This window comes from Candidatus Edwardsbacteria bacterium RifOxyA12_full_54_48 (assembly GCA_001777915.1).
Lineage (GTDB): Bacteria > Edwardsbacteria > AC1 > AC1 > EtOH8 > UBA2226.
The window spans coordinates 862,018-958,395 of sequence record MFFN01000004.1; the positions used below are offsets into that span (position 1 = coordinate 862,018).

General features: G+C 55.3%; 84 protein-coding genes, 2 tRNA genes and 2 other annotated features (1 of these 88 only partly in view). Of the genes, 73 read left to right on the forward strand and 13 right to left on the reverse strand.

The genetic code is table 11. The features are described 5' to 3' along the window. The 57 genes from A2273_05485 to A2273_05765 all read left to right on the forward strand — a co-directional run. Window positions 1-198: the end of a hypothetical protein gene (locus A2273_05485; GenBank protein OGF07913.1), read on the forward strand. It extends 1,047 nt beyond the left edge of the window; 198 of the gene's 1,245 nt are visible here — the last part of the coding sequence; its start codon lies off the left edge, out of view; its stop codon occupies window positions 196-198. A 100-nt stretch (window positions 199-298) separates the two neighbouring features. After that, the gene (locus A2273_05490) at window positions 299-697 is read left to right on the forward strand and encodes a hypothetical protein (GenBank protein OGF07914.1); all 399 of its coding nucleotides are present in this window, start codon (window positions 299-301) and stop codon (window positions 695-697) included. A 32-nt stretch (window positions 698-729) separates the two neighbouring features. After that, a complete protein-coding gene (locus A2273_05495) occupies window positions 730-1,719 on the forward strand; it encodes a hypothetical protein (protein ID OGF07915.1) in 990 nt (329 codons plus the stop codon). After that, window positions 1,716-2,201, forward strand: a complete 486-nt coding sequence (locus A2273_05500) for a hypothetical protein (protein OGF07916.1) — start codon at window positions 1,716-1,718, stop codon at window positions 2,199-2,201. The genes A2273_05495 and A2273_05500 overlap by 4 nt, the downstream gene beginning before the upstream one ends. Beyond that, window positions 2,191-4,008 carry a methylaspartate mutase gene (locus A2273_05505; GenBank protein ID OGF07917.1) on the forward strand — a complete coding sequence of 606 codons (1,818 nt, stop codon included), beginning with the start codon at window positions 2,191-2,193 and terminating at the stop codon, window positions 4,006-4,008. The genes A2273_05500 and A2273_05505 overlap by 11 nt, the downstream gene beginning before the upstream one ends. Before the next feature lie 137 nt (window positions 4,009-4,145). Beyond that, window positions 4,146-5,267: a hypothetical protein gene (locus A2273_05510; protein ID OGF07918.1), complete on the forward strand. Its 1,122-nt coding sequence runs from the start codon at window positions 4,146-4,148 to the stop codon at window positions 5,265-5,267. Between the two features lie 122 nt (window positions 5,268-5,389). Further along, on the forward strand, window positions 5,390-5,743 hold the full coding sequence (locus A2273_05515) for a hypothetical protein (GenBank protein ID OGF07919.1): 354 nt from the start codon (window positions 5,390-5,392) through the stop codon (window positions 5,741-5,743). A 530-nt stretch (window positions 5,744-6,273) separates the two neighbouring features. Continuing rightward, window positions 6,274-7,041: a hypothetical protein gene (locus tag A2273_05520; protein OGF08038.1), complete on the forward strand. Its 768-nt coding sequence runs from the start codon at window positions 6,274-6,276 to the stop codon at window positions 7,039-7,041. Window positions 7,042-7,054: 13 nt separating this feature from the next. Then, the gene (locus A2273_05525; GenBank protein OGF07920.1) at window positions 7,055-7,717 is read left to right on the forward strand and encodes a hypothetical protein; all 663 of its coding nucleotides are present in this window, start codon (window positions 7,055-7,057) and stop codon (window positions 7,715-7,717) included. Window positions 7,718-7,736: 19 nt separating this feature from the next. Beyond that, complete coding sequence (locus A2273_05530; GenBank protein ID OGF08039.1) at window positions 7,737-8,561, forward strand: hypothetical protein; 825 nt, start codon at window positions 7,737-7,739, stop codon at window positions 8,559-8,561. Window position 8,562: 1 nt separating this feature from the next. Further along, complete coding sequence (locus A2273_05535) at window positions 8,563-9,168, forward strand: hypothetical protein (protein OGF07921.1); 606 nt, start codon at window positions 8,563-8,565, stop codon at window positions 9,166-9,168. Window positions 9,169-9,187: 19 nt separating this feature from the next. After that, window positions 9,188-11,113: a hypothetical protein gene (locus tag A2273_05540; protein OGF07922.1), complete on the forward strand. Its 1,926-nt coding sequence runs from the start codon at window positions 9,188-9,190 to the stop codon at window positions 11,111-11,113. 1 nt (window position 11,114) lies between these two features. Then, the gene (locus A2273_05545; GenBank protein ID OGF07923.1) at window positions 11,115-11,891 is read left to right on the forward strand and encodes a hypothetical protein; all 777 of its coding nucleotides are present in this window, start codon (window positions 11,115-11,117) and stop codon (window positions 11,889-11,891) included. A gap of 97 nt (window positions 11,892-11,988) precedes the next feature. Further along, on the forward strand, window positions 11,989-12,858 hold the full coding sequence (locus A2273_05550; protein OGF07924.1) for a hypothetical protein: 870 nt from the start codon (window positions 11,989-11,991) through the stop codon (window positions 12,856-12,858). Between the two features lie 36 nt (window positions 12,859-12,894). Continuing rightward, window positions 12,895-13,590, forward strand: a complete 696-nt coding sequence (locus A2273_05555; protein OGF07925.1) for a hypothetical protein — start codon at window positions 12,895-12,897, stop codon at window positions 13,588-13,590. A gap of 26 nt (window positions 13,591-13,616) precedes the next feature. Beyond that, window positions 13,617-14,321 (forward strand): hypothetical protein, encoded by a 705-nt coding sequence (locus A2273_05560; GenBank protein ID OGF07926.1) that lies wholly within the window; start codon window positions 13,617-13,619, stop codon window positions 14,319-14,321. Between the two features lie 345 nt (window positions 14,322-14,666). Continuing rightward, window positions 14,667-15,041: a hypothetical protein gene (locus A2273_05565; protein ID OGF07927.1), complete on the forward strand. Its 375-nt coding sequence runs from the start codon at window positions 14,667-14,669 to the stop codon at window positions 15,039-15,041. Between the two features lie 60 nt (window positions 15,042-15,101). Continuing rightward, window positions 15,102-15,440, forward strand: a complete 339-nt coding sequence (locus A2273_05570) for a hypothetical protein (protein OGF07928.1) — start codon at window positions 15,102-15,104, stop codon at window positions 15,438-15,440. A 288-nt stretch (window positions 15,441-15,728) separates the two neighbouring features. Continuing rightward, window positions 15,729-17,831: a hypothetical protein gene (locus A2273_05575; GenBank protein OGF07929.1), complete on the forward strand. Its 2,103-nt coding sequence runs from the start codon at window positions 15,729-15,731 to the stop codon at window positions 17,829-17,831. A gap of 363 nt (window positions 17,832-18,194) precedes the next feature. After that, complete coding sequence (locus A2273_05580) at window positions 18,195-21,221, forward strand: hypothetical protein (GenBank protein ID OGF07930.1); 3,027 nt, start codon at window positions 18,195-18,197, stop codon at window positions 21,219-21,221. A gap of 97 nt (window positions 21,222-21,318) precedes the next feature. Next, window positions 21,319-24,474 (forward strand): hypothetical protein, encoded by a 3,156-nt coding sequence (locus A2273_05585; GenBank protein OGF07931.1) that lies wholly within the window; start codon window positions 21,319-21,321, stop codon window positions 24,472-24,474. A gap of 18 nt (window positions 24,475-24,492) precedes the next feature. Beyond that, on the forward strand, window positions 24,493-25,560 hold the full coding sequence (locus tag A2273_05590; GenBank protein OGF07932.1) for a hypothetical protein: 1,068 nt from the start codon (window positions 24,493-24,495) through the stop codon (window positions 25,558-25,560). A gap of 77 nt (window positions 25,561-25,637) precedes the next feature. Continuing rightward, a complete protein-coding gene (locus A2273_05595; protein ID OGF07933.1) occupies window positions 25,638-28,343 on the forward strand; it encodes a hypothetical protein in 2,706 nt (901 codons plus the stop codon). A gap of 11 nt (window positions 28,344-28,354) precedes the next feature. After that, window positions 28,355-29,590, forward strand: coding sequence for a hypothetical protein (locus A2273_05600; GenBank protein ID OGF07934.1), 1,236 nt, complete (start codon window positions 28,355-28,357; stop codon window positions 29,588-29,590). Between the two features lie 164 nt (window positions 29,591-29,754). Continuing rightward, entirely contained in the window at window positions 29,755-33,285 is a 3,531-nt protein-coding gene (locus A2273_05605) for a chromosome segregation protein SMC (GenBank protein OGF07935.1), read from the forward strand. Between the two features lie 19 nt (window positions 33,286-33,304). Next, window positions 33,305-34,219, forward strand: coding sequence for a divalent metal ion transporter (locus tag A2273_05610; GenBank protein ID OGF07936.1), 915 nt, complete (start codon window positions 33,305-33,307; stop codon window positions 34,217-34,219). A gap of 47 nt (window positions 34,220-34,266) precedes the next feature. Further along, complete coding sequence (locus A2273_05615; GenBank protein OGF08040.1) at window positions 34,267-35,127, forward strand: signal recognition particle-docking protein FtsY; 861 nt, start codon at window positions 34,267-34,269, stop codon at window positions 35,125-35,127. A 54-nt stretch (window positions 35,128-35,181) separates the two neighbouring features. Further along, window positions 35,182-35,376 (forward strand) — a binding site (FMN riboswitch). 109 nt (window positions 35,377-35,485) lie between these two features. Next, on the forward strand, window positions 35,486-36,592 hold the full coding sequence (locus A2273_05620; protein ID OGF07937.1) for a riboflavin biosynthesis protein RibD: 1,107 nt from the start codon (window positions 35,486-35,488) through the stop codon (window positions 36,590-36,592). Window position 36,593: 1 nt separating this feature from the next. Beyond that, the gene (locus A2273_05625; GenBank protein OGF07938.1) at window positions 36,594-37,181 is read left to right on the forward strand and encodes a riboflavin synthase subunit alpha; all 588 of its coding nucleotides are present in this window, start codon (window positions 36,594-36,596) and stop codon (window positions 37,179-37,181) included. A 97-nt stretch (window positions 37,182-37,278) separates the two neighbouring features. Further along, window positions 37,279-38,505 carry a bifunctional 3,4-dihydroxy-2-butanone 4-phosphate synthase/GTP cyclohydrolase II gene (locus tag A2273_05630; GenBank protein ID OGF07939.1) on the forward strand — a complete coding sequence of 409 codons (1,227 nt, stop codon included), beginning with the start codon at window positions 37,279-37,281 and terminating at the stop codon, window positions 38,503-38,505. 39 nt (window positions 38,506-38,544) lie between these two features. Further along, window positions 38,545-39,009, forward strand: coding sequence for a 6,7-dimethyl-8-ribityllumazine synthase (locus A2273_05635; GenBank protein OGF07940.1), 465 nt, complete (start codon window positions 38,545-38,547; stop codon window positions 39,007-39,009). A 7-nt stretch (window positions 39,010-39,016) separates the two neighbouring features. Beyond that, window positions 39,017-39,436, forward strand: coding sequence for a transcription antitermination factor NusB (locus A2273_05640; protein ID OGF07941.1), 420 nt, complete (start codon window positions 39,017-39,019; stop codon window positions 39,434-39,436). A gap of 1 nt (window position 39,437) precedes the next feature. Then, window positions 39,438-40,178, forward strand: coding sequence for a hypothetical protein (locus A2273_05645; protein OGF07942.1), 741 nt, complete (start codon window positions 39,438-39,440; stop codon window positions 40,176-40,178). Between the two features lie 65 nt (window positions 40,179-40,243). Next, entirely contained in the window at window positions 40,244-41,224 is a 981-nt protein-coding gene (locus A2273_05650; GenBank protein ID OGF08041.1) for a hypothetical protein, read from the forward strand. Between the two features lie 6 nt (window positions 41,225-41,230). Beyond that, the gene (locus A2273_05655; GenBank protein OGF07943.1) at window positions 41,231-42,220 is read left to right on the forward strand and encodes a hypothetical protein; all 990 of its coding nucleotides are present in this window, start codon (window positions 41,231-41,233) and stop codon (window positions 42,218-42,220) included. After that, window positions 42,211-43,155, forward strand: a complete 945-nt coding sequence (locus A2273_05660; protein ID OGF07944.1) for a methionyl-tRNA formyltransferase — start codon at window positions 42,211-42,213, stop codon at window positions 43,153-43,155. Before A2273_05655 ends, A2273_05660 begins: the two co-directional genes overlap by 10 nt. Next, window positions 43,152-43,907, forward strand: coding sequence for a hypothetical protein (locus A2273_05665; protein OGF07945.1), 756 nt, complete (start codon window positions 43,152-43,154; stop codon window positions 43,905-43,907). The genes A2273_05660 and A2273_05665 overlap by 4 nt, the downstream gene beginning before the upstream one ends. Then, window positions 43,908-45,236 (forward strand): 16S rRNA (cytosine(967)-C(5))-methyltransferase, encoded by a 1,329-nt coding sequence (locus tag A2273_05670; protein ID OGF07946.1) that lies wholly within the window; start codon window positions 43,908-43,910, stop codon window positions 45,234-45,236. Window positions 45,237-45,256: 20 nt separating this feature from the next. Beyond that, window positions 45,257-45,991, forward strand: a complete 735-nt coding sequence (locus tag A2273_05675) for a hypothetical protein (protein ID OGF07947.1) — start codon at window positions 45,257-45,259, stop codon at window positions 45,989-45,991. A gap of 3 nt (window positions 45,992-45,994) precedes the next feature. Then, window positions 45,995-46,732, forward strand: coding sequence for a hypothetical protein (locus A2273_05680; protein OGF07948.1), 738 nt, complete (start codon window positions 45,995-45,997; stop codon window positions 46,730-46,732). 184 nt (window positions 46,733-46,916) lie between these two features. Next, complete coding sequence (locus A2273_05685) at window positions 46,917-47,564, forward strand: ribulose-phosphate 3-epimerase (GenBank protein OGF07949.1); 648 nt, start codon at window positions 46,917-46,919, stop codon at window positions 47,562-47,564. Further along, window positions 47,564-48,070 carry a flavin reductase gene (locus A2273_05690; protein ID OGF07950.1) on the forward strand — a complete coding sequence of 169 codons (507 nt, stop codon included), beginning with the start codon at window positions 47,564-47,566 and terminating at the stop codon, window positions 48,068-48,070. Before A2273_05685 ends, A2273_05690 begins: the two co-directional genes overlap by 1 nt. Window positions 48,071-48,170: 100 nt before the next feature. Beyond that, entirely contained in the window at window positions 48,171-48,332 is a 162-nt protein-coding gene (locus A2273_05695) for a rubredoxin (GenBank protein OGF07951.1), read from the forward strand. Window positions 48,333-48,446: 114 nt separating this feature from the next. Beyond that, window positions 48,447-49,625 carry an MBL fold hydrolase gene (locus A2273_05700; GenBank protein ID OGF07952.1) on the forward strand — a complete coding sequence of 393 codons (1,179 nt, stop codon included), beginning with the start codon at window positions 48,447-48,449 and terminating at the stop codon, window positions 49,623-49,625. A 541-nt stretch (window positions 49,626-50,166) separates the two neighbouring features. After that, the gene (locus A2273_05705; GenBank protein ID OGF07953.1) at window positions 50,167-51,516 is read left to right on the forward strand and encodes a signal recognition particle protein; all 1,350 of its coding nucleotides are present in this window, start codon (window positions 50,167-50,169) and stop codon (window positions 51,514-51,516) included. A gap of 124 nt (window positions 51,517-51,640) precedes the next feature. Beyond that, entirely contained in the window at window positions 51,641-51,970 is a 330-nt protein-coding gene (locus A2273_05710; protein OGF07954.1) for a 30S ribosomal protein S16, read from the forward strand. Between the two features lie 6 nt (window positions 51,971-51,976). Then, entirely contained in the window at window positions 51,977-52,210 is a 234-nt protein-coding gene (locus A2273_05715) for an RNA-binding protein (protein OGF07955.1), read from the forward strand. Between the two features lie 18 nt (window positions 52,211-52,228). Then, entirely contained in the window at window positions 52,229-52,777 is a 549-nt protein-coding gene (locus A2273_05720; protein OGF07956.1) for a 16S rRNA processing protein RimM, read from the forward strand. A 29-nt stretch (window positions 52,778-52,806) separates the two neighbouring features. Next, window positions 52,807-53,496, forward strand: coding sequence for a tRNA (guanosine(37)-N1)-methyltransferase TrmD (locus tag A2273_05725; protein ID OGF08042.1), 690 nt, complete (start codon window positions 52,807-52,809; stop codon window positions 53,494-53,496). A gap of 34 nt (window positions 53,497-53,530) precedes the next feature. Next, on the forward strand, window positions 53,531-53,905 hold the full coding sequence (locus A2273_05730) for a 50S ribosomal protein L19 (GenBank protein ID OGF07957.1): 375 nt from the start codon (window positions 53,531-53,533) through the stop codon (window positions 53,903-53,905). Between the two features lie 6 nt (window positions 53,906-53,911). After that, entirely contained in the window at window positions 53,912-54,559 is a 648-nt protein-coding gene (locus A2273_05735; protein OGF07958.1) for a ribonuclease HII, read from the forward strand. A gap of 1 nt (window position 54,560) precedes the next feature. After that, window positions 54,561-54,935, forward strand: coding sequence for a YraN family protein (locus A2273_05740; protein ID OGF07959.1), 375 nt, complete (start codon window positions 54,561-54,563; stop codon window positions 54,933-54,935). 9 nt (window positions 54,936-54,944) lie between these two features. Further along, a complete protein-coding gene (locus A2273_05745) occupies window positions 54,945-55,679 on the forward strand; it encodes a glycosyl transferase family 2 (GenBank protein ID OGF08043.1) in 735 nt (244 codons plus the stop codon). Next, window positions 55,664-57,202: a magnesium chelatase gene (locus tag A2273_05750; GenBank protein OGF07960.1), complete on the forward strand. Its 1,539-nt coding sequence runs from the start codon at window positions 55,664-55,666 to the stop codon at window positions 57,200-57,202. The genes A2273_05745 and A2273_05750 overlap by 16 nt, the downstream gene beginning before the upstream one ends. A 32-nt stretch (window positions 57,203-57,234) precedes the next feature. Continuing rightward, window positions 57,235-57,942: a hypothetical protein gene (locus A2273_05755; GenBank protein ID OGF07961.1), complete on the forward strand. Its 708-nt coding sequence runs from the start codon at window positions 57,235-57,237 to the stop codon at window positions 57,940-57,942. A gap of 9 nt (window positions 57,943-57,951) precedes the next feature. Continuing rightward, window positions 57,952-58,560, forward strand: a complete 609-nt coding sequence (locus tag A2273_05760) for a nicotinate (nicotinamide) nucleotide adenylyltransferase (protein ID OGF07962.1) — start codon at window positions 57,952-57,954, stop codon at window positions 58,558-58,560. A 20-nt stretch (window positions 58,561-58,580) separates the two neighbouring features. After that, window positions 58,581-61,799 (forward strand): hypothetical protein, encoded by a 3,219-nt coding sequence (locus A2273_05765; protein ID OGF07963.1) that lies wholly within the window; start codon window positions 58,581-58,583, stop codon window positions 61,797-61,799. Window positions 61,800-61,924: 125 nt separating this feature from the next. On the opposite strand, the gene A2273_05770 is transcribed toward A2273_05765, so the two are convergent. Together A2273_05770 and A2273_05775 are read right to left on the reverse strand one after the other, a co-directional pair. Further along, window positions 61,925-62,302 carry a hypothetical protein gene (locus A2273_05770; protein ID OGF07964.1) on the reverse strand — a complete coding sequence of 126 codons (378 nt, stop codon included), beginning with the start codon at window positions 62,300-62,302 and terminating at the stop codon, window positions 61,925-61,927. 288 nt (window positions 62,303-62,590) lie between these two features. Further along, complete coding sequence (locus tag A2273_05775) at window positions 62,591-63,049, reverse strand: hypothetical protein (protein ID OGF07965.1); 459 nt, start codon at window positions 63,047-63,049, stop codon at window positions 62,591-62,593. A gap of 38 nt (window positions 63,050-63,087) precedes the next feature. Between A2273_05775 and A2273_05780 the strand changes: the two genes are divergently transcribed. From A2273_05780 to A2273_05790, 3 genes are all read left to right on the forward strand, one after another. Continuing rightward, entirely contained in the window at window positions 63,088-63,540 is a 453-nt protein-coding gene (locus A2273_05780) for a hypothetical protein (GenBank protein ID OGF07966.1), read from the forward strand. A 79-nt stretch (window positions 63,541-63,619) separates the two neighbouring features. Next, window positions 63,620-63,949: a hypothetical protein gene (locus A2273_05785; GenBank protein OGF07967.1), complete on the forward strand. Its 330-nt coding sequence runs from the start codon at window positions 63,620-63,622 to the stop codon at window positions 63,947-63,949. A gap of 22 nt (window positions 63,950-63,971) precedes the next feature. Beyond that, on the forward strand, window positions 63,972-67,736 hold the full coding sequence (locus tag A2273_05790; protein ID OGF07968.1) for a hypothetical protein: 3,765 nt from the start codon (window positions 63,972-63,974) through the stop codon (window positions 67,734-67,736). 57 nt (window positions 67,737-67,793) lie between these two features. On the opposite strand, the gene A2273_05795 is transcribed toward A2273_05790, so the two are convergent. From A2273_05795 to A2273_05805, 3 genes are all read right to left on the reverse strand, one after another. Then, entirely contained in the window at window positions 67,794-71,453 is a 3,660-nt protein-coding gene (locus A2273_05795; protein OGF07969.1) for a hypothetical protein, read from the reverse strand. Next, window positions 71,450-71,821: a hypothetical protein gene (locus A2273_05800; protein OGF07970.1), complete on the reverse strand. Its 372-nt coding sequence runs from the start codon at window positions 71,819-71,821 to the stop codon at window positions 71,450-71,452. Before A2273_05800 ends, A2273_05795 begins: the two co-directional genes overlap by 4 nt. A gap of 160 nt (window positions 71,822-71,981) precedes the next feature. Next, complete coding sequence (locus A2273_05805) at window positions 71,982-73,484, reverse strand: hypothetical protein (protein ID OGF07971.1); 1,503 nt, start codon at window positions 73,482-73,484, stop codon at window positions 71,982-71,984. Between the two features lie 192 nt (window positions 73,485-73,676). Between A2273_05805 and A2273_05810 the strand changes: the two genes are divergently transcribed. From A2273_05810 to A2273_05865, 12 genes are all read left to right on the forward strand, one after another. Next, window positions 73,677-74,522 (forward strand): hypothetical protein, encoded by an 846-nt coding sequence (locus A2273_05810; GenBank protein ID OGF07972.1) that lies wholly within the window; start codon window positions 73,677-73,679, stop codon window positions 74,520-74,522. A gap of 54 nt (window positions 74,523-74,576) precedes the next feature. Next, window positions 74,577-76,721 carry a hypothetical protein gene (locus A2273_05815; protein ID OGF07973.1) on the forward strand — a complete coding sequence of 715 codons (2,145 nt, stop codon included), beginning with the start codon at window positions 74,577-74,579 and terminating at the stop codon, window positions 76,719-76,721. A gap of 60 nt (window positions 76,722-76,781) precedes the next feature. Beyond that, the gene (locus A2273_05820; GenBank protein OGF07974.1) at window positions 76,782-77,744 is read left to right on the forward strand and encodes a radical SAM protein; all 963 of its coding nucleotides are present in this window, start codon (window positions 76,782-76,784) and stop codon (window positions 77,742-77,744) included. Window positions 77,745-77,763: 19 nt separating this feature from the next. Beyond that, window positions 77,764-79,389, forward strand: coding sequence for a hypothetical protein (locus A2273_05825; protein ID OGF07975.1), 1,626 nt, complete (start codon window positions 77,764-77,766; stop codon window positions 79,387-79,389). 41 nt (window positions 79,390-79,430) lie between these two features. Continuing rightward, window positions 79,431-79,787, forward strand: a complete 357-nt coding sequence (locus tag A2273_05830) for a two-component system response regulator (GenBank protein OGF07976.1) — start codon at window positions 79,431-79,433, stop codon at window positions 79,785-79,787. Between the two features lie 34 nt (window positions 79,788-79,821). After that, complete coding sequence (locus tag A2273_05835; GenBank protein ID OGF07977.1) at window positions 79,822-81,102, forward strand: hypothetical protein; 1,281 nt, start codon at window positions 79,822-79,824, stop codon at window positions 81,100-81,102. Between the two features lie 23 nt (window positions 81,103-81,125). Further along, the gene (locus A2273_05840) at window positions 81,126-81,980 is read left to right on the forward strand and encodes a protease HtpX (protein ID OGF07978.1); all 855 of its coding nucleotides are present in this window, start codon (window positions 81,126-81,128) and stop codon (window positions 81,978-81,980) included. A 65-nt stretch (window positions 81,981-82,045) separates the two neighbouring features. After that, window positions 82,046-84,643 (forward strand): hypothetical protein, encoded by a 2,598-nt coding sequence (locus tag A2273_05845; protein ID OGF07979.1) that lies wholly within the window; start codon window positions 82,046-82,048, stop codon window positions 84,641-84,643. Between the two features lie 157 nt (window positions 84,644-84,800). Then, window positions 84,801-84,888 (forward strand) — tRNA-Ser (locus tag A2273_05850). A 214-nt stretch (window positions 84,889-85,102) separates the two neighbouring features. Next, window positions 85,103-85,196 (forward strand) — tRNA-Ser (locus tag A2273_05855). A gap of 210 nt (window positions 85,197-85,406) precedes the next feature. Continuing rightward, window positions 85,407-85,943: a hypothetical protein gene (locus tag A2273_05860; protein OGF07980.1), complete on the forward strand. Its 537-nt coding sequence runs from the start codon at window positions 85,407-85,409 to the stop codon at window positions 85,941-85,943. Next, entirely contained in the window at window positions 85,940-86,878 is a 939-nt protein-coding gene (locus tag A2273_05865) for a hypothetical protein (protein OGF07981.1), read from the forward strand. The genes A2273_05860 and A2273_05865 overlap by 4 nt, the downstream gene beginning before the upstream one ends. Before the next feature lie 64 nt (window positions 86,879-86,942). On the opposite strand, the gene A2273_05870 is transcribed toward A2273_05865, so the two are convergent. From A2273_05870 to A2273_05885, 4 genes are all read right to left on the reverse strand, one after another. Further along, window positions 86,943-87,761, reverse strand: coding sequence for a hypothetical protein (locus tag A2273_05870; protein ID OGF07982.1), 819 nt, complete (start codon window positions 87,759-87,761; stop codon window positions 86,943-86,945). A gap of 143 nt (window positions 87,762-87,904) precedes the next feature. Further along, window positions 87,905-89,503 (reverse strand): apolipoprotein N-acyltransferase, encoded by a 1,599-nt coding sequence (locus A2273_05875; protein OGF07983.1) that lies wholly within the window; start codon window positions 89,501-89,503, stop codon window positions 87,905-87,907. A gap of 1 nt (window position 89,504) precedes the next feature. After that, entirely contained in the window at window positions 89,505-90,143 is a 639-nt protein-coding gene (locus A2273_05880) for a phosphoribosylglycinamide formyltransferase (GenBank protein ID OGF07984.1), read from the reverse strand. Between the two features lie 88 nt (window positions 90,144-90,231). Beyond that, window positions 90,232-91,983, reverse strand: a complete 1,752-nt coding sequence (locus A2273_05885; GenBank protein OGF07985.1) for a hypothetical protein — start codon at window positions 91,981-91,983, stop codon at window positions 90,232-90,234. Between A2273_05885 and A2273_05890 the strand changes: the two genes are divergently transcribed. Further along, a complete protein-coding gene (locus A2273_05890) occupies window positions 91,973-92,170 on the forward strand; it encodes a hypothetical protein (GenBank protein ID OGF07986.1) in 198 nt (65 codons plus the stop codon). The two genes, A2273_05885 and A2273_05890, sit on opposite strands and share 11 nt — an antisense overlap. Before the next feature lie 351 nt (window positions 92,171-92,521). On the opposite strand, the gene A2273_05895 is transcribed toward A2273_05890, so the two are convergent. From A2273_05895 to A2273_05910, 4 genes are read right to left on the reverse strand one after another with little or no spacing between them, the layout of a single operon-like run. Continuing rightward, complete coding sequence (locus tag A2273_05895; GenBank protein OGF08044.1) at window positions 92,522-92,719, reverse strand: hypothetical protein; 198 nt, start codon at window positions 92,717-92,719, stop codon at window positions 92,522-92,524. A gap of 17 nt (window positions 92,720-92,736) precedes the next feature. Further along, window positions 92,737-93,501 (reverse strand): hypothetical protein, encoded by a 765-nt coding sequence (locus A2273_05900; GenBank protein ID OGF07987.1) that lies wholly within the window; start codon window positions 93,499-93,501, stop codon window positions 92,737-92,739. Next, entirely contained in the window at window positions 93,498-94,463 is a 966-nt protein-coding gene (locus tag A2273_05905; GenBank protein ID OGF07988.1) for a hypothetical protein, read from the reverse strand. Before A2273_05905 ends, A2273_05900 begins: the two co-directional genes overlap by 4 nt. Then, window positions 94,453-95,175, reverse strand: a complete 723-nt coding sequence (locus A2273_05910) for a hypothetical protein (protein OGF07989.1) — start codon at window positions 95,173-95,175, stop codon at window positions 94,453-94,455. Before A2273_05910 ends, A2273_05905 begins: the two co-directional genes overlap by 11 nt. Before the next feature lie 268 nt (window positions 95,176-95,443). Beyond that, window positions 95,444-95,641, reverse strand: a binding site (cobalamin riboswitch). Window positions 95,642-96,378: the final 737 nt, after the last annotated feature.

Here is a 96,378-nt window from a genome sequence, read left to right on the forward strand (position 1 = left end):
CAGGCATCCATAAAAGTATTTAATCTGCTGGGGCAGGAGGTGCGGACGCTGGCAAACGAGTTCAAAGGTTCCGGGGTTTACAGTTTGCAGTGGAACGGCCGGGATGCCGGCAAACGGAAAGTGGCCAGCGGGGTGTACCTGGTGCGGCTGGAATCAAATGGACAGACGGCCACCGGGAAGATGGTGATAGTAAGGTGACACCCCCCCAACCCCTCTTATTAGAGAAGAGACACACCCCTAAACCCCTCTTGATCAGAGGGGAAGCTTTAAGCATCAATATTTTGGTATAAAAGGCATCATGTCAAATTCCTCCATCTCCGATCTAGGCGAGGTCGGCCCGGAACGGGCCAAGGAACTTCTGGCCAAGATCGCCAACCAGGTGGTCAAACGAAAACTGACGGTGCCGGCCATCATGTTCATCGAGTCGGTCAAGCCGCTGACCTTCATCGGCAGCCAGGCCCTGATCTTCTTCCAGCCCATGGTCCAGGCCTTTCTGAACCGCAAGGAATATGATGAATTCGCGGTGCTGATGGAGGACCGGGATAACGTGGAACTCCTTTTGCAGGAGATTGAACGCCAGGAGGCCGAGTGGCAAGCCAGGGAGAAGGCGGAAAAGGATGAGGCCAAAAAAATGAGAAAGGCCGAGGGCAAGAAGACCTGGTGGGAGAAGATAAAAGGATGGGTAGGATTAAAATAAAGGGATGGTTTTATTTTTGAAGGAGAAGAAAAATGTTTAATATATTACAAATACAAAATTTTAAGTCGATAAAAGATTTAAAATTAGATTGTAAAAGGGTTAATATTTTTATTGGGAAACCCAACACGGGGAAAACAAATATTTTAGAAGCGTTGGGATTGATGGGTTTAAATCAATCACCCAATGGATTAAGTGATTTAAAAATATTTGCCAGGCACGAAACTATAAATAATTTATTTTATGATGAAAATATTGAGCAACATATAACAATAAAATTTGGTGATTATTTATTTTCTCTTAGCTATGATAAACAAAATTTTTCAGGTTATATTGGAAGCGGTGCTACTGTTATACAACCTTTTTTTGAGTTTAAAGCAGATTATGAGCATATAACGAGTTCCACAAACTCACAAAAGAAAACCAATATAAAATACTATCGTTATAACGAAAAGACAAAATATAATTTAAAAGAAGCAGACTATTTGCTTCCTGTTGTTGGTGATAATTTGGTGTTCTTGTTAACTATAAATAAAAAATTACGATCATTAACAGCTGATTTATTTAAAGAATTTGGATTGAGAGTTGTTTTAGAGCCGCAGATAAATCAGATAAAAATACAAAAAGAAATCGATGATATAATAATTACATATCCATATATACTAGTATCTGATACATTAAGGCGCCTTATTTTTCATTTAGCTGCAATAGAAACAAATAAAGACTCTGTAATAGTACTTGATGAACCGGAAGCATTTGCTTTTCCGTATTATGTCAAGTACATTGCGGAAAGGATTGGTTTGGATGACTCTAATCAGTATTTTGTTGCGACCCACAATCCCTATTTTTTAAGTTCAATAATTGAAAAAACACAAAAAGAGGATTTGGCTATATTTGTTTCATATTTTGATGATTATCAAACAAAAATCAGAACCATTAAAGATAATGAAATCTCGGGCATTTTTGAAATGAGCCAAAACAAAGACATCTTCTTGAATTTAGAAAAATATATAAATAAGTTATGATATTTATTGAATGTAAAGCAGATGAAACTTTGGTTTCATCGTTTAACATTGATGCAAATGATATACATCATTCCAACGGCAAAGGTGGTGTTTGCGAAAATTTATCAAAGGCAACAAATGCTATTGGTATCATTGATAAAGATATTGGAAGCAGTCAGCCTAGGTATTTAGACTTATTGGAAAAAATCGAAAACAATAAAGATTTTGAAATTTACGTTGATAAAAACAAATTGAATAAATTGATACTTTTGTGTCCTAAATTAGAAGGGTGGCTAATTAAAGCATGTAAAGAAGCTAATGTTGACTTAAATAAATATAAATTATCAGATGATGAAAAAAGATTACATGCAATTATAAATTTAAATGTTAATAGGTTAGAAAAAGTTCTCGCGTTGCTTCCTGGTCGTAGTTCTTTATATTCAAAGTTAGAAAAACATATAAAAATTCCATATAATCCATTAGGAGACGACGATGGCAGTTGATCCCAACAAGCTGAAAACGATCCTGGTCACCGACTGCGGCAGCACCACCACCAAGGCGATCCTGATCGAATACCAGAACGGCGAATACCGCCAGACCACCCGGGGCGAGGCCCCCACCACGGTGGAGAAGCCCTTCGAGGACGTCACCAAGGGGGTGCTCAACTCGGTGCGCGAGGTGGAGGAGCTGTCGGGCCGCAAGATACTCAACGGCGACGACATCATCACCCCGGCCGAGGGCATGACCGGCGTGGATATCTACATGTCCACCTCCTCGGCCGGCGGCGGCCTGCAGATGATGGTGGCCGGAGTGGTCAAATCCATGACCGGCGAATCGGCCGCCCGGGCGGCCCTGGGGGCCGGGGCCATCGTGATGGACGTGCTGGCCTCCAACGACGGCCGCCTGCCGCACCAGCGGATCGAGCGCATCCGCCACCTGCGCCCGGACATGATCCTGCTGTCCGGCGGCATCGACGGGGGGACGGTCACCCACGTGGCCGAGATGGCCGAGCTGATCGCCGCGGCCGATCCCAAGCCCCGCTTTGGGACCAGCTACCGCCTGCCGGTGATCTACGCCGGGAACAAGGACGCCCGGGAGATCATCACCAAGACCCTGGAGTCCAAGACCGCCCTGCTGATCAAGGACAATCTGCGGCCGGTGCTGGAGCGCGAGAACCTGACCCCGGCCCGCGACGCCATCCACGACGTCTTCATGGAGCATGTGATGGCCCACGCCCCGGGCTACAAAAAACTGATGGCCATGGCCCATGAGGTGCCGATCATGCCCACCCCCGGCGCGGTGGGGCTGATGATCCAAAGCCTGGCCAAGGCCGAGCATATCGCGGCGGTGGGGGTGGATATCGGCGGGGCCACCACCGACGTCTTTTCGGTGTTCTTCGACAAGGGCACCGACAGCGACGTCTTCAACCGCACCGTCTCCGCCAACCTGGGGATGAGCTACTCCATCTCCAATGTGCTGGCCGAGGCCGGCATCGCCAATATCATGCGCTGGGTGCCGTTCGAGATGGACGAGGCCGAGGTCCGGAACCGGATCCGCAACAAGATGATCCGGCCCACCACCATCCCCCAGACCCAGGAGGAGCTGCAGATCGAGCAGGCCATCTCCCGCGAGGCCCTGCGGCTGGCCTTCGTCCAGCACAAGAGCATGGCGGTGGGCCTCAAAGGCGTCCAGCAGGAGCGGACCATCTCCGACGCCTTCGAGCAGACCGGCTCGGGCGAGACCCTGATCAACATGATGGACCTCAAGATCCTGATCGGCTCCGGAGGGGTGCTGTCGCACGCCCCGCGCCGGGTGCAGTCGGCCCTGATGATGATCGACGCCTTCCAGCCCGAGGGCATCACCACCATGGCGGTGGATTCCATCTTCATGGCCCCGCACCTGGGGGTGCTTTCCACGGTGCACGCCAAGGCGGCCAACGAGGTCTTTCTCAAGGACTGCCTGGTGCGGCTGGGCTCCTGCATCTGCCCCACCGGCCAGGGCAAGGAGGGACAGCCCTGCGTCACCGTCAAGTACACCAGGGAGGACGGCTCGGTGGTCGAGGAGAAGATCAAGGTCGGCCAGATGAAGCTGATCCCGCTGGCCGAAAAGTTGAAGGCGGTGGTGGTCCCGGCCAAGGGCTTCGATATCGGAGCCGGCAAGGGCAAGGAGATGGAGGTTGATCTGGAGGGCGGGACGGTGGGTCTGATCATCGACGGCCGGGGCCGGCCGCTGGTGATCCCCGAGGACAAGAAGGAGAGGATCAAAAAGCTGACCGAGTGGAACCAGGCCTTGGGAGTATATCCCAAATAAATGACCCCTCCCCAGCCCTCCCCGTTGCGGAGAGGGCTGCTGTTAAAAAAGATAATTGTAAGGACACGGCAGGCCGTGTCCCAACCGAATAACGTAAGGGCAATTCATGAATTGCCCCAACAATAAGGAAATATACTATGGCACATGCATATACCCCGGGACTGAAGGTAACCGAGAAGACCCTGATCAAAAAAGACCGCCGCCTTCCCCTGAAAGGCCAGGTGATAGTCAAGAAGGGCGACAAGGTAGGCTCCGACCAGATAGTGGCCAGGACCGAGCTGCCGGGCAATGTCCAGCCGGTCAACGTCTCCGGTCTTTTGGGCCTGCTGGCCGAGGATGTGCCCTCCCACATGATGAAAAAGATCGGCGACCCGGTGGCCAAGGATGAGACCCTGGCCGAGAGCAAGGGGTTCTTCGGGCTGTTCAAGAGCAGCTGCAAGGCCCCGGTGGCCGGGACCCTGGAGTCCGTCTCCAGCATCACCGGGCAGGTGATCCTGCGGGAGCCGCCCATGCCGGTCCAGATCAAGGCCTACATCGACGGGCAGGTGACCGAGGTCAGCGAGTCCGAGGGTGCCACGGTGGAGGCTTTCGGCAGCTTCATCCAGGGCATCTTCGGAGTGGGCGGGGAGACCAACGGAGATATCAAGGTGGTGGCGGCCGACCCCTCACAGGAGCTGACCGTGGAGATGCTGACCCCCGACTGCAAAGGGAAGGTGGTGGTCGGCGGATCGCTGATCAAATACGGCGCCCTGAAGAAGGCGGCCGAGGTGGGCGCCAAAGCGGTGGTGGTGGGCGGCATCGATGATGCCGATCTGAAGAAACTGATGGGATACGACATCGGGGTGGCCATCACCGGGCATGAGGAGGTGGGGCTGACCCTGGTGGTCACCGAGGGCTTCGGCCAGATGAGCATGGCCGGCAAGACCTTCAAACTGCTCAAGTCCAAAGAGGGGCTAAAAGCTTCGGTCAACGGGGCCACCCAGATCAGGGCCGGCGTGATGCGCCCCGAAGTGATCATTCCGCTAAGCAGCCAGGATGCCGGCAGCGAGGCCGTCAAGGAGGCCGGGGGCATGGAGATCGGCAGCGCCATCCGGGTGATCCGCCAGCCGTACTTCGGCAAGATCGGCAAGGTGTCGGCCCTGCCGCACGAACTCCAGCAATTGGAATCCGAGAGCCACGCCCGGGTGCTGGAGGTGACATTCGAGGACGGCACCAAGGCGGTGGTGCCCCGGGCCAACGTGGAACTGATCGAAGACTGAAACCGGGTTTTTGGGGCCTGGGTTTTTACTGCCAGGGGGCAAGGTATCAACTTGGGAAAGGATGATAACCGCTTAAAATGGCACTCCAAACAGTAAGGTTTGAATACGACCCGGAGATTAACGTGCTGTTCACCGAGGACGACTACTCCATTAGCAGCGGGCAGGACGTGGATGAGTTCATCCGCCTTAACCAAGAGAAGCTGGAATCCCTGGGCCGCCGAGTGTATATGATATCAAAAATCGACGGACTACATATCGGGGCCCAGGCCAGTGAATACTTTGGACAACGGGCAAGGGAAGTTTTCCAAAAATACATCCTGGGCTTCGCCCGCTATGGAGAAAATCCCGTGGCCAGGATGACGGTCCGTACTTCATCCAAGAAGGCCAAGCTGGAGTCCAATATCTGCAAAACCAGGGAGGAAGCTATCCGGGTCATCGAGCAGATCAAGAAGGGCCCGGGACCGGAAAACGGATAATTCGGGTATAAAACCATTGAGAGTCCCGATAATATTAACACCTTAACAATGTCCGGGGAGATTTTTGAAATCGAACCGGGCATAATTTTTCAACCATAACAAAAAAGGCCAATATGCAATTAAAAATAACAATATTGACATTATTGGCGCTGTCCGCCGGGCTGTCCTTCTCGGAGGCTGTTTCCGCCTTTGATCCGCCCCCCCCCAATTTTTATGTGGAGAATCTGAAGGCGGAGGATGTTCCCAATGATGCCGGAGGCGAGCTGCGGGTGACCTGGGAACTGCCGGCCTACCAGGGTCCGGAGATATTGGTGCTGCGATTACAGAGGGCCGGATCCCAGGAGGGTCCGTTCTCCCAGATCGTCGAAATGGCTCCCGGGATCAGCGAGTACTCGGACCAGGGGCTGGCCAACGGAAAAAAATATTTCTATCGAATAGATGCGGTCACCGATGCCGGGGTGTTTGCTTCCCGGGTCAGCGAGCCGGCGGTTCCGCGGGCATCGTGGTTCAACAGCCAGCGGGTCAGCCTACTGATCGCTTTGGCCCTCTTTGCCGGGCTGGTGCTGTTCTTCATCTGGCGGGCCAGAAGGGGGGCCACCCTGTTTGTCCGCAAGATAACCGGCCTGTCGGCGGTGGACGAGGCCATCGGGCGGGCCACCGAGATGGGACGCCCCATCCTGTATCTGCCGTCGGGGGGGCTGTCGGCGGTGTCCGACATCCAGACCCTGGCCAGCCTGGTGATCCTGGGGCGGGTGGCCGAGAAGGCCGCCGAGTATGAGACCCCCCTGCTGGTGCCCTGCTCCGATCCCCTGGTGATGACCCTGGCCCAGGAGATCGTCAAGGCCAGCTACATGAACGCCGGGCGGCCGGACGCCTACCGGGCCGAGAACATCCGCTACCTGACCAACGAGCAGTTCGCCTATACCGCCGGGGTGGACGGCATCATGATCCGCGAGAAACCGGCGGCCAATTTCATGATCGGGACCTTTTACGCCGAGTCCCTGATCTTGGCCGAGACCGGCTATGCCACCGGGGCCATCCAGATCGCCGGCACCGCCATGATCACCCAGCTGCCGTTCTTCGTGGCGGCCTGCGACTACACCCTGATCGGCGAGGAGATCTACGCCGCCTCGGCCTACCTGTCAAAGGAGCCGGTGCTGATGGGCACCATCAAGGCCCAGGACTGGGGCAAGGCCATCGCCATCGGGCTGATAATTCTGGGCGTCATCCTGGAGACCCTGGCCCTGAAATATCCCCAGCTTCACTTTTTCGCCAGCCGCTGGCTGGCCTCGCAGTAAGGAGATCACTGAAATGAAAAAAACACTGCCATTGACGATCACTTTCCTGGCCGGGTTCTACATGATACTGGCCTTCTTCGTGCCGCACAAGATCATCGCGGCATCGGCCCAGGAGATGCAGTCCTGGGAGATCATCATCGTGGCCTTCACCCTGGTGCTGGGGATCGGCAATCTGATCCAGGTGCATGCCGACAAGATCCACCGCCAAAAAAGCGGCTGGTATTACAGCCTGGTGCTGCTGATATGCCTGGTGTCGATGATGGTGATCGGGCTGTTCTGGGGCATCAACGAGGGCACGGCCTACTACTGGCTGTACGACAACGTGATGGCGCCGCTGTCGGCCGCCATGTTCTCGCTGCTGGCCTTCTTCATCGCCTCGGCCGCCTACCGGGCCTTTCGGGCCCGCAACAAGGAGGCCACCTTGCTGCTGGTGGCCGCCACCATCATCATGATCGGCCGGATCCCGCTGGGCAACCTCATCTGGCACCACCTTCCCTGGCTGGGGGCCAAATTCCCCAACGCCCTGGAAGGCCTGACCCAGTGGATCATGGACATTCCCAACGCCGCCGGCCAGCGGGGCATCAAGATCGGGGCGGCCCTGGGGGCGGTGTCCATGGCCCTGCGGATGCTGCTGGGTATCGAACGGTCCTACCTGACCACCGGGGGAGGCAATTAAGATGGGATTCAAGGAAACGATGACCAAACTCACCCAGCTGGACCGCCGCTGGATATTTTTGGCCATGGGGCTGGTGGTGGCCGCGGCCCTGCTGGTCGATCTGAAAATGCCGGTGACCATCTCCCAGGACGTGCGGCGGGCCTACGATCTGATCGACAGCCTGCCGGCCGGGACCCCGGTGCTGTTCTCCTGGGACTACGATCCCGGCTCGATGCCGGAGCTGCATCCCCTGGCCGACGCCATGCTGCGGCACGCCATGCGCAAGGACCTGAAGGTGGTGATGATGGGGCACTGGGTCACCGGCATTCCGCTGATCGAGCGGCAGATCGGCGAGGTGATCCGGAAGGATTTCCCCGGCAAGGCCTACGGCACCGACTACGTCAACCTGGGCTACAAATCGGGCCAGTATGTGGTGGTGGTCTCCATGGCCCAGAACATCTACGACGCCTTTCCCCAGGACTATTACCACAACCGGACCGACACCCTGCCGCTGATGAAAAAGGTAAGGTCGCTCAAAAACCTGGCCGCCATCGTATCCTTCTCGGCCGGCGATCCCGGCCTGCTGATGTGGATCCAGTTCGCCTGGCAGCGCTTCCGGATCCCGGTCACCGGCGGATGCACCGCGGTGTCGGCCCCGGAGTTCTCGGCCTACCTGCAGTCCAACCAGCTGCAGGGCCTGATGGGCGGCATGCGGGGGGCGGCCGAGTACGAGATGCTGATAGACCGCCCGGCCGCGGCCACCACCGGGATGTCGGCCCAGAGCCTGGGCCATTTCCTGATCATCGCCTTCATCATCATCGGCAACATCGCCTACTTTGCCACCCGCAAGAAGGAGGAGAAATAGCATGGCGGTATTCGGAACCTGGCTGGCGGCGCTGCTGGTGCTGTGCATCTACAGCTTTTTGTACAAGGACAACCCGCTCTACAAATTCGCCGAGCATGTCTACGTGGGGATCTCGGCCGGCTATTTTGTGGCGGCCGAATACCACAATGTGGTGCTGCCCAATCTGCTGACCCCCCTGTACCGCGACTTCGCTCACAAGTTCTATCTGATAATCCCCGGGATACTGGGGCTGATGATATTCTTCGCCTTCTCCCGCAAGCTCAACTGGCTGATCCGGTTTCCCCTGTCATTCGTGGTGGGCATCGGGGCCGGCCTGACCGTGATGGCCTTTCTGTCGGCCGATGTCCTGGCCCAGGTGCAGGCCACCGCCATTCCTCTGAACTCGCTCAACAATGTCCTGTTCGTGGGCGGGGTGCTGACCACCCTGGTCTACTTCTTCTTTTCGGCCCAGCACAAGGGATTCGTGGGCGGGACCGCCCAGGTGGGGGTGTGGTACCTGATGATCGCCTTCGGGGCGGCCTTCGGCTACACGGTGATGGCCCGGATATCGCTGCTGATAGGGCAGATGCAGTTCCTGCTGGGCAACTGGCTGCACATATTGAAATAAAATATTTTATTCTGGCCGGATGCTAAAATTGGAAAATAAATCGTACGCCAATAAAGGGAAGCCGATAATCATTGGGTTTTTGTTTTTACTCGCATGGTTCGCGGTTTCTTTCTTCAACGGGCGCTTCACCTGGGGGTTTGATCATCTGCAGTATTACCCGTTGTGGTTCCGGCTGGGCTGGATCTTGGTGGGAGTTTCGGTCTTTTTATTCCTAAGCTTAGGGGCTCCAAGGCTGCCAAAAACAGAGGGCCGGTTTGCTGTCCGGAAGCCCTGGGGCCTGGTCCTGCTGTTAGCTGTCATGGGAGGGCTGTTCTTTTTGCTGCGCCAGGCCATCCCCCTGCTGGGGGACGGCTTCCTGAGGGTCCGCGAGATCTCCGGCGGCCGGATAATCTCCCTGACCGAGCCTTTGACCACCATGCTCCACGGCCTGCTGTTCAGGATCCTGTCCGGGAAGGTCACCGCTGATGCGACCCGGGCCTACGTTATGATCAGCATCCTGTCCGGTCTGGCGGTGGTTTGGCTCTATCGAAGGATATCCACCCGGTGGTTCGGAAACAGCCCTTGGCTTGCCATGGCCCTGCTGCTGGGTTTGGGCTTCAACCAGATATTCTTCGGCTATGTGGAGAGCTACGCTCCTTTTATATTGGCGGTCCTGGCCTTCGCCTGGCTGGGCGCCCGGTCCCTGGAGGATGAAGCCGGGCCCCTGCCCCTGGTGCTTCTATTCGGGCTGATCGTGGCCCTGCACGCCAAGGGAATCTTTCTGCTGCCGGCCCTGGTCTATGTGCTGGCGGCCAAGTGGGCGGAGGTCCGCCGGAAATTGTGGTGGGTTGTTCCCCTGTCGGCGGCCCTGCCGCTGGCGGTGGTGCTGGCCGGAAAGTGGCTATCGCCGGATATTCACTGGGAGACCTCGCTGGGCGAGATCCCCCAAAAACCACTGCTGCCGCTGTGGGACGGGATGTGGGGCTATGGTATTTTTTCCCCCGGACACTGGATGGACATCTTGAATGAATACCTGCTGACCATCCCCGCCATCATTTTTTTATTCTCGGCGTTGCCGATCGAACGCGCCAGGATCAAGCCGGATCGGGCAACGATCTTTTTGTCACTGCTGGCCATCAGCGGGCTGGCTTTCATCGTCATCACCGATCCCAAGCTGGGGGCCGCCCGGGACTGGGACCTGTTCGCCTGGGCGGGCATTCCGGCGGCGCTTTGGGCCCTTCACCGGCTGCGACATGACCCGGGCCGGGGGCGGTTGTTGGCCCTGGGCGGTTTTTTATCGCTGTGGCTGGCCATCCCCTGGCTGTTCCTCAATTCCAGTCCGGACCTGTCGGTAAAACGATATTTAAATTTACTGGAGCAGGATAAAAAATCATCGGCCTACGGCTACGAGAACCTGGCCATCTACTACCGGACCAGTGGCCTTTACGATAAAGCCGAGCAAGTCTATAAAAAAGCGGTGGAGAACGAACCCCGGCATCCCCGGATGCTCTATAACTACGGAAGCGCGCTGGCCTGGAACGGCAGACACGCCGAGGCAGTGGAGTTTTTTGTCAGGGCTCTGGAGATAGACTCAGCCGGATCGGATTACTGGAGTAATCTGGGGGCAACCTTTCTGAAAATCAACCAGCCGGAAAAGGCGGCCGGGGCATTGGAAAAAGCGGTGCAGTATAACACTGCCAACGGCAACGCTTGGTTCAATTTGGGGATCGCTTATGCTATCCTGGAAAATTGGCCCAAGGCCGACGAATCATTTTCCAACGCCTTCATCAACGGCTGCGGCGATCTCTGGCTGGCGGCTTACTGGGGCGAGGTTCAGCTCCGCCTGGGCCAGTATGAAAAGGCCGCCCAGAATCTGGGGATGGCGATAAAATCCGGAATAAAAGATAGTGCAGTGACCGACGGGTACCACCGGGCGGTCTCCGCAGTCGAAAGGATGAAAAAATAATATGTCTGAAGTCAGGCAGCGTTGGCGTCTTCTCAATACCGGCCTGAATGACGGAGCATACAATATGGCCCTGGACCAGGCGCTGGTGCATTCGGTGCAATCCGGCGCCTCACTTCCGGTGATCCGTTTCTTCGGGTGGAGCCCCCCGGCGGTATCCCTGGGATACAACCAGAAGATAAAAGACCTGGATATCGAAGCCTGCCATCGGGCCGGCTTCGACATAGTCCGCCGGCCCACCGGGGGGAGGGCGGTGATGCATCAGGACGAATTCACCTACAGCGTCATTGCGCCGGAGGACGATCCGGTGATAGGCGGGACCATCATGGAGACCTATGGACGCATCGCCCAGGGACTTTTGGCGGGCCTGAAAATATTGGGGGTAGATGCCGAGATGGTGAGATCGGAGGTTCCTGATGTCTCGGCCGCAGCCTCGGCCCTGTGCTTTGCCGCCGCCGGGCGTTACGAGATCACCGCCGGAGGCAAAAAGCTCATCGGCAGCGCCCAGCGCCGGATGAACGGCGTCATTCTCCAGCAGGGCTCCCTGCTGATGAACTGCGGGCAGGAGCATAAGTTTTTCAGCCGTGATCCCCGGGAGGTCCGGGCGGGAACCTTAAGGGATATCCTGGGGCGGGAACCGGCTTTCGACGAGGTGGCAGCCGGAATGGAGGATGGTTTCAGGGGATCATGGGGCCTAGACTTGGCTCCGGGGTCCCTGACCCAGGACGAGGAAAAGACCGCCGGGAGGTTAAGGACCGGGCTGACATATGCCGAAGGATGAAAATTTTTGTTGACAGATGGGAGATTTTCAATTAGACTTAATATATTAGGTATAAAAGAAGTTACAAAAATTTTCTAATACCCATTATTTTCCATTTATGAGCCTTCAAACCGATCTGTCAGATTTCCATCTTACTGAAATAATCTATCTGTTGGCCCACTTCCAGAAGACCGGGGTGATCACCGTCAAGGCCGGAAAGAACTTTGGCGAGATCTACTTCGACAAGGGCCGGGCGGTGCATGCGGTTTACGGCGATATCAAGGGCAGCGAGGCGGTTTACGGCCTGTGCCTGGAATCATCCGGCGAGGTAAAATTCGCCTCTGGGACCAAGGCCTCCGAGGAGACCATCAAGGAGGGGGCCGATGCCCTGCTGCAGGAGGGCGACCGCCGCCGCCTGGAGATGGACGAGATATTAAAGACCCTGCCACCGTTCGATACCACCCTGGTCAGAACCGCCCAGGCTCCCGAGGAATCGGCCGTCACCATCCGGCGCAGCGACTGGACCATACTGGCCCTGGTCAACGGCAAGCGCGACATCCGGGCCATCATCGATGAGAGCAAACTGGGGGTGCTGGAGGTGGTCAAGACCATCTCCTGGTTCCTGGCCAAGAACCTGGTGGTGGACCCCCATGAGGTGGAGCGGACCCTGCAGGCCAAGGTGGATTTCGTCAACCTGATGCTGGAGGAATTCGGGGTCAAGGGGGCCGGAGTGGGGCCCTGGGTGGAACTGGCCAAAACCACCCTGGCGGCCGGCGATAAGAATGGCAACCTGGCCCGCCACGTGGAGTTCACCGATTTTGTGGTCAAGATAAAGGACGGCACCAAGTCCGACATCAGCCGGGATGAGGTGGTCCAGGTATGGGACCAGGTGGCCGAGGCCATGCACCAGAAGGGCGTCAAGGAATACGGGCCGATGCTGGCCAAACACAAATACCAGGCTGTCCAGAAGCTGGCCAAGGGCGGCTAACGGGGCAGGATATTTTAAAGCGTTGATGGAGAGATTATGGCCAAGGAACCAGCTGAGCTGATGGACAGCGTCCTGAAGATGGAGGGCGTCAAGTGCAGCGCCGCCGTCTCCAAGGAGGACGGGTCCACAATAAAGGCCTCCGCCGGCGCCCCGGGCAACCTGGGCGAGGTGGTGGCTTTTATCGGTTCGGCCGCGGAGGTGATCACCTCCAATCTGGACCTGGGCAATCTGAATTCGGTGGTGGCCGAGGGCGAGGGCCATAAGATGCTGATCATGCCGGTGGGGCAGGCCTATCTGGGGGTGCAGCTGGACGGGGCCCAGATTCCCTGGTGGGCCACCCAGATAAACCCCATAGAGCTGCTCTCCGAGGACAAGATGACCGAGATCTCCGAGGCCGAGGAACTGCTCAAACAGAAGGTCATTCTGCTGAACATGCTGCTGGAGGAATTCGGATCCAAGGGCGAAAAAGCCAAGGAGTGGCAGGAGATGCTGGACAAGGAGATCAAGAACGTCGATCCCCAGGGCCGGCTGGACAGGATGCTGGAGGCCGGGGCGGGGCTGGTCACCGCCCGCAGCGGGGTCAAGACCGATATCTCCAAGAAAGAAGTGGGGGATGCCTTTGAGAAACTGGTGAACCTGACCTGCAAGAGGGCCATCGCCTCCATCGGTTTCGTGGAGGTCAAACAGAAGTTCCAGGCCGTGATATCCCGGCTGGCGGCGGAAAAGAGGTAGCGGCCATGGAAGAATTACTGATACGATTGTCCAGCCTGCCCGGCGTTACCGGGAGCTTTTTCGTGGGGGACGACAGCAGCTTTGTCTCCCAGTCGCTCTCCTCGTCGTTCGTTCAGGAGAACGCCAAGCGGGCGGTGATGGTGCTGGCCCAGACCTTCGAAGCACTCTCCCAGGTGGCCCAGTTCAAGATAAACCGGATGATGGTCAACACCGGGGGCAGCCGGTTGTTCATCCGGCGCAGCGACAAGGGATTTTTGAACCTGCTGACCGATATCACCGCCGATGTCAGCGTGATAGATTCGGCCCTGGACGGGGCTTTAAAGGAAATGCTGATAATGGCCCAGCAGCCCGCCCCGGCCCCGGCCCCGCCGGCCGTGCCCCAGACCGTGGTGGCCGCCTCCGTCAAAACAGCGCCGGTCCAGCAGCCCGCTTCGGCCCCGGCGGCCCCGGCGCTGGCCCCAACGCCGGCCAAGGCTCCGGCCCCCAAGCCGCCCACCACGGTGGACGCCTCCATCCTGGAGAAGATCCTGGCCCAGGCCGAGGAGGCCCTGGGCGAGCTGGGCGCCACCATCTACGAGAACCAGCTCTCCGACCACAAGCTGAGCACCTCCAAGCTGACCAGGGATTCGGTGATGAAGTTCTGTTACGCCCTGCAGAAGGACGCCTCGATGATCATCGGGCCCTCGGCCGCCAAGCAGATGGCCGACAAGATGATGATGTTGTTAAAATAAGCTTTGCTTGATTACGTTCGTTTGTCATTCCGGGCTTGACCCGGAATCCAGTATTTTCATGGATTCCCGCTTTTGCGGGAATGACGCGTTATGTTGCGTTTTATGGCGCTGTGTATAAATGTAATCTATTAACCGCCCCCATTAATAAAATAACAAAGCAGAAGGCAGAAATTTTTTCGCGTATTTCCCGCCACTATTAAGTTAACATCTATAGCCCGCCACCGCAGGCAAATCCATATAGGCTGGCCTGCCTATGGCACGAGCGGGTCTGCCTGTGGCACGAGCGGACAAGCGCGGGCAAAGGATTTAAAATAAAATCACCGTAATCAACATTTGGAGGCGAACATGTTCAAACTGCTCCTCTATGATAACGAGTTTCTGTGGTACGTCACCGTCACCAACCTGGTGACCATCGCCGGCAGCATCCTGCTGTGGATCACCTGCGTGCTGTTCGGGCTGATCGCCCGGAAGTACGAGCTGGTGCTGCGCAAGAAGACCGACTGGCAGTACATGATCTTCGCCCCCTCCGGGATCCTGGTCTACGCCGTCATCCAGATCATCGCCTTTGCCGACCAGGTCAAGCTGAACGTCATGCAGTCCTGGATAGCCTACACCTTTTTCCTGCTGTCCGGGCTGCTGTCCCTGCTGGGGGCCATGAAGTTCAAGAAGGTGGTGACCCCGGTCAAAAAGGCCGTCCCGGCGGCAAAACCGGCCGCCTGATCTTTTCGGGAACCGGGCATCATCAAGCTGTATCTAAACCTTTTTTAGGAGGCTGCAAGCATGGAAATATCGATACCGGCCGAACTGCTGTTCGCTGTTGGAGTGGCGCTTTTCTGCCTGTCGCTGTTCTTATATGCCAGGATACTTAAGAGGCTTCTGGCGGTCATCAGACGGGAATCCGGCATCTGGGTATTGCCCATGGTGGGCGCCGGCTTTTTGGCTTTGGGGGCCATATTTCATTTCATCCCACTGGCCATCTATCCCCAGCTGGACCCCTCCCGCACCGACCAGCTGATGCAGATCTGCCAGAACCGCTCGGCCGAGGCGGCCGGCATATTTTTGGCGGGCATAATATCCATTCTGGCCGGCTGGATGTATACCCGGTGGACCAGCCGCTAGCCGGGGGACAATGGTTTTTTTATTTCAACCCGCCAGCCTGCCAAAAAGATAAAATTTTATTTTAGAAAACGCTTGACTTTTTTAATAAAAAATGGTAATTTCTAAAATGGCAGAAATCCCAAGAAATAAATTTTGGGATCAGTGTGCTATTGCATTGTTTTTATTGAATGATTGAATTTTCGAAAGGAGGTGAGGGAGTCCCAGAGAGTTTTATTTACCAAACCGGCAAGGTAGATTGCCGGCCCTAATCACAAGCAACCAAATTAAACAAAACTCAAGGAGAAAAACATGAAAAAAGGTTTGTTGTTATTCGTAGCCATTTTCGCCTGTTTTGCCTTAGCAGCCTACGCCGCCCCCACCCAAAAGGGCATTCCCATGGAAGGCGGAAGCTCGACTGCGGTTAAGGCTCCGGCGGCCAAGGGTCCGGCCGGCAGCGTGACCATCGGCCTGATGGGCTATGCCGACGCCTGGAGGACCATTGCGGCCTCCCAGGGCAAGAGCATCGTCTCCAACGCCGCCGGCACCGACATCCAGGTAGTCTACTCGGAGTACAGCGGATCGGGCGGAAGCCCCTCCAACCTGACCTGGGGCTATTCCGACGACGGCGGGTCAACCTGGAACAAGCAGACCATCGCCTCCAACCGCAACTCCCGGACCTACTCCGGGCTGGCGGTGGACGCCAATTTCACCCCCTACATCGTCTGGCAGGACCGGACCACATCCGCCGAATGGCCCATCTGCCTGGCCTTTGACGAGGGCGGATACCAGGCCGGGCTGTGGAGCACCGCCATCAACCTGACCGACTCCGGCGATATGTACCTGCCGGGGATGGCCATCAACGACGACGGGGCCGGGACCTTCGACCTGTTTGTCGACGCCTTCCCGCATCCGGCCTTTGGCTATGACGCCAGCCTGTACATGGCCCACAACGATGCGGCCGACCTGAGCAGCTGGGTGTCCCCCTGGGACCTGAGCGGCAGCTGGGGCTGGAACATGTGGGTGGACGCCCCCTGGGACGACCAGGATGCGGCCGACTTCACCATCTCCCCTGACGGCAACACCGTGCTGGCCTTCAACGAGCAGGCCGAGGACACCATCAACTGGTATTACATTCCCATGTACAACCTGTCCACCGACGGCGGCAACACCTGGAGCGGCGTCACCCCGTTCGCGGTCCCCGGGGCCGATGCCAACGGCAAGCCCTACCAGTACAAGGCCGGCGGCTGGTGGTACCGGTATGATGCGGCCTGGATAGGCGACAAACCCTATTACCTGTATGCCCACGCCGACGATGTCTGGAACGGGATCGGCCTGTACATCTATTTCCCGACCACCGCCGGCGACTACAGCGCCTGGACCTGCACGCGCATCTCCGAGATACCGGCCAACCTGAATGGGGTGACCGACGGCGACCTGCTGGGCAGCTACGCCGATTACGCCACCCTGTCCTATGACGCCTCGGGCAACATCTTCGCCACCTACGTGGGCTATTCCCCGGGCTCCAACGCCTACGCCGACATTCTGGGCGTGGCCTCCACCGACGGCGGCCAGACCTGGCTGCAGCAGGTATACCTGACCAGCGACGGCGCCACCTACGACTACAGCTTCGTCGAGGCGGCCGAATACGCCGGCGGCGGATATGTCCACGTGCTGACCCCCCCGGCGGCCATGGACAGCCTGTACTACCAGAAGTTCGCCACCTCCATATACCTGGCGGCCCCGGTCAGACCCCGCGAGATCGACCTGGCTCCGCTGCTGTGCGGCGTGGTGGGCGGCTCGGTGGGCGGCCCGATCGATGCGGTGATGGACACCGTGGCCACCGACGACCTGTACTTCATCTGGTCACCGGCCATCGGCCTGAACGGCCAGTATGAGGTCACCATCTCCAAGACCGCCGACTGGTCAGTGGCCGGCGACAACTACGACTACGCCAGCCTGCTGGACTACAATTACATCCTTCCGGTGACCGGCCTGCCCTCCCCCGGGGTGTGGTACTACAAGGTCCGCTCCCACTTCGGCGGAGAGGTATCCCCCTGGAGCGAGGTGTACGACTTTGAATACACCGGCACCGCGGTCAACACCACCGACTGGGTAAACCCGTCGGGCGTCACCGGCAAGCCGACTGTCAGCAATCCCTTCGTGCTGAACCAGAACCGGCCCAACCCGGTGAACGGCAACACCGCCATCTCCTTCAGCCTGCCCAAGGCCGGGGACTACAGCCTCAAGGTCTACAATGTGGCCGGACAGGTTGTCAGCAACATCTCTGGCCGCGGCAACGCGGGCAACAACACCATCAACTGGAACAGCCGGGCTGTCTCCAACGGCGTCTATTTCTATCAGCTGAACGCCGCCGGCAGCACCGCCACCCGGAAAATGGTAGTGGTCAAATAACACGGCACTCTAAGTTGGCGGGGCTTTTGCCCCGCCAACTTTATAAGCCCGGCAATTTTTTAACCGGACCTTAAAACGGTCTTCATACGATCTTCATTATTAAAGAAAACAACATATCCGGCCACAGCCGGCTCCGAACATGCCTTCGACCGTCCCTCCAGCCCAGCCGGGCCTTAGGGACGATAAGCAATATAAGGATCATCCCCGGCCGCCGTAAACAGATAAAATAAATAAAAAATAAAAACCATTTAAGGAGGTGAAGGTTCAAGCAATATCCCAGAGGACCAGAGACCCTGGCACCCCCCCCCAAGGGTTAAGCAAGAAATAAGCAACAACCATATTTCTGGAGGTAAAGTGGAAGTTATGAAGACTCTAAAGTTCTTAATTGCCGCCGTGGTCTGCCTGGTGATGGCAGGAGGATTACTGTTTGCCGGCACCACCGGGAAGATAGTCGGCACCGTGACCGATTCAGAGACCAAGGAGCCGGTCCCCGGTGCGGTAGTGGAGCTGCTGGGAACCAGCATTGGCGCCAATACCGACCTGGACGGGCGGTACTTCATAGTCAACGTTCCGGTGGGGACATATTCCCTGAAGGCCAGGATGATGGGCTTTGAGACGGTGACCATTACCAATGTCAAATCCATCATGGATCTGACCACCACCATCAATTTCAAGCTCAAACCGACCGTTCTGCTGAGCGAGGGGATCACCGTGACCGCCAGGCGGCAGATGGTCATCCCCGACGCCACCTCCACCTCCCGGGTGGTCTCCACCAAGGAGATCATGGCCATGCCCAACGCCAGCGCCAACAACGTCATCGGCAACACCGCCGGGGTGGTTACCTCGGGCGGGCAGATGAACGTCCGGGGCGGGCGATCCGACGAGATGGCCTTCTTCGTGGACGGGGTCTCGGTGACCGACGCCCTGAGCGGCGCCATGGGCTCCCAGATCAACACCGCGGCCATCGAGGAGGTGATGGTCATCACCGGCGGCTTCAACGCCGAATACGGCGAGGCCATGTCCGGGGTGGTCAACGTGGTCACCAAGGAGGGCGGCGACAAGTTCAACATCTACGGCCGGTTCACCACCGATATGTACATGATGGACAATAGCCGCAACAACAACAAGGTAGAGCTGAGCCTGGGCGGCCCGGTGCCCTATGCCAAGAACCTGGGGTACTTCCTGTCCGGCGAGGTCAGCAACACCGACGATTTCCGCCCGGTGTTCATGCCCGATAAATTTTACGAACACGATCCCAGCAAGGATTATTTCTGGGCCGACACCCTGCAGTACAGCATGGCCGAGTGGAATCCCGCCGACAGCGTGGGGCTGATAGGCTGGGCGGGCGACTGGGCCGATTCCAGCGCTGCAGCCTGGGAGGCCGAAAAGGCCCGCCGGATCTCGCTGGGCTACATCCGGGGATGGTCGGAGTACGACAAGAACTACCTGCCCCACAACGATTACAACAGCTACCGCCTGCAGGGCAAGCTGACCTACAAGCTGCCGGCCTGGCAGGCCAAGATCACCCTGGGGGGCTTTGCCAACCGCGACCAGCGCGGCAATTACAGTGCTGCCTGGAAATACTGGCTGGACAGCTATTATTCCTACCTGACCAAGTCCTACCAGGGCAACGCCAGCTGGCGCCACCAGATAGGCAAAAGCACCTTTTATAACCTGACGATAAACAAGTTCTCCACCAGCACCCAGACCGGGGTGCGCGACACCGCTGTCGAGAAGGACCGCAACTGGTGGGAGGACTATACATTTCTGACCGACGAGGACGCCGATAACGACGGCATGTACGACGCCTATGAGGGCCAATCCTACAGCACCAATATCGACAATCCCTACGGGGTGGCCGGCCCCTTCTACACCTTCGGGCTGGCCCGGCTGTGGGAGAAGACCAAGGCCGAATACGTGGCCGGAAAACTGGATGTCACTTCGCAGGTGAACCAATTCAACCAGGTGGTGGGCGGCCTGGAGGTGAAACGGCACCATGTGTTCACCAAGAACAACTCCCTGCCCTGGGACCCGGTGCCCTTCAAGGACGAGTTCGACTTCAAGCCCATCACCGGAGCGGCCTACCTGCAGGACAAGCTGGAGTTCCAGGGATTCATTGTCAACGCCGGCCTGCGGCTGGACTTCATGATGCCCGAGTCCCAGAAGAAGGTCAACAACTTCAACCTGACCGACACCGCCTCCTACATCGCCTCCGAGACCAAGTACAAGGTCAGCCCCCGGCTGGGCATCTCCCACCCCGTCTCCGACAAGACCGTGCTGCACATCAGCTACGGCCACTTCTTCCAGCAGCCGCAGCTGCAGTACCTGTATGAATCGCTGGGAGCCAACATCGCCCGGGGCAACAGCGTGATGGGCAATCCCGACCTGGGGGCCCAGCGCACCATCGCCTACGAGATCGGCTTCAACCAGCAGTTCAGCAACGATCTGGCCGGAGACGTCACCGTCTATTACAAGGATATCTTCGACCTGCTGGGCACCCGGCTGCTGCAGGATACCACCACCGGGCTTAGCTACACCAATTTCATGAACGCCGAATACGGCAACGTCCGGGGTTTTGAGATGGCCGTCAACAAACGGGCCTCGGCCAACGGGATATTCTCCGGCAAGCTGTCCTATTCCCTGATGCTGGCCAAGGGCACCGCCTCCGACCCCTGGGAGGGCTACAACCGCTACATCTACGGCGGCGGGACCGACCCGGCCACCGGACTGCCGGTGCCCTTCCCCAAGACCGACGCCTTTTTGGAATACGACCAGCGCCACACCTTCTCGGTGTCCACCAACTTTGACTTCGGCGAAAAGTACGGGCCGGCCATCGCCGGATTCCGGCCCATGGCCAACCTGTCGGTCAGCCTGCTGAACAACATCGGCAGCGGAATGCCCTACACCATTATCAATTCCAAGGGGGTCCAGATCGGCGGGGTCAACGAGGGCCGGATGCCCTGGACCTTCAACACCGACCTGCTGGTCAGCCGCTCCTTCAGCCTGGCCGGGGTGAGGATGTCCCTGGACTTCGAAGTGCTGAACCTGCTGAACCGCAAGAACGTCAACAATATCTACCCGGTGACCGGGGACGTGCTGCAGGATGGCACCGTGATCACCCTCAGCGATTTCTCCGCCACCGCCACCCCGGACAGCGTCTCCTACACGGTGGACGGGGCGGGCGATCCGGTGATGGTGCCCAATCCCTACTACAGCAAGTGGCGCGACATCGACGGCAACGGCGAGATAGACCAGTACGAGAAATATGTCACCTACGTGGCGGCCTGGAACGACTATATCACCGATCCCTATAACTTCTCCAGGACCCCCAATCCCCGGGGATACAGCGAACCGCGGCGCACCCGGCTGGCTTTAAGCTTCAGCTTCTAGCCCTTATAAATCAGGCAATCCCGGGCCCCAAGACCTTACCTGAGGGCCCGGGACCGGACCCAAATAATATTAAAATATTCTTACAGGAGGATAGTCAATGTTCAAACGCATACCTAAGGGTGTTTGGCTGATCCTAATAGGGCTGGCGGCGATAACCGTTGCAACGGGCCAGGTCCTGGCAGCCACCGCTCCGGGAGCCCGCGTTGCGCCGAGCAAATTAATGTCCCAGAAGACCCTAAGCACCAACGCCTGGCTGATCTATACCACCAACTACGGGCCGTTCGTAAACCCCGGGGTCGGAAGCGGAGGCTTCTGGCGGAACCCGGCCCACGGCTACATCTACGGCGCCGGGATGTGGGTGGGGGCCACCGACGAGAACGGCAACAAGGTGGTGGCTTTCGGCTACAACCCCAATGCCGGCACCTCCGAGTTCAGCCCGGCCGATCTGAGTGCCGATTTCAACACCGGGGGGTATCTGAGCGATGCCCTGGCGCGGGTCTATCTCTCCACCGATCCGGCCGATTATGCGGTCTGGCCGGTGATAGAGGGCGGGAAGAAGGTCATCAAATCGCGCCAGGACAGCTATAGCCGTTACAGCGACATGAACGACCAGTTCACCACCTCGGGCGACAAGCAACTGGGGGTGGGCATAGAGCAGTTCACCTACGCCTGGAACTACGCCGACAACAACGACATCGTCTTCTTCTATTTCAGGGTCCACAACATCAGCGGCAAGACCCTTAACAAGGTCTACATCGGGCCGGCCAACGACTGCGACATCGGCGACGAATCCGGCACCAACGCCAACGACCGGACCATCTTCGATTACACCCGCAACCTGGCCATCCAGTTCCAGAAGGAGCCGGAGCCGGGCTGGGACAAGGTGGGGGTGGTGGGCTTCAGGTATTTCGAGAGCCCGGCCAACAACACCGGAGACACCGTCCGGGTGGTCGACAACCAGTTTTCCCACAAGATCGCCCCGGATTCGGCTTTAGGGATGACCGCCTTCAAGATATTCACCCTGGACACGGATCCCGCAGTCGACGAGGAGCGCTACCTGGTCTTGCAGGGCATTAATTACGCGACCCTGATCGAGGACGCCTATGACGAGACCGGGGCCGATGCGCCGGACGACAAGCGTTTCCTGATGTCCAGCGGACCGTTCACCCTGTACGATGATTCGGTGGCCACCACCTGCATCGGGGTGATCGGGGCCCTGGACACCACCAAGCTTAAGCTGGCCTCGGACATCGCCCAGACCATCTACGACAACAAATTCGAGCTGGCCACCCCTCCGGCCGCCCCGGGCCTGACCATCACCTCGGGGGACAAATTCGTGGTGATAAGCTGGGACCGCAAGGCCGAGACCACCCCGGACCCCTACTGGGACAAACTGGACACCACCAAAAAATGGTTCACCTATTTTCCCGGCTCCTGGACCTGGCTGGCAGCCTCCAGCCAGGTGCTGGTGGATTCCCTGGAGATAAAGACCGGCCCTGCCACCACCCTCAAGATCATTAGGGGGGATACCCTCAGCGCGGCTCTGGGGACCGACACCGTCAACACCAAGTTCAGCGAACAGTCCATGTACGACGAATACGACTTCCAGGGCTATCTGGTCTACCGGGCCCGGACCGTGGGCGATCTGGCTGACCCCGCCAAGCGGGAGCCGGTGGGCACGCTGTATACCGACCCCGATGCAGCCTTCAACAGCACCACCCTGAGCTTCGGCGGCGGCGCGGGCTATTTCTACGACAAGGCGGACGGCATCAAGATCATGCGTAATTTCGACGCCAACAGCTATTACACCCCGGACAGCGCCGTGGTGCTGACCAAATACGACACCCTGGGGACCGACCGGGGCCTGGTCTACAGCCTGCGGGACGACGACGTCATCAACGGCTTCGGCTGGTATTACGGGGTCTCGGCCTATGACTATCAGAGCAACGTCTACTTCACCCACAAGTGCCCCACCACCCTGGCCAGCAATCCCACCGAGAACGCCACCTACGGGGTGGCCCAGAAGACCATGGTGGACTACCAGGCCCCGGTGGTCAGGTACACCGTCACCGGCGGCTCGGACATCAAGACCGGGGGGACGCTGGACTACGAGTACAAGCTGACCCTGGTACCCAAGAACGTCAGCAACGACACCTTCCGGCTGCTGTGGAATCCCATAACCAAGGCCAGCATCGCCGGGACCAACTACCCGGTATACCATGCCGAGCTGCGGGACATGCGGCCGGTCAACGGCGACTCGCTGCTGCAGACCATAGATTTTCGTCCCGACTTTACCATGGTGGGCACCGACCCGGTGGCCACCTATAACGGCACCTTTGACGACGAGATCCCCTTCGGGGGGGTGGTGTTCAATGCCGATTACAAGTACGACTACACCCTGGCCAAGGTGGACACGGTGTCGGTCACCGGGGTCTACCCGGCCGACAGCATCTTCGCCCAGGCCTACGGCCCCCTTAACACCCTGTTCACCGCCTCGGCCAACGCCTGGCAGTGGCGGGGCTCGGATTTCGAGATCCGCTGGCGGGACAGCGTGGGCACGGTGGGCACCAATCCGGCCGGCAGCATCCTGTGCGCCACGGTGTGGGACATCACCAACAACGTGGAGGTGCCGCTGGAGCCCGTAGTGACCAAGGCCAACATGACCATGTCCTCCTGGTGCTTCAACCCGGCGGCCACCGCCGGCCGGGCCTATCTGGACAGCGTCAACGCCACCGCCCGGCTGGGGATGTATATCGGCGGCGTGGTGCTGTTCTTCAACCGGGCCAACGGCGCCACCCTGCGCAACATCTCCACCCTGTGGAATTTAAGGCCCCACACCGGCGATGTCTGGACGGTGCGCTGCTCCGGACCAGGCAATCCGGCCCAGGGCGGAACGGTGACCTTCATCACCACCAAGGCCTCCCAGAAGGCGGCCCTTTCGGCCAGCCTGCTGGACAAGATCAAGGTGGTGCCCAACCCCTACCTGGTGCGGGCCAGCTGGGATGTCAGCAAGAACTATCCCAACATCTACTTCGTCAACCTGCCGTCCAAGTGCACCATCCGGATCTACAACCTGGCCGGGGACCTGATCCGGGTGCTGAACCACGAATCCACCTTCGACGACAACAACGGCACCGAAAAATGGGATATGCTGTCCAGCTATGACAAGCGTCCCGCCAGCGGGGTGTACCTCTTCCAGATCGATGCGCCGGGCATCGGCACCAAGCTTGGTAAATTCGCCGTAATCAAGTAATACGACAAGGAGTAAAAAATGAATAAGATAAAGATCATACTTGTTCTATCCCTGGTCTCCCTGGGGCTGGCCTCCCAGGGCTGGGCCCAGCCGGAATATTCCAACGTGGGCCGGGCCGGGCTGAACTTTCTCAAGATCGGGATAGGCTCCAGAGCTATCGGCATGGGCGGCGCTTTTACCGCGGTGGCCAACGATGCTTCGGCCCTATACTGGAACCCGGCCGGGGTGGCCAAACTCAAGAAGATGGAGGCCATCTTCAGCCACACCAACTGGGTGCTGGACATCAACCAGGAATACATCGGGTACGTGGTCCCGGCCGGGCTGATGGGGAATTTCGGCTTCAGCGCCTCATTCCTGTCGATGGGCGACTTCGAACGGACCACCATCGACGACATCACCACCACCATCCGGGAGGATGACGGAGAGGGGCTTTCCAGCTTCTCGGCCAACGATCTGGCCCTGGGGGTGACCTACGCCCGCAACATGACCGACAAGTTCAGCGTGGGGGTGACCGCCAAGTACGTCCGGGAGAAGATAGCCGAGGTCTCGGCCGGCGCCATGGCCCTGGATGTAGGCACCTATTACCTGACCGGCTACAAGACCCTGCGCATCGGGATGGCCATCCTCAACTACGGCCCGGACGTCCAATTTTCCGGCAAGGACCTGCAGGCCGAATGGGTCGACGTCAGCTGGCCCAGCAATTACACCGGCAACAGCTGGGAGATCCTATCCACGCCCTTCCCCATGCCGCTGCAGTTCAAAATGGGGGTGGCCTACGATTTCCTGTTCGGACAACAGCATACCCTGATCGCTGCGGCCGACCTGATCCATCCCAACGACGGCAACGAGAAGGTGGCGGTGGGAACCGAATACACCTGGAAGAATTCTCTGGCCAACCTCTCGCTGAGGGGCGGGTACAAGTACGACCCCGATTGGTATGACACCAAGAGCGGGGCCGACAACCTGAACGCCGGCATCGGCATCGGCCGCAAGCTGGGCATGTCCAAGGTCAATGTGGATTACGCCTACACCAACATGGGCTATCTGGACAATATCCACCGCTTCAGTCTGGGATTGAGCTTTTAATAACAGCCAGAGGTCATTCTTAAGGGAAGGGTGCTATGTCATCCTTCCCTTTTCCAACATATAAATCAGGGGGCGATATGCGATACCTGGCAATGTTGGCCGGTTTTTTGATCACCATTTCGGGCACCGCCCAGGCCGGGAACACCGGAAAGATCTCCGGGCAGATCACCGACGCCGGTAACGGGCTGCCGCTGTTCGGGGCGGTGGTTTCGGTGCCGGGCACCAGCATCGGCGGCTTCACCGACGACCAGGGGCGTTACTTTTTGATCAACATCCCTCCGGGCAGCTACAGCATCCGGGTCAACATGACCGGATATTCGCCGGTGACAGTCATCGATGTCAAATGCACCCAGGATATCACCACCAAACTTAATTTAAAGCTTAAGGTGTCGCCCATAATGACCGAAGGCATCGTGGTGACAGCCCAGCGCCCGATAGTGGACAAGGAACTGACGGCCACCCGGCGGACCATCAAGATAGAGAACCTGGCCCTGATGCCCTGGGATACGCCCGAGAAGGCGGTGGCCAGCCAGCCGGGGGTGGTGACCAAATCCCAGGAGTTCCACATCCGGGGCGGCCGGTCGGACGAGGTCAGCTACCTGCTGGACGGCATCTCGGTGCGGGACGCGGTGGAGGGCTACTCCGGCCTGCTGGTCAACAGCAACGCCCTTTCGGATCTCAATATGCTGACCGGCATCTTCGACGCCCAGTATGGCGAAGTGATGTCCGGGGTGATAGAGGCTTCCATCAAGAACGGCGGGGACGCCGCATTGAATTTTTCCACCAAAAGCGGGAAGGTCATGGGAAGCCAGACCGGGCGGGGATACCAGAACTACCAGCTGGATTACGGACGATCGCTTCTTCGGGACAAATTACGGATCTTCGGCGCCGCCGACCTGTCCCTGACCGATGACTGGGAGCCCCACCGCGAGATGGTGCCGCACCAGGACCGCCAGGATTACTCGGGGCTGGTCAAAACCACCTATACCGCGCCCCTGGGGATCAGGCTGACCGCCCTGGGGGCCCAGTCCCGGAGCCAGTACGGCTATTACGGGCACGACTGGTATTTCTTCCCCGGGAGCTATCGTTCTGACCTGCGCAAGGGACGGCTGGGATCTTTCAACATCAACCAATCCCTGAGCCGCGCCACCTTTTACAACCTCAACCTGGGCTGGTTCTGGAACACCGGAAAATTCGGGGTGCGGGACACTTTTTGGGATATCGGGCGCTACTGGTGGGAGGATATCAAATTCTTTGACTACCAGGACAATCAGATATACTACGACGAGAACGGGGCGGCCCATTTCACCGCCGGCTATAACCCCTACGGATACGACCGGATGTTGTTCTACCGCTATGGCAGCTACTGGAAATACCGGGATCGGGTCACCGACCAGAGGTTCGTCAAATTCGACATAACCTCACAGGTGAATACCATCCACCAGCTGAAGCTGGGGACCGACCTCAAATTCTATCGGATAAATAATTTCTATCTCTATCCCACCGCCAACGGAATTCCCATATTTGACGCTTATGACAAGAATCCCTCCACCCAGGCGGTCTATCTGCAGGACAAGGTGGAGTACCAGGGATTGGTGGTCAATCTGGGCCTGCGTTATGAGAGGATAGACCCCAAGGTATCGGCCACCTCGCTGGGCCTGTGGGCCCAGGGCCTGGAGAACATCGACCTCTCGCCCAAAAGCATCTACAGCCCCAGAGTGGGCCTGTCCTATATCATCTCCCCGGTCACCACCTTTCATCTGGGTTACGGAAAATATTTCCAGCAGCCGCAGTTCCAGCATCTGTACCAGTATCTGGGAGCCTATAACGCCATCGAGCTCAAGGGGAATATCCTGGGCAATCCGTCACTCAAGCCGCCCACCACCACCAGTTTGGAATTCGGCACGGTCACCGAGTTCGCCAAAGAATGGAGCTTCGATCTTACCATTTACAGCAAGGACATCCGCCATCTGATCGGCGTAGAGTACATTCCCGCGGTGCCCGAAGCCTACTACCAGTACCGCAACATAGATAATGCCTCCTCCAAGGGGATAGAGGCCACTATTAAAAAGCATCTGGGACAGCGTTTCACCGGGCTGGTGCAGTACAGCTACGCCAAGGCCGAGGGCACCGGATCCAGCCCCCAGGCGGTCTGGGAAAAATACCTGTCCACCGTCCAGGGCGAATCGCTGGGCACCCTGCCCCAGGAATCCATCCCCCTGGAATTTGACCAGCGCAACAAGGTGTCCCTGGAAGCCTCGGTTTTCAGCCGGGAGGATTCCGGGACGGGATCCCTGAAACGATGGGTAAAATCGGGGAACACCCTCAACCTGATATTCCAGTACGGAAGCGGCCTGCCGTCCGCCGTCACCCCGGTGGATACCATCACCCGGGACGCCCAGGACCTGAATGATGATCGCAGCAGCGCCACCAAGCAACTGGACCTGAAATTCACCAAAAAGATGAACCTGGGCCGTTGGTCCGGGTACCTGAGCCTGGAGATACTTAACGTTTTCAACTGGGAAAACTTCAATTATTCCTATCAGCGGGAGATCGGTCCCTACGAGATCTACACCAAGGACTGGACACCCAGGAGCCCTTCGGCCGATTACACCTCCGGCTCGCCGTATTACGATGCCACCGGTGACCAGGACCAAAACGGGGTTTTCGAGGTCTCCGAGCAGTGGGCCCAGTGGGAATATTTCAGCCAGCTGTATAATTCCAACCCGGCCCTCAGTTCCATGCCCCGTCTGATGAGGCTGGGCTTCAAGATCACTTTTTAGAAAGCCGAAGGATGAACATCATTAAATACCTTATCCTGCCGGCAGTCCTGCTGACGGCCGGCAGCTGCAGCCACGATCCGGTCTATCCCTCCATCGGCTCCCTGTATGTCTCCACCGAACCGGTGGGGGTGGAGGTCCTGATCGACGGCCAGACCCAAAATCGGCTGACTCCGGCCAAGATAGACGGCATTCCGGTGGGTTGGCATACCATCAGCCTGCGCTACTATCGCTGCAAGGAGTGGAGCCAGCGGCTGGAGATCAAGCCCGGGCAGACCCGGAACCTGATCATCAGGATGCCATACGTTGCGCCGAGTGTCATCCAGAGGTTTTCCCTCAGCTATTTCGGGGTGGACATGGACTATGCCCCCCAAGCCAGAAAGCTGTTCATAGCCAACAAGTCCAGCATCTACCTGACCGAGCTGAACTTGGGGGATTCCACCATTCTTTATGCCACCAGCCGGCTGGTCGGTTCCTGGCAATACCTGGTGGCAGCCAGTGACCAGGCAAACCGGATCTATGCCCTGATAAACGGCGACAGTCTGGCGGTGCTGGAACTTAATTCCGGCACCCTGCTTAAGAAGATCCCGCCGCCCCGCCATCTGGGGGTAAAAAACCTCACCTTTTCCCCGGACGGGCAATTTCTCTATGCGGCCAATTCGGCCGACAGTAGCATCTTTATCTTTCAGACCGGATCGGACACCTTAATAAAATCCCTGAAACTGGACGGGGAACCCAACGAGATCATCGGCAGCCCGACGAACAACGATCTATACATATCCTTCGACAAGGAAAAACGGCTGGCCCGGAGAGACGCCGGCACCGGCGCCCAGCTGGCGGCTACCGCTACCGGCAACGCCCCCCGGGGATTATTCTGGGACCTGGATCATCAGAACATCGGCTTGTGCAACTCGGCCGACCGCACCCTGTTGGTGGCTGATGCTATGGGGCTGGGCGGGGCCATCAGCCCGGCCTTCCCCTACGGCACGATAGTTTGCGATGCCTGCTACTCGGCTAACGGGACCCACCTGTGGGTGCTGCAATCCTATCCCACCAGCACCGGCGGCGATCCCCCGCCGCCCCCCGGCCGGCTGGCGCTGATCTACAAACCGACCTGGCAGTTCGTGGGCCACTACGACCTGGGGTCGATCCCCGTAAAGATCACCCAATCCTCCGACGGCAGGTTCATCTATGTATTGAACTACCTGGGCCAGGATGTGATGGTATTCCGGACCGACCTGATGAATTGAGCGTCGGCTGCCGAATGGCGGAGCCCAGTAACACAGGTATAGCCTTTCCGGAGCCCGGGAAGGCTATTATATTGGGGCCGGATATTTTCATTGACGACACAGGCTATATCTGTTAAACTTAACAGTTAAAACAAGTTAATAAAGACAATAAATCAGGGATAAAAATGTATCTTTCCAGATTAGAGCTGTTCGGATTCAAATCCTTTCCCCAGAAGATAACCCTGGAAATAGGCTCGGGGATCACCTGTATCGTCGGCCCCAACGGCTGCGGCAAGACCAACGTCATCGATGCCATTCGCTGGTGCCTGGGCGAGCAGAGCACCAAGATGCTGCGTTCCGACAAGATGGAGGATGTGATATTCAGCGGGGCCCGGGACGAGAAGCCGCTTTCCATGGCCGAAGTGTCGCTGATATTCTCCAACCAGGACGGGCAGCTGCCGGTGGAATACAGCGAGGTGTCGGTCACCCGTCGGCTGTTCCGCTCCGGGGAAAGCGAATACCTGATGAACAACCAGGTCTGCCGCTTAAAGGACATCGTGGATCTTTTCCTGAATACCGGGCTGGGGGCCGACAGCTACTCCCTGATAGAATCCAAGATGATCGACACCATCCTGTCGGAGGACCCCTCCATCAGGCGCAGCCTGTTCGAGGAGGCAGCCGGGGTGGCCAAGTATCGCCTGCAGAAGAGGACCGCCCAGCGCCGGATGGAGGCCACCACCGAGGACCTGCTGCGCCTGCAGGACATCGTCGGCGAGGTGGAAAAGAGGCTGCGCTCATTGAAGCGCCAGGCCAGCAAGGCCAGGGTCTATGACAAGTTCAACCAGGAGTTGAAGGATATCGACCTTAAGGTGGCGGCCATCGACCGCGACCGGTTGAATGTTCAGGCCCTGGAACTGAAGGAGAATATATCACAGTGGCAGAGCGCCCGCAGCGAACTTTCGGCCAAGCTGGAGATGCAGGAGGGGGAGATCTCCTCCGCCAGGGAGGCCCTGGAGGTCAACGAGGGGCAGATAGAAACACTGCAGCAGGAGTTATCCCGCCTAAGCGAGCAGTTGCAACTATGGGAGAACAACCAGGCGGTGATCAAGGAAAGGCGTTCCGGCATCGAGCAATCCATGGAGCGCCGCGAGAAAGAAATAAAACTGCTGATGGCCTCCATCGGTGAGCACGAGAGCCAGATCAAGAAGGTCCAGGAGAGCCTGCAAAGGTCGTCCGGCGATATCGTGGCCAAAACCGAGCAGTTGAAGATAAAGGAATCGGCCCTGGCCGGGCTGGAATCGGAGCTTACCTCGGCCAAGCTGGCCCTGAGCGAGGCCCGGAAAGAATTATTCGAGTCCCTGAAGCAGGAGGCCGACGGCAAGGAACAGCTGGCCCTGCTGGAGAACCGCTACGGGAACACGGTGGCCGAGCAGGACAAGGCCCAAAAGGAGGGACAATCCCTGCGGCGTGAGCTGGAGGAGGGGAATCTGAAACTGGCCGAGCTCAACGACAGGATGGACTCCCAGAAAAAGGCCCTCCAGGTGCTGACCGAGGAAAAGATAAGGCTGAAGCAGAAGAGCGGGGAATGGCAGAAACAGCTGTTGATCGCCAACGACAGCCTGCGGGAACTGTCCTCAAGCCTTTCCGGCCTGCAGAAAGAAAAGGAACTGCTGTCCGAACTGCAGCAGAAATATGAGGGATACGGCCAGGGGGCTCAGCACCTGCTCTCCCGGCGGCAGGATTTCACAGGCACCATAGCGCCCCTGGCCGAGATGATAGAAGCGGAGCCCGGCTATCAGGCGGCGATAGAGGCCGCCCTGGCCGAAAAGCTGCAATGGCTGGCGGTGGAGGATCTGGATAACACCAAAAAGGCCATCGCCCTATTAAAATCCGAAAAAACCGGCAAGGCCACATTGGTAGCCCTTTCGGCCCCGGTCGAAAACACCGGCAGCCGGGAGATCTCCGGGCCGGGGATAAGGGGGGCCGCCTTCAAATTCGTCCGCTGCGACCAGAAGGTTAAAAATTTGGTCACCATTATGTTGCGGGATGTGGCAATAGTTGAGAGCTTGGACAATTTCTGGGAATATTCAAGCAAGTATCCCGGAGTGCGCCTGGTCAGCCTGGACGGGGAGGTGCTGCATTCAACCGGGGCCATCGAAGCCGGAGAGCTTCCCCAGGGCCAGATAGGGCTGCTGCAGAGGAAGGAGAGGATTGAAAAATTGGGCGCAGAGATATCCTCTTTTGAAGAAAAAATAAAGCAGGAGGTTGGCGGCATCCAGAGCCTGAAGGCCAAGCTGGAGGAGCAGGACAAACAGCTGGAGAACGTCGACCGGGAAACGGAAAAATACCAGAAGGAGATCACGACCTCGGAGGGATCCCTGGCCAAGAGCAAATCCGCCCTGGAGATGAACCACCGCCGGTTGAACGAACTGGAGCAACAGTCCCAAGCCCTGCAGGGCAGCATCTCCCTTCTGGAATCGGAATTGAACCAGGCCCGGGGATCTTTCCAGGAGATAAGCGAAAGCAACAAGGACGAAAGCGGTTTGCTGGGACAGCGGGATCAGGATATGTCGCAGAAGGAGGAAAAGCGCAATCAGGCGGCCGAAGAGGTGAACCGTCTGCGAATAGCATTGTCCGAGGCCCAGTCGGAAAGGGAACGGCTGCGGCAGGAATCGGCCAACATGGAGCAGAGGAAGAACGAGGCGCTGGAGAGGATCCAGAACTTCCGGGCCGAGGACCAGGCCGGGTATGCCGCCATCGCCAAGCTTCAGGAGGAGGCGGAAAAGCTGAGCATCGAGATCGAGGGCAGCGCGGCCCACCGCAAGACATTTCTATCCAAGCGGGAGGAGATGCAGAGACAGAGCCAGGGCTCGCTCAACCGTCTGAAGCAGGCCGAGTCGGTGATGCACCGCAGCCGCCTGGAGAGCGACGAGCTTCAGAGCAAGCTTTCCCAGGCTCAGATAGAGCTGGGCTCGGTGCGGAACGATCTGGACAACATCACCAACCGGCTGAGGAACGAATACGAGGTCGATATCCAGGCCCTGGCGGCCTGCGAAGAAATAAACCTGGAAGAGAGCCGCAGCCGGATAGAAGACCTCCGCCACCGTTTGAAGAAACTGGGCCCGGTCAATTTTGCCGCCTTCCAGGAGCTGCAGCAGGATGAAGAGCGGTACGGTTTCCTGGTCAAACAGCGGGACGACCTGCTGTCGGCCAAGGAGGATCTGGCCAACACCATCAGGAAAATTGACGAAACCGCCAGGGCCATGTTCCTGGAAACCTTCGAGGCCATCAAGAAAGGCTTCTCCCAGATATTCCAGCGCTTGTTCATCGGCGGGGAGGCCGACCTGAAACTGACCGGCAGTGATGATCCGTTGGAGGCCGAGATCGAGATCCTGGCCACCCCGGAGGGCAAGAGCCTGAAGTCCATCCGGCTGTTGTCGGGCGGGGAGAAGGCCATGACCGCCACCGCCCTGCTGTTCGGGATCTATCTGGTCAAACCGGCCCCCTTCTGCGTGCTGGACGAGCTGGACGCACCGCTGGACGACGCCAATGTCCAGCGCTTCTGCGCCATGCTCAAGGACTTTGCCGGCGGCACCCAATTCCTGGTGATCACCCATAACAAGCGGACCATGGAGGTGGCCGACCGGCTTTACGGGGTGACCATGGAGAAGCCCGGCATCTCAAAGGTGGTCTCGGTCAAATTTGACAACAGTTAACATTATCTGGTTATAACCGATGCTCAGAATATGCCAAATAAAAGACCATCAGGTGTCCGATTGTTCCGGAGAACAGGGACCCATCTGGGTATACACCAATCCCAGCGAGCAGGAAAAAAAGCATCTGGTAAATGAACTGAAGATCGACGAGCACACCCTGGCCTCGGCCCTGGACCCCGATGAGTTATCGAGGCTGGAATTCGAGCCGGATCATGCGGCCCTGATATTCAAACGGCCCAAGAACTACTCCTCCCAGGACGAACTTCTGTTCAAGGTGTCATCGGTCGGCCTATTCCTTTTTAAGGACCGGCTGATCGTGGTGATGCCGGAAGAGGCTCCGCTGTTCGAGGGAAAACAGTTCCAGCGGGTGGCGTCCCTGAACGACCTGTTGCTTAAGTTGATCTACCGATCCATCTTTCATTACCTGGAGCACCTGAAGATAATAAACATGATAACCGATTCTTTGGAGGACAAGATCAGCTCCTCCATGGAGAATAAATACCTGCTCAACCTGTTCACCCTGGAGAAGAGCCTGGTCTATTACCTGAATGCCATCAACTCAAATTCCATGCTGATAGAAAAACTCAAGACCAATGCCGCCAAGATCGGCTTCTCGCCCGAGGGGCTGGAATTCCTGGACGACATCATCATCGAGAACAACCAGTGCTACCGTCAAGCCGAAATATATTCCAACATCCTGGCCAGCATGATGGACGCCAGAGCCTCCATCGTCAGCAACAACCTCAACGTGCTGATGAAGACCCTGAACATCATCACCATCGGCATCATGGTGCCCACCTTCGTGGTCAGCGCCTTCTCCATGAACGTCGGCATCCCCCTTTCCTGGCACCCGTCGGCCTTCTGGATGGTGATGGGACTGGCCCTGGTCTCGGTGGTGGCCTTCATGCTGTTCTGGCGCTTCAAGAAGTGGTAGCCGTGCCCCTGATCAAAAGCATCCGGGACGGCCTGAATAAGACCCGGATGGGCATCTGGCAGAAAACGGTCGGCGTTATCACCGGAAAAAGATCGCTGTCACCTCAGGAACTGTCGGAACTGGAAGAGCTTCTTATCCTTTCTGATGTCGGGGTGGAGGCCGGGGAAAGGCTGATCAACGCTGTCAGGAACGGCCAGAGCGACCAAACGGCCATGGAACGGCTGAAGGGCGAGATGCTGGGGATCCTGTCCCTAAATTCAAATTTCAAATTTCAAATTTCAAAATACGAAAATAAACCCCAGGTATGGTTGATCATAGGGGTCAACGGGTCGGGCAAGACCACCTCCATCGCCAAATTGGCGCATTACCTGAAAGAACAGGACCGGCGGGTGATGCTGGCCGCCGGGGATACCTACCGGGCGGCCGCCATCGAGCAGCTTAAAAAATGGGCCGACCGGCTGGGGGTCGAGTTCATCGGCAGTAAAACCGGGGCCGACCCGGCCAGCGTAGCCTACGATGCGGTGGAATCGGCCGCGGCCAGAAAGGTCAGCCATCTTTTGATAGATACCGCCGGCAGATTGCATACCCAAAAGCATCTGCGGGACGAGCTGGGCAAGATATACTCCACCATAGGCAAAAAGCTGCCGGGGGCCCCGCATCTGACCCTGTTGGTACTGGATGCCACCACCGGACAGAATGCCGTCAGCCAGGCCAAGCTGTTCTCGCAGGCTGCCAAGATCGATGGTATAATACTCACCAAATTAGACGGCACCGCCAAGGGCGGCATAGTGCTGGCCATTGCCATGGAGCTGAAGATCCCGGTTTTTTTCACCGGAGTGGGGGAGGGTCTGGATGACCTGCTGGCTTTCGAACCGGCTGCTTTTGTGGATAGCCTGCTGGAGGGATAGCCGGGTTTTAAAGCATTTGAATATTGACATTATCTTGATAATGGGATATATTTACCATACCTTCGGGGCGGGGTGAGATTCCCCGATCGGCGGTAGGTCCGCAAAATAAGCCTGGCGGACAAAGCCCGCAAATCCATCATGGATCGACCCGGTGAAATACCGGGGCCGACGGTCCCTCCACAATACCCATAATTAACTGCTCTTTCAGTGGTTGAGCGGAGGGGAAAGTCCGGATGAAAGAAGGTTTAACGGGGCCTGAATGCAAGCAGCGTTCTTGCGTAAGGGCTGTCTGTTTTGATTTCCCCGAAGGAGTCTTTTAGGCTTATTCGGGGTTTTTATTTGTCAATGCGTGAGCCAGATGGAAGAACATAAGCGATACATGATGATGGCCCTGGAGCTGGCGGCTAAGGCCAAAGGCCGGACCTGGCCCAATCCCATGGTGGGGGCGGTCATCGTAAAAGGGCATCAAGTCGTAGGGCAGGGGTATCACCAAAAGGCCGGACTGGTGCATGCAGAGATTGAGGCCCTGGCCCAGGCCGGGGATCAGGCCGGGGGGGCCATCCTGTATGTCAACCTGGAGCCCTGCTGCCACAGCGGAAAAAGGACCCCGCCCTGCACCCAGGCCATCATTGGGGCCGGCATCAAAACCGTAGTGTACGGGATGGATGATCCCAACCCCAATGTCAATGGAAAGGGAGCCGAAGAACTCAAAAAAGCCGGAATCGAAACGATAGGAAAAGTGATGGAAAAAGAAGCCCAAGGGTTGAACGAAGTTTACCGGAAATACATGATCACCGGGTATCCCTTTACGGTTCTTAAGATGGCTTTAAGCCTGGACGGCAGGATCGCTATCCATAATGGGGAATCGCGTGGGCTGTCGTCGAAGGAATCCCTTGAACTGGTGCATAAACTGCGGCTGGAATCGGAGGCCATCATGGTGGGCAGCGGCACGGTGATTAAGGACGATCCCGATCTGACAGTCCGGCTGGTGGACAACCCCGACAATAAACAGCCCACCAGGTTCGTGGTCGACAGCACTCTAAAGAGTCCAACCAACTCCAAAGTCTTTGATCAATCCATTGCCAAGACGGTGATGATAACCACCGACCAGGCTGATCCCAGCAGGAAAGCGGAACTGGAAAAGAAAGAAATAGAGATCTGGACAATCCGGGCCCTGCCGGACGGAATGGTGGACATAAAGGAACTGCTGCGCCAGATGGGGCTTCATGAATACTGCAACCTCCTGGTCGAGGGAGGCAGCGGCCTGGCCACGTCATTTTTAAAAGCGGGGCTGGTCGACAAGCTGAGCCTCCTTTATACGCCCACTATCATCGGGGGGGACGGGGTCCCGCCTTTCGGCCAGCTGGGTCTGAAAAACATCGCCGAGGCCTTCAAGCTTCGCGATCTGAAGGCCCGGCCGGTGGGCGATGATATTTTAGTCGAAGCCTACCCGGCGAGGGATTGATATGTTCACCGGACTGATAGAGCAGATAGGCACCATCAAGGCCCTTAAAAATGCCGGGCATTCGGCCCAGATCGATATTGCGGCCGAGTGGTCCGGCCTGGTTTTGGGGGAGAGCATCGCTGTCAACGGGGCCTGCCTGACCGTGGCCAGGATGATCGCCGGGGGGTTTTCCGCCGACCTCAGCCGGGAGACCATCAGTAAAACTTCGTTTTCCGGGATCAAGATCGGTGCTCCGGTCAATCTGGAAAGGGCCCTGAAGTTAGAGGACAGGTTTGGCGGCCATTTTGTCTCCGGGCATGTGGACTGCACAGCAAAGATCTCCAAGATCATCCTCCGTCCGGGCGGCACCGAGATCAAGATATCGATAGGCTTGGGGCATTCAAAATACATAATTGACCAGGGCTCGGTGGCGGTGGACGGCATCAGCCTGACGGCATCGCGCAAAGAGCCCGACGGATTCTGGATAGCCGTCATTCCCCATACCCTGGAACATACCAACCTGAAATTCCGAAAAACCGGGGACCAGGTAAACCTGGAGTTTGATATGATGGTCAAATATACCGAATCAATAATAAAAGGGAAGCGATAATTCAACCACAAAAGGCGCAAATCAAAACCAAGAAATATATCTTGTGATCGATGTGCTTTATGTGGCTAAATTCGGAATGTTATTTTATAAGGAAACGATGAGCGGTAAATTTAAATTCAACTCCATTTCCGAGGCCATCCGCGATACCAGAGCCGGCAAAATGATCATAGTAGTGGACGATGAGAACCGCGAGAACGAGGGGGATCTGGTGATGGCGGCGGCCAGGGTGACCCCGGCAGCGGTGAATTTTATGGCCAAAGAGGGGCGGGGGCTGGTCTGCGCCTCGCTCTCCCGGCAGAGGCTGGAACAACTGGATCTGGGGCCGATGGTGGAGCGCAACACCGCCAAGCTGGGGACCAATTTCGCGGTATCGGTGGATGCCGTGAAAGGCACCACCACCGGCATCTCCGCCCATGATAGGGCCTCCACCATCAAAACCCTGATCCATCCCAAGACCCGGCCGTCCGACCTGGCCCGGCCCGGCCATGTTTTTCCGCTGATGTCGGCCGAGGGCGGGGTGCTGCGGCGGACCGGACATACCGAAGCGGCCCTGGACCTGGCCCGGCTGGCCGGACTGTATCCGGCCGGGGTCATCTGTGAGGTCATCTCCGACGACGGTACCATGGCCCGGGGAGCAAAACTGTTTGCCTTCGCCGCCAGGCACAAACTGAAGATCATCACCATCAAGGATCTGATAGAATACCGCCGGAAGAAGGAAAAATTGGTGATGCCGGTGCTGGAGACCAAGCTGCCCACCAAATACGGCCAGTTCCGGCTGGTGGTCTACGAAGACATGATTGAGAATTACCATCATCTGGCCCTGGTAAAAGGGGCGGTCAGGGGCCGGAAAAATATCCTGGTGCGGGTGCATTCCCAGTGCCTGACCGGGGACATTCTGGGCTCCAGCCGCTGCGACTGCGGCGACCAGCTGGCGGCGGCCATGAAGATGATCGACCAGGAGGGCCGGGGGGTCTTTTTGTACATGAGGCAGGAGGGCCGGGGCATCGGGTTGTTCAACAAGCTGAAGGCCTATAAGTTGCAGGACCAGGGGATGGACACCATCGAAGCCAACCTGGCCCTGGGCTTCGCCGCCGACGAGAGGGACTACGGCATCGGGGCCCAGATACTGGCCGACCTGGGCCTCTCCAGCATCAGGTTGATAACCAACAACCCCGATAAGATCGCCGGCCTGGAGGGCTATGGCCTGAAGATAGTAAAGCGGATCGCCATTCAGGTGCCCTGCACCCCGGCCAACGCCCGCTATATGAAGACCAAGCGCGACAAGATGGGACATCTGCTGGACAAGAATTTCTGCCTCAGCTGATCCGTTAACGGAACATTCATTATTTTAAGGAGGGTTAAAATGCCAAAGATAATCGAGGGCCACTTAAGCGCGGCCGACAAAAAATTCTGCCTGGTGGTGTCACGCTTCAACGACCTGATAAGCCAGCGCCTGGTGGACGGAGCCTTGGACTGCATAACCAGGCACGGCGGGAGCGACGCCAACGTGGAGCTGGTCTGGGTGCCGGGCTCCTTTGAGATCCCCGGGGTGGCTGCCAGGGTGGCCGCATCCAAAAAATATCAGGCGGTCATCTGCCTGGGGGCCGTCATCCGGGGCGATACCCCGCATTTCGACTATATCGCGGCCGAGGTGGCCAAGGGGGTGGCCCAGGTCTCCATGAATTCAGGGGTGCCCACGGTGTTCGGAGTGATCACCACCGACAACCTGGACCAGGCCCTGGACCGGGCCGGCAGCAAGGCCGGCAACAAGGGATGGCAGGCGGCCCTGTCGGCCATCGAGCTGACCGATCTCTACCGGAAGATATAAGGAACAGATGGGCTCCCGAAGAAAATCAAGAGAGCTGGCCCTGCAGGCCCTGTACCAGGTGGACCTCACCGGGGACTTGGCGGAGAAGGCGTTGTATGACCTTAAACACCGGAATCCAGAGGATCCTGAAATGGTCGAGTTTTCAGGGGTCCTGGTCAATGCCGTGATCACCAACCTGGACAGCATCGATCGGGTCATCATCAAAGCGGCCCAGAACTGGACCATGGACCGCATGGCCCTGATCGACCGGAATATCATCCGTCTGGGGGTGGCTCAATTGCAGCATCTTGAGGAGCAGGTGCCCCCCAAGGTGGCCATCGACGAATCCATCGAACTGGCCAAGAAGTTCGGGGACGAGGAATCCGGGCGCTTCATAAACGGAGTGCTGGACAAGATATTCAAGGATATGGAAAAAAAGGAAAGATAAGATGCGGTGCGCCTTAATATCAGACATACATGGCAACCATGAAGCCCTGGCCGCGGTGCTGGCCGACATCAAACAAAAAGGCATCAAGGACATTTTTTGCCTGGGCGACACCGTAGGTTACGGGGCCGATCCGGCCAAGTGCCTGGCGGAGATAGGCGGGCTTACCGACCAGGTCATCGCCGGCAATCACGACCATGGGGCGGTGGGCCTGCTGGATCTTTCCAGCTTCAATCTTAATGCCCGCAAAGCGGCGGAGTGGACGGGGAAAAAACTAACCTCGGGGGAAAGAGACCTCCTTAAAAAACTACCCCTGAATCTAAAGGCCAGCATTCAGGGAAACGAAATGCTGATGGTCCACTCCACTCCCAATAAGCCGGAGGACTGGCATTATATCCTGTCGCTGGATGAGGCCGAATACCAGTTTGAAAAATTTGGCGAAAGGCTTTGTTTTGTCGGCCATTCCCACCAGCCCATATTCTGGGAATGCGACGCCCATGGCAAGTGTAGCATCGCCGGCAGGGAGTACGTTCACCTGGAGAGGGACCGGAGATATATAATCAACGTGGGCAGCGTGGGGCAGCCCAGGGACGGCGACCCCAGGGCCACCTATGCCATCTGCGACGGGGAAAGAATGGAAGTGGCGATACGGCGGGTGGAGTACGATATCAAATCCGCCCAGGAAAAGATAATCCGGGCCGGTTTGCCGGCCCGCCTGGCCGAACGCCTGTCAACCGGGATCTAACGGGGGATATCGCAGCCATGTCAACCGCCATAGCCATAATAATACCGCATCACAACGGCCAACAGATGCTGGCCGACTGCCTGTGTTCCCTGGCCAAGACCGAATATGATAATTACCGCATCTACCTGGTGGACAATGCTTCGCGGGACGGAAGCCCCCAATGGGCCAAACAGAACTATCCCCAGATAGAACTGATCTCCTCCCAACAGAACCTGGGATATGCCGGCGGCTGCAACCTGGGCATCCGTTCCACCACCGAAAGATATATCGTTCTCCTGAACAATGACACCGAGGTCAAGCCGGACTGGCTGAGCAAGCTGTCCTCCGAACTTGACCAGGACGATACCATAGCTGCGGCCCAGCCCAAGATCCTGTGGCTGAAGGACCGGACCCGGTTTGATTATTCCGGCGGGGCCGGAGGCATGATGGATATCTACGGATTTCCCTATTGTCTGGGCCGGCTGTTCGACTGTAAGGAGAAGGATCTGGGGCAGTACGACCATAATCAGAAAGATATCTTCTGGGCCTCGGGATCGGCCTCCATATACCGCCGGAGCGTGCTGGACAAGGTGGGCCTGCTGGACCAGGATTTCTTCATGCACATGGAGGAGATAGATCTGGCCTGGCGGATGCACCTGGCCGGGCACCGGGTGATAGCCGTCCCCGGGTCGGTGATCTATCATTTATCCGGAGGTTCCCTGCCGGCCGGCAATTTCCGCAAGATGTACCTCAATCACCGCAACAGCCTGCTGATGCTGTGGAAGAACTATTCGCTGACCAGCCTTCTGTGGGTCTGGCCCCTGCGGCTGGCGCTGGAGGTGATGGCATTCTTAAAAGCCTTGACCTCCGGCAATCTGGAGTGGGCCCGGGCCATTGTCCAGGCGGGTTTATGGATGGCGGAAAACCCGCGGCTGGTCTGGAAAAAACACCGGGAGGTCCAGAGATTAAGAGCCGCCAGCGACAGCAGGATCAGGGCTAAAATGTACCAGGGCAGCATAGCTGTCAAGTATTTTCTTCAGGGTAAACGCACTGCCAACGATTTATGAAATGAAATGAGAGAAAATATAAAGAAGGCCTCCCTGCTGATTCTGAGGATAATCATCAGCCTGGGCTTGATCGGTTGGATCATGCTGAAAGTTGATAAGCGGCAATTGCTGGAATCATTCCGGTCCCTGAACGTCTGGCTGTTGCTGTCATCGCTGGCCGCCTATTTCGTGGTCAATGCCATCTGCGCCTGGCGCTGGCAGCTCTTGCTGACGGCCCGGGGGATAAAAAGCGGATACGGGACGCTTCTGCGGTACTTTTTGAACGGCCTGTTCTTCGGCAATTTCCTGCCCACCACCGTGGGGGGCGACCTGGCCCGGGCCTACCTGGTGGCCGACGATTGCGCCAGCAAGTCCGAGGCCCTGGCCTCGGTGCTGGTGGACCGCTTCATCGGGCTTTTCGGGGTGATCATCACCGGCATAGCGGGGCTGATCCTGGTGGCCAAGGGCGGCCAGGAGATCAGCCTGCTGCAGGGCATGCTGATCGGCATCGTGGCGGCGCTGTTGTTCGTGGTTTTATTTTTGAACAAATCATTGGTAAAAAAGTTCCGCTGGCTTTTTAAGCTTCCGCTGATGGAAAAAATTGAGCAGCAGCTGATAGATTTCTATCATGCCATCTACGCCTACCGCACCCATAAGCGGGAGGTGTTTCTGTCCCTCTTCCTGTCCCTGATGGTTCAGGTATTTGTGGTGGTAACCGCCTACCTGATAGCCCTGTCGCTGGGAATAGGGATATCCGTGATACCGTTCTTCCTATATATGCCGGTGATCGCCGCGGTCAGCATGATCCCCCTGTCCATCAACGGCTGGGGGCTCCAGGAAGGGGCTTTCATTGTATTCTTCGGCCGGGCGGGGATAGCCCAGCCCCTGGCCCTGTCGCTGGGATTTTTATATCACCTGGTGGCCGTCGGCATCTCCCTGCTGGGCGGCCTGCTGTGGCTGATATTCGGGGGGCGCAAACCGGGCAATAACAATAAAGACAGTTCAAAGTGCGGATAATCTTTATGGGAACTCCGGGGTTTGCTGTGCCCACTCTGGAGGCCATTCATCAAAAAGGGCACCAGGTCGTGGCTGTTTTTACCCAGCCGGACCGGCCGTCGGGCCGGGGCCGCAGCATTGCCTTTTCCCCGGTCAAGCAAAAAGCCCTGGAACTGAATCTGCCGGTTTGCCAACCGGCGACATTAAAAGACACTGCGACAGTCGAACACCTTTCAAACCTCAAACCAGACGTTCTAATGGTGGTGGCTTACGGACTTAAACTTCCTGACGATATCCTGAACATCCCGAAATACGGCGCGGTCAACCTGCACCCCTCGTTGCTTCCCAAATACCGTGGGGCGGCGCCCATCAATCACGCCCTGCTCAATGGGGAGAAGTCCACCGGGGTGACCAGCATCCTAATGAACAGCAGAATGGACGCCGGGGACATCATCCTGCAGCAGGAGGTGCCGATCACTGGCGATGAAAATGCCGGGGAACTGGAAAACAGGCTGGCCGTATTGGGGGCAGACCTGATCTCCAGAAGTTTAGAAGTTCTGAAGACGGAGAACTGCGAACTTAAAAAACAGGATGAGGGCTTGGTCACTTTGGCGCCGAAACTTTCTTCTCAAGACGGACATATTGACTGGGGCCGGACCGCTATCCAGATCCAGAACCAGATCCGGGGGCTGGCCCCCAGGCCCGGGTCCTATGCCCTGTTCAAAGGGAAAAGACTAGAGATATTGAATATACTGACAAATTGCAAATTGCAAATTGTAAATTACGAATTACTGCCGGGGCAAGTAGTGGCGGCGGATAAAAACAGCGGATTGGTGGTTAAAACCCTGGACGGGGCGGTTATCTTGATGAAAGTAAAACCGCAGGGAAAAAATGCGATGAGCGGTGACGAATTCATCCGGGGATACAAGCCGCTAGTGGGGGAAAAGTTATCATGAATGGCAGCAAGAGGTTGTTTTTGGCCCTGTCCTTCGTCAGCCTGGCCATCCTGGGCAGCGGGGTGATGCTGTTTTTCTGGCTGGTGATGCCGCGCCTGCAGATGCTGTCGGAATGGATGTTCTATGCCGCCGGCGCCGCGGCAGCATTGTTCCTGCTGGTGGTAAGCGGCGGGCTGTTCCTGCTTTTCCTGTCGGCCATAACCGAAAGGGATTTCCTGTTTCCCCACGGCAAAAAACAGGTGACGGTCAAAGTGCTCTACCCCATAAACCTTTTCCTGGGATTTCTGCTGGGCATCGGCCGGGAGAGGGTGGGGGAGTCTTTCGTCGAATTCAACAATGCCCTGGTCCGGGCCACCAGAAAGCGGATCGATCCCGGCCGGATGATGATATTGCTGCCGCACTGCCTGCAGCTGAGCGACTGTCAATATCGGGTAACATCGGATATCGGCAACTGCCGGAGATGCGGTAAATGTGCCATCTCCAAACTGGCCGAGCTTTCTGAAAAAATCAACGCCAGGATCGCAGTGGCCACCGGCGGAACCCTGGCCCGGCGGTTGATCGTGGAGATCAAACCGACCCTGATACTGGCGGTGGCCTGCGAACGGGACCTGGTCTCGGGGATCCTGGATGCCTACCCCATCCCGGTCTACGGCATTTTGAACCAGCGCCCCCACGGACCATGTAACAACACCACGGTGGACATGGAAAAGGTCAAGGCGGGCTTTGTCTCCCTGCTGGGAAAGGAAATTTAAGTGACGGCCAGAGAAACCGCTCTCAAAATACTGTCGGCCATAGATCAGAATACCGAGTTCAGCGACAGCATATTGAGAAAATATTTCAGCCAGGCCGGGCTTTCCCGGGTCGACCAAAACCTGGCCAGGGAATTGGTGTCAGGGGTGCTCAGGCATAGGGCCAAACTGGACTGGCTGCTGGATGGGTCGCTTAAAAGGGGCCTAAAATCACTTAATGCATTGGAAGCCAATATATTGCGGTTGGGGCTGTATCAGGTTGCATTTTTGGATAAAATCCCGGCATTTGCAGCGGTAAATGAAAGCGTTGAACTGGTTAAACGCTTTGGCCGGAAAGAGATAATTGGCTTGACAAACGCCGTCCTGCGGGATATAATTAGGAACAAAAAATATCTGAAAAAACCCGATACCGGGGATAAAGTTAAAGATGCCGGCGTCGAATATTCCCATCCGGAATGGCTGATCGAAAGATGGGTCAAGCAATTGGGCTGGGATGATACCCTAAAGATATTAGAATTCAATAATTCTCCGGCCCCGGTGATCATAAGGGCCAACCGTCTGAAGGCCCCGGCCGAAAATTTATTCGAACAACTTGAGGCTGGGGGGTTTGGGCCGAAATGCCTGGAAATCATTCCCCAGGCCATAGAAATAGACAACCCTTCCGGACTGGTTGATAATGAATTATTTGTCCGGGGGCAGTTCTATTTTCAGGATTCCAGCGCCCAGGCGGCGGGGATGCTTTTTGGGGCCAAAGAGGGCGACAGCATTTTAGACCTGTGCGCGGCTCCGGGGGGCAAGGCAGGGCTGGCCCTGGAGCAGGCCGACGGCCGGGCGGATATGTTCGCCCTGGACCGAAGTTTCCGGAAATTGCCCAGGGTCAGAGAGAATTTTATCCGGCTGGGCTTGGATTCATGGTATTTGATCAACGGAGATGCCGTTGATATAAAATTCAAGACCGCTTTCGATCTGGTCTTGGCCGATGTGCCCTGCACCGGGCTGGGCGTCATTAGGCGGAGGCTGGACCTGCGCTGGCGGATCAGGGAGGCCGATATCCAGCGGATGGCCGGGCTGCAGAGCCTGATCCTGGAGAATGCCGCAGGGCTGGTCAAGCCTGGCGGGGCGGTGGTATACAGCACCTGCACCCTGACCCCGGAGGAGAACCAGGATCAGATAAAGGGATTTTTGACCCGCCATCCCGAATTCTGGCTGGACCCGGCCGAAAAATACCTTCCGGCAGTGCTGTGCCAAAACGGTTTTCTGGCCGCCTGGCCGCAGCTCCATCAAATGGACGGGGCCTTTGCCGCCCGTTTAATAAAAAACAAAAACATATAAAACCAATCCAGGAGAAAGTGATGCCGATATACGAACAGACCAGCAACAAGAAGAACGTATGGGTGGCGATCCTATCGGGGGCCCTGTCCGGCCTGATCACCACCATTTTATTCTGGGCTTTTATCCAGCCGATCCTGGAGATGTCCGAGGTGCCCGATGTCACCGGCAAGAAGGTCGAGATCGCCAAATCGCTGCTGGAGGGCCGCGGATTCCGGGTGTACGAGGAGACGGCCATCAGCGATCCCACCGTGCCGGACGGGACGGTCAGCAAGCAGGATCCGGTGCCGGGCAGCAAGGTCCGCAAAGGGTGGACGGTCAAGGTGTGGCCCAACAGCGCCGGGGCCGAAGTGCCCAATATGAAGAGCCTGCCTCTGGCCCAGGCCACGGTGGTGCTGCAGCAGTCCGGGCTTAAGCTGGGACAGGTGATAATGCAGCCCTCCGACTCGGTGGAGAAGGACGGGGTGATATCCAGCAATCCGGTGTTCGGGCTGAAGGTGTCCAAGGACAGCGCGGTGGACCTGATAGTCAGCGCCGGGGCCGGAGAGGTGGCGGTGCCCTCGGTGCGCGGCTGGGGCCGGTCCCGGGCCCAGGAGATGATCAAGCAGGCCGGCCTTAACGTGGGCGGCATCCGATATGTCTACGACGAGGAGCAGGATCCGGGCCTGGTGATCAGGCAGGATCCCTCGCCGGGATCCAAGGTCGCCAAGGGCTCCAATGTCAACCTCTGGATAAGCACCGACGTCGAACCGGAATAATAAATGCCTAAATTTTTCAAAAAACTTCCCCGGCTTTGGCGTAATGTGATCTGGGTGCTGCTGGTCTTTCTGGGCGGATTTCTGCTGGCCAACTTCGTGCTGATGCCGCTGATCGTCCGCCAGGGCTCGGTGGTGGAGGTGCCCGATGTCCGGGGCATGAATATCAAGCAAGCCCAGGAGATCCTGCAGGCCCGGGAGCTGGAACTGGTGAACGCCGGCTGGCGCTATGATGCCGCTCTGCCCGACAGCTCCATCATCTCCCAGGACCCCGAGCCCAGGATGATGGTCAAGAAAAGACGCAAGGTGCGGGTGATCATCAACCGGGGGGAGGAGAAGGTCTCGGTGCCCTATCTGGCCGGGCTCTCATCGGTGCGGGCCATCAACCTGATCGACCGGCTGGGGCTGGCGGTTAACGAGGTGGACAGCATCTCCAGCGATTCCATCGCCCTGGGCTGCGTGGTATCCTCCAGTCCGGCGGCCGGGACCCTGCTGGCCAAAAGGAGCGCCATCAAGCTCACCATAAGCAAGGGTTCCACCGGCAAGATGCTGATGCCCGACCTGGTGGGCCGCAAGCTGGCCGAGATCCAGGGCCAGCTGGTGGGCCAGGGCCTGGTGATAGGCCAGATCAAGTACATCTCCGGCCAGGCTCTGGAGCCGGGGACCGTCATGCTGCAGGCCCCCCAGCCCGGTTTCGTCATCAAGCAGGGCGATACCATCAATATCGCGGTCAGCACCCAGTAGGCACGGACAAGCTAAATTCTATGAAAATGCATAATTTTTTTTGACAGGATTTACAGGATGATCAAAGTTTTGCATAATGGTCATTTACAGAATGTTAAATCCGGTAAATCATGTTAATCCTGTCTGATTTGGTTCCGGCTTGCCCGCCCCGCAAAGACGGTGGCCCGGGTTGGGAATGACGGATATGATCAAGATCGCAGCTTCACTGCTGTCGGCGGATTTTGCAGATCTTAAAAGCGAGATCAGATCAGTGGAACAGGGCGGGGCCGACTGGCTGCACCTGGACGTGATGGACGGGCACTTCGTTCCCAACCTCACCTTCGGGCCTTTCATCGTGGAAGCCATTAAAAAGATCTCCCGGCTTCCGCTGGATGCACATTTGATGATCAGCGACCCCCTGAAATACGCTCCGGAGTTCGCCAGGGCCGGGGCCGATTACATCACCATCCACGCCGAGGCCATCGATGACCTGCCGGCAGCGGTGGAGCATATCAAAAGGCTCGATGTCAAGGTGGGTCTGTCGGTCAACCCGGAGACCCCGCTGGACAAGGCCCTGCCGGCCATAGAAGGGATAGACCTTTTCCTGGTGATGAGCGTCCATCCCGGATTCGGCGGGCAGAAATTCATGCCGGAGGTGCTGAACAAGGTCCGGCAGTTGTCCGCCCTGAAAAAGCAGGGAAAGACCAAGGCCATAATATCCATAGACGGGGGCATCAACCCGGAAACATCCCGGCAGGCCAGGGAGGCCGGGGCCGAGGTGCTGGTGGCCGGGGCGGCCATCTTCAAGCACCAGGACCGGGCGGCGCAGATAAAAGCCATCAGGGGGATATAATGGATCCCAACGCTTTCCGGCTGATCAGTTACGGGATGTATGTGGTCTCCAGCTTCAGGGAGGGAAAGCTGAACGGCCAGATAGCCAACACCGTCTTTCAGGTGACGGCCGAGCCGCCGTTGATGGCGGTCAGCCTCAACTGCCAGAACCTGACCAACGAGTTCATCAAGAGTTCAAAAAAGTTCTCGATCGCGGTGCTGTCCCAGGAGACGCCGCTCACCACCATCGGCACTTTCGGCTTCAAGTGCGGCCGCCAGGTGGACAAGTTCAGCGGGGTCAAATACCAGGTCTGCTCCAGCGGCAACCCCAAGATACTGGACCACAGCCTGGCTCATTTCGACCTGGAGGTGGTCCAATCGGTGGAATTGGGCAGCCACACCCTGTTCATCGGGAAGGTGGTGGAATCGGAGATCCTGGCCGAGGGCCAGCCTATGACCTACGATTACTATCATAAGGTCAAGGGCGGGAAGACCCAGAAGAACGCGCCCTCCTTTGTTAGATCCTAAAATTGCCGACAATGTTCAACCACTAAAATCACCTAACCGCACGAAACACCCATCTGTTTTCGTGCATTTAGTGGGCAACGGATAGAAAGGGAGATATGCCATGAAGAAGTACACTTGCACTGTCTGCGGATATGAGTACGATCCGGCCATCGGCGATCCCGATAACGGGATACAGCCCGGGACCAGTTTCGAATCCCTGCCCGACGACTGGGTATGCCCGGTGTGCGGCGCCGCCAAGGACGCCTTTGAGCCGGAAGATTAAAACCGATACTTTTTACCACCAAGACACCAAGGCACAGAGAGAACAAAATCAAACTTGGCAACATATCGGTGATTTGATATTGGGTTTTGTTTAGCGTTTAGAATTTAAATTGAGATGATCAGAGAATTAAAGAAGAACATTTACGCCGTCGGGGTGCAGGACTGGGACCGCCGTCTGTTCGACGAACTGATCCCCCTGCCGCACGGCACCAGCTATAATTCCTACCTGATAAAGGGCAGTCAGAAGACCGCCCTGGTGGACTCGGTGGATCCGGCCAAGTATGATGAACTGCTGGCCAACCTGGCCGAGCACGATGTCAAGCAGCTGGATTACATTATCTGCAACCATGCCGAGCAGGACCATTCCGGCTCCATCGGGTTCCTGGCGGAAAAGTATCCCCAGGCGGTGGTGGTGACCAACCAGAAGTGCCAAGGCTTTCTGATCGACCTGCTGCACATCCCGGAGGGCCGGTTCCAGGTGGTCAGGGACGGGGAGACGCTATCGCTGGGCGACAAGACAGTTGAGTTCATCCTGGCGCCCTGGGTGCACTGGCCGGAGACCATGTTCAGCTATCTGAGGGAGGACAAGGTCCTCTTCTCGGGAGACTTTTTGGGCTCACACCTGGCCACCACCGATATCTTCGCCTGCGACGATACGGTGCTGGAGGGCGCCAAACGGTATTATGCCGAGATCATGATGCCCTTCCGCCCCTCCATAGTCAAGCACCTGCAGAAGCTGGACAGCATGGATCTGGAACTGATCGCCCCCACCCACGGTCCGGTCTACAAAAAGCCGTTCCATATCGTGGAGGCCTACAGGGATTGGAGCTCGGAGAATGTCAAAAACGAAGTGGTGATATCCTGGGTCTCGATGCACGGCAGCACCGAGGCCATGGTCAAGCATCTTACCGAGGCCCTGGTCAAAAAAGGCATCGCCGTCAAACCGTTCAATTTGACCAAGACCGACCTGGGCGAACTGGCCGCCTCGCTGGTGGACGCCGCCACGGTCATTCTGGCCACCTCCACCGTCCTGGTGGGGCCGCATCCCCAGGGGCTGTATGCCGCGGCGCTGGTGGGGGCCTTAAGGCCCAAGACCAAGTTTCTGGGCATCATCGGATCATACGGCTGGGGCAGCAAGGCGGTGGAGACAATAAAATCACTGCTGACCAACGTCAAGGCCGAACTGCTGGAGCCGGTCTACATCAAGGGCGCACCGCGTAAAGAGGATTTCGAGGCCTTGGATAAGCTGGCCGAGGCGGTCTTCGAGAAGCATAGATCTTTAGGGCTGTTATAAGTGTTTGACTGTCATTGAGACCCGGAGTCTCAGAGAATAAAAATGGTGTCAAGGGGGAAGAAACCCAACCCCTGCAACCTGACCTCACCCGGTCTGCCGACCACCCTCTCCAAATTAATTTGGAGAGGGATAGCCTGCCCGCCTATAATAGTATCTTGTTAATAGCGGGGGTTAGGTCAAAGCCACGGAAACTTAGAAAAAACTTTGTGACTTGGTGTCTTGGTGGTTAAAAGGGGATCAAAAAAGCCGTGCAACGCCAAATTCCTGGCGGAACTTGAGGAATTAACGCAGTACAACTGACGGCGTTTTGTATTTACCGGAGTTGCCCACGAAACACGCGAAAATACAGTTATGAAAGATTATTTATGAAGCCATATGTCAGATATATTACTCTTTTACAGTAAAAAACCATTTCCAGCGTATACTTGTTGGTCTCTCAATAATAATAGTTTTATTGGTATACATACCGATAGGGTTACTGTTAAGGTATCTTTACAAGAAATATCTTTGGAAGATAAATAAGAAAATTATTTAGCAAGCAATGTTCGACTCATTATCAGAAAAACTCACAGGTCTGTTCAAAGATCTCACCGGAAAGGGCAAACTTTCCGAGGATAATATAAAAGAAGCCTCGCAGAAGGTCAAACGGGCCCTGCTGGAAGCAGATGTCAATTACAAAGTGGTCAAGGATTTCGTTGCGGCGATAGAAGAAAAGGCCCTGGGGGCCGAGGTGCTTAACAGTATCACTCCCGGCCAGCAGTTCATTAAAATAGTCCACGAACAATTATCCGCCACCCTGGGCACCAAGAACGAGCCCCTGCGCATGGCCTCCCAGCCGCCCACGGTGGTGATGGTCTGCGGCCTGCAGGGCTCGGGCAAGACCACCACCTGCGCCAAGCTGGCCAAGAGCCTGCTGCAGCCCGGCCGCCGGGTGATGCTGGCTGCGGCCGATGTCTACCGCCCGGCCGCCATCGAACAGCTGGAGATCCTGGCCAAGCAGGTGGGCTGCGATTTCTTTAAGAAGGACTCCGCCTACGCTGAAGCTACGGCGGATAAATCCACCGACGTGGTGGACATCTGTAGGTCAGCCCAGCACGAGGCCGTCAAGCGGCTGGCCGACTGGCTGATCCTGGACACTGCCGGGCGCCTGCATATAGACCAGCCGATGATGGAGGAGCTCAAGGCGGTCCAGGCGGCGGTCAAGCCCCATGAGGTCCTGTTGGTGGTGGACGGGATGACCGGGCAGGACGCGGTCAATATCGCCTCGCAATTCGGCCAGCAGCTGGAGCTTTCCGGCGTGATCATGACCAAGCTGGACGGCGATGCCCGGGGCGGGGCGGCCCTAAGCCTCAGGGCCGTCACCGGAAAGCCCATCAAATATATCGGACTGGGCGAGAAGCTCAACGCTTTGGAGCCGTTCCATCCCGACCGGATGGCCTCGCGGATCCTGGGCCTGGGCGACGTGGTGGGCCTGGTGGAGAAGGCCCAAAACGTCTTTGACCAGAAGCAGGCCGCCAAGATGGAGGAGAAGGTCCGCAAACAGAGCTTCACCCTGGAGGACTTCTCCCAGCAGATGAAACAGATCAAGAAGATGGGCTCCATGTCGGAGATAATGGCCATGATCCCCGGGGCGGCCAAACTTCCCCAGAACGCCGAGATCGACGATAAGGCCCTAAGCAGGATCGAGGCCATCATCGGCTCCATGACCCCGCAGGAGAGGAACCGCCCCCAGATCATCAACGGCAGCCGGCGCAAGCGGATAGCCTCGGGCAGCGGCACCAGCGTCCAGGAGGTCAATCGCCTGCTGAACCAGTTCGAGATGAGCCAGAAGATGATGAAGCAGATGATGAATTCAAAGGGCCGGGGCTTCAGGATGCCCAAGGGATTTTGACGGCGGTCATGCAATAGAAAACAATGGCCATACGATAGTTCAATAAAAGTAAATCAAAATAAATCAATAACAATAATCACTACAACCAAGGGAGGTGTCAAACCAAATGTCGGTATCAATCAGAATGTCCCGGGGCGGAAGCAACAAATTAGCTGCCTACAGAATCGTGGTGGCAACCACCAGGTCCAAGCTCGACGGTTCCCAGTTGGATACTTTGGGATACTATCGGCCGGCCGCCAAGCCGGTGGAAGCCCGGGTGGACCTGGAAAAGGCCCGGGAGTGGATCAAGAAGGGAGCCATTGTCTCCAGCACGGCCATGCGGGTGATCAAGCTGGCCGAAAAGCAGGCCGCCAATGACGGAGTGGATCTGAAGAAGGTGATGGTCACTTTTTCGTCAACCAAAACCAAAAAGACCCACAAGGAACGGTTGGCTGCCAAAAAGAAAAAGGATTGATGAATTATGTTGAAGGATTTAGTGGAATTCCTTTCCAAGTCCCTGGTGGACCAGCCCGAAAAGGTCAGCGTCAGCGAAGTGACCAAGAACAGCGTCACCGTATATGAACTGAGGGTGGCCAAGGAGGATATCGGAAAGGTGATCGGCAAGAAGGGCCGGACCGCCCAGTCGCTGAGGACCCTGCTGGCAGCCGCCGGAACCAAGCTGGGCAAGCGGACCTCCCTGGAGATAATCGAGTGACCGGGACGGGCTGCTCCGGTGGCAAAAAAGTGCTGGGATAAAATGATCTCCCAAGACATAAATAGGGACGACCTGGTGGTGGTGGCCACGGTGATAAAAAGCCACGGACTGAAGGGCCTGTTAAAGGTCAGGGTGGAGACGGACAATCCCAAAAGGTTCCTGCCCGGCGAGTCCCTGCTGCTGGTCCTGGCAAACAGGATCCAGGAAGCGACGGTGGAGAGTTTTACGCCCCAGAACAAATACGGACTGCTTAAGCTGGCCGAGATATCCAGCATCGAGCAGGCCGATCCCTGGCGGGGGGCGGAGCTGGCCATACCGGACTCCCGGCTGGAACCGCTGGAGCCGGGACGTTATTATACTTTTCAGCTGCTGGGGATCAGCGTGATATCCCAGGACAACCAGCAACTGGGGGTGCTGTCGCGGATCGAGGATATGCCCTCCGGCGACATCTACCTGGTCAAGGGACCGAAGGGGGAATTCTATATCCCGGCTCAGGGCGACATCATCCAGCAGATAGACCTGGATAAAAAGGTGATGGTCATCAGGGATGCGGAAGGCCTGAGGTGAAGATAGACGTATTGACCCTGTTTCCCGAGATGTTCCCCCCGGTGCTGGGACAGAGCATCATCGGGCAGGCCCAGAAGAGGGGTATCGTAAACTTCAACATCGTCAATATCCGGGATTTCGCCCACGACAAGCACCGGGTCTGCGACGACGTTCCCTACGGCGGCGGCCCGGGCATGGTGATGAAGCCGGAGCCGATATTCGAAGCGGTGGAAAAGATAAAGGCCGATCCCGACGCCAAGGTGGTTCTGCTGTCTCCCCGGGGGAAGGTATTCAATCAGGAGACCGCCCGGCGGCTGGCCGGAGAGGAGCATCTGGTATTTCTTTGCGGGCATTACAAGGACATCGACGAGAGAAACAGGAGCCTGGTGGACCTGGACATCTCCCTGGGCGACTATATCCTGTCCGGGGGGGAGCCGGCGGCCCTGGTGGTGATAGACGCCATCGTCCGGCTGCTGCCCGGGGCCATCTCCGACCCGGAGTCGGCCAACTGCGATTCCTTCGAGACCGGGTTGCTGGACCATCCCCATTACACCAGGCCCGAGGAATACCGGGGGATGAGGGTGCCGGAGGTGCTGCGTTCCGGGAACCATGCCCAGATAAAGCAGTGGCGCAGACAGCAGGCTTTGAAATTGACCCAAAGACACCGGCCCGATCTTCTGGATAAGGCCGATCTGAGCGACCAGGACGCCGCCTTTTTAAAAGAAGCGAACAATAAATAATAAAAAAATAATCAGGAGGTTTAGATCAACCATTATGAACAAGCAAGCTGTGATCAAAAGCATAGAGGCCGAGCAGACCAAGAGCGATCTTCAGGAGTTCCGGGCCGGGGACACGGTAAAGGTGCAGGTCCGGGTCATCGAGGGCGACAAGGAAAGGCTGCAGGCCTTCCAGGGGGTGGTCATCCAGAAGAGGGGCCGGGGAATTGGCGCTTCCTTCACCGTCAGGAAGATCTCCGGCGGAGTGGGGGTGGAGAGGATCTTTCCGCTTCATTCTCCCAATATCGCCGCCGTCGATGTGGTCAAGAGGGGCGATGTCCGAAGGGCCAAGCTGTTCTATCTGCGCAAACTGACCGGCAAGGCCGCCAAGGTGGCCCAGAAGAGGGAGCCCGCAGCTCCGGCGGTAAAATAGCTTCAAATGGCCAGCCGGTCCGAAGGCAATAAATTATACCTGTTCGACAGTTCATACCGACGGCAGGGTTATAAACTTATCGCCGGAGTGGACGAGGCCGGGCGGGGTCCGCTGGCCGGGCCGGTGGTGGCCGCCGCAGTGATCCTTAGGGGAAAAGCCGTTCTGCCGGGCATCGACGATTCCAAGAAGCTTAGCCCAAAGCAGCGAGAGATCGCCTTTAAACTGGTGCTCGAAAGCTCTCTGGCGGTGGGCGTCGGGATCGTTGCCCCCGAGGAGATCGACCGGATCAATATCCTTCAGGCCTCGCTCAAGGCCATGAATTACGCCCTATGTTGTCTTAATCTCAGGCCCGACCTGGTCCTGATCGACGGCAACAGGATCCCCCGGGGATTGCCCAAGGGCCTCAAGCCCCAAGAGGCTAGGGCGGTCATAGCCGGGGATTCCCTCAGCCTGGCCATCGCCTCGGCATCGATAATCGCCAAATGCCTGCGGGATTCGCTGATGAGGGCCCATCATGGTGATTTCCCCGGCTACGGTTTTGACAGGCACAAGGGCTACGGCACCAGATATCACATTGCCGCCCTGAACAGATACGGCCCCTGTGCCATTCACCGCAAAAGTTTTGAGCCGGTCAAATCTTTATTGGGAGCCTGAAATGAAAGAGACGCCGTCCGCCGGTAAATGGGGGGAGGAACTGGCAGTCTCTTTTTTGTCGGAAAAGGGTTATATCATAGATGAGAGAAACTGGCACTCCGGGCGGGACGGAGAGATCGACATAATAGCCCGGGACGGGCCGATCATAGTATTCATAGAGGTCAAGACCCGGTTCTCGGAAAAATACGGCCAGCCGGTCCAGGCTGTGGGAATAAGCAAACAGAGGCAGATCGGCCGGCTGGCCAAGAAATACCTGTACCTGAAAGACCTTTATGGAAAAGCCGACTGCCGTTTCGACGTGGTGGCCATAAAATTTACCGGTGGGAAAAAGATAATTGAGCACATCGAGGACGCTTTCCGTATCAATCCCAGATGATTGGTGAAGATGGTAGTTGTAGTCCTTCCGGCTTATAATGCCTCCAGAACGCTGGCCGATACCTACCGGGAGATACCGCTGTCCGTGGTGGACAAGGTGATCCTGGTGGATGATGCCAGCAACGACCAGACGGTGTCGGTGGCCCGCGAACTGGGCATCGAGACCCATCTCCACCAGAGCAACCGGGGCTACGGCGGCAACCAGAAGACCTGCTATAAAAAGGCCCTGGAGCTGGGGGCCGACATCATCATCATGCTGCACCCCGATTACCAGTACACCCCCAAGCTGATACCGGCCATGATCGATCTGATAAGGTCCGGGGAATACGACGTGGTGCTGGGCTCCCGAATACTGGGGGGCAAAGCCATCCAGGGCGGCATGCCCCGCTATAAGTACTATGCCAACCGGCTGCTGACCATGATCCAGAACATCCTGATGGGACAGAAGCTTTCGGAATACCACACCGGATACCGGGCCTTCAGCCGGGTGGTGCTGCAGAGGGTAGGTTGGCAATCCAACAGCGATGATTTTGTGTTCGACAATCAGATGCTGTGTCAGATACTGTTCCATGGTTTCCGGGTGGCCGAGGTGACCTGCCCCACCAAATATTTCAAGGAGGCCTCCTCGATAAATTTTTTCCGCAGCCTGGGGTACGGCGCAGGATGCCTAAAAACGGCCCTGCTGTACCGCCTGAATAAATGGAATATCATCCGATCGGATCTATTCAAATGCTGTCAAAACTGATATCCTCGGCGGTGCTGGGCATAGACGCCTATCCGGTGGAGATCGAGACCGATCTGGGCTCCACCATTCCCGGATTTGCCATGGTGGGCCTGCCGGACAACGCGGTCAAGGAATCCCGGGAACGGGTGGAGAGCGCCATAAAAAATTCCAGCTTTGTCTTTCCCCTGAAACGGATCACCATCAACCTGGCGCCGGCCGACATTAAAAAAGAGGGATCGGCTTTCGATCTTCCCATCGCCCTGGGGATCCTGGCGGCCCACGAGCAGGTGCTGGGCGACGACTTCGACAAGATCGCCATACTGGGCGAGCTATCCCTGGACGGCAGTCTGCGGCCGGTGCGGGGCAGCCTGCCGATAGCGGCGGCCATGAGGGATGCCGGGTTCAAGGGGCTGATGCTGCCGGCCGCAAATGCCCAGGAGGCCGCCATCGTGGAGGGGATAGAGATCTATCCGGTTAACACCCTGAAGCAGGCGGTGGCTTTCTTCAATAAAGAGACCGTGATAGAGGCCCACCGGGTCGACCTGGACAGGATCTTCAGCGACAGCGCAGTTTACCCGGTGGACTTCTCCGATGTCAAGGGCCAGGCCCATGTCAAGAGGGCCCTGGAGGTGGCGGCCGCCGGCGGCCACAATATCCTGATGATCGGACCGCCGGGGTCCGGCAAGACCATGCTGGCCAGGAGGCTTCCCACCATTCTGCCCAGGATGTCCCTGGCTGAAGCCCTGGAGACCACCAAGATCCACAGCGTGGCCGGCCTGCTGCCGGTCAATTCGGCCCTGGTGGCCACCAGGCCTTTCCGGACCCCGCACCACACCATCAGCGACGCCGGACTGATCGGCGGGGGCGCCCATCCCCGGCCGGGCGAGGTCTCCCTGGCCCATCACGGGGTGCTGTTCCTGGACGAGCTGCCGGAGTTCAACAAGAACGTGCTGGAGGTGATGCGCCAGCCGCTGGAGGACGGGAAGGTGACCATATCGCGGGCGGCCATGTCCCTGACCTTTCCGGCCTGGTTCATGCTGGCCGCCGCCATGAATCCCTGTCCCTGCGGGTATTACACCGACCCCAACCACGAGTGCAACTGCAGCCCCCAGAGCATTCAAAAATACATGTCCAAGGTCTCCGGCCCGCTGCTGGACAGGATAGACATCCATATAGAAGTGCCGGCCCTCAAGTACCAGGAGCTGACCCAAAAAGAACCCGGGGAATGCTCCGGGGCCATTCAATCCAGGGTCGACCAGGCCCGGGACGTACAGCTTAAAAGGTTTCAGGGCCGGAAGAACATCTTCTGCAACGCCCATATGCAGTCAAAAGATATCCGTAAATTCTGCACCATCGATGAATCCAGCGATGAAATGCTGCGCAATGCCATCAACAAATTCGGCCTGTCGGCCAGGGCCTACGACCGGATACTCAAGGTGTCGCGCACCATTGCCGATCTGGACGGGTCGGAAAACATCTCCCAGGCCCAGATAGCCGAGGCCATACAATACCGCAGCCTGGACCGGAACGTGTGGGGCCAGTGAAATATTCAATCTCACAATACAAGGAGCAGTAAATGCAAAAAGGTATCCTATCCATAACGGCGGCGCTGTTGATAATGTTGTCAATGATCTCCTGCGGCGGGAAAAAGGCGGTGGCCAAACTTGATGCCGAGGACACTTTTGCCAGGGGCATGGAATTTTTCAACCGGAAGAAATATGTGGATGCCATAGACGATTTCAAAGAGATCGTATATAACTACTCCGGCACCAGGGTGGCCGCCGAGGCTTCGTATTACCTGGGGGAATGTTATTTTAACACCAAGGATTATGCCACGGCGGTTGACGAGTACCAGCATTTGACCTCCGACTATCCTTCCAGCCCCATGGCCGAAAAGGGCCTGTATCGCATGGCTTACGCTTATTACAAAATGTCGCCCAACTATGCCCTGGACCAAAGCGAGACCGCCGAAAAATCCAAAAGCACTTTGCAGTTGTATTTTGAGCGCTACCCGGAGGGCCAGGAGGACGCCCAGAAGCTGCTGCTGCAGGTAAACGAAAAACTGGCTCATAAGGATTACGAGTCAGGCTTGATATATTTCAAGATGAAACAATATTCTCCGGCCCAGATATATTTCCAGGGCGTCATAAAAGATTATCCCGGCACTTCCTGGGCCGGGAAATCGGGCCAGATGCTGCTGCAGATCGAACCGCTGCTGAAAAAAACGGCCCCGGCAAAACCTGAGCCTGCGGCCGACAGCACCAAGAGCGACCAGACCGACTAGGCCAGCTACATGGCGGTGATCAAAAATAAAATAAAAAAAATCGGGATCTTCGGGGGCACCTTCGATCCCATCCATTACGGACACTTGATAGCCGCCCAGAGCGCCCTGGAGACCCTGGGGCTGGACCGGCTGATATTCGTCCCGGCCGGGAAGCCCCCGCATAAATGCAGCTGGAAGATATCCCCGCCCGCAATAAGATTTAAAATGGTCAAGCTGGGCATTATGGGCAATAAGTATTTTACTGCTTCAGATATCGAGCTGGCGTCCGACTGCGCCTCGTATACCGTAGAAAGCCTGAAGAAGTTAAAAAAAATGTTCCCCGGTTCAGAATTATACCTATTGATCGGCCTGGATCAGGCCTTGGCCCTATCCGCCTGGAGGAAGCCCGAGGAGATATTAAAAATATGCCAAGTGATGGTTATGTCCCGGCCCGGATACAGTCCTGTGGAGGTTGAGAGCAAATGGAGGAAGGAGACGGGTTTTCTGCCGGTCCCGCTTATCGAGATCAGCGCTTCAGATATCCGGGGGAGGATCTTTCGCGGTGCCAGCATAGAATACCTGGTGCCCCCCAGTGTCCGACAATACATCCAGCAGCAGGGGCTCTATAAAGATAAATGACGGATTTGCGAGATAAAACGATGGACTCCCAGAATAATAATTCTCCATCATCAATTTCATTCTGGCAAAATCTGACCGACAAGATGGATTTTGCCAAAAGCCGCCCGGCCATCCGGCCGGGATGCGAGGAGGCCCGTTTTATCAGCCGCGACGGCAAAGAGTTTTATGTTCTGAAATCCCCCGGCGGAGTGGGCTATATCCGCCTTTCAGTCAAGGATCATTTCCTGTTCACACTGCTCGACGGCAGCCGGACGGTCCAGGAGGTCCTGGTGGAGTATTTCAGGAAATACGGCGCCCTGGCCTTCTCCAGGCTGGGGACCCTGGTACAGGAGCTCTTCAAAGGGGGCTTTCTTTCCGAAAGCCCGAGATCTTTCTACCGCAGGCTTCTCAAGAGGATCAAACTTGACAAACCACTGGTCAAGCTTATTGATCTCTTAAAATCGCTGCCCCGGCGGCAGTGGCCGATTGCAAATCTGGACACCGGCATCACCTGGCTGTATGAAAAAGGCTTCAAACTGTTCTATTTCAGGCCGGTGCAGATAGTTGCCGCCGTCTTTTCCCTGGCAGGGTTATTCATGTTTGCCCACCTATTCAGGGCCGGAGAATACAGCCTGTTTAAATCGTCCGGCTCGGTCGTTTTGGGGCTGGCGGTGCTGGTGCTCCTCAATTACGTTTCCATTGTGGCCCATGAGCTCTCACATGCCCTGGCCTGCAAACATTACGGGCGGCGTGTCAACAGCGGCGGTGTGATCATAAATACAGTCTTTCCGTCCTTCTATGTTGATATCACGGACTCCTGGCTGCTGCCCAAGCGAAAAAGGGTTCTGATATCACTGATAGGGCCTTTCTCCCAGGCATTTATCGCCGGGGTCCTGTCGGCCGTAATAATGATATTTCCCCATCTTTTCATCAATCCGCTGCTTTATAAATTCGCCTTTCTGTCCTACCTGACGGTGTTCCTCAATCTCAATCCGTTGCTGGAGCTGGACGGATATTACGTTCTGATAGACTGGCTGGAGATCCCGGGCCTTAAGGCCAAGGCCTCCGATTTCGTCAAGAAACGGTTATGGCCTAAGATCAGGACCAGAGAGCCGTTTAGCTGGCAGGACAAGGTCTTCACGGCCTACGGCCTGGGCGCCATCATTTGGTCGGCTCTGGCCCTGGCCATCGTGGGGTATTTCTGGCGGATAAGAGCCCAGCAGATAGGGAGCCATTTATTCAACGCTACCAGCCAGCAGCTGCGCCTGATCCTTCTATTGGGAGTTGGTGTGATAATCTTGGCGGCAATGGGAGCTGCTTATAAAAAGATAAAACTTATGGCGGTCAGCCTCTGGAGGGGCTTTACCGACCTGATATATCGCAGACCGGCAGCCATGGCCGGCGCCCTTTTCTTTTTATGCCTGCTGGGCAGCTTCATTTACAGCCATATTCAAGGCTGGCCGGCCATCGCCATCTCAATCACCTTTGCCCTGGTGCTGGGGGCGCTTTCCCAGAGGGTTTATTCCTATTATAAAGGATCTTCATTGTGGCTGGTGTTGATGGGGCTTCTTCTGGCGGCCCTGGGAAGCCTATTCATAAAGATATTTCCGGTTGGCCTTCGGCCGGCCGTTTGGCTGATCGGGTCGGTGGCATTGTTTGCCGCCACCTATACCCAATTTTCCTTTTCCAGCCTGCGCCGCTGGCGGCAGTGGCAGCGGGTATTGTGGGGCGGGCTGTGGTTCGGAATACTGGTATTGCTGGGGTATTTTCACGGGATGTCCACTTGGCGGACCCTGGCCATAATGCTTTCCACCACCGCCTTTCTGATGCTGTTGTCGCTGGTGTGGCACAACATGGGCTCTTCGCTGGAATATTTTTGGATATACTTTTTGCTTGGCATCATCTCTTGGAACATCATACTTATATTTTCGCTATTCAATTTTGGTTTTCTTGCCGCGCTGCTTTTGGTGTTTGCCGTGTTTTGGCTGTATTTGATAATAAAAAGCGCCCGCTGGCTCCCGGAGAGCGCAAGCTTTGAACCGGCATCGTCCGAAAAAAGAAGGATGCGCCAGGCCGCCGTAAAGATCTACCGGATGGCAAGCAGTTATTTTGCCTCGTTTTTCGGCCAGGGGCAGGCCCGGGCGATGGACGACCGCCTTAATCTGATCATGATAGAAAAGAACTGGCCGATCCGCCTTTACGGCAACCGAAGCGAGGAACGATTTGAGCGCAGTACCGGTATAGTCGACCGGAGCCAGGCTTTCCGGGGCATGCTGGATGAAGTGTTGAATTACCTTTCCCATGAGGTGGGCGATTATTTTGCCAGGAATACAATAAAAACGGCCTATCAAAGCCTTTATTGGGAGGAGCGGGAGATAGCCCAGCAGTACTTGATGAAGGGTTCTCTGTGGGCCAGGGATATGGCTGTGGCCAATCTCAAACAGGAGAAGCGTGACGCCCAGAATGTCATTGCCGGGGTGGCAAGGTTTTGGGAATTGGGCGAAGAGGAAACAACCCTGTTCTATTCCCACCTCAAGGAGGAAAGGGTCCGTTCCGGAGAGATGATCATAAGACAGGGCGAACCGGGCGACAAGTTCTATATCATTAAATCCGGCCAGGTGGAGGTGGTAATCTCCCGCAAAGGCGAGCCCGATCTGATGGCGGCCAACCTTTCCCGCGGGGATTATTTCGGCGAGATAGCCCTGATCAAGAACGTCCCCCGAACCGCGTCGGTAAGAGCCGTGGCCGACTGCTCCCTGTTGGTTCTGGAACGGAAGGATTTCGAGTCCCTGATGGCCAGAAAGGTGGATCTGGCGGTCCGGATCGATCGGCTGATAGAGAACCGGGGCTTTCTGATAAAACTGCCGCTATTTTCCGAGTTCGCTCCGGCTCAAGTGGCTATGGCCGCCTCCCGTCTGGTTCCTGAAAGATACCACCCCGGACAACCGGTAATAATTCAAGGGGAAATTGGCGACAGTTTTTTCATCATCAAAGAGGGCCGCTTGGACGTCCTGGTGATGAAGGACGGACAGAAGAACAAGGTGGCCGAACTGGGTCCCGGCGAGTATTTTGGCGAGATAGCCTTGCTGCTTGATGTTCCTCGCACGGCCGATGTAGTGGCCGTTACGGAATGCCTGGTGCTCCGGCTCCATAAGGACGACTTTAAAAGTCTTTTAGGGGAGCAGCTGTATTTTGCCAAGAGCTTGGAGAGGACATCAAGCCGGAGGATGAGCGATACCAGGCACAAGATAAGTTTTTAGCAAGGTAAATAAAAGGCGGCGGGATATAAATTTATCTGATTTTCAGTTGATGAGCAGCAAGCATAAATTATACAATAGAAAAGCAGGCCCAAAACTTGATTATAAAGGATCTTCACACCCATACATTATATTCTGACGGGAAACTTAAACCGGAAGAAGTATGCTCCATAGCCAAGGCCAAGGGATATCTGGTGGGTATCTCCGATCACTGCGGCGAAGGGAGTTTCCAGATAAACAGCGACGACCAATTCCGGCATTACCTTCAGGCTTTGGAAAGGCTTCCGGTATTCAGATCGGCCGAGTTGGACCTGGGCACCGAGATCAGAATATCGCGGCAATTGCTGGATGAATGCGATTATCTCATCGGAGGGGTGCATTCGATCGGCGACCTGAATTTTTTTGACAGCCAGGCGCAAGTGACCGCCCCTCGGGCCATCACTGAACAGCTGTTGGACCTGATTGAAACAAAGGCCCAGCAGCACAGATTTCACATACTGGCCCATCCGGGGCTTCTCCCGTTAAAACTCAGACCGGATGCAGAAAAGATCCTGGATAACAAATGGAGCCAGCTCCTGGTGGGGCTGGCCCTGAAGTACGATTTTGCTCTGGAGATCAGTTCCCGGTGGGAACTGCCGGGATACGAAACGATACAAATTGCTTTGGAGGCCGGGGTAAGGTTTTCATTGGGTTCGGACGGCCACGACCGGGGAACGGTATGCCTATTGGACCATTCGCTGGCAATAGTGAATAAGCTAGGCATTGCCGAGGAAAATATATTCCCAGGGAGAAGATCAGCCGACGGAGAGGCTGTCCTCGATCCTTTCGTTGAGCACCCTGATCCGGGCGGAAAGCACCCGGGATAAAGCTAACATTGTCTTGGCGGCAATCTTGGGCTCTTTTTCAACCAGGTAGGCGATGTGCTTTCTGGTCAGCACGAAAATCTCGGTCTGTTCAAGGGCCACCACATTGGCCGAACGGGGGGCTTTATCTAAAAGAGACATCTCTCCGAAGAACTTCCCGGGGCCCAGCTCGGCCAGGATAATATCCGTCTGTTCGGCCGGCAGACTGATCTGCACCCTACCGCTTTTTACCATGTAGAGACTGTCCCCCGGGGCGTCCTTTTGACAGATCAATGCTCCGGGCATGAAGCTTTCGGCATCGGTGGACATAATTTGAGTAATCTTCAAAAATTCCTCATCGGTCAATTCCTGAAAAAGCAGGCATTGCCGCAGGCCGGTAACCTCGTCCATGTAAATATCCTTTCTATTATTTTTGGGAGGAAGACATAATGACCAATATTGTTGAGGCCCTTAAAGGCAACAACCTGTTCAGCGCCCTCACCCCTGAGGAGCTGGAGAGGATATCCCGGCTTATCTTCGTAAGATCATACCGGTCCGGCAGGACCCTGTTCTTTGAGGGCACTCCCGGGGAGGTGATGTACCTGATCCATTCCGGCAAGGTCGGGATATACAAGACCGTAAAAGACAAAGAGGAACTGCTGCTGGCCACCCTTGGCCCCGGCAGCTATTTCGGCGAGATGTCACTGCTGGATTCCCAGCCCCGTTCAGCCACCGCCAGAATATCAGAGGACGGAGAGCTGGTAGTGATCACCAAAAAGGTCTTTGAACAGATGCTGGAAACCGACCCCAAAATAACGTCAAAACTCCTGATCACCCTGGTAAAGGTGGCCTTGCATCGCTTGAGAACGACGGATGAGAAATTCAAGGATCAGAACAACTGACGCCCATCACTATATAGCATAGCAAAAGAAGACTTTGCTGTCAAGAAATAATGAATCTTTTAAACCGGGGGCATAGGACATGAGCAAACCGCAATCAAAAATCGACCAGGCTACCCCGATCCAAAAAAAGAACTATGGGTACTACCTAAAGCTGGTTGTCTTTTTGGAAAAACTCAAAAGGGAAAGCGACATGGACCTGGGGCCTAAACTGCTGGATAAGATCATCGACGCCCAGAGGGGGGGCGAATTGGCCTCCGAACAGGTGATGGAGCTTTCGGAGAGGATCCAGGGTTGGGTGGAAAGGCAGCACCAATACTTTGCCAGCCAGGAATTTCAGATGAAAAAACTGTTGAGGGCCATGGAGACCGGCGATCGCAGGGTAATAAAATCCAGGGTTCCACGTAGCTAAAGATACAGAAAAGGAGCCAATAATGGAACAGCGGGAGCTCGTAAAAAAAATACTGGAGAAACTGGATCATATAACCGGCAGGGAAAGCAGCTTGTTGCAGGGGGACCTGGAGCAGGCTGTTTTTGCCAAACTGGGCCAGGTGGAGAAGATAATATCATCCATTCAGAAATATTTGCCCAAAAGGGTGATAGACAAGATTCTGCTCAACCCCGATGGGGTCAAGGTGGAAGGGGAGCGCCGGCAGGTCACTGTTTTGTTCGGGGACCTGTCGGGCTTCACCGCCATGTCCGAAACCATGGATCCGGAACAGGTGGTGGAGGTGGTCAATCAGTATTTCGATACCATGGTGGAGATAGCCTCCCGCTATGGCGGACATATCGATAAATTCATGGGAGATGCGCTGATGGTGCTTTTCGGAGCTCCAGTGGCCCATGAGGATGATCCGTTAAGAGCCTGTATGGCGGCCATCGAGATGCTGGAGGCCATGGATCGTTTCAGCGCCGAGAGAAAAATGGATCTGGCCATGAGCATCGGCCTGAACACCGGGGAGGTGGTGGCGCTCAATGTCGGCTCCAAGGAAAGAATGGAATATACCGTCATCGGCGACGGGGTCAACTTGGCGGCCCGGCTGGAGAAGGTGGCCACCGCCCGGGAATGCGTTATCGGTGAAAACACCTACCGGCAGGTAAAAGGCAAGATCAAGCTGAAGAAACTCAAACCAGTGATGGTGAAGGGTAAGTCCAAGCCCCAGAATGTCTACCTGATCCAGGGGCGGATGGATGAGGCCGGTCAGGCCAGTACATTGCGGGCGGGCAGCATCAATCTGGTGGGTCGTATGGCCGAGATGGACAGCATCAAGCAGGCACTCGCCAAGGCCAAAGACTCACGGGGGCAGGTGGTGGCCATCACCGGGGACCCCGGGGTAGGCAAGTCCAGGATCGCCAAAGAACTGGAATTGCTGGCCAGGGACCAAGGATTCAAATTTGCCAAGGGCAAATGCCATTCCTATTCCAACAACGTGGCTTATCTGCCCTTTATCAGGCAGATGCATCTGGTCTTCAACATCGAAGAAAAGGACAGCAGTGAAAGAAAGCTTGAAAAGATCCAAGAAATTCTCCATATGCTGGACCTGGGCGATTTCGAATCATTTTTAGGGTCTTTGCTGGGCATCAATTACCCCGAAATAGAAGGGCTGGATCCGGAAAAACGCAAGAGGAAAACCTTCGAAGGCATCCAGGAGCTTTACCTGCGTCTGTCAAAAAAACAGCCGCTGGTCGTTGCCTTTGAGGACCTGCAATGGGCCGATACCCTGAGCCTGGAACTGCTGGAGCATCTGGTGGATGCTACCGCAGGCCAGGCGCTGTTGATCTGCGCCGACTTCCGCCCGGAGCTGGCCCTGCCCTTCATCGGCAAGCCCTATTGCCTGAATATAACCCTGAAACCGTTGGGAAAACAGGAGGCCTGGCAGATGGTCTCGGCCCTGGCGGCAGTTTCTGATGTCGAGGATCAGGTGCTGAACAAGCTTTTGGAAAGGACCGAGGGTAATCCCCTGTTCATAGAGGAAGTGATCCGGCACCTGATATCGCGGCGGCTGGTGAGGCGCGAGGGGGAAAGCCTGGTTCCTTCAAAAAGATTTGGAAAGATGACCCTTCCCAACACCGTGGCTTCGGTGGTACTGGGCCGGATCGACAAACTGGGAGAGGAGCTGAGAAGAGTCCTGCAGTATTCGGCGGTGATCGGCAAGGAATTCGACCGGACGGTGCTGGCCAAACTGCTCAAGCAGCCGGAGGAAAAGATCCAATCCCTGCTGGACAGCCTGGAACATTTCGAGGGGCTGCTCTATTCCAAGCTGGTGGACACCAGACGGGTCTACGAATTTCATTCCACCACCACCCATGAGGCGACCTATTCCACCCTGCTCAAGCAAAGGAGAAAGGAACTGCACGGCAAGGTGGCCATGACCCTGGAGAACGAGTACCGGGACAACCTTTTCTTCCATCTGGAGGATCTGGCCCATCACTATTACAACAGCAGCAATCAGGACAAAGCGCTATCCTACCTGCACCGGGCGGGAGATAAATCCCGCGGGCTTTATGCCAATCCCGAGGCCATTGAGTTCTACGAAAAGGGGCTTACGGTCCTGAAGGCGCTAAAGGAAAATGATGACAGGCTTTTGGAAAAGGCCGAGATCCTGGGGGCCCAGGGAGCCATCTACCGGCTGATAGGTGAAATGAGCCGGGCTCTTAAAAATCTCAATCAGGCAGTCAAGGCAACAGCCGGTGGTGGCAATAGCGCCGTCTCCCGGAAATACACATTAGAGGTCGGCATCATCCATGATATGCTGGGCCAGGCCGACCGCGCCTTAGTCCTGTGGCAAAAAGTACAGAAAGCGGCCCAAAAGGACAAGGACAAGGAGGCCCAGGCCCTTTCCCTGCAAAATCAAGGACTTCTATGCTTGCGAAAAGGGGACCCGGCCAAAGCCGTCGAGGATTTCCAGACGGCCCTGAAGGTATTTGAGGAACTCAAGGTCAAAAAACACATTGCCCGGATAAACTCGCACCTGGCCCAGGCTCAAGAGGTCATGGGGAATCTCGACAAAGCCATCGAGCACAATGGCACCGCCCTGGCGATATCACAGGAGATCAATTACCTGGAGGGGATAGCCTCGTACAATAATAACCTGGGCATCAACCTGTTGATGACCGGCAGCATCGAGCAGGCGGCGGTCAATTTCCGGACCGCCTATAACCTGGCCGGGAAGATCGGCGACCGAAGGGTCGAAGCCCTGGCCGGTTTCAACCTGGGCAACTGCCAGTACATCATGGGGAATTACGATTCGGCTCATGAATATTACCAAGGAGCCCTGGCCTCGGCCCGGGAGATAGGCGATATCGCCCAGCAGATGAACATAGACATCAACCTGGGATGTCTGCAACAGGTGAGGGGCAATGCCAAGGCCGCACTGGAATATCACACCAATGCCCTGGAAATAGCCTTGAAGATAGGCGACAGAAACAACGAACTGGAGACCAAGCGCAACCTGGGGATCGATCTTTCCATGTTGGCTGATTACAGCAGGGCCCGGGCCGAATTTGAAAGCGGGCTCAAACTGGCACTGGAGATAGGCGACCCCCGGATGGTGGCCTATCTCAGGGCCAATTATGGGCTGACCATGGTCAATCTTCGGGATCTGAACCAGGCCGAAAAGCTTCTATCGGAAGCGCTGGATGATGCCAGGAAGGTGGGGGATCCAGAGGTCATCCTGTCGGTGGTCAGGGGTTTCATAGAGCTGAACCAGGCCAAGGGCGATTTCGGGGCCGGCCGGCAGGAAGTTGACCGGGCCCTAAGGATATCCGGCGATACCCATAACAAGAGAGAACGGGCCTATGCCCTAATGTACAGCGCCCTGCTGATGGTCCAGCAGAATGAACACGAAGGGGCGGCTACCCCCATATCGGAATCGCTGACCCTGGCCCGGGAAATGAATGATGGTATCCTGTTGTGCAAGCTTTATCTGATCTCGGCCCGAAGATCGCTGGCCTGCGGATCGTTCAACGAAGCCCAGATGTTCATATCGGATGCCAGGGAGGAAGCGATTAAAAGCGGGGCCAGGGAGGAAATGGCAGAAAGTTGTGGCCTGATGGCCCGGCTAAAAAAAATGCAGGGCTTGGAAGATGAAGCCGAAACCGAATTGAACAGCCAAAGGAATGAGCTCAGCGACATTGCCCTGAGTATTCCGGAATATTTGAGAAAAGGTTATATGGAAGCCAGGATATCTTTCGATTAGTCAGATTATATCAATGAAAAAAGCGCCCCGGTTCGGGGCGCTTTTTTCATTGATCTGTTATCTCAACAGGGTGATCTTTTGGGTCAAGCAACCTTGGCCCGAAGTCAGGCGGTAGAAATATACGCCATTGGACAGGTTCCGTCCGTTGTCATCGGTGCCGGTCCAGTTGGCGGCATAGCTGCCGGGCTGTTTGACCTCGTCAAATAGGGTCTTCACCAGATGCCCGCAGATATCGTAAACCTTTAGCGCCATCCTCTCCTGCCGGCTGGTGCTGTAGCGGATCTGGCAGCTGTTGTTGAATGGGTTGGGCATGGCCCTTAAGCTGTATGAATAGATATCGGCTGCCTCCGGGATGTTCACCAGCACCGGTCCGTACCATTCGGTGGCGCCAAGATTGTCCAGGGCTCCCAGGCGATACAGGTAATCTTGTCCCGGCAGGGCCGAATTATCCTGGTAGCTGTAATCCGAACCAGAGCCTGTCCCTTTCAGCTCAGCCAGGCGGGTATATATTTTTCCGTCGTCTGAGGATCGTTCCACCAGCCACAGATTGTGCTCCTCCTCCAGACCGCTCCGCCAGGCCAGGTTTACACTTCCCTGTTCGAAAGCCGCAGCAAACATAGATAACTCCACCGCCATGGGAGTGGCAATGGCTCGGGGAGATACCCCGGCAGCCAGGCTGTTGAATTGGTAGTAAGAGCCGTACTTGGCCGGCACCTTGGCGCCCTTGGTGGTGATGGAATTTGTAGTTGGGAAGGCGTTCCATGGATTGTCGCTGGTTTCATATTGGGAAACCGCCAAAAACTTAAATACATTGCCCACGGTGTATTTTAAATAACTAAAGGGCACCCGCATTTCAGCGTAGGTGTACTTATTGATGCTGTCCAGATAGGGCCTATTGGCTGCAAGATAGGCTGCTATGGTAACTGAATCAACCCAGGCTGAACCGTTCCATTTCTTTAAAGAAATGGAGTCGGCATTTTCAAAAACCAGGCAGAAATCTGGCCGGAAATTGACATCGAATCCGGCGGATCCGGTGCCGTTGTATTTGAAAGTTGAGTCGGCCCCTCCGGTGCGGGTGTCAAAATAAAATAGCAAATCACCGGCTGTGCGCCAGTCATTGCGGCCGTAACCCAAGTATAGATTGGATGCATCCCACGTGGTAAATAGTGTGTCCCTTGAACCCACTGCTCCAATCCGTGTGCCGATCCGTTCGCTTTTGCAGAAATCATTTACGGCGCCGAATGTAACATAACCCAATCTTATCGTATGGGGAGTTACAGTATCTCCTGAAGCCACTATGCGGGGTTCGTTGCCCAAAGTTCCCCACCGAGTGGGAGAACTTTCATCTCCGGCTTTTAAGGCAAATATCAAGGTATCTCCCGGAGCAAAGCCGTAAACAGTTTTCTTCTCAAGCACACCAGCATTTGCTGGCGCCCAAGTCTGGTAATATGTAGAACCAGTGTCGATAAAATCGGTTTCGGAACTTATCTTGCCCAAGTCGGAAACAGCGGAATTGTACTTGGAATATTTCAGCCAGTATTTACTGGCTTTCTCTGTCAAAGCATCATCGCTGACAGCGGTCCACGAAAGTTCTACGGTGCCCTCAATGGTGCCGGTGTATACCGAATCCACCAGGTCAACGATCGGTTCCGGTTCAACGTTGAACCCCTGGTAGGCTAATATCCGGCGGGTCAGTTCGGAAGCGGTGCTGGGATGAATGCCGTTGCTCAACGACCCGATGGAGAAGGTCAAATAGACGTTATTGTGGTTGGAAGCTTTCTCTCCCTTGTAGTAGCTTCCATAGGTGGTGGCCCGGCCGTAGGTGATCTTGCCGGGACCTTCGCTCTCCATCAGCAACTGGCTCCCGGTCAACTTCGGTGAGATGATATCCACCGAATTATCAGGCCCCTGCTGGAAAGGATAGTCGAAATACATGCCCTCGGTGAATGTGCCGGCAATGCCGTTTATCTTCTGAATGTTGCCTGTTTCCGATGCATTGCCGGGGCCCTTGTATTCGGAGCCGAAATATGAGAATAAGGTTGTGGTATTATACATCTCACCGAAATCGTTACCGGCCACCAGCAGGCAACTCAAACTATCGGTGGCAAAATTTTCCAGAGAGTCTTGTTGTTCTTCCTGTATAACGCCGGCAGTGCTGCCGTCCTCGGCATAGCCCAGGTCCAGCAGGCAGAGGTTATAAGCGTCGCTGCTGTTCAGTTTTCCCTGCTTGCGCCAGGCATATTCCAGAATATCGGTGTCGGTGATCTGAACGAACAACTGGTTGGGTATGTTGCGTTCATTAAATGCCCGGACATAGGCCGAATCGAGCGGGATATAGATGGAATCGGGTTCGGCGATGGGGTCCTCGTTCCAGCCGGTAGTGGATGGGTCATCGTAATTCTTTTTGGGGTGATACCAGATGCTCCGGCCTGCCGCCTTGTCGGCGCTGATGTTGTAGTTGATGTCCACCGCATCCAGGGTGTCATCCTTCTGCGAGTTGAGCAGGAAGTACTGACCGAAATCGTCGCCCCGGCCGTTGGTCCGGCTGGAATCCAGCCAGGCCACCGAGAACCAGTCCCCGAAGCGGCAGACGTCCGGGGCTCTCTGACCGTAATACCAGTTGTCGTTTACCACTTTGACGGTGGAGCCCAAGCGGGCATACTGGTCGAAATACCTGGCCCGTATCTGGTAGCCGTAAGTGCTGCTGGAGGAATCTGCCCAGCTGGTCCAGAACGAGGCATTGTCGGTGCCCATGGTCACGGACGGTATGCGGCAGGCCACCGGGGCGGTGGAAAGGTTGATCTTGCCGTTCGAGCCCAGAGACTTGGCGTCGGGATAAAAGCGCTGGGCATATATGTCACCGTAGAAATGGTTCTGGAAGCTCAGCCAGACTATGGTGAAATAGCCTGTGTCAGAGGCAGCGATGGATGGAGTGAAATGCGGTCTCTCGACATCGCTATTGACCTGCTTGCTGGCGGTGAGGGGGGTAAGATCGGGCTTGAAATAACGGAAATAGATATCGGCCCGGGCTAGGCCGTCCCGGTTGTCCTGCCAGGTCACGGCAATGCCCTCGTCAGTGAAACTGACCGCTGGCAAAACGTGGCTAACCTTGAGGCCGTCCTCGTTGAGTTTGATGTCGGGCGACTGCGGCTCGAACTTGTAGTTGAACAACCTGCCCCAAATGTCGATCTGCCCGTCCCGGTCATCCTGCCAGACCACAATAAAGTCCTGGGTTCTTCTGTTGACCGCGATCTTGGGGTATTTGGCGTTGCCCTTGTTGGACGCCTCCAATACCGGAATCTCGTCGGTCATCGGGTGACCGGTCTTGTCCAGCTTACGACCATACAACTGACACAATTCCCCGGATTTCATTATAGAGTCCTGCCAGACCACGAAGAAAAAATCCGCCTCAGTACCAGCCACATCGGGCTGCTCCTGGGTATGCTCGTCCACCCGGATCCGGTTGACCAGAAAGGAGCCTGTAGCCGCTGCCGGTTTCCGCTCCCAGATCCGGCCGTAGATGTTGAAATTTCCGTCTCGGCTGTCGGCCCATACATAGCGGGAGCCGTAATTCTCGTCCATCACAGCGGCCGGGGCCCGCTGTGTAGCTTCCCCGGCATCGTTGTCCCACAGGAATATTTTGCAGGTATCTTTGGCGGCATGAGCCGTACATGCAACGGTAACGCCAAATAAAACAATCAACGCTAATTTTTTCACTTCTTCTCTCCTTTTCCGGAATTGCTTTTTATTCTTATGGATTCCACGGCCACCATCAGCAATCTCAATCTGGCGGATTTATCGGTCATGCCGCTTTTTAATTTTTCAAATATAGGCGCTTTTTCTGAGGACAGATGGTAATTCTCCTGATTGTTTTCATTTGAATAGAGCACACCCTGCATCAAAAGGTCATCGATAGCCGTCTTGATTGCTTCCTGGGGGCGTCCGGTCAGCTTGGTCAGGCTGCAGACCGATTCCTGAGCCATGGGCTGCCGGCTGTAGTGAATAAGGATATTCCATTTTTCAAAACAATCAACGGTATCCTTAATGAAAACGCTAAGCTCCGGGAAGTCCTTTGAGTTATACATGTAAATCCTTTGTGTTATTATTTTTAACACTAGAATTACATGCAACTATTATGCCAACAGAAATTAAACGCTAACTCTTTAATATATAAAAGGTTAAATAATGACGTGGGCTATGATTGTTATACTATTACATAAGCCAATAATAATATAATAGTATAAATTATGGTTTGGTTATATTAAGTTCTTTTATAAGCCGGGATAAATAAGTGGGTTGTATTTTTATGGCGGAAGCAGCTTTGCGTTGATTCCATTTGTTTGCATTCAAGACTTTTATCAGGTATTCTTTTTTGAAAATTTTCTGCGCCTCGTCCCAGGGAATGTTAGAAGACAGCGCCATATCCTTTTTGCCGCCAATGTTGATATCCTGCAACATAATATTATTGATCACTTTTCCCGAAGATATCACCACTGCCCGCTCAACGACATTCTGAAGCTCCCTGATATTTCCCGGCCAGCTGTATTCCAGCATGGAATTGATCACCGCGGCCGAAAATCCCATGATATTCTTTTTGGTCTCCCGGCAGAAATATTTCAAAAAATGCTCGGCCAGGACCGGTATGTCCTCCCGGCGCTGCCTTAGCGGTGGTAAAAATATCTGGAACACATTCAGGCGGTAATACAGATCCTCCCGAAACTGGTTTTCCCTGACCAATTGTATCAGATCGTGATTGGTGGCGCCGACTATCCTGACATCGACCTTTATGGTTTCACTGCCGCCCAGCCGTTCAAATTCGCGCTCCTGCAATACCCTCAGGATCTTGGCCTGGACCGCCAAAGGAAGGTCACCCACCTCATCCAGAAAGATGGTCCCCTGGTGGGCCAGCTCAAACCGGCCCCGCCTTAAGTTGATGGCCCCGGTGAAGGAGCCTTTCTCATGCCCGAACAGCTCTGACTCCAGCAGTTCCAGGGGTATGGCGGCGCAGTTTACGGCGATGAACGCCCTGTCGCGCCTGGGGCTTTGGTTGTGGATGTACCTGGCCAGAAGCTCTTTTCCGGTGCCGTTCTCACCCTGCAGTAAAACCGTGGTATTGCTCAAGGCCACCTTCTGAGCCAACCCTAAAACCTCCTGGATGGAAGGGCTTTCTCCGATAATGGTGTAGCGGCTGGCGATGTCATCCCTAAGCTGAAGGTTCTCGGTCTGCAGTTTGTGGTATTTGTCGGCATTCTCCAGGACCCGGGCCGCCATTTCGGCCACTTTCAGAAGCAGGTCCTGGTCCCGTTCGTCAAAGGACTGGCTTTCCTGCTTGTTCAAGACCTCGATGACCCCGACCGTCTTGTCGTCCAGCACCAGAGGAACGCACAACAGCGAGCGGGTGATGAATTTGGTCTTTTCGTCAATGCCCTTGTACCAGCGGTTGTCCTTATCCGCCTGATTGACTATCTGGGGTTTCTTCTCCCGGGCCACCCAGCCGGCTATGCCCTGGCCCATCGGAACCGAAAGCTTCTTTAATTCCTCGGAAACCTGCCCGGTGGCATGGGCGAAATGAAGTCTCTGGGTGTTCTCATCCAGCAGCAGCAAAGAGCTGGCCTCAGCCATGGTCAGCGTCTTGGCTGCCTCAATGATCATATCCAACAGCTGGGTCTGGTCCAGGGTCGATGACAAGGCCTTGCTCAGTGAGTATAGAAATTCAAAATCGTTGTTTGAATCTGGATTCTGTTTCATAAGATCACTCCTTAAGGTAATGAAAAACCAGAGATGAACAATTTTATAATACAACCCTTATACAATTAAATAATATCAATGTAAACAAGTCAAGTCAAGTAAAAAATATAATTAAAATAATGTATAGAATAAACCCGTTGACAGCACGAAATTACAGTGTTATCATTGCAATTGAATCGTTAGGGAGGAACTATGTTCAAAAATATTTCCAAGATCATTTTAACAGCAATACTGGCGGCGGCCCCGCTGGCAGCCCGGGAAAATAAAACGATCAAGGGGAAAGATTATTCCGGAGAATCCCGCCAAACCAGCGTATTCGGCGATCAGGCAATGCTGAAGGGACTCTTTTCCTATGGTGCGGCAGTCTACCAATTCCAGCTTCCGGCCGCCACCGACCGGATAAAGGCCGGATTAAGCTTCAAAAACATAAAAAACAAATGGCTAAAGATATACGTCTATAATTATGGAACCGCCTACGATGATCTTTCCATCCGCAACAAAAGGCTGAGTCCCAACTGGAGGCTGTGGGAAGCGACCAACAGCGATGGCTTATGGGAATCCCGCAGTCCCAAGTATCTTTACACCACTTCATATGACGGCCGGATAGATTACCTGGGACCGCAGAATATATTCAAGATCCTGCTTTATGCCGACGGGGGCATACCCTTCATCAGCGACGGAAGATTCATTATCGAGCAAATAATATTGGAGTATAGCACCAGCGAAAGCCTGCTTCCGGATATCATTACTTCGAAGGACGTTTGGATCGAGGGAAATTTTATGCTGGTCAGGGGAGTGGGGCGGACCAAAAACAGGATAGACGCGCCGGGTTACGAGGCCCTGCCGAAGCTTACCGCCCTGAGGCTGGCCAAGGTGGATGCCTATAAGAAGCTGGCGCTGGCCCTGAAAAAGATACCCCTGTCCGGCGGAACCGCGGCCATTCCCGGCAGCCAGGTGCGATCCACTCGTTACATCAGCGACACCGAGGTGGAGATCATTCTGGAGGTGCCGCTGGCCAGTCTGCATGAGAAGAAGTAAATACTGCAAAAACACCCCGACCAGAAGACACCATACCTACAGGAATATTTTTTAATGGAATTTTTAGCAAAGCTCAACCCCGAGCAAAAAGAAGCTGTCACCTACCTGAAGGGCCCCCTGCTGATACTGGCCGGGGCCGGCTCGGGAAAGACCCGGGTGCTGACCCACCGCCTGGCTTACCTGGTGGGGCAGGGTGTTTGCGCCCCCCGGGCCATATTGGCGGTGACCTTTACCAACAAGGCGGCCGGGGAGATGAAAAACCGGGTGGGCCGCTTGATAAATCGCAGCGTGGACGGCCTGTGGGTGGGGACTTTCCACTCGGTCTGCGCCAGGATACTGCGCCAAGAGGGATATCTCCTGGGATACCAGCGCGATTATACCATCTACGACGAGAACGACAAGCTGGCCCTGATGAAAAAAGTGATGGGCGACCTGGCCATCCCGGAACGCAGGGTGCCGGTAAAAGCCGTGATATCGCGCATCTCCAGCTCCAAGGACAGCCTGGTGGGGCCGGAGGAATACCAGAAGATGGCCTACGATTTCTTTGAGAAGGAGGTAGCCAGGATCTACCACCTCTACCAGCAGGAATTGCTGAAGAACCAGGCCATGGATTTCGACGATCTGATCTTCAATACCGTAAAAATACTGTCCGGCAACAAAAAGATCCTGGACGATTACGGCCATAAATTCCAGCACATCCTGGTCGATGAGTACCAGGATACCAACCGCGCCCAGTATATGCTGGTAAAACTGCTTTCCCAGAGCCACCGCCAGTTATGCGTGGTGGGCGATGACGACCAGTCAATCTACGGCTTCCGGGGGGCCGACATCCGGAATATCCTGGAGTTTGAGAAAGATTTTCCCGAGGCCAGGATAGTCCGCCTGGAGCAGAACTACCGCTCCACCCAGGTCATTCTGGAATGCGCCAATCAGGTGGTCAAGAACAATGCCGGCCGCAAGGGCAAGGAACTGTGGACCGACAATCCCAAGGGGGAGAATGTCTCGCTGTGGTGCGCCTGGGACGAACGCGACGAGGCCGAAAAGATCTGCCGGGCCATCAAGCAGCATTGGACCAAAGGCTCCTTGAAGGACTGCGTGATACTTTACCGCACCAACGCCCAGAGCCGGGCGCTGGAGGATTCCCTGCGGCGGGCAGCGGTGCCCTATCTGATAGTGGGCGGGCTGAAATTCTACGAACGGAAGGAGATCAAGGATGTTCTGGCCTATCTGCGGGTGGTGGTCAACCCGGCGGATGCCGTGGGCTTGAAAAGGATCATAAATATTCCGCCCCGGGGCATCGGCGACACCAGCCTGTCCCGGATCGAATCCTATGCCGCCGAAAGGGATATCTCCCTGCTCCAGGCCCTTAAGGAAAACGACCAGGTGCCCGGACTGGGGCCGGGCATAAAATCGGCTGCCAGCGGGTTTGTAAAGGATTTGGAAAAGCTGATAGCCTTAAAAGAATCCTTGAACGCCCAGGAGCTGATCACAAAGGTCATCGAACAATCAGGCTATATAAAGTTCATCGGCAGCCAGTACCTGGACAAGGTCGAGGCCGACAGCCGGACCGAGAATGTTCAGGAGCTGGCCTCGGCCGCCAACGAATTCTGTGAACGCTCGGAGGATAAGGGCCTGCCCGCTTTTCTGGCCGAAGTATCCCTGGTGGCCGATATCGACCGCTGGAACGATTCCGCCGAGGCGGTTACCTTGATGACCATCCACAACGCCAAGGGACTGGAGTTTCCCTATGTGTTCATCAGCGGCCTGGAGGAGGGGCTGTTGCCGCACCGGGCATCGCTGGATACCATTGAAGAGTTGGAGGAGGAGCGGAGGCTGTTCTATGTGGCCATCACTAGGGCCCAAAGCAAACTGACGCTCTGTTCGGCCATGTCCCGCCGCCATTTCGGCGGACTGATGCAATCATCCCCCTCCCGCTTCATTGCCGAGCTTCCCAGGGAGAACCTGAATACCGATTCGCCGAGAAACGAAAAACCGGCCGGCGATTTCCACGGGGAGCCTCGGGAGGGAACTTATCAAACCCAGGCCAAGGGCCTCAAGGGAAAGAGGGTGCATCATGAGATATGGGGCCAGGGCCAGGTGGTGGAGGCCGAGGGGGACGGCGATGATGTGAAGCTCTCCATAGTGTTCAACGGCGGGGTAAAGAAAAAAGTAATGGCCGGATTTGTGGAATTCATATAAAACCCAGGCAGATATTTAAGACCCTGCTTGAAATTACTGACAGTTATTATTACATTTCATATGGAGATCAAGCCCAGCTTTATAGAACTTTATAAGACAGGAGATCTGGGAAAAAAGAGCCGGGAGGCCGGCGATCTTCTATCCAGCTGTACCCTCTGCCCCCGTAACTGCGGAGTCAACCGCTGGCAGGGCCAGCTTGGTTGCTGCCGGTCCGGATTTCTGCCCACGGTCTCCAGCTATAACGTCCATCACGGGGAGGAACCGCCGATATCCGGGATCCGCGGCTCGGGCACCATCTTTTTCAGCCGCTGTAACCTGTCCTGCTGCTACTGCCAGAACTGGCCGATAAGCCAACTGGGTCAGGGACAGGAGGTCACGGTGGAACGGCTGGCCGGGATGATGCTGGAGCTGCAGCAAAGGGGCTGCCACAATATCAACTTTGTTACCCCGTCCCATATGACCGCCCAGATATTGATGGCGCTGGAGATAGCAGTTCGGCAAGGGTTTAATCTGCCATTGGTCTACAATACCAGCGGGTATGATTCGCTTGATTCCTTAAAACTGCTGGAGGGGGTGATAGACATTTATCTGCCGGATATCAGATACACCGATCCCGGGGCGGCGGAGAGATATTCGGAAGCGGGGGACTATCCGGAGGTCAATCAGGCGGCATTAAAGGAGATGTGGCGGCAGGTGGGCGAATTGCAACTGGACGACCAGGGGATAGCGCTCCGAGGAATGCTGGTAAGGCATTTGGTGCTGCCCAACGGATTGTCGCAGACCCGGGAGGCTTTGAAGTTCCTGGCCGGTGAGATATCGCCCCAGGTGCATCTGTCCCTGATGTCCCAGTTCTTTCCAGCCCACCGGGCGAACCAAACTGCCGAACTGGGAAGGAGCATCAGCCGGGAGGAATATCGGCAGGCGGTGGAGTGGGCGGAGGAATTCGGGCTGGAGAACGGTTGGCACCAGGAGCTGGACGATACCGGGGGCGGTCCCCCTGACCGGATAGTGAAGACCACTTGAAACAATATCATCTATATCCATGAGTACCAAGTGCTGGGAAGACAGAAATTGTCAGCAAAAAGAATGTCCGGTCCGGCGGAGGGGCGGTAAGCACTGCTGGTTAAGCGAACCCCGGCCGGGCTTTGACGGGCTGTATCTGCCATTCCGGGAACGGCTGTACCGGCACTGCCGCAGCTGCGGCCATTTCCAGGGCATTATCGAAAGGGGCGCCGGGCGCCGGGCGGATGACCATCTGATGTCCGACACCCTTTTTAAACTGTTGGAGGAGATGGGCTCCTTTCATGAAGAGGTGGCCAGATCAAACCGGGCCCTGACCGAGAATATTCAAAATCTGGCCATGCTCAATGAAGTGACCAAGGCCCTGCAGTCCACCCTGGACCTGAAACAGATCCTGCACATAATCCTGACCGGGGTCACGGCGGCGGAAATATTAAGGTTGAACCGGGCCTTTTTGCTGCTGCTGGATGACAGCCGGAAGAACCTGGTGGGAGAGATGGCGGTCGGCCCCACCGGTCCGGAGGAAGCCACCAAGATCTGGGACGAGCTTAAAAAAACCCCCGCCAGCTTCAAGGAACTGGCTATGCGGCCCCATCAGGAAATAGACGGCAACGAATATGTCAACCGGCTGGTCAGGGAGATAAAAGTTCCGGTTGAAGATTACGACAATGTGGCCGTCAGGGCCATCAGCCAAAGAAAACCATTTTTGGTAAGCGACGCCCAGGCCATCCCTGGAGCCAGGGGCTTTGCCGCCGTTCTCAAGGTCAGCAATTTCGTGATAGTTCCCCTGATTGCCGAGAACGAACCGCTGGGAGTGTTGATGGCGGACAACTCGATCACCCGGGCGCCCATCGAGCAAAGCGATCTGACCCTGCTGGAGATATTTGCCGGTCAGGTTGCCAGCGCCATCCGCAATGCCAAGCTTTATCAGCAGCTGCAGATGAAGATGAAGGAACTGCGCCAGAGCCAGGACCGGCTGATAAAAGCCGAGAAAATGGCCTCCATCGGAGAGATCGCCACCACCCTGGCCCATGAAATGAGGACCCCTTTGGTATCCATCGGCGGCTTCATCAACTCCATGGCCAAGCAGCAGCCGGACAACCGGCCCTTTGAAAAGCAATTGAGGATAATAGGCTCCGAGATCGAGCGCCTGGAGGCGGTCCTGTCCGACACCCTGGAGATGGCTCGATTCAAAGAACCGGAGCTGGTCCGGGCCGATATCAATACCATCATTGACGATTGCCTTAAACTGCTGCTGCCGGAATTTGAGGACAAAAAAATAGAGATACAAACCAGCTATCACTGCCCGGAACATCTGATCTGGCTGGATAAACTGCAGCTGCCCCAGGTCTTTTTTAACATATTCAAAAACGCCGTTCATGCCATGCCGTCCGGCGGCCTGCTGCAGATTGAAACGCAAAAGATGGAACCCAACAATATCGAGATAACGATCTCCGACACCGGATCCGGCATATCCGGCGACCATATAGGCAGAATATTCGAACCCCGGTTTACCACCAAAAACAACGGCAGCGGCATAGGGCTGGCCCTCAGCAAGAAGATCATAAACAGCCACCGGGGAATGATAAAAGCCGAGTTAAGACCGGAAGGCGGGACCGCTTTCACCATCAGCATTCCGTTAACATAGTGCTTTGTCAGGGACCTGTAACCTTTGAAAAGGAGCGCATCATGAAAACTATTTTGGTGGTCGATGATGAGGAGAATATCCGCATTTTATACCAGCAGGATTTTACCGCTTCCGGCTACCAGGTGATCTGTGCCGCGACATTGGACGAGGCCCAGAAGGAATTCTCCCGGAACCAGGTGGACCTGGTGGTGCTGGACCTAAAGCTCACCGCCCAGGATGGCGGGCTGGAGATGCTGCGCTGGATGCGGGAGGCCAACCGCAAGATCCCCATCATCATCAATACCGCCTATCCGGCCTATAAGACCGATTTCTCCTCCTGGCTGGCCGATGCCTATATCGTAAAATCAAGCAACCTTGACGAGCTTAAGGAAACCATCGCCAGGTTGATAACGCTATAAACTTATCATATAGGATGGCATGAAAACAGTTTCAATGAGCATCTTGATAGCATTATCCATGGCTCCCTGGGCCCTGGGTGATGAATTATATTTAAAGGCCGGAAACAAATTCGAAGGAACGGTTATAAAATGGGGGGAGGAACAGATTTCGTTCGTCCTGCGCGGCACAACGTTAAATGAGGCCTTCAATATCCCGGTGGAAACGATATCAAAGGTTATATTAAACGACAGCACAGAACATGTGCCCGGCGAGGGCCGTTGGATTTCAGACGGGGAGATGAGCCAGGAGGATCTTGCAAAAGCCGGGCTGGTCAAACAAAAACCCTCCGGTGCAGTTCTTCCCATAAAACAAACAGGCGAATGTAACTCCTTTAAAAATGAGAGGAAGGCAGGGGGAAACGACATTTTAATCGAGGGATCGATCCAAAAAGTGTCAGGCTATACCGAGTATCATATAAAATTTGCCGAAGCCTACTATACCTGGCAGAGTGTTTTGGCCTTTCCGGTGGATGGTTATAAGGTAAATGTCAAGGCCTCGCTAATAAAACATCCTTTTAAATCGCCGGATAAATACGTCGGGTTCGAATTATTGTACGCCAAGAACATCACCGATCCGGAAACCACAATGGTTGATTCCGATTATGTGACGTACGAGGCATATGGATATTCTGAAAAATGGGTCTGGAGCGCTACCCAATCGACGGCCGATTTGAATGCCAGCGAGTTGTGCGCAAATTTACGGGTAGGAAGGACCCTGTATAACGATATCTCAGGTTCAATCTTGCTGGGGTACCGGTATCTGAATTTCACCTACGACATATATGGCGTAAAGGGTTGGCAGCAACCAGTATATGAGGGCCAAATATACACGTTTGACACCCTTCAAAGCACCAATGTGCTTGATTATCGCGTTTCCTATCATTTGCCTTTCTTGGGATTATGCTTAAGGTTGGGCCTGTCGGAAAATTCGTGGCTGGACGGCAAATTGACGCGGTACATCAGATCAAGGGCCAATGACGAAGATGATCATATATTGAGATATTTTAAGGTCACCACCAGCTCCAAGGGTTCCGGATGGGGGGCTGAATTGGGCGGCCGGATAATTCTGTTGAAATTGGGCTCGGGCAAAAAAATATTTGCCGGAGCCGGTTATGAATTCAGCAAGATTTCAACCACCGGTATTCAAACCCAGAGGTACTATGCCGATGATCCGGATACTCCGGAAAATGAAATCGGGCTGACCTTTACCGGTATTGATAATGAAATTAATTTAAGCCAGCAGGCGCTGACGCTTTTTCTGGGTATGAACTATTAGGTTAAATAGAGGTAAAAATTCACATGAACAGGCTTAAAACATTGGTCCTGATGGCAGGACTTTCCGTCATTCTGGTCCTGGCCGGCAATCTTCTGGGCGGCCGGCAGGGGATGATGATGGCCCTGGTGTTTGCCGGGGGGATGAACCTTTTCGCCTACTGGTTCTCCGACAAGCTGGCCCTGATGAGCTATCGGGCCAGGCAGGTGTCCGAGGCCGAGGCCCCGGAGCTGCACTCAATAGTCAGAGGCCTGGCCACCAGGGCCGGAATACCCATGCCCAAGGTCTTTGTCATTCCGTCATCTTCTCCCAATGCCTTTGCCACCGGGCGCAATCCGCAACATGCCAGCGTGGCAGTTACCGAGGGGATAATGAGCCTTCTGAACCGGGAGGAATTGCAGGGGGTGATAGCCCATGAACTGGCCCATATCCGGCACCATGATATCCTGATCGCTTCCATAGTGGCCACTCTGGCCGGAGCCATCACCATGATAGCCCGGATGGCCGGATGGGCCGCCATGTTCGGCGGCTACGGGGGACGTGACAACGACCGTAACAGCGGTGGCGGGGCCATCGGATTCATCCTGATGGCCATCCTGGCTCCGATTGCCGCCCTGCTGGTGCAGATGTGGATCTCCCGCACCCGGGAGTACGACGCCGATGCCGGAGGGGCCAGGATAGCCGGGAACCCCTACGGTCTGGCCGATGCCTTGGAGAAACTGCAAAGGGGGGTGCAGGTGCGGCCCATTCAGGCCAATCCCTCTTCGGCCCACATGTTCATCGTCAATCCGCTTTCGGGCAAAAGTCTGATGAGCCTGTTCTCCACCCATCCCCCGATCGAAGAAAGGGTGGCAAAATTGAGGGCCATGGCCAGGGGGTAGCTTTTGGCGCAAAAGGGGTGTATAATTCAGAAAACCACGCAATAATTTTTTAAGGAAACTGAGCGATGAAAAAAACCGGGTTGTTATTTGCGGTAGCTTTCTCTTTGCTAGGGGGATATCTGTTCGCCCTGCCGGTGGAGATCTACAAAGTAGAACTTGCTCCCGGCACCGACGCCTACCGCTATGCCGCCGATAAAGGCTGGGAGGTGTTTTATGCCATGGAGGAACAGCTGCTGGTGTCCGGCAGGCCGGTTGCCAATGCCGAAAGGATATACCAGGGCGATTCAAAAAACCTAAAGTGGGCCTATCGGAGAAAAGGCTTCGCTGCTGCCGTCCCCGCCCAAAAAATCATTTTCTCTCATAACGGAAGCTATCTGTTGGAAGCCCCCGAAATCAAGCAATCATCCGCCAGGGGTTACGAGGCTTTTACCATCAAGGATTTCTCCGGGGAGCCGATAAAACTCAACGCCATTACCTATGTGTTGGGTAAAACCCTGGCCAGGGATTCATCGATAGCGACCCTGACCCATTTGGTTGATACCGCCCAGGTGCGCACCCGGATAGAAGCTTTGCAATCTTTTAACACCAGGTTTTTGGGCGCCGCCAATCATGACTCGGTGGTGGGATGGATACGGAATCAGTTTCTGAACATGGGCATTACCGATGTTATATTAGATACCTTTAATATCGGGTTCGGCCCCAAACAGCATAATATCATTGCCACGATACCGGGCCTTTTAGACACATCGGTTGTTTATATTGTAGGGGGGCATTACGACTCCTATTCTGACAGACGTTATTCAGATACTTTAATAAAATACTCTCAGGCTCCTGGGGCTGATGATAATGCCTCGGGAACAGTAGCCGCACTGGAAATGGCCCGGGTACTGGCCCAGCCCGGCAACCGGCCCAACTGCACGGTCAGGTTCATTGCCTTTGATGCGGAGGAATATGGTCTGTTCGGCAGTGAATATTATGCCCAGCAGGCTCTGGCAGAGGGTATGGACATAGGATGCATGCTCAATTACGACATGATCGGATATAAAGGCAACGACAGCACTTTTATTTCCAAACTTTATCCGGGCTCGGAAGAATATGCCTACATGCTGGGACAGCTGGCCGGATGGTACGGCCGAACCGCCGACACCAATCTGGTGCCGGTGTATAACAGCGTATATCTTAATGGCAGCGATAGCTGGGAATTCTCCATCCGCGGGTTTCCGGTGACCTACAGCGAAGAGGATGTTTTCAGCACGGTCTATCACCAGACCAACGATAGCACTACGTATATGAACATGCGCTATGTTACCAGTATCATCAAGGCTGGGACGGGGTTTTTGGGCACGCTGGCCAACTATCCCCAGAAGGTAGCCGCTGTCATCGCCAGCGATATTGGAACCGGAAACGAACTGGCGGTGGAGTGGACACCGAATGCGGCAGCCAACATCGTGGGCTATAATATCTATTATGGCTATGCCAGCGGGTCTTACGATTATAACCAATACACTACTTCAGTATCCGACACCATAACAGGGCTGATATCAAACGTCAATTGTTATATTACCGTCCGGGCGGTTGACACTGACGGGAAGGAGAGCCCGATTGCCTCCGAGGTTATCGGCGTTCCGGTACTGCTGACGCTGGATAAAGGGATACTGGTGGTGGATGAGACCCAGAACTGGACCAGCGGGAGCTTCCCCCGGGATACCACCCAGGACAAGTATTTCAGGGACCTGCTGGAGGGCTATACCATAACAGAGCACGAATACGGCACCAGCGGGGAGAAGCCGGGTCTGGTTGACCTGGCCTCGTATTCCACGGTGTTCTGGCACGCCGATGACTACAGTTCCCCGATGTTCGGCAATTGTGTTGGCGATCTGGAGTTGTATTTGTCGCACGGCGGCAGATTATGCCTGGCCGGGTGGAAGCCCAGCGCGGATGTCACCGGCAACAATATAGATACCGCCCATTATTATTCCGGAAGTTTCATATACGACTATATGAAGGTATCCCAGATGAGCCGATCACTGATAGCGAATTCGTTCCAGGCGGCAGTGGGTAAACTAAGCTATCCGGATGTCTCGGTTGACTCGGCCAAGGTTCCGGTGGTCTCTTGGGGCGGGACCATGCGGTATATAGAGAAGCTGACCCCGGTATCACCGGCCGAGGGGATCTACGACATCGACATGAAAAACGACAGCAGCAGTTTCGAGGGCCAGAACTGCGGGGTAAGGTATCTGGGAAGCGACTTCAAGACGGCATTGCTGGGCTACCCGCTGTATTTCATGGACCAAGCCCAGGCCAAGGCTGTGGTCCAGAAGATCATGGATGATTTCGGGGAGGTGAACGGGGTGAGCGGGAATCCGGAGGATAAGATCCCGGTTCTGAACTTCAAATTATCCCAGAACGCTCCCAATCCATTCAAACAGTTTACGATTATCAGTTACCAGCTGCCGCAGGCCGGACAGGTCAAACTGAGCATCTATAACATAGCCGGGCAACTTGTGAAGACCTTGGTAAGTGGAGATCAGTCGGCCGGAAGCTATACCATCAACTGGGACCGGAAAGACAACAATAACAGGCAGGTCAGCGCCGGGGTGTATATCTATCACTTAAGCGCCGGCGACAAGACCCAAAGCCGGAAGATGATAGTCTTGAAATAAGAGGATAATCCAACCAACAGGCCGCCCATAGGGGCGGCCTGTTTTTTACTAAACCTCGAAACATAGGGTGAACAATATAACGAACATTTAGACAACATTTAGATTGACACCAATATATTTAGGTGTTAAAATGTTAACTGAGTTTGACTATCATCATGGAAGCGTGGCCGAGTGGTTGAAGGCGGCGGTCTTGAAAACCGTTGTGCTGAAAGGCACCAGGGGTTCAAATCCTCTCGCTTCCGCCATTTTGCAAGAACCCCTGGAGTGGTTGAAGACCACGGGGTTCTCCGCCGGCAGGAATTATGCAAACAAAGCGACGGCGGATGCGCCGCAGGTGCAAAATCCTCTCGCTTCCGCCATTAAGTGATAGGGCAAAGCTAAATTTGGAATTGCTTGTCCGGAAACGCTGTCTTGAATTTCAGACAAAAAAACGTTATAATTAGTGTGATTATTTAATGCGGAGAGGTGGCCGAGTGGCCGAAGGCGACGGTTTGCTAAACCGTTATACGGTCTTAAAGCTGTATCCAGGGTTCAAATCCCTGCCTCTCCGCCATTTTATTTGAGTGAACCTTGGATACAGCGGAAGCTGAAGGGTTCTCCGCCGGCAGTAATACATGCTGCAGAGCGACGGCGGATGCGCCTATGGCGCAAAATCCCTGCCTCTCCGCCATACAATACGGATTACATCAGGAAATTAATAAAAGGCGGAGCGTTCCGCCTTTTATTATTAGGGAATAAAGCATGGTTTTAAGCGGTATATAATTTGGAAACACTCACAGATCAAGAACTGATAGAAAAGGTGCTGTCCGGCCAGGACGCCCATTACAGCCAGCTGGTAAAAAGATACCAGCGGGCCATCTATTCCACTGCCGCCAGGTATTTAAGATGTCATGCGGCGGCCGACGAAGCGGTCCAGGAGACATTCATCAAGGCCTATTTTTCCCTTAAATCCTACGATAGCCGGTACCGATTTTATACTTGGTTGGTGCGGATAACCATAAACCTCTGCCATGATGCGGCCAAAAAACAACAACGCTACGTGGCCCTGGAGGAAGACCACCAGCTGTCGGATTCCGACGATCCCCTGGAGAATGCCATCCAGAAAGACTCCTGCCAAAGGATCAGGAACGAGATAGACGGCCTGCCTAACGACCAGCGGGAGGTCATCCTATTGAGGGTCGACAAGGAGCTCTCCTATGAAGAGATCAGCCAAGCTCTGAAGATTCCCCAGGGGACCGTGATGTCCCGGCTATTTCGGGGAAGAAAGACCCTGATGGAAAGATTGAGAGATGTTATATGAATAAAAAGAAACATGAAATAGATCTGGACCAATTGCAAGCCTATATTGACGGACAACTGGGTCAACCGGATCGAGCCATGGTAGAGACCCATCTGAGCCATTGCCCGGAATGCCGGGGATTGGTCTCGCACTTAAAGAACCTGGACCGGGCCGTGGCCGATGCGGAATGCCCATCGGCTCCCGAGGCATATTTTGCCACCCTGGCCTCCAGGGTGGCCGGCGGCATCGCCCGGAGAAAGATGGAAAAAAGAAGGAGATCCGGGGGGATCGTCTTACGGTGGTTGGGCGTGCCGATTGCCGCTGCGGCAACGATTATTTTGGCAGTGGTAGTGTCCAATAACATGTTTTTGCAAACCGAAAGACAAATTAAACTTGAGGGTGACAAGATAAAAACACCGAATATTCGGGCGGTCCAAGGGCCGCCGTCGGTCGCATCCTCAAAAAAAACCTCCGGACAGCCGCGAGTTTCCCTCAAAGATGAAGGGCAGACAGATGTTTTGGCGGCCAGCCGGAAACAGGCAGCCGCCGATATTACTATTGCTTCGGAAAAGGGATCCCGGACAATGGAAGCCGCCGTAAAAGAGGAAGAAATCACAGTTGGTTTGGTTGCCGGCCGAAAGCCGGGGGATACTGACGGATCCCGGACTCCAGAAAAGAAATCCAGGTTGGAGGAAACTGCTTTTATGGAAGTTAAGGCTCCGGTTGCAATGATATCTCCCCGGGCAAAAAAGGCGAACACCGCCGTTGGCGCTCCTAGTAAAGAAACAAGCCAGGCGTCCGACGCGGCCAGGAAAAAACCGCCTGCGGCTTCATCGGTGCCTCACGTGGTGTATGAGGTAAAAACAATAGTCATATATCTACCGGGCGGCGATTCACCCTGCCCGCCCCCGGAGATATCCACCGCCATAGAGATAGGTATTCCCAACGGAGGCTGAGGGCCGGGAATATGAAAAAAGGGGAAAGCGCAAGCTTTCCCCTTTTTCTAATTGTCCGCCGCGGCTATTTTCCCAGGGTGAAGGTGATGGGGTAGGCCAGCCAGACCCGTACCGCCCGGCCGGAGGAGGCCAGGGCCGGCGAGAAGATGAATTGCCCGGCGGCAGCCACCGCCGCTTCGTCCAAAGCGGTATTCCCAGAGCTTCTGACGATCTCCACCTTCATGATATGGCCGTCATAATCCAGCAGCAGGTTCAGGAAAACCCGGCCCTGGGCCTGGGCGGCGATGCAGATCGAGGGGTAGACCGGCTTGACGGATTTGATCAGTTCCGGTGCTTTGCTTAACTCCTGATAGGCGCCGGATACGGGGATATCGTTGTCTTTGACAAATTCAACCGGACCTTTGATACTATCGGTATTGACGGCATTGGCCACCATGGCGTTGTTCAGATCCCTCTGGGAAAAGCCGCCGTCATCCGTGGCCAAGGCATCAGGCACCGGCGTGGGGATGCCGGGCATCGGGGCGTCAACCGCTGCCGGCCCGGGGATAACAGGATCAACGAACCTGTCGTCAAGACGCGGGGGCGGTGGGATCAGCCCTACCGGAATCCTGATGATATCGCCTCCTGGAATAAATTTTCCGGAGTCATTACGAGCCTGGATGATATTCCGGTACGCAGAGTATCCCGTCGAACAGAGCATAACAAGAACCAGACCGTAAACCGTAAATAGCAGACCGAGCTTCAGGTCGTTGCTTTCAATGGGTCCATAGTTGTTCCGGGTATATCCCTTTGAGAATGCGGGCTTTAAGCGCAGGAAGGCCGAGCTTAAGGCGAATCCTATCAGGACTCCAGCCATCGGGAATAACCAGATATAGTGGGACATCTTTCATTCCTCCTTTTACCCAATATACCATAAAGGGAGGAACTTTATTCCCGGACGATCGGGGAAAAACAAATAACATTGAGTTGATGCCAATGGCTACAGGACCGTTGCAAAAGCAACGCACCGGGCCTTAACCGGATCTCTTAAGAATTGACTCTTCCAAAAACTCGGTGTTTCCGTGGTAAAAAACTCTTTGGCAGGTTGAAAGGAAGCGATTTAACAAGAAGGGCCATAAGGGGAAAAATAGAGACGATAAGAATTAATAGAACGAAGAGATCGCCATATTTCTGGTAAAAGGTTCTGTTGTTCAAAAGCGGGATGGCATTGGTTATTATCATCTGTTTATAAAGGGGGGTGGGTTTGATGATCTCTCCGGTGGGCAGGATGAACATGGAGATGCCGGAGTTGGCGCAGCGGGCTATCGCCCGTCTCTGTTCCACTGCCCGGAAGACGGCCATCTCGGCGTGCTGGCGGGCCGCCCCGGATCGCCCGAACCAGCCGTCATTGGTGATGTTGACCAGGAACCGGGCCCCCCGGCCTACCTGCTGGCGGGCGATCTCCGGGAAGATGGATTCGAAGCAGATCATACAGGAGAAATTTATGCCGCCCATATCGAAAATAATGCTGTCGGCCCCCGGGGTCCATTCGCCCTCGCCAAAATTAATGTTTCTGATAAAGGGGATCTTCTCCTTGTAGGGGAACCTTTCGCCGAACGGCACCAGGTGTCTCTTGGCATAAGAGCCGGTCAGCCCGTAGATGGGGCGTATCAAAAAAGCCGAATTATAATAAAGCTGTGTCTGCCGGTTCGGTTCGTAGGAAAAATCCGGGACCCCGGTCAGGATGCTGCTTTTCAAATCGTTGGCCAGGGAAAGAGCCCGCAGGTAATATTCCGGCTCATAGCGGAGATAAAAGGGCAGGGCGGTCTCCGGCCACACCAGCAGATCGACCGGCTGTTTTACGGCCTGCCGGCTGAGAGAATCGTAGATCTGCCAGTTATATTCCCGGAATTCCCGGTCCCAGCGAAAGCCCTGTTGGATATTTCCCTGTATCAGGGAGACGTTCAGCAGCGGAGAATTTCGTATCTTCTTGTTTACCGGAAATAGCATCAGTTTGCCGGTCAGCGGGGGCAGGGCAAAGACCAGCAGAACTAAAGCCATCCTCAAAAAAAACCGGGGGGTCAACCGGAAAGGCCGGTTGGCTATAAAATATTTTATAAGCCCATAGATCAACCCGTTCACCAGGACGATCCAGAAGGTAACACCGTAGACCCCGGTAATAGAGGCCATTTGAATGGCGCTGGTCCACCGGGCCAGGCTATAGCCCAACGAACCCCAGGGGAAGCCCAGGATGCCGTGGCTGCGGATGAAATCGAACAGCACCAAGCCGAATGGTGCCGCCCACCAAAACGGTATATTCAATTTGCCGGTCAGCCATTTGGCCAGAGTAAAGGATGCGGCCAGGAAAAGGGAGAGATAGGCTGCGATCAACATCACCCCCAGATAAAGCAAGGGGCGGACCCAGCTCTCCACCGCCGGATTGAATACTATCCAATGCAGCAGGCCGCAGAAAAAGAAAAATCCGCTCAACCAGGTCACCAGGAACGTTCTGTGAGTCGAGAGATTTTCAAAACCGAAATACAGAGGGATCAATGAGACAAAGGCCAGGGGCCACAGGGAAAAGAGGGGGAATATCAGGAACAACAACAGGCTGGTAAGGGAAGCTAAAATAAAACTACGTTTCATCTTAGGGCCGCATCTTTAAGGGGATGTTTTTGTTAAGACCGATTTTCAATTCGCCCCGGGCGATCAGGGCTATGGCCTGGGAATAGGCCAAGTGCTCCTCTTTCAGCACCCTGTCAGCCAGGCTATCCGCAGTGTCCTCCGGCAGCACCGGCACGGTCCTCTGTAAAATTGTCGGTCCGTGGTCCACCTCTTGGTCCACAAAATGAACCGTACAGCCCGATATTTTATCGCCGGAGGCCAGCACCGCTTGGTGCACCTTGTGCCCGTAGAATCCCTTGCCGCCATGGGCCGGCAGCAGGGCGGGATGGATGTTGATGATGCGGCCCGGGTAATGGTCTATGAAGAACGGGCTGAAAATGCGCATAAATCCGCAGAGGCAGATCAATTGGGCCTCCTGGCGGTCAATGATGGCGGCCAGTTCCCGGTCGAAAAGCTGACGGGAAGCATATTCCTTGTTATTTACCACAAACCAGGGAATATGGTGCTTTTGGGCCCTGGCCAGCGCGCCGGCGCCGGGAACGTTGGAGATGACGGCCACTATCCGGGCCTCCAGCCGGCCGGATTCGATATTGTCAATAATGGCCTGGAGGTTGGTACCATCGCCGGAGGCCAGGCAGGCTATTTTCAATTGGTGATCCATATAAAGGATTTTATACTAAGTGATGGCAGTTGTCAAATATAAAAAGCCCGAGGGGGATCGGGCTTTCTGCGGTTAAAAACCTAAACGATCAGTTCCAAAGCTCCAGGGATATGCCGAAAGCATAGCTCCGGCGGGGCATGGGATATCCGGCCCGCACCTGGTATTCGGCATTGAATAAGTTGTCGATCTTATAGAACAAGACGGCATCCCGGATCTTCAATGAAAGCGTTTGGCCGGAAACAAAATAACGCGGCAGTTCGAATCCCGGACCAAATTCATCGGGGTGGCTGACCAGCTGGCGGTCCTTATACTGGGTGTTTACCTGCCAGCTGAGCGAGAGATGGTCGGTAATGGGGATATCCCTAAGGGAAAGGGCCACTCTGGCGGAATTGGCCGGGGTATAGTTTAGTTCCCGGTTGCTATCGGACGACACCTCTGCCAAACAGTAGCCATAATTAAAATCAAAAAATAGATGGTTCATTGGAGTTACTTCGCTAGATATTTCAACCCCGGAGGTATTGACATCCAGATTATTGGCCCAAGTTGTAAGCCAGGTGTTCATATCAGTTAGCCATCTTATCATATCATTAGTCTGGCGCCGATAACCCGAGATTGATGTTTTATGCCAATCGTCAGTGAATCTCACTCCACATTCATATTGCCATGATTTTTCGGGAACAAGGTCGGGATTCCCTGACATGTAAGGATCTTTCCAAAACAGTTCATTGATGGTGGGCACCCGGTAGGCCTGGCCGTAGTTCCCGTAGATCGTCCAGCGGTCATTAAACTGCCAACTGCTGGAGATGTTCGGCGATGTTTGGGCATCATGTCCGTAGTTTTTATCATATCGCAGTCCGCCCACTATCAGCCATTGGCGCCAGGGGCGATACTCCTGATTCAGAAAGGCCGAATATAGATTGGTCCGGTGATTTCCGGAATTATCGCTTTCGCTCTTTACCTGTTGATAGGCGCCGCCCAATACGGTGTTGAACCCCTTCCGGAATCCGTAAGTAAATTGGAGGTCGGCATTGCTTTGCCGGGAAAAATTTTCCGGGGCGGTATTGTTGTATTCGTAATAATAAAAGGTATTGATCTGGCTCTGACCTATTTTGAACTTGACAATGTCCGAATATTCCAGGCTGGCGTAATAATCCTGCTGGTCGTCGGTCATTCTGTCATTGGGGGTCTGCATTGATATGCTTCCCGGCGATCCGCCGATAGACTGATAGGACTGGTATTCCATCCCGATCCGGATCAGACTGTCGGGCCTGATTTTTAAGCCCAGAAGATAGTTGCTGCCGCTGTAATCCGAATTTAATCTTTCGCCGTCGGTGCTTTTCCAGTCGGCCGAAAGGATGATGTCCGTAAAACGGTTCAACTGCCGGGAAATGACGGCCGACATAGTCTGTTGTTTATGCTTGCCGTATTGATAGGTTATTCTGGAATAAGGCTTTTCCGGGGCATCGTCAACCGTTATTATATTGACCACACCGGCCAGGGCATTGGCTCCGTAAAGAGCCGAGGCCGGACCTCTGACGATCTCGATCCGTTTTATGTTGGCGTTCAGTTTTTTCAGATCATACCCTCCGTTGAGGGCAGAATTCAAGGGCATTCCATTTAGCAGGAACAATACCTGCTCGGCAGAGGAGCCTCTGATGCTGAAATTTGCCATGCTTCCCAACCCGCCATAGAGGCCGGAATTGGTTCCCGGCACCTGAGAGAAGGCGGCCACCGCACCCTTGGCGGGGTCGCTGGGATCGGGGCCGATGATGGAAACACTGGCCGGGGCCGCCAACTGGGCCAGGGGTGTCCGGGTGGCGGTCACCACGATGCCTTTCATGGTGAAAACCGGAATGCTGTCGGCCAGTATAGCGGGTTTGAGTGTTTCTTTCTCGATGGAAGTATCAATAGATACAGTAACGTCGTTGTCGGAAACGGCTTGGGCAGTCGTAGTGCTGTCGGGGGACGCGGCTGCTACAAATAAAACGGCTATTAATGAGAACAACATGGATAGCTCCCTCCTTTGAGGTTTTTAACTTCTGGTAGTCCAGTAGGCCGGTTGTTGGTAATAATATTGGGAATGATAAATAGGGGTAATCTAAGCTCCGTCTGGTGCGGTCGCTTTTGTTTCCGGCTGGGCCCGAATAAATTTCACGTATAATCAAATCCCTCCTTTCTGGGCAAATCTTTTTTTCTCCCGCTTCTCTATCTGGACGATTTTGGAGTTGTGAATGGTTATCACGATTTCGCCATAGTTGATGTCATGGATGGCGGCGATTATCTCGTCCAGTATTTTTGTATCAGGAATATTTGCTTTTTGGGCGATCATATTATTTACCGGTAGTTGGTCAGGGATAGGTTTACAGCAGTATTTGTTATCAGCTCAAACCGATCATGATTTGTCGTTGTTTTTGGGTGAAAATTATTTTGTTCTCCTTTGCCAGCCAGCCCAGTGCTAGGTAAAGATTTTTATCATCAAGCCGGGTACTTTTTTTTAAAGCGCTGACATTCTGCTCGCCCTTGGCGTTTACTGTCTGCCAGATTATTCCGGCATTTTCGCCGATCTTCATTTTCAACATGGGAATATCTCCTTTTAAATAAGAATTTGCGGCCTATTGGTTCTGGGATGCAAAACAATATCGATATCCGTCTCATAGACTGGTTTTAAGACGGCCTCTTTTAATACTTCGTTGGGCCGGCTATCGGCGTTAATGGCCCCCTGATGCAGCAGTATTATCCGGTCACAAAAACTGGCGGCCAGGTTCAGATCGTGCAGGACGGCTATGACCAAAACCCCGCTTTGGGAGCTTAATCTTCTGGCCGTATCCAAAATCAAACGTTGGTGCTTAAGGTCCAGATGATTGGTAGGCTCGTCCATCAATAATACTTTGGGCTGCTGGGCCAAGGCCCGGGCCAATATCACCCGCTGCCGCTCACCGCCCGAAAGTTCGGTGATAGAACGTTCCTTCAACTGACAGCAGTCGCTCTGCCGCATGGCCTCCTCGATTATCTTTTGGTCGCGGGCGGTCTCATCCTGCAGGGCTTTCAGGAACGGGCTCCGGCCCATGGCCACGATCTCGTAGGCGGTAAAATCGAAGGGGAAGAAATTGTCCTGAAAAACCACCGAGATCACCCGGGCCAGAGCCTGCGAATTATACCCGGAGATATCTTTTCCCCCAATCATTATCCGGCCGGAGAAATTAATTCTTAAACCGGCCAGGCATGCCAGTAAAGTGCTTTTGCCCGAGCCATTGGGCCCGATTAGCCCTATCATCTCTCCGGAAGCGGCCTGAAGGCTGATATCGCGAAGGGCCGTGATCGTTCCGTAGCGGTATGTCAGATGGTTTACAGCTATCATATCTTCTGCGATTTTTTCCTCCACAACAGGAAAATGAAAAACGGCACACCCAAAAGAGCTGTAATAACGCCGACCGGGATTTCGAAATTACCCAAGCTTCTGGCCAAGGTGTCCGAGAGGATCAACAGGCTGGCGCCCAACAGTCCGGAGACCGGCAGCAGGCGTTTGTTGTTCGGCCCCGACAGCATCCTTCCCAGGTGGGGCACCATCAACCCGATAAAACCGATCACCCCGGCCAAGGAAACCAGCGCCGCCACCATCAGGGCCATGATGAAAAACACGATCTTTTTCAGCCGTTCCACCGGAACCCCCATGCTCTGGGCCTGGGCCTCCCCCAGGGTCAGCAGGTTCAGGTTTTTCGACTGGATCCATAGATAGACCGATCCTGAAACCACCAGCACCGAGGCGATGGCCATCAGGACGACGGTGTCCCGGGTAAACAGTATCCCCAGGTTGCCCATTAAAATATAGATCATATCCTGCAGCTGTCTTCCGGCCAGCGACATCAGCAGCATTATCAGGCCGGAGAAGAAGGCATTGACCACTACGCCGGATAATATCATGGTCTCTGAAGGAAGCCGCCCGTGGACCCTGGCCAGCCGGTAGACCAAAAAGATAGCGGCCACTCCGAAAAAGAAAGAAAATAACTGCAAGGTGAAAGCCCCGGCCAGGCCGGACGATAGGCCCAGGATTAAGGCTAAAGCCGTGCCGAAGGCCGCTCCGCCTGAAACCCCCAACAGATAGGGTTCGGCCAGGGCATTGCCCAAAACCGCCTGCAGGGCGGCGCCGGAAACAGCCAGGCCCATCCCCACCAGGGCTCCCAGCAAGACCCGGGGCAGCCTGATGGAGGCTATCTCCGGGCTGACCAACAGTCCGAACCCGCCAGGGCCGAAGGAAAGGCCGGCCAAAACCGCCAGGAAAAGTATCAGCGGCGACAGCCAGGTTAAATGCTTATTTCTCATAAAATATTCTATTAAGCTCTTTTAATCCCATAACAGACCGGGGTCCGGCCCGCAGGATAATATCCAGATCCAGATCGTCGAACACTTTTTTATTCTTAACTGCCGGGATGTTCTGCCAGCCAATCCGTTCAGACAATCGTTTTTTATCGGTTTGGGGATGGAGGATCAGTATTATATCCGGCCGACGTTGAATGACGACCTCCGGGTTGATGACGGCATAATCCCGTCCAACATCCGACATGATATTTATACCCCCGGCTCGATCTATCAGCAGCCCCACCAATCCCAGTTGGCCGGCGGTCATCAACGGCTGAGACGATATCTCGGCATAGACCTTGGGCCTTTTACCTGGCGGAATCATCTCCAGGGAGGAGGTTGTTTTTTTTGAGGTGGCGGAGAAAACAGCCAATAGTGAATCGGCAGCGGCCTGTTTATTGAAAACAATAGAAAGAAGCTGGATATTTTGGGATATATCGTCAAGGCTGACCGGGTTCAGGACCAATACCGGAATGTTCAGCGCCTTTAGTTTGGCCAGGATGGGAGTATTTTTCGTTCCCACCATGACCGCCAGGTCCGGTTTTAAGGCCAGTATCCTTTCCAGATTGGCGGTAGCAGCGTCGCCCACCACTTCTTTCTCCCTGACCTGCGGGGGATAGTTGCACCAGGCGGTTACGCCTACCAGCTTATCATCGGCCTGCAGGGCGTAGATCATTTCAGTCACATTGGGAGCGAAGGAGATCACCCGGGCAGGGGTTTTGGATAATGAAACTGTCCGACCAATATCGTCGGTTATTGTTAATTTCCCCCCGGAGTACAGCCGCTGGGGTTCCGTTTGATTACAGCTTATAAAAAAAAGCGTTGCCGTGATTAGCAGAAAGGATTTTTTCATATACCCCCAAATTGAAAAAGCTCGAACCTTATGAAAAGATTCGAGCCTTGACCTTAAAACAAATCAAGCCCGACCTTTTCCCTCGAAGGTCCGGTAAATATCCTGTTAAGGCCGGTCTCCTGGCTTGCCCGAATCCCAAGCGCCTTCCCGTGGTAACAGTGGCGATATGCTTGGATCTATTATTTGGGCTTACAGTTGCGGGGCAGCTCCCGATTTTCTAAAAAATTAGAGCACGGGATTCCCGATTATCTCCCGAAAATTCGGGAGCACCTTAACAGGCTGGATTATATAAGAAATTTTAAATTTTGTCAAGTGGTACTAAAATTGACCTGCTGGACAAAGCCGGTAGATTATTTTTGCCCATTTGGGCGTAGTCTGCCGACTACATCCTTCATTAGCCAGGCATAGAGCATAACCGATTTCGTCGGTCAAAGGCGGAGATAGTTCTGGCATTAAGCTGACAAAAGCTCTGGCTCGCCAGACGAAGCCTGCTGGTTATTTTTGCCCACCTGGGCGTAGTCTGCCGACTACATTCTTCATTAGCCAGGCGTAGAGCATAACGGATTTCGTCGGCTAAAGGCGGAGAGTCAGCCTCCTTCGTTCCTCTTGATAGAAAATAAATAAAGGGAACTACGGCGGCTAAAGGGATTTTAATAAATGTTTTAGTGAGAACGCTCGACCGGAACCGCTTTTGAGGTATTTCTCAAAAAGGAAAGCCTTTTCTTTATTTTTGAAGCAGCAATACCAAATTAAATCGTATGGTCCTTTATTTTTGGTATATTGTGCCAATCCCTCATTATGCTTTTTCAATCTCTCGGTCAAACTATTTGTGCAGCCAACATAGGTTTTCAAAGTTGTTTGGCTTCGAATTATGTAAACGAAGTAATCCATGCCCAAAACAATTAAAATAGTTTAATTTCTCTCTGGCTTGCCAGACGAAGCCTGCTGGTTATTTTTGCCCACCTGGGCGTAGTCTGCCGACTACATCCTTCATTAGCCAGGCATAGAGCATAACCGATTTCGTCG

Coding starts and splice junctions, on each gene's coding strand:
- A2273_05845 (OGF07979.1), top strand. CDS start 82,046: ATGAAAAAAACCGGGTTGTTATTTGCGGTAGCTTTCTCTTTGCTAGGG.
- A2273_05535 (OGF07921.1), top strand. CDS start 8,563: ATGGCGGTATTCGGAACCTGGCTGGCGGCGCTGCTGGTGCTGTGCATC.
- A2273_05690 (OGF07950.1), top strand. CDS start 47,564: ATGGATCCCAACGCTTTCCGGCTGATCAGTTACGGGATGTATGTGGTC.
- A2273_05910 (OGF07989.1), bottom strand. CDS start 95,175: ATGATCTACGCCCTGCAGGCCGATGATAAGCTGGTAGGCGTAACCGCC.
- A2273_05530 (OGF08039.1), top strand. CDS start 7,737: ATGACCAAACTCACCCAGCTGGACCGCCGCTGGATATTTTTGGCCATG.
- A2273_05680 (OGF07948.1), top strand. CDS start 45,995: ATGCCTAAATTTTTCAAAAAACTTCCCCGGCTTTGGCGTAATGTGATC.
- A2273_05640 (OGF07941.1), top strand. CDS start 39,017: ATGGGCTCCCGAAGAAAATCAAGAGAGCTGGCCCTGCAGGCCCTGTAC.
- A2273_05605 (OGF07935.1), top strand. CDS start 29,755: ATGTATCTTTCCAGATTAGAGCTGTTCGGATTCAAATCCTTTCCCCAG.
- A2273_05675 (OGF07947.1), top strand. CDS start 45,257: ATGCCGATATACGAACAGACCAGCAACAAGAAGAACGTATGGGTGGCG.
- A2273_05760 (OGF07962.1), top strand. CDS start 57,952: ATGGCGGTGATCAAAAATAAAATAAAAAAAATCGGGATCTTCGGGGGC.
- A2273_05825 (OGF07975.1), top strand. CDS start 77,764: ATGAGTACCAAGTGCTGGGAAGACAGAAATTGTCAGCAAAAAGAATGT.
- A2273_05715 (OGF07955.1), top strand. CDS start 51,977: ATGTTGAAGGATTTAGTGGAATTCCTTTCCAAGTCCCTGGTGGACCAG.
- A2273_05610 (OGF07936.1), top strand. CDS start 33,305: ATGCTCAGAATATGCCAAATAAAAGACCATCAGGTGTCCGATTGTTCC.
- A2273_05770 (OGF07964.1), bottom strand. CDS start 62,302: ATGGGCCAGTATGTGAAATCTGTGCTGCTGGGCCTTTGTTTCAATCAG.
- A2273_05555 (OGF07925.1), top strand. CDS start 12,895: ATGGCCAAGGAACCAGCTGAGCTGATGGACAGCGTCCTGAAGATGGAG.
- A2273_05735 (OGF07958.1), top strand. CDS start 53,912: ATGGCCAGCCGGTCCGAAGGCAATAAATTATACCTGTTCGACAGTTCA.
- A2273_05685 (OGF07949.1), top strand. CDS start 46,917: ATGATCAAGATCGCAGCTTCACTGCTGTCGGCGGATTTTGCAGATCTT.
- A2273_05875 (OGF07983.1), bottom strand. CDS start 89,503: ATGAAACGTAGTTTTATTTTAGCTTCCCTTACCAGCCTGTTGTTGTTC.
- A2273_05665 (OGF07945.1), top strand. CDS start 43,152: ATGAATGGCAGCAAGAGGTTGTTTTTGGCCCTGTCCTTCGTCAGCCTG.
- A2273_05580 (OGF07930.1), top strand. CDS start 18,195: ATGAAGACTCTAAAGTTCTTAATTGCCGCCGTGGTCTGCCTGGTGATG.
- A2273_05790 (OGF07968.1), top strand. CDS start 63,972: ATGGAACAGCGGGAGCTCGTAAAAAAAATACTGGAGAAACTGGATCAT.
- A2273_05585 (OGF07931.1), top strand. CDS start 21,319: ATGTTCAAACGCATACCTAAGGGTGTTTGGCTGATCCTAATAGGGCTG.
- A2273_05630 (OGF07939.1), top strand. CDS start 37,279: ATGAGCGGTAAATTTAAATTCAACTCCATTTCCGAGGCCATCCGCGAT.
- A2273_05510 (OGF07918.1), top strand. CDS start 4,146: ATGGCACATGCATATACCCCGGGACTGAAGGTAACCGAGAAGACCCTG.
- A2273_05575 (OGF07929.1), top strand. CDS start 15,729: ATGAAAAAAGGTTTGTTGTTATTCGTAGCCATTTTCGCCTGTTTTGCC.
- A2273_05815 (OGF07973.1), top strand. CDS start 74,577: ATGGAATTTTTAGCAAAGCTCAACCCCGAGCAAAAAGAAGCTGTCACC.
- A2273_05595 (OGF07933.1), top strand. CDS start 25,638: ATGCGATACCTGGCAATGTTGGCCGGTTTTTTGATCACCATTTCGGGC.
- A2273_05785 (OGF07967.1), top strand. CDS start 63,620: ATGAGCAAACCGCAATCAAAAATCGACCAGGCTACCCCGATCCAAAAA.
- A2273_05880 (OGF07984.1), bottom strand. CDS start 90,143: ATGGATCACCAATTGAAAATAGCCTGCCTGGCCTCCGGCGATGGTACC.
- A2273_05600 (OGF07934.1), top strand. CDS start 28,355: ATGAACATCATTAAATACCTTATCCTGCCGGCAGTCCTGCTGACGGCC.
- A2273_05590 (OGF07932.1), top strand. CDS start 24,493: ATGAATAAGATAAAGATCATACTTGTTCTATCCCTGGTCTCCCTGGGG.
- A2273_05765 (OGF07963.1), top strand. CDS start 58,581: ATGGACTCCCAGAATAATAATTCTCCATCATCAATTTCATTCTGGCAA.
- A2273_05835 (OGF07977.1), top strand. CDS start 79,822: ATGAGCATCTTGATAGCATTATCCATGGCTCCCTGGGCCCTGGGTGAT.
- A2273_05730 (OGF07957.1), top strand. CDS start 53,531: ATGAACAAGCAAGCTGTGATCAAAAGCATAGAGGCCGAGCAGACCAAG.
- A2273_05705 (OGF07953.1), top strand. CDS start 50,167: ATGTTCGACTCATTATCAGAAAAACTCACAGGTCTGTTCAAAGATCTC.
- A2273_05900 (OGF07987.1), bottom strand. CDS start 93,501: ATGATAGCTGTAAACCATCTGACATACCGCTACGGAACGATCACGGCC.
- A2273_05655 (OGF07943.1), top strand. CDS start 41,231: ATGAGAGAAAATATAAAGAAGGCCTCCCTGCTGATTCTGAGGATAATC.
- A2273_05565 (OGF07927.1), top strand. CDS start 14,667: ATGTTCAAACTGCTCCTCTATGATAACGAGTTTCTGTGGTACGTCACC.
- A2273_05755 (OGF07961.1), top strand. CDS start 57,235: ATGCAAAAAGGTATCCTATCCATAACGGCGGCGCTGTTGATAATGTTG.
- A2273_05905 (OGF07988.1), bottom strand. CDS start 94,463: ATGAGAAATAAGCATTTAACCTGGCTGTCGCCGCTGATACTTTTCCTG.
- A2273_05650 (OGF08041.1), top strand. CDS start 40,244: ATGCTGGCCGACTGCCTGTGTTCCCTGGCCAAGACCGAATATGATAAT.
- A2273_05810 (OGF07972.1), top strand. CDS start 73,677: ATGTTCAAAAATATTTCCAAGATCATTTTAACAGCAATACTGGCGGCG.
- A2273_05725 (OGF08042.1), top strand. CDS start 52,807: ATGTTCCCCCCGGTGCTGGGACAGAGCATCATCGGGCAGGCCCAGAAG.
- A2273_05540 (OGF07922.1), top strand. CDS start 9,188: ATGCTAAAATTGGAAAATAAATCGTACGCCAATAAAGGGAAGCCGATA.
- A2273_05800 (OGF07970.1), bottom strand. CDS start 71,821: ATGTATAACTCAAAGGACTTCCCGGAGCTTAGCGTTTTCATTAAGGAT.
- A2273_05840 (OGF07978.1), top strand. CDS start 81,126: ATGAACAGGCTTAAAACATTGGTCCTGATGGCAGGACTTTCCGTCATT.
- A2273_05495 (OGF07915.1), top strand. CDS start 730: ATGTTTAATATATTACAAATACAAAATTTTAAGTCGATAAAAGATTTA.
- A2273_05635 (OGF07940.1), top strand. CDS start 38,545: ATGCCAAAGATAATCGAGGGCCACTTAAGCGCGGCCGACAAAAAATTC.
- A2273_05570 (OGF07928.1), top strand. CDS start 15,102: ATGGAAATATCGATACCGGCCGAACTGCTGTTCGCTGTTGGAGTGGCG.
- A2273_05805 (OGF07971.1), bottom strand. CDS start 73,484: ATGAAACAGAATCCAGATTCAAACAACGATTTTGAATTTCTATACTCA.
- A2273_05500 (OGF07916.1), top strand. CDS start 1,716: ATGATATTTATTGAATGTAAAGCAGATGAAACTTTGGTTTCATCGTTT.
- A2273_05830 (OGF07976.1), top strand. CDS start 79,431: ATGAAAACTATTTTGGTGGTCGATGATGAGGAGAATATCCGCATTTTA.
- A2273_05620 (OGF07937.1), top strand. CDS start 35,486: ATGGAAGAACATAAGCGATACATGATGATGGCCCTGGAGCTGGCGGCT.
- A2273_05700 (OGF07952.1), top strand. CDS start 48,447: ATGATCAGAGAATTAAAGAAGAACATTTACGCCGTCGGGGTGCAGGAC.
- A2273_05525 (OGF07920.1), top strand. CDS start 7,055: ATGAAAAAAACACTGCCATTGACGATCACTTTCCTGGCCGGGTTCTAC.
- A2273_05695 (OGF07951.1), top strand. CDS start 48,171: ATGAAGAAGTACACTTGCACTGTCTGCGGATATGAGTACGATCCGGCC.
- A2273_05865 (OGF07981.1), top strand. CDS start 85,940: ATGAATAAAAAGAAACATGAAATAGATCTGGACCAATTGCAAGCCTAT.
- A2273_05775 (OGF07965.1), bottom strand. CDS start 63,049: ATGGACGAGGTTACCGGCCTGCGGCAATGCCTGCTTTTTCAGGAATTG.
- A2273_05625 (OGF07938.1), top strand. CDS start 36,594: ATGTTCACCGGACTGATAGAGCAGATAGGCACCATCAAGGCCCTTAAA.
- A2273_05780 (OGF07966.1), top strand. CDS start 63,088: ATGACCAATATTGTTGAGGCCCTTAAAGGCAACAACCTGTTCAGCGCC.
- A2273_05710 (OGF07954.1), top strand. CDS start 51,641: ATGTCCCGGGGCGGAAGCAACAAATTAGCTGCCTACAGAATCGTGGTG.
- A2273_05615 (OGF08040.1), top strand. CDS start 34,267: ATGGGCATCTGGCAGAAAACGGTCGGCGTTATCACCGGAAAAAGATCG.
- A2273_05890 (OGF07986.1), top strand. CDS start 91,973: ATGCCTTTCATGGTGAAAACCGGAATGCTGTCGGCCAGTATAGCGGGT.
- A2273_05885 (OGF07985.1), bottom strand. CDS start 91,983: ATGAAAGGCATCGTGGTGACCGCCACCCGGACACCCCTGGCCCAGTTG.
- A2273_05820 (OGF07974.1), top strand. CDS start 76,782: ATGGAGATCAAGCCCAGCTTTATAGAACTTTATAAGACAGGAGATCTG.
- A2273_05550 (OGF07924.1), top strand. CDS start 11,989: ATGAGCCTTCAAACCGATCTGTCAGATTTCCATCTTACTGAAATAATC.
- A2273_05745 (OGF08043.1), top strand. CDS start 54,945: ATGGTAGTTGTAGTCCTTCCGGCTTATAATGCCTCCAGAACGCTGGCC.
- A2273_05505 (OGF07917.1), top strand. CDS start 2,191: ATGGCAGTTGATCCCAACAAGCTGAAAACGATCCTGGTCACCGACTGC.
- A2273_05645 (OGF07942.1), top strand. CDS start 39,438: ATGCGGTGCGCCTTAATATCAGACATACATGGCAACCATGAAGCCCTG.
- A2273_05870 (OGF07982.1), bottom strand. CDS start 87,761: ATGTCCCACTATATCTGGTTATTCCCGATGGCTGGAGTCCTGATAGGA.
- A2273_05490 (OGF07914.1), top strand. CDS start 299: ATGTCAAATTCCTCCATCTCCGATCTAGGCGAGGTCGGCCCGGAACGG.
- A2273_05750 (OGF07960.1), top strand. CDS start 55,664: ATGCTGTCAAAACTGATATCCTCGGCGGTGCTGGGCATAGACGCCTAT.
- A2273_05545 (OGF07923.1), top strand. CDS start 11,115: ATGTCTGAAGTCAGGCAGCGTTGGCGTCTTCTCAATACCGGCCTGAAT.
- A2273_05740 (OGF07959.1), top strand. CDS start 54,561: ATGAAAGAGACGCCGTCCGCCGGTAAATGGGGGGAGGAACTGGCAGTC.